Raw genomic sequence first — 114,578 nt, 5'->3', positions numbered from 1 at the left:
GAGGATCAGGCCGGCGGCAATGCCGGCATAGCTGCCGCCGACGATGAGCACATCAGGATTCATGATGACCTTCCAGGGAACGGTGATGGGCGAGATGGCGGGCGAAGTCGGCGCCAAGCTGGTCCAGCGTGGTCGCCTGCAGCCGCGCTTCGAGCAGGCGCTGCGCTTCGCGCGCCCCATCGAGCAAGGCGCTGTTGACCAGCCGCTGGATCGGGCAGCCACCGCCGGAGTCGCGGGCGCCGACCTGCACCAGCGGTGGTGCGCCCACAGCCAGATAGATGTCATGCAGGGTGATCGTTGCAGCATCACGGGCCAGGTGGCTGCCACCGCCATGGCCACGGGCGCTGCGAACCAGGCCCGCCCTGTGCAGCTGCGCCAGCAGACGGCGGATCACCACCGGATGGGTCGGCAGGCAGGACGCCAGCTGCTCGGAGGTGCGCGGGCCGTCCTGGCCGACCAGATGCGCCATCACGTGAAGGGCGTCGGAGAGCGGGTTCGCGGTCTTCATGTAACTACGATAGTTACATTTATATCCCCTGTCCAGGGTCCACATTTGTTCCATACGGACACATTTGTCCTATGAAACAGTTCCTTCACATCACTAAACGAAACGCTAATGTGATTTATGTCGCACTTCAGCGGGAGCTTGGCGGGTCGATACCGCAATGCCCCTTCCCGAGAGTGCTTCCCCATGAATGCGTCTGTCCGTGCTCCGCGCCTGCAGTCCAAGCTGCTCGGCGCGGTGTCTGTTGGCTTGGCCGTGGTCCTGCTGTGCGCGCTGGCTGGCCTGGCCTCCGCCTGGTTCAAGTTGTCCACCGAGGTTCCGCCCGAAGTCACGCACAGCCGCGACGCTGAACGCCTGCAGCGTGAGTTCCGCGGCCAGGTGCAGGAATGGAAGAACGTGCTGCTCCGCGGCCACGACGACGCGTTGCGTCAGCGCCACCTGGACGCTTTCGACAACGAAGGCCGCCTGGTCGAACGGCTGGCCAAGGGCCTGGTGACCAGCCCGGACGCGCGCACGCGTGAACTGGCGCAGGCGTTCGTTGGCCTGCACGCGCAGCTGCAGCAGGACTATCACGCGGCGCTGCAGGCATTTGCCGCGGCCGGCTACGATCCCGCCGCCGGCGACAATCTGGTGCGTGGCAAGGACCGCCCGGTGGCGACCGCACTGGATGCGCTGAGCACGCATGCCACGCAGGTGGCCGAAGCAACCGTAGCGGCGCGGTCGCAGCAGGCCCGGCAGACCCTGCTGCTGTGCGCGGCGCTGACCGTGCTGGCCGCCGTGTTGCTGCTGATGGGCCTGGCCTGGTGGCTGCGGCGCGCGGTGGTGCAGCCGGTGCTGGCAGTGGAAGCCGCTGCGCGTGCCGTGGCCGCCGGTGATCTGCAGCACGTGGTGCAGGTGCGCAGCCGCGACGAGATCGGTCGCCTCGCGCAGGCGATGCAGGCGGTGCAGTCCACGCTGCGCGGCGTACTGGACGCACAGGCGACGATGGCGCAGGCGCATGACGCCGGCAGCATCAGCCATCGCATGGAGGCCAGTGCGTTCCCGGGCGCGTTCGGCACCATGGTGGCCGACTGCAACACGCTGGTTGACGCGCACATCCAGGTGAAGATGCGCGCGATCTCGATCATGGGCCGCTATGCCGTCGGTGACCTCAGCCAGGACATGGAACGCCTGCCCGGCGAAAAGGCCGTGATCACCAACGCATTGGATACGGCCAAGGCCAATCTCGGCATGATCAACGGCGAGATCCGCCGCCTGGCCGAAGCCGCCGCCGCCGGTGACTTCAGCCAGCGCGGCGACAGCGCACGCTTCGAGCATGATTTCCGCGCAATGGTCGACGGCTTGAACCGATTGATGCAGACCACTGAACTGAACCTCGGCGAGGTCTCCAGCATGCTGCGCGCGATTGCCGATGGCCGCCTCGGCGCGCGCATGCACGGTGATTTCCAGGGCGTGTTCGCGCGTATCGCCGGCGACGCCAACACCACCGCTACGCAGCTGGCAACCATCGTCACCGACATCAAGCACGCCTCCGGCAACATCCACACGGCGGCGGCGGAGATCGCCGCCGGCAACAACGATCTGTCGCGCCGTACCGAACAGCAGGCCGCCAACCTGGAAGAGACGGCGGCATCGATGGAGGAACTGACCTCCACCGTGCGCCAGAACGCAGAGCATGCGCGCCAGGCCAACCAGCTGGCGATCGGCGCGCACACCGTTGCCTCTCACGGCGGCAGCGTGGTCGGCCAGGTGGTGGCAACGATGGATGCCATCGAAACCTCGTCGCGGCAGATCGCCGAGATCATCAGCGTGATCGACGGCATCGCCTTCCAGACCAACATCCTGGCGCTGAACGCCGCGGTGGAAGCGGCACGCGCCGGCGAGCAGGGCCGCGGCTTCGCGGTGGTTGCCAGCGAAGTGCGCACCCTGGCACAGCGTTCGGCGGCAGCCGCGAAGGAGATCAAGGCGTTGATCGAAGCGTCGGTGGAACAGGTCGGCCACGGTGCACGGCGCGTGCGCGAGGCCGGTGACACCATGGCCGAGATCGTGGCGTCGGTGCAGCGCGTCACTGACATCATGGCCGAGATCTCCGCCGCCTCGCAGGAGCAGAGCGCGGGCATCGAACAGGTCAGCCAGACCGTGATCCAGATGGACGGCACCACCCAGCAGAATGCCGCGTTGGTGGAGGAAGCCAGCGCCGCCGCGCGCAGCCTGGAACAGCAGGCGAACCGCCTGATCGACGCGGTGGATGTGTTCGACCTGTCGACCACCGCCGCAGCGAAGGACGCGCTGATGCGCGCGGCCTGATTGATCCGGTTGCCGGCCAGCGGCCGGCACTACCGTGGAGCGCAGACAGGGGGAGTGCCGGCCGCTGCCCGCCAGCTCCCAACGCTGCATGGGTGGCGGCATGAACAGCGCGGACCAACGGTCCGCACCCACCACCACCTGCCGTCGTACGCGTCGATGCAATGCACCGTTGCCGGCATGCACACGGCCGCTGGCCTACCCTTTCGTGGATATTCCCGCCTCCCTCCCCCTCTGCTGGAGCCCCCATGACTGTCCCCGCCTTCGGTCTCGGTACCTTCCGCCTGAAAGACCAGACCGTGATCGACTCGGTGCGCAACGCGCTGGATGCCGGCTACCGCGCCATCGATACCGCGCAGATCTACGGCAATGAAGCCGAGGTCGGCCAGGCCATCGCCGATTCCGGCGTGCCGCGCGAAGAGATCTACCTGACCACCAAGGTCTGGATCACCGCGTTCAAGCGGGAAGCGCTGCTGGCCAGCCTGCATACCAGTCTGGAAAAGCTGCGTACCGATCATGTGGACCTGACGCTGATCCACTGGCCGTCGCCGAACGACAAGGTCGACGTGCCGATGGAGGAGTACCTGCCGGCGCTGGCCGAGGCCAAGGCACAGGGCCTGACGAAGGCGATCGGCATCTCCAACTTCACCATCGCCCAGACCCGCAAGGCCATCGAGATCCTTGGCGCCGATGCCATCGCCACCAACCAGATCGAGATCCATCCCTACCTGCAGAACCGCCTGCTGGTGAAGTTCCTGCAGGATAACGGCATCCACGTCACCGCCTACATGAGCCTGGCCTATGGCGAGGTGGTCAAGGACCCGGTGATCCAGGCCATTGCCGGCCGCCACCAGGCCACTCCGGCGCAGATCGCGCTGGCCTGGGCGCTGCAGCAGGGCTTCTCGGTCATTCCGTCCTCGACCAAGCGCGAGAACCTGGCCAGCAACCTGGAAGCGGCAGCGATCCGCCTGACCGACGAAGACATGGCGCAGATCGCCAAGCTGGATCGTGGGCACCGCCTGGCCAATCCGGAAGGCATTGCGCCGGCCTGGGATTGAAGAGCGGCCGCCGGGCATGGCCCGGCGCTACCGGATACGCGTGGGTAGCGCCGGGCCATGCCCGGCGGATCCATCAGGTCTGCAACAACCAGCCTCGCATTGCCGCACTGACCTCATCCGGCTTTTCCATCGGTGCCAGGTGCCCGCAGTCCGGCACCACCACCAGCTGCGAGTGCGGCACCAGGGCGTGCATTTCCTCGCTCACCGCCAGCGGCGTGATGCGATCGTTGGCGCCGCACACGATCAGCAGCGGATCGCGATAACCAGCCAGCACATCATGGCCATCACGGCGTTCCAGTGCGCTCTGGCGCAAGAATACTTCCGCGCCCAGGCGAGCGGTCATGTCGCGCACGCGTTGCACCAGCACGTAATCGTCCAGCCGCGAGGCATCGATGTAGCTGCGCATCAGCGCATCACCAAAGCCATGGAACCTGCCGGGCAGGCGCACGCTGGCGCGCTGGCTGCGGCGCTGCTCGGCACGTTCCGGTGAATCGGCGTGGATCGAGGAATCGATCAACGCCAGCTGCAGCACGCGTTCCGGTGCGATGCGCAGGATCTGCTGGGCGACGAAACCGCCCAGCGAGAACCCGGCCAACGCAAAGCGCTCCGGCGCCTGTGCCAGCACGTCCTCGGCCACCGCCTGCAGGGTTTCGCCACGGGTCTGGTCGCCTACCGTGCAATCGGCGATGTCGGCAAGATCAGCCAACTGTGAGCGCCACAGCTCAGCGTCGTTGAGCAGGCCAGGCAGCAGCAGCAGGGGGATACGGTCGGTCATGGGGGTATTGTCGCGCCAGCACGGTGACGGAACCATGCCGCAACAGGGGGCGGATTGTAGCGTCGAGCCACGTTCGACGGCTGCATAGCCAGTGGCGCATGGCTCGACGCTACAGAAGACAGCGGCGGAGCCGCTCTTTGGCGACACCATCACCATCTACACCGCGCTGTGCGAACAGGCCGCGAGGAAACCTGGCGCAGCAGAGACAAGCAAGCACGGCAGCTGGCTGCCAACCCGATCATCGGCATGCGCTACGACGCCATCTATGTGATGACCGGGCTGACCGTGCGGCTGTGCTATGGCACGGCGGTGGCGGTGGAACCGCAGCGGTGATCCTGTAGAGCCGAGCCCATGCTCGGCTCAGGCGTGCCCGTGAGATGTAAGGCAGCCGAGCGCAGGCTCGGCTCTACAACGGGGTTCCGGGCACTTCGACCTGCTGCACCGGCAAGGTCACCATCATCACCGTCGGGTCATCCGGGTCCAGCTTCGTCTTGAAGCCCAGGCTCTGGCACATCGCCAGCATGGTACTGTTCTCGCGCAGCACCTGGCCTTCGACCACGTCCAGGCCCAGCCACTTGGCGTACTCGATCATGATCGCCATCAGCCGCCAGCCGATGCCATGGCCCTTCAGGTCCGAGCGGATCAGGATGCCGTACTCACCGCGGTGGTAATCCGCGTCGGCGTGCAGGCGCACCGCGCCAAGCATTTCGCCACTGCGCGGTTCGATCGCCACCAGTGCGATCGAGCGTGCGTAGTCGAGCTGGGTCAGGCGCGCGATGAACTCGTGGCTGAAGTGCTTCACCGACTGGAAAAAGCGCAGGCGCAGGTCCTCGTCGCTGACGCGGGCGAAGAACGCACGGAACAGCGCGTCGTCCTCCGGCCGCACCGGACGCACGAAGGCACGGCCGCCATCGGACAGTTCGATGGTGCGCTCCCACTCCTTCGGGTACGGGAACACCGAGAAGCGCGGATGGCCACGGCCCTTGTGCAGGATGCGCGACGGCGCCACCGCCACGCGTGCGTCGAGGGCGAGGATGCCCTTGCCGTCGACCAGCAACGGATTGATGTCCAGCGTACGCACTTCGGGGATGTCGGCGGCCAGCTGTGCCAGCTTGACCAGCGCCAATGCCAGTGCGCGCTCGTCGGCGGCAGGCACATCGCCATAGGCCTTGAGGATGCGCGAGGCGCGGGTCTGGCCGATCAGCTCGTGGGCCAGGCGCAGGTCCAGCGGCGGCAGCGCCAACGCCTTGTCATTGATGACTTCAACCGCGGTACCGCCACGGCCGACCACGATCACCGGGCCGAACGTCGCGTCATCGGCAATACCGACGATCAACTCGCGCGCCTTCGGGCGAACGATGGTCGGCTGCACAAGCAGACCATCGATGCGCGCATCCGGCCGCAGCTGGCGTGCACGCGACAGGATCGCGTTGGCCGCGCTCTGCACCGCCGGCAGGGTGGACAGGTTCAGGCGCACGCCGTCCACTTCCGACTTGTGCGGAATATCCGGCGAGAGAATCTTCAGCGCGACCGTGGCACCGCGTTCCAGCAGCGGCTGCGCCAGATCCATCGCCTCGTGCGCGTCACGCGCATGCATCACCGGCGCGGAGGGAATGCCGTAGGCCTTGAGCAGTTCATGCGTAGCCAGCGGGTCCAGCCACTGCTGGCCGTTGGCCAGCGCGGCATCGACCAGTGCGCGCGCGGCGGCCGTGTCGACGCTGAAGTCCTGCGGCAGGCTGGGCGGCGTTTCCATCAACGCGTTCTGCGCTTCGCGGTAGCGCACCAGATGCTGGAAGCCACGTACGGCTTCGGCCTCGGTCGGATAGGTCGGCACCCGCGCCGCGTTGAGCGTGGCGGTGGCCTGGTCATCGTTGCCCAGCCACACCGCGAACACCGGCTTGTCGCGATGATGGCGCGGGCGCAGGCCGAGCGTGCGGGTGAGTGCCTGCGCGGCGTCCGCCGATGAGGTGAACGCGGTCGGCACGTTGACCACCATCACCGCGTCGTTCTCGTTGTCGGCCAGCAGCGCTTCGATGGCCGCGGCATAGCGGTCACCATCGGCGTCGACCACGATGTCGACCGGATTGCTGCGCGACCAGCCCTGTGGCAATACTGCATCGAGCTTCTGCACCGTGCTGTCGGACAGGGTGGCCAGCGTGCCTTGCAGCGCGATCAGCTGGTCCACGGCAAGGCGACCGACGCCGCCACCATTGCTGAGAATGGCCAGGCGGCGGCCAGGGAAGGTGCCCAGCCGCCCCAGTGTTTCGGCGGCGGTGAACAGCTCGTCCAGCGCACCGACGCGCAGCAGGCCGGCGCGGTTGAAGGCGGCACCGTACACATCATCGGCACGGGCCAGGGCCTGCACATGGGTATCGCGGCTGCCCGGCTGCACGCGCTCGGCGCGCCCCGACTTCACCACCACCACCGGCTTGGCGCGGGCGGCGGCACGCGCGGCCGACATGAACTTGCGCGCGTCCTTGATCTGCTCGACGTAGAGCAGGATGGCGCGGGTACGGTAGTCGGTGGCGAAGTAGTCGAGCAGGTCGCCGAAGTCGACGTCCATCGTATCGCCCAGCGAGACCACGGCGGAGAAGCCGACCGAGCGCGCTACGCCCCACTCCACCAGCGCGGCGGCGATCGCCGAGGATTCGGAAATCAGCGCGAGGTCGCCTGCCTGCGGGAAATGTGCGGCGATACTGGCATTGAGTCGCGCGTGCGGTGCAATCACACCCAAGCAGTGTGGGCCGAGGATGCGCAGGCCATGCTTGCGCGCCACCGCCTCCACCTGCGCCGACAGCGAGCCCGGGCCTTCACCCAGGTGCGCGGTGAGGATGATCGCCGCCTGCACGCCACGTTCGGCGGCAGTGCGCACCACCTGCGGCACGATGGCCGCTGGTGCGGTGATCACCGCCAGGTCGGGGACCCAGTCCAGGTCCTTCAGCCGCTTGACCGTGCGGATGCCATCGATCTCGGCATGCCGCGGATTGATCCACGCCACCTTGCCGGGGAAGCCGGTGCCGCGCAGGTTGCGCATCACCGCGCGGCCGGCCGAACGCTCACGCGGACTGCCGCCGATCACCGCGACCGACTGCGGACGGAACACGGACTGCAGGTGGTAGGTACTCATGCGCCTACGGTACACGGACTGGCGCGGCAACGGCATGATCGTGCGCAAGGTCCTGACACCGCACCCACGCATGACGTGGATCTACCGCCGGGACCAGTAGATCCACGTCATGTGTGGATGACGCTCCCGTTACAACAGCGTGCCGTGCAGGATCATGGCGGCGATGCTGAAATAGATCACCAGGCCGGTCACGTCCACCAGGGTGGCCACGAACGGGGCCGAGGCGCTGGCCGGGTCGAAACCGAGCCGCTTGAGGATGAAGGGCAGCATCGAGCCGGACAGCGAACCGAAGGTGACGATGCCGACCAGCGCGGCACCGATGGTGATCGCCAGCAGGATCCAGTGCTCGCCGTAGTCATGCAGGCCACCCAGCTGCCAGATCACGATGCGCACGATGGCCAGGCAGCCGAGGATCGCGCCCAGCACCATGCCGGTGGGCACTTCGCGCAGGGCCACCTTCCACCAGTCGCGCAGGCGCAGCTCGCGCAGCGCCAGGCTGCGGATCAGCAGCGAAGTGGCCTGCGAACCGGAGTTGCCGCCCGAACTCATGATCAGCGGAATGAACAGGGTCAGCACCACCGCGCGCGCCAGTTCGTCCTCATAGTGCTGCATCGCGCTGGCGGTCAGCATCTCGCCCAGGAACAGCACGCTCAGCCAGCCGGCGCGCTTGCGCAGCATCTCCAGGAAGCCGATCTGCATGTAGGGCTTGTCCAGTGCCTCCATGCCGCCGAACTTGTGCGCGTCCTCGGTCGATTCCTCGATCAGCGCGTCGAGCACGTCGTCCACGGTGACGATGCCGAGCATCTGCTGCTGTGCATCGACCACCGGGATCGCCAGCAAGTCGTGGCGACGGATCAGCCGTGCCACTTCTTCCTGGTCCATCAGTGCGTCCACCGTCACCGGTGGATTGACCTGGGCCACGTCCAGGATCGACTCCTCCGGCAGGCCGGTGATCAGCCGGCGCATGGTCACCACCTGCTGCAGCTGCTGGCTGGACGGCTCCAGCACGTAGATCGCGTACACCGTTTCACGGGTGCGCTCGACCTGGCGGATGTGCTGCAGGGTCTGCGCCACGGTCCAGCTGGCGGGTACCGCCACGTACTCGGTGGTCATCAGCGCACCGGCGGTGTTCGGCGGGTAGCTGAGCAGCTTCTGGATGGCCTGGCGGGCGTCGGTGCCCAGCAGCGGGATCAACCGCGCGCGTTCTTCCTCATCCAGCTCATGGACGATGTCGGTGGCGCGGTCGTCGGCCATCAAGCCGAGCAGGGCGGCAGCGCGCGCCGGTGGCAGCGCTGCCACCAGCTCGCCACTGCGGTGCAGTTCCGGCGCTTCCAGCATTTTCACTGCACGCGGCAACGGAAGGGCAGCCAGCGTTTCCGCGCCGCGGGTCAGCTCCAGCGTGTTGAGGAATTCCACCGCATCGGCAGTGTTGAAGTTCGCCAGCGGCGCGGCCAGTGCGGCGGCATCGGCCACCGGGCGCAGCAATTGCTTCTGGTTCATCGGGTTTGCCTTGTGGGGGTGCGACCTCGCGCAACGCCAACGCAGGCAAACCGTCCCGATGTCAGGCGGTGGCCATCGCTGGCGTCGAACGAGGTCGACTTCTACTGTCGCTGGACATGGGTTGGGGACTCCGGGATGCGTGTGCCGGCGGACGCGCCGCCAGCGGCGGGCAGTCTGGACCCGTGGACCATGCAGGTCAACCCGGTCCCGCCGCGGCAGCACCCTGCCCGCAGGTTGTTCTCGTGCATGCACAGGCCGGCGCGCATAATGGCGCGGTGGTGTTCGCCACGCTTTTCCCAACCCGAACGGACGCACAGCGGCTCCCCCGATGACCAGGTATTCCCATGCATAGCGGTGGTCTGGAACTGGCGCTGGTGCTGCTGCTGGCGGCGGTCATCGCCGTGCCGGTGTTCAAGAAGTTCGGCTTCGGCGCGGTGCTGGGCTACCTGGCGGCCGGTGTGGTGCTGGGCCCGGACGGGCTGGGCTTCGTGCAGGACGCCGACCGCATCCTCGGCGCCGCCGAGATCGGCGTGGTGATGCTGCTGTTCGTGATCGGCCTGGAGCTGTCGCCGGCACGCCTGAAGGTGATGCGGCGCTCGGTGTTCGGCGCCGGTGCGGCACAGGTGGCGCTGTCCGGGCTGGTGCTGGGCGGCCTGCTGCTGCTCGACCACTTCCAGTGGAAGAGCGCGCTGGTGGTAGGTGTGGCGCTGGCGCTGTCATCCACGGCGGTGGGCCTGCAGCTGCTGTCCGAGCACAAGGCGATCAACAGCGACCATGGCCGGCTCGGGTTCGCCATCCTGCTGTTCCAGGACCTGATCGCGATTCCGCTGCTGGCGGCCATCCCGCTGCTGGGCGGGGTGAAGAACGAGACTCTGCGCTGGGAAGACGCCGCCGTGGCCCTCGGTGCGCTGGCAGTGGTGATCCTGTGCGGGCGACCGGTGCTGCGCAAGGTGTTCAGCATCATCGCCCGCACCCGCAGCCCGGAAGTGTTCACCGCCACCGCACTGCTGGTGGTGCTGGGCACCGCCTGGTTCATGCAGGAAGCCGGCCTCAGCCCCAGCCTCGGCGCGTTCCTGGCCGGCGTGCTGCTGTCCGATTCGGAGTTCCGGCATGAGCTGGAAGCGCAGATCGAGCCGTTCAAGGGCCTGCTGCTGGGCCTGTTCTTCATCGCGGTGGGCATGGGCATCGACCTGGACCGCATCGCGGCCGAGCCGTGGATGATCGCGGCTGGCGTCGGCATCCTGCTGGTGGTCAAGTTCAGCCTGCTGTACGCGATCGGCCGCATCGCCCGGCTCAGTCCGCGGCAGTCGCTGCTGCTGGGCAGCGTGTTGTGGCTGGGCGGCGAGTTCGCTTTCGTGGTGTTCAACGAAGCGCAGCGCGCGCACCTGCTCGGCAATGCCAACCACGACCGGCTGGTGGCGATCGTGGGCCTGTCGATGGCGATCACGCCGCTGCTGATGATCGCGCTGCTCAAGCTGCTCGGCCAGGAGAAGGCCGCACCGCGCGAGGCAGCCGAGGCCGACAAGGTGGCGCCGGACAACCGCCCCAAGGTGCTGATCGCCGGCATGGGCCGTTTCGGCCAAGTGATCGCGCGCCTGCTGACCGCGCAGAAGGTGCCGTTCGTGGCGCTGGAGGCGAACCCGGACACCGTGGCCGACCTGCGCCGTTTCGGCAACCAGCTGTATTACGGCGACCCGACCCGGCCGGAGATGCTGCGTGCGGCGGGCGGCGAGCACATCGATGTGTTCGTGATCACCGTGGACGACCCGGAGACCAACCTGCGCGCGGTGCGCATGGTGCGCCGGCTGTACCCGGACGCGACGGTGCTGGCGCGTGCGCGCAACCGCCAGCATGCCTGGCGCCTGATGGACATGTCGGCCGAGCCGTTCCGCGAAGTGTTTGGCACCAGCCTGGAGATGAGCGGCCGCGTGCTGACCGCATTGGGCGTGGCGCCGGACGTGGCCGAACGACACGTGCAGCGCTTCCGTGAGCATGATGAGCAGCTGCTGCGTGACCAGTACCTGGTGTACGACGACGAGGCGGCGGTGATCCAGACCTCGCGCGATGCACGCAACGACCTGATGCATCTTTTCGAGGCCGACGCGGAAAGGGACGGCGAGTAGGTGTGCCGACCAACGGTCGGCACCCACCCGATCAATGGCGGACCCGGTAGTGCCGGCCGCTGGCCGGCAATCCCGTGTTCCCGGAGATGTCATGAGGTAGCCGGCCAGCGGCCGGCACTACCCTTTTCCAGCGATCAGCCGTTGTCGCGCAGGAACCGCGCCATCGACGAAACGCCCGGCACGCGCGGTTCGAACTCACCGGCCACGTCGATGAAGCCGCGCATCACGGCGATCTCGCGCGGGCTGCGGTTGAGGCTGTCGCGTGCTTCCGGATCCGCCCCCGCGCGCAGCAGGCGCTGCACCAGCAGCGGCAGGCCATGCAGCGCGGCCAAATGCAACGGGCCGAAGCCGCGCGGATCACGCACGTCCAGGCTCACGTCCTCATCCAGCAGGCGCTCTACCGCCGCCATCACCACCTGCTCGTCGCAGGCGGTACCCGGCTCGGCGCGAGCGCCCAGCAGCAGCAGCAGGGGCGTGACCGAACCGGCGGCGGCCTGGTCCGGCTCGGCGCCCGCCAACAGCAGGGTGTCGAGCAGGGCCAGCAGGCGCGAGCGGTCGCGGGCACTGAAACCGTACAGCGCGGCACAGTGCAGCGGGCCCAGCTGCTGCGCGTCACCGGCATGCACGTCGGCACCGGCAGTGAGCAGGCGCGCGACGATGTCCGGCAGACCCAGCGCCGAGGCCAGCATCAGCACGGTCACCCCGCCCGGCAGGCGATGTTCCAGCTTGGCGCCGGCATCGAGCAGGGCCGAAACGATGTCCACCTGGCGCATGCTGACCGCCGCCGACAGCGGCGTCGCGCCACTGGCCGCGGCGTGCTGCGGATCGGCGCCGCGCGCCAGCAGCAGGTCGGTCACCGCCAGGTGGCCGCCACCGGCTGCACGCAGCAGTGCGGTGCAGCCCTGAGCGTCGACCGCGTCGACGGCAAATCCCAGATCGATCAGGCGGCGCACGGCGTCTACATCACCGGCCATCGCAGCGGCCGGCAGATCGGCCTCGCGCAGGGTACGGCGCGGCAACGGCCACACCCGCCAGTCCAGCCAGTCGGCCAGATCACGGCGACCGATCGACAGCGCCACGCCCAACGGCGTCTGGCCGTCGGCGGCGCGGGCTTCCGGCGAGGCACCGTGCTGCACCAGCAGCTTCAGTGCGCCTTCGCGGGCCAACGCGGTGGCCAGGTGCAATGCGGTCATGCCGTGGCTGTCGCGCGCTTCACGATCAACACCGGCCTTGAGCAGGGCCTGCTGCAGGCGCAGCCAGCCCAGGCGCACCGCGAGCGACAGCGGCGGATCGCCGGCCGGCGAGGCGGCGAACGGATCGGCGCCACGTTCCAGCAGTTCCAGTGCCAGCTGTTCCAGGCCACGGGCGGCCTGGTCGTGCTGCGCACACGCTGCGAGGAAGCGTGCCAGGCCACCGCGTCCGGCCGGCGACAGGCCACGCTGCAGCATGACCTGCAGCGCCGGCACCGCGTCGATGCCGCGCGACAACAGCGCGAACATCGGCGTGTCGGAACAGGCGTCACGCACGTAGGGATCGGCACCGTGGGCCAGCAGCCAGTCGACCGCACGCGGCTCCAGCGCCAGCTCCGGATCGAGCAGCAGGCCACCCAGCTCTTCCGGCTGGCACAGCTTGGCCAGCGCGGCCATGCCTTCGGTGTTGCCGAAGCCCAGCGCTTCGCGCAGCAGGGTCAGCGGCGGGCGGTCCGGCAGCAGGCCACTTGCGCCGGCGGCTTCGCCACGCTCGGCCAGTCCATCGCTGACCGCAGCCGGCAATGGATAGGACGGGTCCAGCAGAGCCACGATCGCCCAGCGGCCGGCTTCGGCGGCATAGTCCACCGCACGGCGGCCGACCGGATCGGTGGCATCGGCGGCGATGCCGAGTTCGACCAGGCGCTTGATCAGCAGCGGCGAGACATCCTCGGCCATCGCCGCCAGCTGCACCGCATTACGGCCTTCGCCGTCCACCGCGACCAGGTCCGGCTTGTGCGGCAGCAGATGCTCGATCACGGCGGCGCGACCTGCACGGGCCGCTTCCAGCCACGGCGTACGGCCCAGCGCATCGCGCGCTTCCAGATTGGCGCCGGCAGCCAGCAGCACGCCGATGATCTCGACGTGACCGGCCAGCGCCGCTTCATGCAACGCGCTGCGACGCTGGCGATCACGCGCGTCGGCCCGCGCCTTGTGCTTGAGCAGCAGCTGCACGCCCGCCGGATCGTCGTCCTCGGTGGCGGCGGCGGCCAGCAGCACCGGGGTGCCATCGGCCGGTTCGCAGCGTGCACCGCGTTCGAGCAGGAAACGGGCCAGGCGCCAGTTGCCGACCTGGCAGGCCACGGCCAGCGGCGACCAGCCCTCGTTGTTCAACGCATCGACTTCGGCGGCGGCATCGCGCAGCAGCGCCGCCACACCCGGGTCGGAACTGCGCGCGGCATGGTGCAGCGGCGTGTTGCCATCGCTGTCGGTGGCACGCGAGTCGGCACCGTTGGCGAGCAGGGTCATCACCGCCTCGGGGCGGCCATGCCAGCTGTCACGGGTGGCGGCCAGCAGCGGGGTCATGCCCCGGTGCGGTGCGTTCACATCGACGCCGCGGGCGATCAGCTCGCGCAGCAGGCGCAGGTCCGGCAGCACCGCTGCCAGCACCGCCAGGCTGCGCTGGTCGCGCCAGTTCGGGTCCGGCAGCGCATACGGATCGGCACCGGCCTGCAGCAGTTGCAGGCCCCGGTCGATGCGGCCATGGCGGGCGGCTTCATACAGCGCCGGGGTCAGCTCCTGCGGCGCCATCGCCTCCAGCGGCGTGGTTTCGACCGCAGCGGAGAACATCGGTTCGCGCTCGTCGCTGGCCGTGGCCAGTGGGCCTGCGCGCAGCGACACCAGCGGTGCCGGCGCCACCCGCTGCAGCAGCAGGTGCAGCACGGGAGACAGCAGCACCACCGCCAGCGCGGCGGGCCAGTGTGCGCTTTCCGGCAGCAGCCCCGGCCAGGCCGGCAGCACCACCAGCGCGGCCAGCGCGATCACCAGCGCGGCCACACCGAGGCCGCGCCAGGCGCCCAGGTCACGCCCCGCCAGCGCCTGCCAGTGCTGGGCCAGGCTGCCGTCGAGGCGTTCGACATCGTTCCACAACGGCCAGGTGCGCCAGGCGGCGAGCAGGCCGGCACTGACCAGCACGCTCAGGCCCAGCACCGCCGCAAGGCTGCCGCTGTCGCGCAGCGCCGCCAGCGGCCAGGCCAGCAACAGCGCCAGCAGCAGCGGCGCGGCCGTCCACAACGCCAGCAGCGCCGGCAGGTCCTGGCGAGCGACCACCTTCAGCGGCAGCAGCGCGCGGCTGCGACGCCACCATGAGATCGCCAGCGCGAACGCTGGCTGCGCCAGTGCGGCCAGGACGGCACCCGGGAAGCCGCCCACGGCGGCGCCCAGCGCCAGCACCGCGCCCGCGGCGAAGGCAATTGACACAAGGCGCGGACGGGAGGCGTCAGTCATAGTGGCGCGGCATCAGGCTGGCCACCGACGGCGGCACCTGCAGGTAGAACCCGCGCTCGCTCATTTCGCTGCGGACCTTTTCCGGGTCAGCCTGCGCCAGGCGGCGCTGGGCATCCAGGGCCACCTCCAGGACGAAGGCGAGCGTCCCCAGCGAGGTGAGCAGCGGCGCGGGCAGCGCGCTGAAATCATCGCGACGGGGAACGTAGACGTAGGTGTCCGGCTTGAGTTGGCTTTTATAGACGTAGGCGTGCATGTCCGCGGGACGATAACCCGGGAAGAGCCATGATTGTGTCGGAAAGCCGACACCGGGGAAAGCCGTCAGCCGACGTTGGCGGCGTGATCGACGGCGTTTCCCCGGCGAGGTTCAGCAATGTGGCGGCGTCGTTCAGCCACGGCTGCCACCACACGGGCGCTTACTTGACCTTGGCGTAGGTGCCCTTCAGCGCGACACCCGCGAGGATGGCACCGGCGTAGCACTCGTAGTTGGTGCTGCTCTTGAACTCGTTCTTCTTGTAATAGCTGACGATGTCGACCACGGCGTTGGCGCCGCGCGACTTGGCACCGTCCTGCAGCGCGCGCAGTGCCGACAACGCAACCCAGCGGCAGGCCTCGGCATCGCTCTTGTTGGCGGCGTTGGTCTTCTTGTTGGTCACGTCTTCGCCCAGGCGCTGCTGCACGCTGACCGGCTGGCCGGCCAGATAGAAGCGCACGCTGCCGTCGATGCCAGCGTCCTTGGCGGCCTGCGAATTGACCAGTTCCTGCAGGGACTGTTCGACACGCGTGTCGCGGGCAGAGGCGGTGGAGGTCAGGGCCAGCAGCGCGGTGGCAGTGGCGATCATGAGAGTGCGGCGCATCGAAACTTCTCCTTGTCAGGGGTGCGGGTGGGTAGCGGAAACAGTGCGGTGGGACGGTGGTTCACTCGCGCCAGCGGCGGAACACCAGCGAGGTGTTGATGCCGCCGAAGGCGAAGTTGTTGCTCATCACGTACTCGGCCTGCAGTTCGCGGCCCTGCCCGGTGATGAAGTCGAGCTGGCCACAGCGCGGATCGACCTCGGCCAGGTTCAGGGTCGGCGCGAACCAGCCGGTGCGCATCATCTCGATGCTCAGCCAGGCCTCGAACGCGCCACAGGCACCCAGCATGTGGCCGACGTAGCTCTTCAGCGAGCTGATCGGCACGCGGCTGCCGAACACCTGTGCGGTGGCCTGGGTCTCGGCGATGTCGCCGTGGTCGGTGGCGGTGCCATGGGCGTTGACGTAGTCGATCTGCGCCGTGTCCAGGCCGGCATCTTCCAGCGCCAGGCGCATCGCCTGGGCCATGGTGTCGGCGCTGGGCTGGGTGACGTGCTGGCCATCGCTGTTGGTGCCGTAGCCGACCACCTCGGCCAGGATGGTGGCGCCACGCGCCTGCGCGTGTTCCAGGTCCTCCAGGATCAGCGTGCAGGCGCCCTCGCCCAGTACCAGGCCATCACGGCCGGCATCGAACGGGCGCGGGGTGGTCTGCGGCGCGTCGTTGCGCACGCTGGTGGCGAACAGCGTGTCGAACACCGCCGCAGCGGTGGCATCGAGCTGCTCGGCACCGCCGGCCACCATCACCGTCTGCTTGCCGCTGCGGATGGCTTCATAGGCCGCGCCCACACCCTGGCTGCCCGAGGTGCAGGCGCTGGACGTGGTGTACACGCGCCCGGACAGGCCGAAGAACACGCCGATGTTGACCGGCGCGGTGTGGCTCATCATCTTCAGGTAGGTGGTGGCACTGATGCCATCGGTGGTGAACTCGTTGAGCATGCGCCCGAATTCACCGGTGGCCTCATGGCTGCCCGACGAGGAACCATAGGCCACGCCGGTACGGCCGCTGCGCAGCACCGGATGCTCGTGCAGGCCGGCTTCGCGCAGTGCCACCTCAGTGGCGCGCACCGACATGATCGCGACCTTGCCCATCGAGCGGGTGGTCTTGCGGTTGTAGTTGGGCGGCAGCGCGAAATCCTGCGCCGGCGCCGCCAGCTTGGTGTTCAGCCCGGCATACACATCCCATTCGGGCATCGCGCGCACCGCATTGCGGCAGCTGCGAAGATGCGCTTCGATGGTGGGCCAGTCGTGGCCGAGCGGACTGATGGCGGCGGCGCCGGTGACCACCACGCGACGATCGGCGGCCATCAGAGCATGCCTCCGTTCACCGAGATCACCTGGCGGGTGATGTAGCCGGCCGGCTCGGACAGCAGGAACGCCACCGTCGCCGCCACTTCGTCGGGACGGCCGACGCGGCCGGCGGGAATCAGCTTGAGCGCGTGTTCAACCACTTCATCGTTGAGCATTTCGGTTTCGATCAGGCCCGGAGCCACGCAGTTGACGGTGATCTGGCGGCTGGCCAGTTCCAGCGCCAGCGCCTTGGTGGCACCGATGATGCCGGCCTTGGCAGCACTGTAGTTGACCTGGCCGCGGTTGCCGGCCAACCCGGATACCGACGACAGGGTGACGATGCGGCCCGGCTTGCGCCGCCGTACCATCGGCATGATCAGCGGATGCAGCACGTTGTAGAAGCCATCCAGGTTGGTGTGGATGACCTGGTCCCAATCGTCCTCCGACAGCGCCGGGAAGGCGCCGTCACGGGCGATGCCGGCATTGCAGACCACGCCGTAATACGCGCCATGTGCCTCGACATCGGCTTCCAGCGCGGCCCTCGCGGCCTCGCGGTCGGCCACGTCGAACACCAGCACGCGGGCCTGCTGGCCCAGTGCCTGGATCTCAGCCTCCACGGCCTGTGCCTCTTCCAGGCGGCTGCGGCAATGCACCACCACGTCGAAGCCATCGCGCGCGATGCGCAGCGCAATGGCCCGGCCGATGCCCCGGCTGGCGCCGGTCACCAGCACGCTTCGATTCCCTGTCATGCCTGTCCACTCTCCAGATAGGCCATCGCGTCGGCCGGTTCGTACACCGACACGTTGGCTGTCGCCCATTCGTCCTCACCTGCCAGGATGCGGCAGGCGAACATCCCCAATCCATTGTCACCCAACAGCTCGCAGCGCGCCTGTACGCGCAGTCGCGAACCGCTGGGGAAGCTGCTGCGCGCGCTGCTGTAGCGGCGGCTGCCGAGCAGGAAGCCCAGCTGCGGCGGCTTGCCGGCCGCTCGCGCGCGGCAGCCGGCCCAGGCCGCGATGGCCTGCGCCATGTATTCGATGCCGACCCACGCCGGCACTTCGCCGTTCTCCACGAACAGGCCGGCCTCGGGCACCACCAGTTCGGCCTCGAGGGTGTCCTGGTCCCAATGCGTGATGCGCTGCAGCAGGCACATGTCCTGGCGGTGCGGCACCACCTCTTCGATTGCATACAACGTGTTCATCGACGCTCCAGTGCCAGCACGGCATTGCTGCCGCCGAAGGCGAACGAATTGCTCAGCACCCGCCGCGGTGGCTGCGCAAGGCGCGTGCCCGGTGCGACCAGCGGCAGCACCGGCAGTGCCGGGTCGGCCACGCCGTCCCACCAGTGCGGCGGCAGCAGCTGCTGCGGGTTCTCGGCCAGCACGATCCAGCACAGCGCCGCCTCGATGGCACCCGAGGCACCCAGCGTGTGGCCGGTCAGCGGCTTGGTCGAACTGGCTGGCACGCTGTTGCCCAGCACCTGCGAGACCGCCAGGCTTTCCATCGCATCGTTGTGGCCGGTGGCGGTGCCATGCAGGTTCACGTAATCCACTTCGTCTGCGCCCCAGCCTGCGCGCAGCAGCGCCTGCTGCAGCGCATCGATGGCACCCAGCCCCTGCGGGTCGGGCGCGGACATGTGGTGGGCATCGGCCGACTCACCCCACCCCGCCAGGCATACCGGGCCGGGTTCGCGGGTGAGCAGGAACAGCGCGGCACCCTCGCCGATGTTGATGCCGGCGCGGTGCTGCGAGAACGGGTTGCAGCGTGCCGCCGACACCGATTCCAGCGCGCTGAAGCCAGCCACGGTGAAGCGGCACAGCGAATCGGCGCCACCGGCGATCACCGCATCGACGATGCCGGCGCGCAGCATGCGCGCGGCTGACATCAGTGCCTTGGCACTGGACGAACACGCGGTGGACAGGGTCCACGCCGGTCCCTGTGCGCCGCTGCGCTGGCGCACGAACTGCGCGGCGGTGCCCATTTCCTGCTGGGCGTAATCGAAGCCCTGCGGCCACTGGCCCTGTTCAGCGTGGCTGCGCAGGGCCTGCTCGGATTCACCGATGCCCGAGGTGCTGGTGCCCAGCACCACCGCCACGCGCTCGGCACCATGGCGGGCAATCGCCGCGGCCACCGCCGGTGCGATCTGCGCCAGCGCCACGTCCAGCAGGGCGTTGTTGCGCCCGCGCAGGGCCACCGGCAGGTCTTCCAGCGCCGGCAGCGGCGTGCGGACCTCTCCCAGCGCCAGGGTGCGCCCCGGCAGCAGGCTGTCGTTGTCGCTGAGCCCGCCCGGCACATCGGCGAACATCGCCGACGCGACCGCAGTGCGGCCATCGCCGAGCGCGCAGACCACGCCCAGGTCGTTCAGGTAGATCGGTGCACTCATGGGTCCTGCCCGGCCATATCGATCGATTCGATGCGCAGCGCATAGCCTTCGGCGCGGTTGTCCAGCTGCACGCTGCCATCGTCCAGGCGCTGCAGCAGCAGCCACACCGTGCCGTCGCGCGACAAGCTGCGCTGGTGGCCGTCGTCGATGACCTCCCAGCCGGCCGGCAGCGCTGCGGCGATGGCCGCGGTCGGCCACAGCGCGAACTGCAGGTCATCCAGCACACGCTCGGCACGCACCTGCGGCGGCAACCACGGCGCACGCTGCTGGGTCAGCTGCTGGCCGTCCCACTGCAGGCGCACGCCGGTCTGGCCCATCGCCTGCACCGCCAGCTGCACCCGCTGTGCATCGGCTTCCAGCAGCGCATCGAGGTCGCGCTCATGGCTGCCGAAACGGAAGTGCAGCTGCTGCTGCAGCGCCAGCGGCGCCGGCAGGCTGGCCGGCGACAGGCGCAGCGGCGGCAGTTCCACCTGTGGCTTGGGCATGCGCCCGGCACAGGCGGCCAGCAGCAGGCACAGCAGCAGGGCCGCAGTACGGAAGATCAGGCGCTGCACAGTTCCTCCAGCACGCGCATGCGACGGCCGCTTTCGTCGGCCACATACGGGTTGTTGGTGTCCCAGGCGTAGCCGGCCAGGATGGAGCTGATCATGTCGCGCACTTCGGGCTGCTGCTGCGGGTGGTAGATGATCTTCTGGAAACCGCCGTCGTACCAGCTTTCGACGAAGCGGCGGAAGGTCTTCACGCCGGCGCGCAGCGGGATCGAGAATTCAGCTTCCCAGTCGACGGTTTCACCGGCATAGCGGCGCGCCAGGCATTCGCTGGCCAGCTGCGCGGACTTGAAGGCAATGGTCACACCGGACGAGAACACCGGATCGAGGAACTCGCCGGCGTTGCCCAGCAACGCGTAGCCGGGCCCCCACAGCGAACTGACGTTGGCCGAGTAGCCGGTGATGCGGCGCACCGGCAGCACCGCCCATTCGGCGTTGGCCAGCAGGCGGGTCAGGTTGGGGTCCTCGCCGACGATGGCCTGCAGCTTCTGCAGGTCGTCACCCTCGTAGCGCTCGAAGAACGACGGCTCGGCGACCACGCCCAGCGAGCAGCAGCCGTTGGAGAACGGGATCGTCCAGTACCAGACGTCGATGTGCTCGGGATGGGTGGTGATCAGGATCTTGTTGCGGTCGAAGTCCGCTTCGGCCGGAATGTTGTCGCGCACGTGGCAGAAGATCGCGCCGCGCACCGGGAAGTTGGACGGCGACTCCAGCTGCAGCAGCCGCGGCAGCAGGCGCGCGAAGCCGGAGGCATCGAGGATGAAATCGGCCTCGATGCGGTATTCACTGCCGTCCGGGCGGCGCACCGTCACCGCCGGTTGCTCGCCCGGCTCGACCGCAAGCACTTCGTCGCCGAAGCGCAGCGTGGTGCCCATGCGCTCGGCACCGCGTGCCAGCACGTTGTCGAAGTCGGCGCGCTGCACCTGGTAGGTGGTGCCCCAACCCGGCGAGAACTTCTTCCTGAAGTCGAATGCAGTGCGCGCTTCGCCGTGCACGAAGGCGGCACCGTTCTTGTACTGGAAGCCCGCCTCGACCACATCCTGCAGCAGGCCGGCCGCCTCGATGTACTCCATGCTCTGCGGCAGCAGGCTTTCGCCGATGGAGAAGCGTGGGAACTGCTGGCGTTCCAGCATCAGCACCTGGCGGCCCTGCTGGCGCAGCATCGCCGCAGCCACCGAACCGGCCGGGCCCGCGCCGATGATCAGGATTTCAGTACGTTCGACAGCATCCACAGCAGTGTTCATCGGTGCGTCCTTGTTGCTCGATCAAGTGGAAAGAAGGAAGTCGGAAAACAGGCTCAGGCCGGCGGCAGATCGTGCGGCGGCGGACGGAACAGCGGCGAGATCAGCCAGACCAGGCCGATGCCGAACAGCAGGGTCAGGCCGAACGCGCGCAACGCCGGGGTCTGCGACAGGCCCAGCAGACCGAACGACAGCCAGGTACTGGCCGCGCCCACGCACACCGCCAGCCAGGCACTGGCATCACCGCGGTGCTCGATCAGGAAGATGCCGTAGTCGATGCCCATGCCCAGCAGCAGCATCAGCGCCAGCACGTTGAACAGCTGCAGCGGCTGGCCGAACAGGCCCAGCAGGCCCAGGGTCAGTGCACCGGCAATCAGGGTCGGTGCGAACACGCGCCAGGCTTGGCGTCGGTAGCGCAGCCACAGCGCGCCGAACACCAGCACGATGCCGACCAGCAGCAGGCCGCCCATCAGCTTGCGGTAGTGGCCCAGCAGCTGCGAGAAGTCGGCGGTACGGTCCACCCAGCGCACGCCGGGCAGGCCCTCGGCCGCGCCACGCAGGGTGGTCAGCGCATCGGCACGCGACAGGTCATCGACCATCACCACGCTGATCATCTGCCCGCCCACCGCGCCCACCCACAGGTGACGGAACGGCTGCGAGGCGGGCGAGGCCAGAAAGGCTTCGGCGGTAAGCGGCGCATCCGCGAACTGCGGACGCTGCAGCGGCTCTCCCACCGCCTCGGACACGGCCGACAGCACGCCAGGTTCCACCTTCGCGGTCAGCGCGGCATCGGCCTGCTGGCGCGCCGGCGACGGCAGCCAATCGCTGATCGCGCGATAGCCACCAATGCGCTTGTCGTTGGCCAGTACACGCAGGCGCTCGGTCAGTGCTTCCTCGCGCTGCAGCAGCTGCGCAGCATCCGCGCCCTGCACCAGGTAGAACTGCGCCGGGCTGGGCATGCCCAGCAGCTGGCTCAGGCGGATCTGCTGCGCCATCAACGCTGGCGGTGATGACTGCAGGCTGCGCAGGTCGTCGTTGCTGTGCAGGCGTGCGATGCCGATTGCAGACAGTGCCAGCGTGATCACCACGAACATCGTCACCGCGCGACGGCCATGCAGGCGCGGGAAACGTTCCAGCGTATTGCCCAGCCACTGCGAGAACCGGGTCTGGCGGATCTCGCCGCCATCGAGCCACGGGAACCAGAAGATCACCGTGAGGAAAGCAGCCGCCAGACCGACCACCGAGAACAGTGCCATCTGGCGCAGGCCCGGGAACGGGGCCAGGCCCAGTGCCAGGTAGGCCAGCGCGCTGGTCAGCAGGGCCAGCCACAGGCCGGGCAGCAGGTGCCGCAGCAGCTTCCAGCGACGATCGGCCGGCTCGGCCTGGCGCGAGGCGAACCAGTGAATGCCGTAATCCTCGGCCACACCCACCAGCGATGCACCGAACACCAGGGTCAGCACGTGCACCTTGCCAAACACCAGCACGGTCACCGCCAGTGCCACGCCGCAGCCGATCAGCAATGACGCGGCGACCAGCAGGATCGGGCGCAGCGAACGGAACGCCAGCCACACCAGCAGCAGCACCGCGGCCAGCGAGCCCCAGCCGATCGTGTTGATCTCACGGTTGGCCTGCACTGCGGCTGCCTCGGCATGCAGCGGCACGCCGGCGTGCAGGATCTCCAGCTCCGGTGCTACGGCCTTGGCCGCCTTTCCGGCGCGTTCCAGCAGGCCATCGAGATGGCGTTCGCCGTCAAGCTGGAATGCCGAACCAGGTGTATCGAACTGCAGCACGGCCCAATGCCTGCCCTCGGCTTCCAGCAGGCCGTCATCGCCCAGCCGCAACCCCGAGCCCTGCGCCTGCTGCTGCCACCATTGCGGCCACAGCGACAGCGGGTCCTGGCGCCAATCGGTCAGGCGTGGGGCGCCCATCGGACCGTACAGCGCAGCCAACGCCTGCTCCGCCAACGCGCCCGGCTCGCTGCCCTGCAGCTGCTCGCGCTGGGCCGGGGTCAGCAGGCGGTCGCGGTACGGCGCGTAGAACGCGCGCGCCTCATCGAACCAGCCCTCGATGGAACCACTGGGCACCAGCAACGCGTGATCGGCATCCTTGGCCATAGCCGCAGCGAACGCGGACTGCGCGCGCTTGGCGGCGGCACCGTCCTGGCTGCCCAGCAGCACCACCACCTGCCGTGAACTGCCATCGGCGATGCGCCGGGTGACGTCGCTCAACAGGCGGTCACGCGCATCCTGCGGCAGCAACGCGAGGATGTCGGTGTCGATCCGCGATTGCTGGCTCCACAGCTGCCACTGCTGTGCGCCCAGCGCCAGCAGCAGCACCAGCCAGGCGATGCCCAGCCAGTGCCACCAGCGCCGCAGGCGGTCCGGTGCGTTCGATGCCACGGCCTCACTCAAAGCGGCGGGCCTCGTCGGCATTGAGCGTGGCCGGCGCCTCGCTCAACGCGCTGAACTGGATCTGCGTGCGGTCCTTGTTGGCCTCGACGATCTCGACCTGGCGCACGTAGCGGTCACCTTGCAGGGTCAGCGACTGGAAGGCCTTGGCCAGCATCGCCGACTTCGGCGTCAGCCGCAGCCGCCAGCCCTGCCCTTCACGACTGGCCGCCACGTTGAACTGGCTGGACAGCGCCTGCACGTCGCCACTCATCAGCGCGAACATGATCGCGTTGACCGAACGCATCGCCGGCTGCTGCCGTGCATCGAGCTCGACACGGGTGCTGCCATCGCGCTGGCGGCTGAGGATGCGGTCGGCGGTCACCACCACTTCGGAGGGGAACGGCTTGAGCGTGGTCCAGATCACGCCGTGCCGGCGGGCGACCACGAACTGGCCCTGCGAGCGCAGCGGGTTCCTGAAGCCGCTGACCTGCTTTTCCTGGCTGAACTGGCCACGCAGCACGTCCGGCCGCGCCACCGCCTGGGTGATCGCATCAATGGCGGGGTCGGCCGCCTGCACCTGCGGTGCGGCAACGAAAATCAGCGCGCACAGCAGCGCGCTGGAAAGACGGACAAGGGTGTTCACGGTGCAGGCACTCCCAGGCGTTCCCACAGTACCGGCGGGCACTGGTACTGCATTTCCTTGCTGGCCGCGTCCACCGCGACCTGGATGGTCATCGCGCGGGTCAGCACCTGGCCGTTTTCCGCATCGAGGATTTCGTACTCGATCTTCAGCCGGTTCTCCCATTCCACGATGCGCGCGACCACGCGCAGGGCCTGGTTGAACAGCAGCGGCCGCACGTACTTCACCCGCGCATCGACCACCGGCCACAGGTAGCCCGACTCGAGCATCTGCGGATAGTCGTAGTCGTAGCGCCCGAGCAGCGCGCAGCGCGCGATCTCGAAGTACTTGAAATAGTTGCCATGCCAGACCACGTTCATCGGATCGCAGTCATGGAAGGCGGGCGTCAACGCAATTTCGCCAACCCGTTCAATAACCTCATTCACCGGCGTACAGCTCCCAACGTTGCGCGCGGATCTCCACCAGCAGTTCCCGCAGTTCGCGATCCAGCGCGCGGTCTTCTTCAACCAGGGCGATGCGCTGCCCCAGGTCGGCGTACATGTCGGCCAGACTGCCATGCAGCTGCGCGTTCAGGCCAACCCGTTCGCGCAGGGCCAGGCCCTGGCGGGCAGCGATCAGCATCGCGGCCACCACCTGTTCAGTCAGTTCGATCACGCGCAGGCAGTCACGCGCGGCGATGGTGCCCATGCTGACCTTGTCCTGGTTGTGGCATTCGGTCGAACGCGAGAACACGCTGGCCGGCATGGTCTGCTTCAGCGCTTCGGCGGTCCACGCCGACACGCTGATCTGCAGTGCCTTCAGGCCATGGTTGATGGCCGCGCGCGGGCCGGTGGCCGCCGACAGGTTGGCAGGCAGCCCATGGTTGTAGCGGGCATCGACCACCAGTGCCAGCTGGCGGTCGAGCAGATCGGCAACGTTGGCCACGGTGTTCTTCAGGGTGTCCATCGCCAGCGCGATGTGGCCCCCGTAGAAGTGGCCGCCATGCAGGATGCGCTCGCCGTCGGCATCGATCAGCGGATTGTCGTTGGCGCTGTTCAGTTCGGTTTCGATCAGCTGGCGCAGGAACGGCAGGCTGTCCTCCAGCACGCCGATCACATGCGGCGCGCAGCGCAGCGAATAGCGGTCCTGCAGGCGCTGTTCATTGCGCGGCGGACGCTCGCTGTGCAGGTCGCTGCGCAGGCGCGCGGCGATGCGGCCCTGGCCCGGATGCGGCTTGGCCGCGAACAGGGTTTCGTCGAAGTGGTGCGCGTTGCCGTCGCTGGCCAGCACGTTGAACGCGGTCAGGCGCGTGGCCATGCGTGCCAGGTAGTCGGCGCGCTGCCAGGCCAGGCAGGCCAGGCCGGTCATCACGGCGGTGCCGTTCATGATCGCCAGGCCTTCCTTCGGCCGCAGCTTCAGCGGGGTCATGCCGATCTTCGCCAGCACCTCGGCTGCCGGCCGCACGCGGCCGTCGTGCAGCACCTCGCGCTCGCCGCACAGCACCGCCGCCACGTAGGACAGCGGCGTGAGGTCACCACTGGCACCGACCGAGCCTTCGGCCGGAATCATCGGCAGCACGTCGTGCTGCAGCAGCGTGGCCAGGCCTTCCAGCAGCGGCACACTGACACCGGACATGCCACGCACCAGCGAGGCCAGGCGCGCGGCCAGCACCGCACGGGTCTCGACCGGGTCCAGGTAACGGCCCAGGCCGCAGCCATGGTAGGTGTACAGGTGGTGCGGCAGTTCAGCCACCAGTGCCGGCGGGATGTTCACCGTGCACGAATCGCCATAGCCGGTGGTCACACCGTAGATCACGCCATCCTCGCGCAGCAGTCGGTCGAGGAAGTCGGCGCCGCGCTGGATGTGCGCGCGGAACGCCGGCGCGTCGCTCAGCGCGGCCTCGCACTGGCGCTGGGCCAGGGCAACCACGTCTTCGATGGTCAACGGTGCATCGCCAAAGCGGCACACGGGTACGGCGTCAGTCGTCATGCGGAGCCTGATCCCAGAAGGGGAAGAAATTGAACCAGTCCAACGGGGACTGGATGACCTGCAGTTCCAGCCAGCGCGCGAAGCGCTGTGCCTGTTCGGCCAGTGCGGCGTCGCGCGAGCCACGCGGCAGCACGATGCGGTCGGCGAACTGTTCGAATGCAACGCGATAGCCCTCGCCCTGGTGCAGGCAGGCCATGGTGTAGACCGGGCACCCCAGCGCGGCGGCGAGTACATAGGCGCCGATCGGGAACGGGGCGCGGTGGCCAAGGAAATCGGCGGTGACGCTGCGGCCACCCTGTACCGGCGTGCGGTCGCCGACGATGGCAACGAAGCCCCCCGCCGCAACGCGCTCGGCCAGCATCACCGCCGTGGCCGGCCCCATTTCGGTCACCTGCACCAGTTCCACCGCCGCCAGCGGGTCCAGCCGCTGCAGCAGACGGTTGAAGCGCTGCGCGTGTGCGGTATGCACCAGCACGGTGATGCGGAATCCCGGCACCTGCTCGGCCAGCACCTGGCACAGCTCCAGGCAGCCGATGTGCGCGGTGAGGATCAGCCCGCCCTCGCGGCGCGCGATCTTCTGCAGCACCAGGTCGCGGTGCAGGTGGATGCGTTCGGCCGGGTAGCGCCCGCCCAGGCCGAGGATCTTGTCCAGCATCGTGTCGGCGAAGGTAAAGAAGTGGCGCAGGCTGTCACGCCGTTTCGGCGCGCGGCCGAGCACGCCGCTGTGCGCCTGCAGCCGCTGCAGGTACTGCATCGAGGCCTGGCGCCCTACACGGTTGCCCAGCCAATGGCAGGCCACCACCGGCCACACGCACAGGCGGAACGGCCAGCGCCCGAACCAGCGGTGCACCCAGCACAGGAACAGCACGCCGGCCACCGAGGTGGATTCGCCGATGTCGGCCCAGTGTGGGGCGCCCTGCGCGGCCGTCATCTCAGCGCTGCCCCCGCAGGCGGCGCCACAGCAGGCGCGGCGCGCGCCAGAGCATCCCGAAGAACAGACGGGTATGCATGCGGCTGATGCGCACGTTGTCGCGCCACACATCGAAGTGCGACACGCCATCGGCAGGATAGGTCACGCGCGTGGCCAGGTGCTCGACCGGCAGCCCGCGCCAGTACAGGCGCACCATTATTTCGGTATCGAAGTCCATGCGCCGGCCGATGGTCTCTTCACCGATCACGCGCAGCACCGGCGGCAGTGGATACACGCGGAAGCCGCACATGGTGTCGCGCAGGTGCAGCGACAGCGTGTTGATCCAGACCCAGATGTGGGTGGCGTAGCGACCGTACAGGCGCGCCTTGGGAACACTGGCGTCGTAGGCCGGAATGCCACAGATCACTGCACCCGGGTGCAGGCGCGCGGCTTCGATGAAGCGTGGCAGGTCAGCCGTATCATGCTGGCCGTCGGCATCGATCTGCAGCACGTGGCTGTAGCCTCGCGCGCCGGCCTCGGCGAAACCGGCCAGCATTGCCCCGCCCTTGCCCTGGTTCACGTCCAGGCGCAGCAGGTCGACACCCTGGCGTTGTGCCAGCGCGCGCAGCACCGCCGCGCACCCATCGTGCGAACCATCGTCGACCAGCAGGCAGGGCAGTCCCGCGGCCTGCACGCCGTCGAGCACCGCCGCGATGGCGTGCTCGTGATCGTAGACGGGAATCACCACCAGTGGCGCGAATGCGGCACCGGCAACGGCCGGATCAGTCCGCATCGGCGAAGACCACTTTGCCGCTGGCATGCACACCATGGCTGGAGGTGTAACGGAAGGCCAGCGCGCTGCGTGCGGCATCCCAGTCCAGCTGCAGGGTCAGCTCATCGCCGGGGCGGGCCACGTGCTGGAATTTCACCGCATCCATGCGCAGAAACGCTGCCGGCATTGCGAACACCTGGCGGCCGAAACGCACCGCCCAATCCAGCTGCGCCACGCCGGGCAGGATCGCTGCCTGGGGGAAGTGGCCCTGGAACGGCCGCAGCGTCGGGTCCAGGGTCATGCGCAGGGTGGCGCTGGCGGCGTCGCGGCGGTCCCAGACCGGCACCGGCATCAGTGGCTGGAACAGCGCTGCCAGCGCCGCCTGGGTTACCTTGCCCTGCGCATTGATCGGCAGCGCCTGCACCAGGCGCCAACGGCGCGGCCGGGTCACTGCGTCATGCGCGTGCGCCAGGCGCGCACCAAGGCGCTGGCCCAGGGCGCGGCGCGCGGTGTCGCCACCCGCCAGCAGCGCCCGGTCAGCCGGTACCACCACGGCCGCCAGCTGCTCGCGCTGGCCGGGCAGGACCAGCACGCGCGCGTCGTCCACTTCGGCGTCTTCGCGCAGCGCGCGCTCCAGTGCATCCAGCGAGACGCGGCGTTCTTCGATCTTGACGATGCGATCGGCCCGGCCCAGCAGGCGGAACCGGCCATCGGCCAACGCTTCCACGCGGTCCTGGGTACGCCACCAGTCGAGGGTTTCCAGATGCGCCGAGGCGACGGCCAGGCAGCCATCCTCGATGCGCCACTGCACGCCCGGCAACGGTTGCCACGGTGGCAGGTCGGTGTCCCAGCGGCGCCAGGCGATGCCACCGGTTTCGCTGCTGCCGTAAACCTCGGTCGGCGCCACACCCAGCCACTGCCGCACCTGGCGTGCGGCTTCTTCCGGCAGCGGGCCGCCTGAGGAGAACACCGCGCGCAGGCGGCCATGCAGGCTGGCCCAGTCCAGCTGCTCGGGCAGGCGCTTGAGGTGGGCTGGCGTCGCCACCAGCACCGTGTCGGTACCGGCCAGCGCACCCACCAGGTCTTCATGGAAGAACCGGCGTGGATGGATCAGGCGGCCGGCGGCCAACGGCCACAGCACGCGGAACAGCAGGCCGTAGATGTGCTGGTGGGATACCGTGCCATGCACCTGCACGCCCTCCATCTGTGCGCCGAACGCAGCCTGCAGCGCATCCACCTCGCGCGCCAGCTGGTCCAGCCGCTTGCCGATCGCACTCGGCTGGCCGGTGCTGCCGGAGGTGAACACGCACAGCTCGCAGGCGCGCTCGTCCAGCGCCTGCAGCCCGTCGTCCAGCGTGGCGTCCAGCGCCGCCAGCGGGCGATAGTCGGCCGACACGTCGCCTGCGAAACCGCTCACCTGCGGTTGCAGCGCCTGCAACGTGGCCGGCAGGTTGTCGGCGGCCAGGAACACCCGCTTGCCGGCATGCCAGGCACCGAACAACGCCGCGGCAAAGGCCACCGCATCATCGAAATACAGGGCCCAGTCACGCCCTTCGGTCGTCGCAAATGCGGCGCGCCAGGCCAGCACGCGCTGGCGGAAGTGGGCGTGGTCGATCACCTCGCCATCGCAGACGCCAACGCTTCGATGCGGCAGCGCCGCCAGCAGCAGCCTGTCAAGGGCAATCCACTCAGCCATGCGCGTGCGCCGCCTTCACCCGCCGCCGCACCAGCCACTCACCTGCGAACAACACGCCCATCATGACGTACGCCAACAATCCGTTGTAGAGCATCCAGGCCCGGTCCGACGCGTACAGCGCGGTCAGCAGGGCCAGGCTGCCGTTGAGAACGAAAAACCCGCACCACACCTGGGTGACGCGTCGGGTATAGGCCACCGCGAACGGGGGCAGGTCCGGCTCCTGCAGCCGCGCCAGGCGCTCCACCAGCGGTGGCCCGAAGCGCAGGCTGGTGCCGAACACTGCCAGCATCACCGCATTGACCAGCGCCGGGTACAGCTTCAGTGGCAGGGCCTGGTTGAGCACGGTAGCCAGTACCGCCAGCAGGCCGGTGCCCGCCGCTGCGGCCCACCACAGCGGCTGGCGCGAACTCAGCGCGCGCAGCAGGGCCAGGGTGAACAGCAGCAGCGACAGCCAGCGTGGCTCGAAACGACCCATCGCCAGGTACACCAGTACCGGGTAGGCCAGCGAGATCGCAGCCACCACGACCGTGCGTGCGCGTGCCATGGTGGAGCCGTCGGCGCTGCGGTCAGGCGGCTGCCTGGTCCGGCAGCAGCCTGTGCACCACATCGACGATGTCCTGCACGGTACGCACGGCCTTGAACGCTTCCGGCTGCAGGTTGCGGCCGAGCAGCGGCTTGAGCTGCACGATCAGGTCCACCGCATCGATGCTGTCGATGTCCAGGTCGTCGTACAGGCGGGCTTCCGGGGTGATCCGGGCCGTTTCGATCTCGAAGCTGTCGGTCAGGATGCTGACGATGCGTTCGAACAGTTCATTCTTGGTCATGGCAATTCCTGGCGCCGTTACGACTGGCGGGCGGCGACGAACTCGCCGAGCGCGCGCACGCTGGAGAAATGGCGACGGGTTTCTTCCGAATCGGCCGAGAGGCTGACACCGTACTTCTTCTGCAGCGCCAGTCCCAGCTCCAGCGCGTCGATCGAATCCAGGCCAAGGCCCTCGACGAACAGCGGCGCGGTCGGATCGATGTCCTCCGGCGTGATGTCCTCCAGCGAAAGGGAGGAAATGATCAATTCCTTGATCTCGTGCTCAAGTGCTTGCACGGTTCGGATCTCCAGACAGGTCGAAATAACGAGAAAGGTGCTCGGTGACGCGACGGGCCGCCAAGGCATCCCCCCTTGGCGAGTCGTCTTCGGCCAGAAATGGCGCGATCGGGATATCTTCGCCGATCTGCAGCCGAACGTGAAAGCGACGTGAGGGGACACGATACCACTTCTGCCCCTTGGTCAGCGTTGGCGGGCTGCAGGTGATCCGCACCGGGGTGACGTCGATGCGGCCCCGTACGGCGATGTTGGCGGCCCCGCGCTGCAGCCGCGGTGGCTGCCCCGGCACGCTGCGGGTGCCTTCCGGGAAGATGACCAGGGTGCCTCCAGCGCGCACTGCGGCCACACAGTCATCGACCAGGCCGGCGCCATCGTCATTGGAGATGTAGCCGGCAGCCCGCACCGGGCCGCGCATGAACGGGTTGCAGGCCACCGCCCGCTTGACCACGCAGTCGGCGTTGGGAAGCAGCGAGATCAGGCAAACCACGTCGATCAGGGTCGGGTGGTTGGCCAGCACCAGCAGGCCGTCGCGCTGCAGGCGTTCGCCGCCCTCGATCTCGTAGGTCATCACCCCCAGCCCGCGCATCAGCCGCAGATGGCTGGCGAACGCGACCTGGACCACGCGCCGGGCACGGCGGCGCCGCGCCACCGGATCACGCATCAGCAGCAACACCGGCATCACCAGAACGCCGAGCAGCAGCCCGCCCAAGCCGAATGCGGCAAAGCTCAGGCCGGTGCCGAGCACCCGCCAAGCATGATCGAGACGGCGCAGCGCCTCAGCCACGGCGCCCCCAGCGCCAACGCTGGCCCTGAGCCACGTGCTCCAGCGCCGGCGCGCCGGACAGCAGAAAGCGGTGCAGGTCCAGCGCGTGCGGCAGCGTGCCCGGGGCGGTGGCAGTGGCCTCCGGCGCCGCCTCCCACTGCAGGGAGAGGATCGGCTGGCCCGGCATCGGCGCCGTCAAGCGCCAGCACCAGGCAAAGAACGGGTCAGGTTCGTCGGCAAACGTCGCGTAAATTTCAGGAAGCGGCGACTCATAGACCACCACCCGCACTTCGCGGGCGCCATCGGCGAGCAGACCGGCCGCTTCCAGGCAGGCGGTCTCGACCGTGGCCTGGCCGGCGGCCAGCGCCAGGTAGTTGCCGCGGTGACCGCGCGCGATCGAATACAGCGCGGCGATCGCGTTGTGCACCGACAGGCCGAACCCCGTCGGTGACAGGGGCTGATCGCTGGCGAGCGCCCCCAGCAGCTCCATCGAACGGGCCACGTCGCCGTGGCGGCTGGCGAACACCAGCGGCACCTGGCTGTCAGCGCCCTGCCCGTCCTCGCACCAGCAGGCAGCCTGGATCGCCATCCGGCCCAGCCGCTCGATTCGACGGCGCTGCATTGCCGGGATTTCGGCGAGCGGCGGCGTGTCTTCGCCAACCGGAGGATACGGCGCATCGGCCCAGCCCAGCCACTGGCTACGCTCGCTCAGGCCGGGCGCCCAGGCAGCCCAGTCGACGATGGAGAATTCGATCATTAGCGAAGGTGCTTCAACGGGAGAACGATAGGCACGAGCCATTACGGCGACGCGCGGCGGCCCCCCGTTCCTGCAGCCGTGCGTCCGTCCAGGACGTCGCCGGCTGCCCCCCTGGCTGCCGGAAAGGAGCGCACGCTAGCACGTCCCGCCCGGGGTGTGCAGATTTCACATTCCACAACAGGGGGCCCGGCACCAGCGGGCCCCGCTTCAATCGATCAGTGGTAACCGCTATCGGCGCGCACTTTGCCGCGGAACACCCGGTACGACCACGCCGTATAGCCGAGGATGACCGGCAGCAGAATGACCAGGCCGACCAGGCTGAAGCCCAGCGAGGAGGCCGGCGCGGCGGCCTGCCACAAGGTCATCGACGGCGGCAGCAGGTAGGGCCACATGCCCAGCACCAGGCCGAGGAAGCCGAGCACGAACAGGGCCAGGCTGAGCAGGAACGGCGGCAGGTCGCGGCGCGGATGGGTCGCGCTGCGCCACAGCGCGGCGGCCACCGCCAGCGTCAACAGCGGCACCGGCGACAGCCACCAGAAGTTGCCGTCGCTGAACCAGCGCGCCATCAACCGCGAATCGAGGAACGGCAGCCAGCTGCTGACCAGGCCCATCGCCGCGATCACCGCCACCACCAGCGGCCGGGTCATCTGCCGGGCCAGCGCCTGCACGCGCCCTTCGGTCTTCAGGATCAGCCAGGTGCTGCCCAGCAGCGCGTAGCCGGCGACCAGCGCAGCGCCGGTCAGCATCGCGAACGGGCTGAACCAGGTGAATGCGCCGCCCTGGTAGGTACCGTCCACCAGCGGGATGCCCTGCACCAGGGTGCCGAGGATCACGCCCTGGGCAAAGGTCGCCAGCAGCGAACCGAGGCCGAACGCCACGCTCCACAGCCGGCGCGATCGATGCGCCTTGAAGCGGAACTCGAAGGCTACGCCGCGGAACACCAGCGCCACCACCAGCAACAGCACCGGCAGGTACAGCGCCGACAACAGCACCGCATAGGCCTTCGGGAACGCCGCCAGCAGCCCGGCGCCGCCCAGTACCAGCCAGGTCTCGTTGCCGTCCCAGATCGGCGCGGCGGTGTTCATCATCAGGTCCAACTGCTCCTCGTCCTCGGCGAACGGGGCCAGGATGCCGATGCCGAGCACGAAGCCATCCAGCACCACGTACATCAGCACGCCGAAGCCGATCACCGCAAACCACGCCACCGGCAGCCAGGTCATCAGGTCCATGTCAGCGCTCCTCCAGCGGTTCGTCGGCCGCCGACAGCGGGCGTGCCGGGGTGTGGCTGCCGTGGTCCAGCGATGGCCCATCATCGTGCGGACGCGGTCCGTGGCGCAGGATCTTCACCAGGTACCAGATGCCCCAGCCGAACACGAAGGCGTAGCCAACGACGTAGACCGCCAGCGACAGCGCGGTCATCCACGCGCTCTGCGGGCCGACCGCATCAGCGGTGCGCAGCACGCCATACACCACCCACGGTTGGCGGCCCATCTCGGTGACGAACCACCCGGACAGCAGCGCGATGAAGCCGCTGGGCAGCATCCAGTTCCAGCCGCGCAGCAGCCACGGCGAATCCAGCAGCTTCCTGCGCCACAACTGGAACGCCGACACCCAGGCCAGCAGCAGCATCAGCGTGCCCAGCCCGACCATGATGCGGAAGGCGAAGAACACCGGCGTCACCGGCGGCCGCTCGCTGGCGGGTACCGAGGTGAGAGGATCGAAGGTGCCGTCCAGGCTGTGGGTGAGGATCACGCTGCCCAGCTTCGGGATGGCCACTTCGAAATCGTTGCGCTCCTCCTTCTCGTTGGGCAGCGCGAACACCACCAGCGGCACGCCCTCGCCTTCCCGGGTCTCATGCCAATGCGCTTCCACCGCCGCGATCTTCATCGGCTGGTGCTTGAGCGTGTTCAGGCCATGCATGTCGCCGACGAAAATCTGCACCGGCACGGTCAGTGCCGCGAACGCCACCGCTGCCACCAGCATGCGCCGGCCCGCTTCCACGTGCGTGCCCTTGCGCAGGTACCACGCACCCACGCCACCGATCACGAAACAGGTGGTGATGAACGAACCCAGCGCCATGTGCGCCAGGCGATAGGGGAACGAGGGATTGAACACCACCTGCCACCAGTCCACCGGATGCACGATGCCGTTGACCATCTCGTAGCCGGCCGGCGTGTGCAGCCAGCTGTTGGACGACAGGATCCAGAACGTGGAGAACAGCGTGCCCAGCGCGACCATGCAGGTGGACAGGAAATGCAGGCGCGGCGAGACCCGGCCCCAGCCGAACATCATCACGCCGAGGAAGCTGGCTTCCAGGAAGAACGCGGTCAGCACTTCGTAGGTCAGCAGCGGGCCGATCACCGTGCCGGCCACCTCGCTCAGCCGCGGCCAGTTGGTACCGAACTGGAAGGCCATGACGATGCCGCTGACCACGCCCATGCCGAACGACACCGCGAAGATCTTCTGCCAGAAGAAATACAGCTCGCGCCACACGGGCAACTTCGTGCGCAGCCAGCGCCATTCGATGAAGGCCAGCCAGCTGGCCGTGCCAATGGTGAAGGCGGGGAACAGCACGTGGAAACTGATGACGAATCCGAACTGGATCCGGGACAACAACAACGCGTCCAAGGGACGCCTCCTGCCTGTGACCGGTGGGATACCGGACCACTTTAGGAGGATTTCGTTAAGGTGAGATGCGACCGGGTGACGCGCTGCTTCACTTTGTCGCAGGGGAAGCTGGGTGACAGGATGAATGGGCTACAGGGGCTTCAGCAAGGCCAAGGGCGGCTCCTTGGCGATTCGCAGGGCGCGGGGTACAAGTGCAGTCAAGCAGGCCGCCATCACCAGCACGACAGCGCTCGATATCGAGAACCACGGTGAACCTGTGATGCCGTCCTGCGGCGCCCCTACCCACTGCAACGACACCGCGCCGAGCAGGGCGCCCAGCGTGGTGAACAGTGAAACCTCGAACATGATTTCGGCGAAGATCACGGACCTGCGAGCACCCAATGTCCGTCGAACCCCGATGGAGTACCGGCGCCGGTCAAGCCACGCGCCTACAACTCCGGAAACGCCGGCCATCAGCACACCGAGAACAACGGCCGTCATGACCGCGAGCACGGTCGTAGCAAAGCGATCAGCTTTGACGTAGGCATCGCGATATCCCGCCAGGGTCTCGACACCGGCCGGAGTCACGATCCGGTAAGGCCGCTGCAGCGCATCGACAGTACGATCAAGCGATGAACGATCAACCTCCGACCTCCACTTCGCCAGATAGTAGCGACTGGCGCCCATGGGGAGGCCCGGAAGCAGCGCCCACTGCGAGTCCCGCTCATTACCTCCTGGTGCCGGTCCAGCAACAGAGGCAAACACGCCCATGATGACCCGGCTGCTGCCGGGGCCGAAATACAGGTGGCGGCCAACAGCACTCTCCGTTCCGAACAGTCGGGCAGCCAGCGATTCACTGATCAGCACCACCGGAGTGCCTTCAACCATGTCGTCCTCCGTGGCGTCCCGCCCCAGGACGATTCCCGCGCCCAGCATCGCCAGCAGACCAGAGCTTGCAGTTACCACGGGAATGCGATCACATCCGGCAACGTCTGTCGTACCCGCATTCATCGAATACACCATGGCCGACTCACTGGTGCATACGCCGTATCGATGGGCTCTTCCTCCGAACGGAACAGCGTCGCTCACAACCGTGTCCTGAACACCGGGCAGCCGGATCGCGGACAGGTCTGCCCGCTGCACTGCTGCATCCGCGCCTTCTTCGACATCGGATACCCTGACCACACCAATCGATGCTGCCTCCCGGATGCTCCCGGTGTTCAATCTGGCGAAGCTGTCCAGCGCAGATTGCAGTGCGAACGCACATGCCAGGCTTGCAAGCGCTGCCTGCACTGCAAGCAGTGCGGCGCATCCCAAATGCCGTCGAGTCTCCCTCATCGATTCGATCATTTCAGGCAACCCCCTTCGCAAAGGCATTCGAAAGGGAGCTGACCCTGCAGATTTCAAACGACGGGACCAATGAACAGAGCAACGTCGTGACGACTCCCAGGCCGGCGGCCATCAGCATTGCCCCAGCATGCATCGCGGTTATCGCGCTGGGCAGAACGTCTCCCGCAGCAACCACGCGGATTCCCAGCGTATAGGTGACGACAGCGAGCGCACTGCTTGCGGCTCCCGCCGCGATGGATTCCCACATGAGCTGGATGAACACGTCCCGGCGTCGCGCGCCAAGTGCACGTCGTATCGCGAGCTCCCGCCGACGGCGCCCCAGACTGAAGCTCAGCAGCGCCGCCGCGTTGACGATGCACACACCGAGAAGGATCAGTGACAACCGAAGCTGCATCCTGGCCCGCTCTGGAACCAATCCCAGCCTGTCCAGCCACTCCATCAACGGCCAGAGTGCCACCTGCTGGGTGCCTGGTTCGATCCGAAGGCCCTTTGCCTGTGCATAGGCATTCAGATTCGCCCGGTAGGCGGCGACATCATCCGCGGTGGGCAGCCACGCCCACAATTGAAGCCATGACACGTTGGCTCCTGCAGGGTCCGTGTCCTGGTCACCTCCCCAAATCGCCGTCCCGTCCACAACAGTCAGCCTGTCCGCGATTGCGGTCTCAACCGGCAGGTAGATCTCGTCAGGTTCCACAAACGGCCAGCGTGTGAGATCTCCCTGAAACATCGGCACCGGATGCCAGTCCTCCGCGACACCCACAACAGTGTAGGTGCGCCTGCCCAGTTCCAACCGGTGACCAACACAGTCCTGTGCACACTCGCGCTCGGCGAGCGCACGCGACAGGACCACTATACGACTCGCAGCATGCCCCTCCTCGGCGGTCCATGCGCGCCCTTGAACAACAGCAATGCCAAGCACACTGAAGACTTCGGACGTAGCGAACCTCGCACGCAGCCTTTCGCTGGAGGCTCCCGGCCGGGAGAGCGTCACCGCCCCCCCTGCCATTGCTGCCTGTTTCCACGTCCCACCTTGGCCCAGAAGCGCCTTCGCATCTGGCCAGGTCAGTGCCTGTCCCGGATCCGGGGAACCACTGCGCAGGGCATCTGGACGCGCGTCAAGGTACGGGCGGAACAATGCGGAGCTCCGGCCTGGTGCGGGATCCGACGATGCCTGGAGAACAATGGAGAGCATCACGGTGGTGATCCCTACCCCCGCACCCAGCATGAGAGCGATTGCCAGATGAGTGCCGATCCGTTGCTTGAAACGGGCAAGCGAAAGCTGGATGTAGTAGAGCATCATCCAACTGCAGCCGGCGTTGGATTACTGGCGCACCTGTCCATGTGATTCTCACTCCATACCCGTGGAAGCTGATGGTTGAGAGTCTCTGATTGTGAAACTCCGACTCAAGCGGAGGGATGGAGTTTGCAACTTTCCTCAGGAAACACACGTAGCTCGCGGACCCTGGATAGAGCGACTGCCACTGATGACGAGGCCGACGTGACGGAGTCTGACGGGAAAGGCCAACTGCCGACGTGGAGACAACGCCCGACGCTTGGATATCTGATCGGAAGTTGGAGGAAGAAACGTCCCAAAGCAGTTGCGGGCGTCAATGTTCTTCTAGACCCAGAAGTACCAAGCGCCGGCCGCCAGCAGCGCACCCACCAGCATTACCTGCACCACCACATAGCCCACGCCACTGTCGCGCGACTCGGCGGCAATGCGCTTCTGCAGCGCCTCGCTCACATTCGGTGTCTGTTCCTGCTGAGCCTGCTCACGCAACGCCTGCGCCAGCGCGCGCTCTTCCGCATCGCGAGGGTCGGTGGGTGGGTTCACAGCAGCTCTCCGGCAGTGGCATGCCGCGTCAGTTCCTGCTTCAGGACCTGGCGCGCGCGGTGCAGGTGGCTCTTGATGGTACCGCGTGCCAGCCCAGTCACCTGCTCGATCTCGGCCAGATCGAAATCCTCCAGGTAATGCAGGCCGACGATCAGCCGCTGCGGTGCACTCAGCCGTTCCAGCGCCTCGCCAAGATGGCGACCAGCCTGCAGCGCCTCGCTCAGTTCAGCCGGCCCCGGCCCTTCATCGCCAATACCCAGTTCCTCGGGTACTTCCACCGCCACCATCCATTGCGCCTCCAGCCGTCGCCGGCGCAGGTGCTGCAACGCCGTGGTGTAAGCCACCCGTGAAACCCAGGTGCGCAAAGAGGATTCAAAGCGGAACCGGTGCAGCTGGCGGAACACGGCCAGGAAGGTTTCCTGCAGCAGGTCGGCCACCTGATCACGGTCGCCCACCATGCGCCCGATCACATGCGCGCAGGCGCGTTGATGGGTCTCGACCAGCTGCGAAAACGCCGCCTGCGAGCCATCGATGATGGCCCGCACCAAGGCTTGGTCCGAATCCAGCGGTGCAGCGGGTGCCGCCGTCGCCGCTGCATCGTTGCGGCGACGGCCCCGAAGTGCCGACAGCGCTTCGCCGAGCAGGCTCATGCGCGGGGCGCCCCCTGTGCCCGTGGCATGTCCTGGCTCAGCCCTTGCGCGCGGCAGGGCGGGTGAAGTGCCAGGCCAGCAGCTGGCCAAGGCCGGCGCTGCCGACCATCGCAGCGGCGGCGCCGAAGGTCAGCTCGCGTGCACCGATCGCCTCCAGCAGGCCCATCGCCACGGCCAAGCTGACCAAGCTGATGCCCCAGCGCAGCGCGCCCTGGCGGCGGCGCTCTTCTTCCAGCACGGCCAGCGAGCGGATCACTTCCTCCGGCACGTGCGGGGCCACCAGCTTGCTGCGCGCGCGGGCATCGGCAATGGCATGGATCGCGTAGGCGATGCAGATGAAGAGGGTGATCGGGATCAATTCCTGCATGGTCGGGCTCCTGTTCGGTGGATGATGCGGGTTCAGGAGAATGGATGCGCGACCACGGCAACCGGTTGCGCCACTTTGCCAATGCCGCTGCCATGACCTGTGGCCCCTGCCCCCGGCCCGGACGGCTGCTACCCTTGGCCGGTTTCCTCTTCTGGTGCCGTCCGCCCATGTCCCGAGTGCTGCCCCTGTCCCTCCTGCTGTCGGCCGTGCTGGCCGCACCGGCCGCGCACGCCGCGCCGACGCCGATCACCATTGAACAGGCGATGGCCGACCCGGACTGGATCGGTCCGCCGGTCGAGAAGGCCTGGTGGTCGTGGAACAGCCAGCAGGTGGAGTACCAGCTCAAGCGCAGCGGCAGCCCGGTACGGGACACCTTCCGCCAGCCGCTGACCGGCGGCGTGGCCGCGCAGGTGGCCGATGACCAGCGCGGCACCCTGGACGTGGCCGAGCCTGTCTACGATCGCAACCGCAGCCGCAGCGCCTTCGTGCGCAATGGCGATGTGTTCGTGCGCGACCTGCGCAGTGGCGCGCTGACCCAGCTCACCCGCAGCAACGAACGCGCGGGCAACGTGAACTTCGCCGCCGACAATGGCGTGATCTGGCGCGTCGGCCAGAACTGGTTCCACTGGACCGCCGCCAGCGGCGTGCAGCAGGTGGCCAGCCTGAAGGCCGAAAAGGATCCGCGTACGCCGCCGAAGGCCGATGTGCTGCGCGACCAGCAGCTGCGCACGCTGGAAACCCTGCGCCGCGACCGCGAGCAGCGCGAGGCATTGAAGGACCAGGACCAGCGCTGGCGCCAGGCCGACCCGACGCGTGCGCCGGGCCCGGTGTACCTGGGCGCCGACGTGGAGATCGCCGACAGCGTGCTGTCGCCGGACCTCACCCACCTGATCGTGGTGACCAAGCCGAAGGACTTCGACGACGGCCGCACCAGCAAGATGCCGCTGTACGTGACCGAATCGGGCTACGAGGAAACCGAGGACACCCGCACCCGCGTCGGCCGCAACGGCTTCGAGCCGCACACGCTGTGGTACGTGGACGTGCGCACCGGCAAGGCCGAAAAGCTCTCGCTGGCCAGCCTGCCGGGCATCAGCACCGACCCGCTGGCCGAACTGCGCCGCAAGGCCGGCAAGGACGCGCTGAAGGGTGAGCGCAGCGTGCAGGTGATGAGCGACTTCATGGGCGGCGGCATCCGCTGGAGCGCCGATGGCCAGCAGGCCGCGGTGATGCTGCGTGCCAACGACAACAAGGACCGCTGGATCATCAGCGTCAACGCTGCCGACGGCCGTGTGCAGAACCGCCACCGCCTGACCGACAACGCCTGGATCAACTGGGGCTTCAACGATTTCGGCTGGATGGCCGATGGCCGCACGCTGTGGCTGCTGTCGGAGGAATCGGGCTTCTCGCACCTGTATACCCAGGCCGGCACGGCCAAGCCGCAGGCGCTGACCAGCGGCAAGTGGGAAACCTCGGCGCCGGTGCCGTCGGCCGATGGCAAGGGCTTCTACTTCCTGTGCAACCAGCAGGCGCCGCATGACTACGAAGTCTGCGCGGTCGACACCGGCAGCCGCCAGGTGCGCGAGCTGACCAGCCTCAACGGCGTGGAGGACTTCTCGCTGTCCCCAGACGGCCAGCAGCTGCTGGTGCGCTACTCCGGCGCCTACCTGCCGCCGCAGCTGGCGGTACTGCCCAGTGCCGGTGGCCAGGCGCGCGTGCTGACCGACACCCGCACCGCCGACTACAAGGCACGCCAGTGGATCCAGCCGAAGCTGGTGGCAGTGCCGTCCAAGCACGGTGCCGGCGTGGTCTGGGCCAAGTACTACGAGCCCGAAAACAAGGAGCCGGGGAAGAAGTACCCGATCGTGATGTTCGTGCACGGCGCCGGCTACCTGCAGAACGTGCACCAGCGCTACCCGGCCTACTTCCGCGAGCAGATGTTCCACAACCTGCTGGTGCAGAAGGGCTACATCGTGTTGGACATGGATTACCGCGGCAGCGAGGGCTACGGCCGCGACTGGCGCACGGCCATCTACCGCAACATGGGGCACCCGGAACTGGAAGACTACAAGGACGGCCTGGACTGGCTGGTGGACACCCAGCAGGGCGACCGTGACCACGCCGGCATCTACGGTGGTTCCTATGGCGGTTTCATGACCTTCATGGCGCTGTTCCGTGCACCGGGCACGTTCAAGGCCGGCGCCGCGCTGCGCCCGGTGGTGGACTGGCACAACTACAACCACGGCTACACCAGCAACATCCTCAACACCCCGGACATCGACCCGGAGGCGTACCGCGTTTCCTCGCCGATCGAGTATGCGCAGAACCTGCAGGACAACCTGCTGATCGCCCACGGCATGATGGATGACAACGTGTTCTTCCAGGATTCGGTGAACCTGACCCAGCGCCTGATCGAACTGCACAAGGACAACTGGTCGATCGCACCATATCCGCTGGAGCGCCACGGCTACGTCCGCGCCGATTCCTGGCTGGACCAGTACAAGCGCATCCTCAAGCTGTTCGAGCAGAACCTGAAGTGAGCAACGCCGCAGCCACGATCCGGATCGTGGCTGCGGTCATCCTGGATGACCGCGGCCAGGCGCTGGTGGTGCGCAAGCACGGTGCACGCCGCTTCATCCAGCCAGGTGGCAAGCCCGAACCCGGCGAAGCGCCCCTGCAGGCGCTGGCCCGGGAGCTGGACGAGGAACTGGGGGTACAGCTGTGCGCCGATGCCGCCATCGCGCTGGGCACGTTCGAGGACTGGGCGGTAAACGAGCCCGGCCACCGCGTGCAGGCACAGGCCTGGTGGGTGCAGGTGGACGGTGCGCCGCAGGCGCGCGCCGAGATCGCCGAGCTGGCCTGGGTGCCGCTGCAACCGCCGCATGGCCTGCCCTTGGCACCCTTGAGCGAACACCATATCCTGCCGGCGGTCGCCACCCGGGTGACGGTCCGCTGAGCAGGCGGGCGCCGACTGCAAGGACATCGGATGTCAATGTCGATCCCGTCGATCCCCTCGCCGCCGTCCCCGGCCTATCACGCCTGGGTGCGCCCGGTGGCACAGGCCTCGTTCTGGCTGTCACTGCTGCTGACGATCTACTTCGTGCTGCAGGGACTGGTGCTGTGGCCGCTGAACCACCTTGCGCTGTGGCACCTGGTGGAAAGCGAAGTGCAGCACCAGCAGCTGCACAGCCTGGTCTGGCTGCTGGCGCACCCGGTGGCCGCGTCAATGATCGTCGCGCTGTTGTGCCTGGCCTCGACCGTGTCCAGCTGGGGCCTGCTGCGTGAACGTCGCTGGGCCCTGTGGAGCTTCGTGGTGCTGCTGCTGTTGAGCGGCTTGAGCAACTTCGCAGTCGCCTGGTGGCTGGACGTGTTCATGCGCGACCTCATCCCATTGCTGGCCGATGACCCGGCCCTGCTGCAGGAGCTGCAGCTGAAACGCTGGCTGATCACGCTGACCGTGGTCGGCATGTCGTTCGTGCTTCTCGGCCTGCAGGGCTGGCTGGCCTGGCGCTTGCTGCGCCCCGACGTGCGCGCGCGCTTCCGCTGAGTTCTGCCGGGTGTGGGCCAGGGCCTCCGGCAGCACCCGGCGTTTTGCTTTTGATCGTCAACGAGTCGACATGCTCTCACTCGCACCGTACCGCCACTGGCTGGCCTGGGCGTTGCTGCTGGCCACGCCGGTGGCCGCGGCACAGGCACCGCAATGCGGCCTGTTCAAGGCCGACGAAGGCAGCAGCACGCTGCGCGTCAGCTCATCCAACCGTGGCGAGCAGAAGCACTTCGGCAGCGCTCCGACCCCGGTCGCGTTCCAGCAGATCGAAGGCAAGCTGCAGCTGGTGAGTCTGGAATATGGCCTGCCCAGCGCGCTGCAGGTGCGCGACCGTGGCCGCACCCTCGAGGTGGACGGCACGGTCTACACCCTGCAGGCCCCTGCACAGTGCGCCGCAGCCGCTGCGCCGGCTGCGGGCAGCTGCCTGGCCGATGCGGCGGCCTGCCTGGACAACCGCCACGAGGCGACCCCGACCGTGCTGGCAGCGGCGTGCCGGGAAGGCGTGCCCGGCATGTGCCTGCAGCTGGCCGATCGCTGGCATGACGAGGCCAGGGCGCCGGCCACGCCGGATGAGGCGCAGCAACAGGCCCTCCTCGATACCGCACTGGCCGGCATCGAACTGCCTGTGCCGTGCCGGAATGGCGGCTTCAGCAACGAGACACCGGCCTGCGCAGCGGCGCTGGAAGCGGATCCGGCGCTGCGGGAGCAGATCGTCAAGGCCGCGATGGGTGCGGCGATGGTCGAAGCCGTGAGCTCCGTGCTGTCACCCTCCACGCCGGTAGTGGTGCCGGCCGCGCAGCGCCAGCAGCTGTTGCAGTTGTGCCAGCAGGTCGGCCATGGCGGCTTCTGCAGCCGCGTGGCCGAGCTCTCGTGGGAATCCGGCGACCCCTTGCAGGCGGTGCAGGCACTGACCACAGCGTGCGCGCCCGGCAAGGACAGCGCCGCCTGCGAGCGCCTGCCTGCATTGCAGGCGCTGGGCGCCTCGTTGCGACCGCAGCCGGCTACGGCGCTGCCCTGCGGCACCTTCCGCGCCGCAGGTGGCCTGATGGATACGCTGGACTTCGGCGATGCAGGACGGGTCGGCATCGGCTGGGACAGCCAGCTGCGTGCTCGTGTCGAAGACGGCGACATCCGCATCCGCCACGACAAGGGCGGCGACTTCGTGCTGCGGCCGTTGCCCGGGGGCCAGCTGCTGGGCCTGGACACGTGGACACGCTTCCAGGTGTTCGTGCCGACCGGCGAGGGCGCGAGCACCTGCAGCCCGCCGAAACACTACACGGTGCTGCCGCTGCCGCAGGACTGCCCGCAGGCGCTGGCCAGCGGCGGTGCCGAAGCCTGCTGCGCGCAGGGCAAGCTGCAGGGCTGCAACATTCTTGGCAACCGTCTTGCGCTGTCCGGCCAGTGGCGACAGGCGGCAGAGCACTACACCACCGTGTGCCGTGCCGGCGTGCGCGAGGGCTGCGAAAACCTGGTCGCAGCGCAGGGCCGCAGCAGCGACGTCGACGCCCATGCGACGCTGGAGCGGCTGTGTGCCGCCGACCGCAGCGGGCGCCACGTCGCCTGCGACGTGCTGGACACCGGAAACTGGAGCGCCCTGGAGCTGGGCCGCGTCCTGCAGGAGGCGGTGGACGAAGCGACGGCCGAGGACACTCCGGCGCCGCGCGCTTCCAACCGCAAGCGCTGAGCCTGCCAGGGCCTGTCCGCAGCGTTGGCCTGGCCCTGCGGTAAAGTACGCGCCATGAACGAATTCGAGCGCGTGCGCACCTACCTCACCGACCTGCAGGACCGCATCTGTGCGGCGATCGAGGCCGTCGATGGCCGGGCCCGCTTCCAAGAAGACCTGTGGCAGCGTGCAGAGGGCGGTGGCGGGCGTACCCGCGTGCTGCGCGACGGTGCGGTGTTCGAGCAGGCCGGCATCGGCTTCTCCGACGTTGCTGGCAGCCGCCTGCCGCCGTCGGCCTCGGCCAACCGCCCGGAACTGGCGGGCGCCTCCTGGCGCGCCACCGGCGTGTCGCTGGTGTTCCACCCGCTCAACCCATACGTGCCGACCACCCATGCCAACGTGCGCTTCTTCCAGGCGCAGCGCGACGGTGAAGTGGTGGCCAGCTGGTTCGGCGGCGGCTTCGACCTGACCCCGTTCTACCCGTTCGACGAGGACGTGCAGCACTGGCACCGGGTCGCACGCGATCTGTGTGCACCGTTCGGCGACGAACGCTACGCCGCGCACAAGCGCTGGTGTGATGAGTACTTCTTCCTGCGCCACCGCAACGAAACGCGCGGCGTCGGCGGTCTGTTCTTCGACGACCTGCACGGCGACTTCGAGCGCGATTTCGATTATCTGCGCGCGGTCGGCGATGGCTTCCTCGACGCCTACCTGCCGATCGTGCAGCAGCGCAAGGACGCCATCTATGGCGAGCGCGAACGCGAGTTCCAGCTGTACCGCCGCGGCCGCTACGTGGAATTCAACCTGGTCTACGACCGCGGCACCCTGTTCGGGCTGCAGAGCGGTGGCCGCAGCGAAAGCATCCTGATGAGCCTGCCGCCGCGGGTGCGCTGGGAGTACGGCTTCTCGCCCGAACCCGGCAGCCCCGAATCGCGCCTGGCCGACTACCTGGTGCCGCGCGACTGGCTCTAAGGGGTGTCGTCGCGCGGGGCGTGGGCTCGGCGCTGGTCAGCTGCCCTTCCGCGCGATGATGGTGATGTGCCCTGTCGTCTCCAGCAGGGCAATCTGCACATCTTCAATCTGCAGCCCGCCCTGCTGGCGCAGCGCGGCATCGAAGTCGGCGCGGCTGATCAGCTCGCGGCGAAGTACCGCCTCGAACAGGCGACCATCGCGCGCGATTACGGTGGGTTCTCCTTCGATCAACCGCTCCATGCGCCGATTCCGGGTGGTGAGCCAGCCCACCCCGTAGTTCAGCAGGATCAGGGTCGCCGCCAGCAGCAGGCCGCCGCCCAGCGAGGTATCCGTGCCCAGCAGCGCGTTCTGCACCGCGTTGCCCAGCAGCACGATCAGCAGCACGTCGAACGGCGTGATCTGCCCCAGAGCCCGCTTGCCGCCCAGCCGGACCATGCCCAGCACCACGACGTAGACCACCACCGCGCGCAGGATGAATTCCCACCACGGCATGGCCAGGGCGAACAGGTCGGGCATGGTCTTCCCCTGCGGAACGGTGGCCCAGCGTGGCGCAGGCGATGGCGTCTGGCAACGGCACAAATAAAAAGCCCCGCTGACCAGGGGGAGGTCAACGGGGCCGGGGAACGGGCACTTGGGGAGGAGTCCCCGTTCCGAGATCTGCTCCAGGGGATGGGAGAGATCTACAACAGGCATTGCGCCTGTCGGGAGTTATAGAAGCACTCCGAACACTAACGGTTCGTGAAGGGGCCCCATTTAATGAAATTCAATCGGGGCAACATTCATGGTCGAGTCAGAAACCCCCGACTCATGAACAAATTCACGTCGTTTTCGGCCCGGAATGCGGTCAGTGCGCTTCATCCCAGTTGCTGCCGACGCCCGTATCGACCACCAGCGGCACCCGCAGTTTGGCCGCTTGCGACATGCGTTCCACCACCTGCAAGCGCAAGTCTTCGACGAAACTGCTTTCGGTTTCGAACACCAGTTCATCGTGCACCTGCAGGATCATCCGTGCCGGTGCCCCGCTGTCGCGCAGCCACTGGTCCACATCCACCATCGCGCGCTTGATGATGTCGGCGGCTGTGCCCTGCATCGGCGCGTTGATCGCGGCGCGCTCGGCCCCGGCACGCAGGCCCTGGTTGCGGGCGTGGATGTCGTTCAGGTACAGGCGGCGGCCGAACAGGGTTTCCACATAGCCCTGGTCGCGGGCCTGCTGGCGCATCCGCTCCATGAAGTCGCGCACGCCCGGGTAGCGGTTGAAGTACAGCGCCACGTAGTCCTGCGCCTGGCCGCGGTCGATGCCCAGGTTGCGGGCCAGGCCGAAGGCGCTCATGCCGTACATCAGGCCGAAGTTGATCGCCTTGGCGGCGCGGCGCTCGTTCGGGGTCACCTCCTCCAGCGTGCGCCCGAACACCTCGGCGGCGGTGGCCCGGTGCACGTCGGCACCCTGCTCGAAGGCGCGCACCAGGCCCGGGTCCTCGGACAGGTGCGCCATGATCCGCAGCTCGATCTGCGAATAGTCGGCGGCCAGCAGCTGGCAGCCTTCCGGGGCGATGAACGCGCGGCGGATGCGACGACCGTCCTCGGTGCGGATCGGGATGTTCTGCAGGTTCGGGTCCGACGAGGACAGGCGGCCGGTAGCGGCGCCGGACTGGTGGTAGCTGGTGTGCACCCGGCCGGTGTCCGGATTGACCATCTCCGGCAGCTTGTCGGTGTAGGTGCTGCGCAGCTTGGCCAATCCGCGGTAGTCGAGGATCACCCGCGGCAGTTCATGCTGGTCGGCAATCGCCTCCAGCGCCTCTTCATTGGTGCTGGGCTGGCCCTTCGGGGTCTTCACCACCGCCGGCAGCTTCAACTCGTCGAACAGCACCGCCTGCAACTGCTTGGGCGAATCCAGGTTGAAGCTGCGGCCGGCCAGCTCGGTGGCCTTCTGCTGCGCGGACAGCATGCGCGAGGACAGGTCCTGGCTCTGCCGGCGCAGCTCGTCGGTGTCGATCCGCACGCCGTTGGCTTCGATGCTGGCCAGCACCGGCACCAGCGGCATCTCGATGTCGCGGTACACGCTGTCCAGCGCCGGCTCGGCCAGCAGCTGCGGCTGCAGCGCGCGATGCAGGCGCAGGGTGATGTCGGCGTCTTCGGCCGCATAGCGGCTGGCTTCGTCGATGCCCACCTGCGAGAACGGAATCTGCTTGGCGCCCTTGCCGGCCACGTCCTCGAACTTGACGGTGCTGTAGCCCAGGTAACGCAGGGCCAGCGAATCCATGTCGTGACGGGTGGCGGTGGAGTTGAGCACGAAGCTCTCGAGCATGGTGTCGTCGTGGTAGCCCTGCACGCCCACGCCGTGGCGGCGCAGCACATGCAGGTCGTACTTGCCATGCTGGCCCAGCTTCTTCTTCGCCGGGTCCTGCAGCGCCGGGCGCAGTGCGTCCAGCACCTGCTGCGCTGGCAGCTGGACCGGAGCCCCCGGGTAATCATGGCCGACCGGAATGTAGGCCGCCCTGCCCGGCTCGACCGCCAGGCTGATGCCCACCAGCCGCGCGCGCATCGCGTCCAGCGCATCGGTTTCGGTGTCGAAGCTGATCAGCTCGGCCTGCTGCAGGCGCTCGACCCAAGCCTGCAGCTGCTCGGCGGTCAGAACGGTCTCGTACTCACCTGGTGCGGCCAGCGCCGGATCCAGCGTGTCCGCTGCCGGTGCCTCGGCGCTGCCCCGCGCGAAGCCGGCCGCGGTACCGCGCAGGCTCGGGGTGGCCTCGCTGGCCGCTGCCGGCGCCGGCACAGGCGCACCCAGTTCCTTCAGGGCCTGGGTGAAGCCGTAGCGCGTATACAGTTCGGTCAGCTCCGGCACGTCCTGCTCGCGCAGCGCCAGGCTGGTCGGGCTGGCCTCGAGCGCCAGGTCGGTGCGGATGGTCACCAGCTCGCGGTTCAGCGGCAGGCGCTCCAGCGCGGCGCGGAGGTTCTCGCCGATCTTGCCCTTCATGGTCGGCGCGGCCGCCATCACCCCGTCCAGGTGCTGGTACTCGGCCAGCCACTTGGCAGCGGTCTTCGGCCCGCACTTCTCCACGCCCGGCACGTTGTCGACCGCGTCGCCCATCAGCGCCAGCAGGTCGATGATCTGGTCGGCGCGCACGCCGAACTTGTCCATCACCGCCGCGTCGGAATCCATGCGGCTGCCGGTCATGGTATTGACCAGCTCGATACCCGGGCGCACCAGCTGGGCGAAGTCCTTGTCGCCGGTGGAGATGGTCACCTTCAGGTCCTGCGCCAGGCCCTGCAGCGCAAGCGTGCCGATCACATCGTCGGCTTCCACGCCGGGGATGCGCAGGATGCTGATGCCCAGCGCTTCGACGATGCGGCACATCGGCTCGACCTGGCTCCGCAGCTCATTGGGCATCGGCGGGCGGTTGGCCTTGTACTGGTCGTACAGGTCATCACGGAAGGTCTTGCCGGGCGCATCGACCACGAACGCGACGTAGGCCGGGCGCTCCTTCAGCGTCGAACGCAGCATGTTGACCACGCCGAACAGCGCGCCGGTGGGCTCACCCTGTGCATTGGACAGGGGCGGCAGCGCGTGGAACGCGCGGTACAGGTAACTGGACCCGTCGATCAGGACTAATCTGCTCATGCGCCGATTCTACGCGCCCGTGCCTGCACCGCGGCGACACGGCGCGCACACCGCGATGGGGCATAATCAGGGCTCTTTCCAGGCAAAGGCCCCCGCCGATGAAGACCCTGATGCTGGCTTCCCTGCTCCTGCTCGCTGGCTGCGCCAGCATGGGTGGCGCGGGTGCTCCCCCGGTGGACGTCAAGGGCGCCGATGTCTCCAAGCGCACTATGGACAACGGCGATGTCATCGAGGAATACCGTGTGTCCGGCCAGCTGCGCATGGTCAAGGTGACGCCGTCGCGCGGTGCCCCGTTCTACATGTACGACAAGAACGGCGATGGCCGATTCGACAACGACAAGGATGGCGTGTCGCCGGTGTACTGGAAGCTGTACAGCTGGTGATGTGACCGGGGTCGGATCCCTGCAACTCAGTAGATCTGCAACTCAGTAGATCCACGCCATGCGTGGATCCACCCCGGCCCCCACAAAAAACAACGCCGGCGCGCATCCTGCGGCCGGCGTCGGGTCCCTCCCCGGGAACGCTTGAATCTGCGGGTATGGATCAGCGGATGACCAGTACCGGCAGCGTGCTGCGTGCCAGCACCTCGGCAGTCTGGCTGCCCAGCAGCACGCGGGTCACGCCACGGCGGCCGTGCGAGGTCATCACGATCAGGTCGCTGTTGCGCTCGGCCGCCGTCTCGATGATGCCGTCGGCCGCGTAGCGGTCCAGCACGTGCACCGGGTTGGCGGTGATACCCTGCTCGGCAGCCTTGGCCAGCGCCGGCTGCAGCACCTTCTGCGCCCCTTCCTCGCGGTCGGCCTTGTACTCGGGGCTGTTCATGTAACCCACGCTCCAGCCCATGGCGTCGTACATGCCGACGGCCCACGGCTCGGAAACGGTGACGATATCGACCTCGGCATTGAGGTCCTTGGCCAGCTCCAGGCCCTTCGCCAGGCCCTTGTCGGCCAGCTCGGACCCGTCGGTGGCAATCAGGATGCGCTTGTACATGGTGGGGCTCCGTGGCGGTCTGCCAGATGGGAACGACACCATTGCACACCGGATGTGGAGGCGGCGCCTTGAGCAGGATCAATCCGGCGCCGCGCAGCGGCGTGTGCGCACCGCCGGCTTGCGTACCCGATCACTGCGGCGCAAGCTGGGTAGGCGGCGCCGCGCCGCCTTGGGAGAACCCGCATGCAGGACGGCAAGCCGACACCACGCTCCCCGCTAAGGATCATCCTGTGGAGCCTCATCGCCGCCTTCGTGCTGTTCTGCGGCGGTTATTACCTGGGCAAGGATCTTGCCCAGCGCGACAACGCCCGGCAGTCAGCCGGCCGATAACCTGCTCCTGTAGAGCCGAGCCCATGCTCGGCTGCGGACGAAGCAGCCAAGCATGGGCTCGGCTCTACATCAGGCCCGCCTTCAGGCGATCTGCACGATCCGCGCGTTCTGGCACAGCGGGTAGCTGGCCACGAACCCGTCAATCGCATCGCGCATCGCCTCGAACGATTGGCCGTACATGTACAGCGCGGTCTCGCTCGGGCCCTGCCACCAGCTGCAGATCTCGCCCAGGCCGTCGATGTTCTCCGACAGCTGCTCGAACACGTGGTTGGAATCGCACTGTTCGTAGACCTCGTCCGGCAGGTTCAGGCCATCCAGGTAGATGCCCAGGCCCTCGGTCACGCCGAAGCTGCGATCGGCTTCACCCGCGCCCTGGATCTTCGAGCCCTTCGGTGCACCCAGCTGCTCCAGCAGGTCGATCAGCTTGGGCACGCCATCGGCATCGACCAGCGCCACTTCGATATCGCCGTATTCGACCTCACCCAGGTCGGACATCGCCGTGCCGCCGCCGGTGATCTCGCCGACATTGGCCGCCTGCAGCAGCGCATCGAGTGGGTCCTCGAACAGTTCGTGGCGATGTTCGGGCTGCAGCCGGGCATTCAACGTCACGGTGACGTGCAGCGCGGGTTCGGTCATGGGAGCGTTCCTGAAAGAAGTGCCGCCTATTGTAGAGCCGAGCCCATGCTCGGCTGCTTTTGGCGGTACAAGCAGCCGAGCATAGGCTCGGCTCTACAGGTATCCCGCCGCTCGACGGTGATCAGATCACCGTCAGGTTGGCGTAGGCCATCACCAGCCACTTGCTGCCGGCGTCGGCGAATTCGACCTGCACGCGGGCGTGTGCGCCGCTGCCTTCGTAGTCGGTCACCATGCCTTCGCCAAACTTGGGATGGGTAACCAGCGCGCCGAGCTTGACCGGCGGTGCCTCGATCGAGGCATGGCCCATCACCCGGCTGGCGCCCATCGAGGCCGGTCGCGAGACCTGCACCTTCGGGCGGACTTCGTGCAGCAGCTCGCGCGGAATCTCGCGCAGGAAGCGCGACGGCAGGCTGTAGTTGTCCTGGCCATGGATGCGGCGCGATTCGGCATAGCTCAGCACCAGCTTCTGGCGCGCGCGGGTGATGCCGACGTAGGCCAGGCGGCGCTCTTCTTCCAGACGCCCGCTTTCCTCCAGCGAACGTGCGCTGGGGAACAGGCCTTCTTCCAGGCCGGCCAGGAATACCAGCGGGAATTCCAGGCCCTTGGCCGAGTGCAGGGTCATCAGCTGCACGCCGTCCTCGCCCGCCTGCGCCTGGCCCTCACCGGCCTCCAGCGCGGCATAGGCCAGGAACGCGACCAGCTCGTCCATGTCCTCGCCCACTTCCTCGATGTCGTCGGCGCGGCGCACGAAGCGCGAGGCCACCGAGACCAGTTCGTCGAGGTTGTCGGTACGCGATTCCGAATCCAGCGCGTTGCGGCTTTCCTTGCTCCAGTGCTCGCGCAGCTGCGAGCGGGCCAGCACGTGGTCCACCCGCTCGGCCAGGGTCATGTGCAGGGTCTGCGCCTGCAGCTCGTTGACCAGCACCAGGAAGCCGGCCAGCGCATTGCGCGCACGTGCGGCCAGCGCGCTGCCCTGGGTGACCAGCATGGTCGCTTCCCACAGCGAGATGCCCTGCGCACGCGCTTCGCGGCGCACTTCGTCCAGTGTGCGGTCGCCGATGCCACGGGTGGGCGTGTTGACCGCGCGCTCGAAGGCCGCGTCGTCGTTGCGGTTGGACAGCAGGCGCAGGTAGGCCAGCGCATCCTTGATTTCGGCACGCTCGAAGAAGCGCATGCCGCCATACACGCGGTACGGCACCTGTTCGCTCAGCAGCGCTTCTTCCAGCGCGCGCGACTGCGCGTTGCTGCGGTAGAGCACGGCCACTTCGGTGTAGCTGCCACCGTCGCGCACCCACTGACGGGCGCGCTCGACGATGTAGCGTGCCTCGTCCATCTCGTTGTACGCGGCATACAGATCGATCGGCTCGCCGTCGCCGCTGTCGGTCCACAGCTGCTTGCCGATGCGATCCGGGTTGTGCGCGATCACCGCGTTGGCAGCGCCGAGGATGTTGGCGGTGGAGCGGTAGTTCTGCTCCAGGCGGATGGTCTGCGCGCCCGGGAAATCGCGCAGGAAGCCCTGCACGTTCTCGACCTTGGCGCCGCGCCAGCCGTAGATGGCCTGGTCATCGTCACCGACCACGAACACGTGGCCGGAATCGCCGGCCAGCACGCGCACGAAGGCGTACTGGATGGCGTTGGTGTCCTGGAACTCGTCCACCAGGATCTCGCGGAAGCGGGCGCGGTAATGCGACAGCAGCGCCGGGTTGTCGCGCAGCAGTTCATGCGCGCGCAGCAGCAGCTCGGCGAAGTCGACCAGGCCGGCGCGGTCGCAGCGTGCCTGGTACTCGATGTAGGCCTGGCGCATGGTTTCCAGCCACGCGTCGTGCGGTTCGGGCTGGATGTGCTGCGGGCGGCGACCTTCGTCCTTCTGCGCGTTGATCCACCACGCGATCTGCTTGGCCGGGTATTTGCCGTCGTCCAGTTCCAGTGCCTGTACCACGCGCTTGACCAGCCGCAGCTGGTCGTCCGAGTCCATCACCTGGAAGCCTTCAGGCAGCTTCGCGTCCTGCCAGTGCAGGCGCAGCAGGCGGTTGGCCAGGCCGTGGAAGGTGCCGATCCACATGCCGCGGCTGCCATGGGGCAGCTGGGCGTCAATGCGGTGGCGCATCTCGCCGGCCGCCTTGTTGGTGAAAGTCACCGCGAAAATGCCGTGGGTCGGCACGCCATCGACTTCATGCAGCCAGGCGATGCGGTGGGTGAGTACGCGGGTCTTGCCGGAACCGGCACCGGCCAGCACCAGGTGGTGGCCGGGGGGAGCGGAGACGGCTTCGCGCTGGGCCGGGTTCAGGCCATCAAGCAGGTGGGAGACATCCATGCCTCCATTTTACGGCATCGCCGTCGCGGCTCCTGCGACCACTTCGGTGGCCAGCGCCTGCGCCTGCTGACGCAGTTCAGGCACCGCCAGGCTTTCCCACAGGCTGCCGATGCGCAGGCTGCCGAGCACGCCCAGCCGTGCCTGCGGCTGGCCACTGGCGCTGCGCAGGCGGTCGCCCGGCACCGTGCTGTCCAGGCCCAGCCCATGCGGGCCGGGGCGAGCGAGGCCATCGGCCTGCAGCTGCTGCAGCAACGGATTGCGCAACGCGTTGGCGCGGGTTTCCACGCCGGTGGCGTTGACCACACCGCTGATCGTCCAGTGCTGTTCATTGCCGTTGGCATCGCGACCCGACAGCCGCAGGGCATCGCCTTCGCGGCCGACGGATTGCAGGCGGGACCGGTGAATGCGCAGTTGGCCGCTTTCGGTCAGCGCCTGCAGCTGTGCGTCGACCTCTTCGGCGATGCGGTGGCGATGCACGTCCCAGTAGCGCACCACATGGCGCAGGAAACGACGCTGGTCGGCCTCGTCGAGGCTGCACCACAGCGCCTGCCCGTGCGGACGGATGCGGTCCATCACGCCCTGCCACGGCAGGCCATCGGCCTGCGCTTGACGGGCGAAGCTACGCAGCGCACGCAGGCGCTGGCGCAGGTTCATCGGCAGCAGCACCGCCGGATCGAAGCTGGGCAGGCCGCCGTGCGCGTGCGGCAACGGCAGCAGGCCATGGCGCGAGATCACATGCAGCGGGCCGGTATGACCGGCGGCGACCAGCGCCAGCACGGTGTCGGCCATGCTCAGGCCGGAGCCGACAATGGCCACGGCCTGGTCGCCGGCCAGGGTACGCACACCGTCGTAGTCCCAGGCCTCGATCACGTCATCGGCGGGCAGTGCGTCGGCACCGGCCACCGGCAGCGGCCGCATGCTGTTGCCGGTGGCGAGCACCGCCTGCGCGGCATGCAGCGTGCTGCCATCGCCGAGTGTCAGCTGGTAGCCGTGGTCATCCGGCTGCAGGCCCAGTACCGGCTGCGCGATCACCTGCAGCTGCGCCGGGCTGGCCGCAGCGGCCTCCTGCAGGCGCTGCTGCAGGTACGCTGCAAAGTAGTGGCGGCACACGTAACGCTCGCCCAGCACCTCGCGCGCCTCGCCCGGGTAGGCGTTGGCGGCCATCAGGTAGTCGAGGAAATCGCCAGGCTGGTCGGCAAACGCACTCATCTTCGCCGCCGGCACGTTCAGCAGGTGCTCCGGCCACGGCGTGGCATAGGCGATGCCCTGCGCCAGCTGCGAAGCCGGTTCGAAGATGGCCAGCGCCAGCGGCGCCTGGGCCTGGCGCAACACCTGGATCGCCACCAGCACCCCGGCCGCACCACCACCGATGATTGCCAGGTCCAGTTCGCCATTACGCGGTGAATCAGTCATGCGCCGATTGTAGGCCATCGGCGATGACGGGCCGGGTTGCCGAAGCGGGCGGTTGCCGCCGTTTCACATCAACGCATCGGCCAGCCGTGCGATGCCTTCGCGGCTGCGCCGCCACGTGGGGCGGCTGCGCCACTGCTGCAGGTCCAGCTGCCGCGACTCACGCAGGTAGCCGTCCTCGATCGCGCACAACTGCTTCACCAGCGCGTGGTCGTAGCAGATCAGGCCGATCTCGGCATTCAGCGCGAACGAACGGATATCCATGTTGATCGAGCCGAGTACGGCGATGTCCTCGTCCACGCTCATGTGCTTGGCGTGCAGGAACTGCGGTTCGTACAGCGCGATGCGCACGCCACAGCGCAGCAGCTCGTCGTAGTAGGCCTCCTGCGCCCATGACGTCAGCCGCTGGTTGTTGCTGGCCGAAAGGATCAGTTGCACCTGCACGCCGGACAAGGCCGCAATGCGCAAGGCGCTCAGCGTGGCTTCGTCGGGCACGAAATACGGGGTGACCATCACCAGCCGGCGCCGCGCCAGGTGGATCAGCGCCGCCACTGCATCGCGTGCGTTGCTGTAGGGGTAGGCCGGGCCGCTGGGCAGCAGCTGGGTGGCGATGTCGTCGCTGCACTCGGGCACATCGGCGATCACGTCCAGGCGCTGGCCGGTTTCCATGTACCAGTCGCTGGCGAACACCGCTTCCAGGTGCGCCACTGCCGGGCCGCGCACGCGCGCCACCAGCTCGCGGTTCGGGTGGCCGGGCACGAACTGCGGGCCGGCCAGATTCTGCGAACCGACATAGGCCACTTCGTTGTCGATCACCGCGATCTTGCGGTGGTTGCGCAGGTCCATGCGGCCGCTGCGGCGCCAGCGCAGGCCACCGGGCAGCATCGCGCGCACTTCGATGTCGCGCGCTTCCAGGCGCTTGCGATAGGCGCGCAGGCCGCGCTTGGCGCCTACTGCGTCGAGCAGCACGCGGCATTGCACGCCACGTGCAGCCGCACGCTGCAGCGCCTCGACGATCGCCTCGCCCACCGCGTCGTCGAACATCAGGTAGTACAGCAGGTGCACGCGGTCTTCGGCCTGGTCGATGTCGGCGATCAGCGTGTGCAGCGATTCGTCGTAGTCGGTCAGCAGATCGACGGCGTTGCCGTGCACCGGCATGAAGTCGCCCTGGCGCTGCACCAGCGGCACGATCTCGGCGCTGGCGGTGTCCGGCTGCGGGGTCCAGCGCAGGCGATGCTGCAGCGCCTGTTCCTCGCGGATGACCTGCGAGGCCTCGGCCTGGCGGCGGATGCGCTCGCGCGACAGCCATGGGTGGCCGAACAGCAGGTACAGCGGCAGGCCCAGCAGCGGCACGAAGCCCACCAGCAGCAGCCAGCTGCGCGCCGCCCCCGGCGTGGTGCGGGTGGGAATCCAGCACAGCGCGACCAGCCGGATCAGCCAGTCGATCAGCAGCAGATACGAACCCAGCAACCACTCGAACAGCATCGCGTCGCCCGTCGGGAGGTGATGGGCCATTCTGCCCAGCAGGATTTGTAGAGTCGAGCCATGCTCGACTGCCTTTCGAACCGACGGCAGAGAGCCAGCGTGTCGACCAGGGTCGACAGCTACCGGGTGCGGGGAGAGCGTGCCGACCAACGGTCGGCACCCACCACCTGGATGCCAGGCATGAAAAAACCCGCCACAAGGGCGGGTTTCTTCGCGGGGATCAGCAATCCGTGCGGATTACTTGATCTTGCCTTCCTTGTACAGGACGTGCTTGCGCACGACCGGATCGTACTTCAGGAATTCCATCTTCCCCGGGGTGTTCTTCTTGTTCTTGTCGGTCGTGTAGAAGTGGCCGGTACCGGCCGAGGAAATCATACGGACCTTATCGCGCTTGCCTGCCATGATGCTTTACTCCTCAGACCTTTTCGCCGCGCGCACGCAGCTCAGCCAGAACGGAATCAATGCCGTTCTTGTCGATGGTGCGCAGTGCATGCGCGGAAACACGAAGCTTGACCCAGCGGTTCTCGCTGGCCACCCAGAAACGGCGCTCGTGCAGATTCGGCAGGAAACGACGACGGGTCTTGTTGTTGGCGTGCGAGACGTTGTTACCCGTCTGCACTCGCTTGCCGGAAACCTGGCATACGCGGGACATTGCGCACCTCGATAGTAGTAGTTGTCAGCCCGTAGCCCGGGCGACGGCGGCCTCGATGGTTGCCCACCACACGTCAAGAGAATCAAAGGGTTACGCTGGCGTTGGGCGGCCGGGGACGTGCTCCCGGGGGCGCCGCCCGGTAGAAAACCGGACACAGCGAGCCGCGCATTATGCACGGGTTCAAGCACTTGCGCAAGTTACCCACAGGCGGGGACTGAACCGGCAGGGCCGGGGGCACTCCGCCAACCGGCATACTGGCCCGGATCACTGCGGAGCTTTCCATGCGGCTGCTGGCCCTGACCTACGGAACCGAAGGCGATACGCGCCCGCTGGCCATGCTCTGCCATGGGCTGATCGGCGCAGGCCACGCGGTGACACTGCTGGCCGATGGCGGCACCCTGGGCAGCGCGCAGGCCTTGGATGTGCCCCACGCGGCCCTTGAGGGTGACATCCATGACGAAGTGGTCGCCCTGGTGTCGCGTGGCAACGGTGTTGCCGCCGCCAGGTCCGGTCTGGCACGGATGGCGCTGCAGCATGTCAGCGGCTGGATGCGCCAGGCCGATGCGGCTGCCGAAGGCTGCGATGCGATTCTGACCGGCGGACTGGCGGCCTTCGTCGGCATGAGCGTGGGCGAACGCCGCGGAATGCCGGTCATCGGCACCGGCATGATCCCGCTGACCCCGACGCGGGCCTTCCGCTCTCCGTTCCTGCCACCGGGACGCTCGCCGGGCTGGTTGAACCGCGCCAGCTATGGGCTGGTCAACGGCCTGATCTGGCGCCAGTTCCGCCGGCCGATCAACGCGGCACGCCAGCAACTGGGGCAATCGCCGCGCCGCGCGTTGTGGTCCGGCCTGCCGATGCTCTATGGCATCTCGCCGCAGCTGCTGCCGCCACCGGCGGACTGGCCAGCCGACCACATCGTCTGTGGCCAGTGGCGGCTTCCTGATGCGCCGTGGAAGCCCCCGGTCGATCTGCAGGCCTTCCTCGATGCCGGGCCGCCGCCGGTGTACCTGGGCTTTGGCAGCATGACCGGGTTTGATCGCGAGCGCGTGCTGCCGGCCCTGCTGCAGGCGCTGGCGCCACGCCGGGTGCTGCTGTTTCCGGGGTGGGCCGGGCTGCCGACGGGCGCGCTGCCAGCAGATGTGTTCGTGCTCGGCCCGACGCCACACGAAGCACTGTTCCCGCATTGCGCACTCGCCATCCACCATGGTGGCAGCGGCACCACGCATTCGGCCTGCCGCGCCGGCATTCCCTCGCTGGTGATGCCGTTCGCCGCGGATCAGTTCTTCTGGGCCGATCGCCTGCATCGGTTGGGCGTGGCACCGGCACCGTTGTCATCGAAGCGACTGGATGCAGCAACGCTGGCGGCAGCCATCACCTTCGCTGAAACCGACGCAACACGCGCACGCGCGGCAGCCCTGGGCGCGGCGATGAGCCATGAGGACGGGGTGGCACGTGGGGTGGCAATGATCGAGCGCTGGTTGCGGCCGGTGTAACAGCGGCCAGGCCTCAGCGCAGGTGCGGAATCACCTGCGCCAGCAGATGGGCATCCTTGAGCGCGCCGTGCAGGCCGCGCTTGCTTGGGATACGCAGGCGCTGCAGCACGTCGTCCAGCTTGTTGCCCTGACCGGGCCAGCGCCCGCGCGCCAGCTTCAGGCTGCAGGTGACGCGACAGTGCTGGGCCAGCGTGGCAGGAATGCCAGCCAGGCGCAGCTCATTGTCGAGGAAACCCACATCGAAGGTGGCGTTGTGCGCGACCATCTCGCTGCCGCGCAGGAAGTCCAGCAGTTCGGCGGCCTTGCTGGAAAACAGCGGTTTGCCCACCAGCATCGCATCGCTGATGCCATGCACGCGCTGTGCGCCCCAGTCCACCTTGCGCTGCGGCTGCAGGTAGGTGTGGAACTGGCGGCCGCTGAGCTGGCCGTCGATCAGTTCGACGGCACCGATTTCGATCACGCGGTGTCCCAGGCGGTGGGAGATGCCGGTGGTTTCGGTGTCCAGTGCGACGATGCGATTCATGCGTGGCGATGGTTGCTGTTGCGTGCCGCGATGATTTTCGCATGCCTGCGGCAGGAAGCCCTCCCTGTAGCCGAACCCGTGCTCTGCTCACGCGCGAAGCGCGGGCCTTGAGCGCTGGAGCGAGAAGCAGCCGAGCGTGGGCTCGGCTCTACAGGTGCGTGTGCATCACCCCAACGCTTCCACCACCCAATCGATGAACACCCGCAGCCGCTGGCTCATGTGCCGGTTCGGCGGGAACATCACATGCATCGGCATTGGCGGCAGCTGCCAGTCCAGCAACACCGGCAGCAATTCGCCGCGCGCCACGTGCGGCGCGGCCATGTAGCTGGGCAGCGCCACCACCCCCAGGCCGGCCAACGCGGCCGCCAGATACGCGTTGCCGTCGTCGAAGCCGACCGTGTAGCGGCCCTGCACCTCGATGCGCTCATCGCCACGTTGTGCAGTGAACACCCGCGCCCGGCCACTGCGCGGGCTGAGGAAGCCGACCATGTAGTGGTCCGGCCCTTCCAGCGCGCGCGGATCGGTCGGCACGCCGAAACGCTGCACATAGCCGGGGCTGGCGTGGAAACCGATCGGCAGCGCCGCCAGCGGCCGCGCCACCAGCGCCGGGTCGGCCGGGGTGCCGCCGCGGATCACGCAGTCAACGTTGTCGGCGATGACGTCGACCTCGCGGTCACTGACGCCGATGTCCAGCTGGATCTCCGGGTAACGCGCCTGGAAATCCGGCAGTGCGGGTACCAGCCGCAACCGCGCGTAGGGTCCGGGTACATCAACCCGCAGGCGGCCGCGCGGCTGGCTGGCCGCGTCACCCAGCCCGCCCTCCACCTCTTCCAGCTCGGCCAGCAGGCGGGCGATGCGCGGGTAGTAAGCCGCGCCATCGGCGGTGACGCTGACCCGTCGGGTGGTGCGGTTGAGCAGGCGCAGCCGCAGGTGTGCCTCCAGCTGCTGCACCAGCTGGGTGACCGTGGTGCGGCTGACCTGCAGAGTCTGCGCGGCGCGGGTGAAGCTGCCGGTTTCCACAACCCGGGCAAAGGCCCGCATCGCCTCGAAACGGTCCATGGCGGGCCATGATTGTTTGGGATTGGCAATCAATCTAGGCTGATAATCGCGGTTTATCCAGACAGCACTGGCGCGGAGGATGGCGTTCTCTCCCACGGATTCCTTCCCATGTCACAGCGTGTTGTCGTTTTCCCCACCGGCCGCCAGGCCCTGTACGAGCGCAACCGCTACTCGCCGGCGATCCGATCCAATGGCTTCCTGTTCGTCTCCGGCCAGGTCGGCAGCCGTGAGGACGGCTCGCCCGAGCCAGACTTCGAAACGCAGGTGCGCCGCGCTTTCAAGAATCTCAATGCGGTGTTGGCTGCTGCCGGCTGCACGTTCGATGACGTGATCGACGTGACCGTGTTCCTGGTCGATCCGGAGAAGAACTTCGAGAAGGCTTGGGCGATCGTGCCCGAGTACTGGGGCGAGGCGCCGCACCCGACCCTGACCGGTATCGGTGTGACCTGGCTGTATGGGTTCCAGTTCGAGATCAAGGTGATCGCAAAGCTGCCATGACCCGGGTAGTGCCGGCCGCTGGCCGGCAACAACGGGCGTTGACCTGCACTCGCCTGCTTCCGCGCCGTCGGGTGACTCAGATCGGCTTGATTCGCGGCCACTCCACATCCGCGGTATCAACAAATTCGACGCCGCTGAGACTATCCCCGACATAAGCACGAAAGTCCTCCGAGCAGATCAAGGTATTGCTGGAGCCTTCCATGTTCTCAATCCGGAACAAGTGTTCTTTGAAAGAGCTTTTCACGCGCAGCTTCTTGATCCTGCGAGACTCTCCATACTTGCTGTACGCCATCTGATTTTCCTCAGAGGCGACGGAGGAGAGGCTGGTCTCATGGAAGATGATGGCACTGTACTCACTCGTCGAAGTCGTCCATCCCTTCTCTGAAACATGAGGAATGCGCCTGAAGTCGATCATCTTGGCATCAAATTTCAGGCAGGCTTCCAGGAACTTCTGGCTTGCAATGTAAATGTGCGAGGTAATGCGAACGATGTCGTTGGAATGACTCGCCTCAGGGCCAACCAGCACCATGGTGTCTGTAAATACCCGTGCCATGTCAGTTCTGGCCCTAGCGTACCAAGGGAATCGGCCATGGGAAACAGCAGGATGGAAAGGATAGAACCTGTCGTGAAGCTGAGCGTCCAGATAGTACGAGGGGCATCCTGGCGGATTTGCCTGGGATAGCGCGTAGTAGTTCATCGAGTCGATTCCCTAGGCTTCCGTAGCGTGTTTCGGAATTGTCCCGGCCCCGGCCTTTCCCACCAAGAGCCAATCCCGACAAGCAGGCTTTGGTACGCATGGCTTGGAGCCGGTGCGATCTGCCAGGCAATGTCCGCCTCCCGACCCTGACCGGCATCGGTGTGACTTGGCTGTACGGGTTCCAGTTCGAGATCAAGGTGATCGCGAAGCTGCCGTGACCTTCGTTGTAGAGCCGAGCCCATGCTCGGCTGATCGTGCGACAGCAGCCGAGCGTGGGCTCGGCTCTACAGAAGCGCAGCCCGGTGGGCCGAAAGGCCCGCCCCACCTGAACGGGAGATTCCGACGTATTCCCGAAGCGGCCATTGATATTGTATCCGGCGAAAACCGCTTGCTAGCCTCCCCTTCATGCGCTGGATCACCCGCCACCTCCGTTCGACCCTGCTGATGCTGCTGATGGCGGCATTCGTGGTCGTGCCGGTGGCCGATGCCCTGGCGTGCACGGTGGAACCGCACGCCAGCACGGTGCATGTGGAGTCCACACCGGATTCCGATGGCGACAGCGACGGCAAGCATGTCGGTGCCTGTGGCCACAACCACTGCCACCACTCCAACCTGAGCCTGCCGGCGCACACGATCGCCGCCTTCGGGGCGCCACTGCCGGCGCGCTGGATGAGTGCAGGCGATGCGGCGACCTATGCGGTCGCCCAGGATGAATTGACGCGTCCACCCCGGGCGTGAGTTGAGCGCGTCCCGCGATTGCGGGCTCCCGTTTCACTCACAACCGGAATCCCCCTATGTCGATCCTGACACCTCGGTCGCCGCGTGCGGCCGGGCTGGTCGTCGCCGTGTTGCTGGGCCTGGCCCCGGCGGCATCGGTGATGGCGCAAGCCGCCCCCTCCTACGACACCCTGCTTGAACGCCTGGACCAGCTGCCCGGCACTCGTGTGGGCACGGCACTGGCCGAGGCCGCCGATGCGCGCGCCGACCAGGCCCGTGCGCTACCCAACCCCTCCCTTTCCTGGTCGGCCGAAAACGCCTGGGGCTCCGGCACCTACCGCGGCATGGGCAAGGCCGACACCGTACTCACCCTGTCCCAGCCGCTGGAGGTCTGGGGCCAGCGTGGCGCGCGCGTTCGTGCCGCCCGTGCCGAGGCCCAGGCGGCCAACCTGCGTGGCGCGCAGAGTCGCAGCGACGTGGCCAGCCAGCTGGCGGTGGTCTATGCACAGGCGGAAAGTGCACTGCGCCGCTACACCCTGGCCGAGGAAGCACTGTCACTGACCCGCGATGACGCCAACGCCGTCAACGCCATGGTCAAGCAGGGCCGCGAACCACAGCTGCGCGCGGTGCAAGCGCAGAGCGAAGTAGCCAATGCCATGGCGTCGCTGGATGAAGCACAGGCGTTCCGCGATGCCGCGCTGGCCCGCCTGGCCGGCACCGCGCTGCTGGATGCGCCGGTGCAGTCGATCGACAACAGCCTGCTCGACCGCGCACCGCCGCTGCCGCGCGGTGCCACCGATACCGCACTGGCAGTGCGCATTGCCGAAGCCGAAGCCGATGCGGCGGGCAAGCTGGTCGACGTGGAGCGCAAGCGCGCCCTGCCCGACCTCAGCGTCACCGCCGCACAGACCCGCTTCCGCGAAGGCGGCGAGCGTGCCTACAACCTCGGGCTCAGCCTCAGCATCCCGCTGTTCGACCGTAACCGCGGTGGCATCCGCGCCGCCAATGCCGAGCAGCGCGCGGCCGAGGCACGCCTGGACCAGCAGCGCCGCGACAGCGAGGCCGCACGCCTATCCGCCGTGGCCGGGCTGAAGGCGGCCGGCAGCCGCACCCGTGCCGCCGATGAAAGCGTGGTCGCCGCCGAAGAGGCCTACCGCCTTGCACGCATCGGCTTCGACGCCGGACGCATCTCGCAGCTGGAACTGCGCAGCACGCGCAGCGCCCTTATCGCCGCCCGCGCCGCCGCCGTGGATGCGCGCCTGTCGCGCGTCGGCGCGGAAATCGATCTTGCCCGCCTCGAAGGGCGCGCACCTTTTGTGGAGGCCCCATGACTCTCTCCCGTACCTTCCCGCTGATCGGCGGCGTGCTGCTGACCGTGCTGCTGGCCGGCTGCGCCGGCAATGCGCAGACACCTGCAAATGAAGACCCCGCCGCGGCCAAGGCCGGCACCGACGATGGCCATGGCCACGCGACCGACAGCAAGGAAGCCAAGGCGCCGGCTGGCGCCGATGAAGGCGTGGTGCCGCTGACCCCGGAGCAGATCAAGGCGTCCGGTATCGAGGTGGTCGCCATCGGCCGCGGTGGCGGTGGCTCGACGCGCCTGTCCGGCCGCGTCGAGCCGTCGGTGGGCGCACGTGCCTCGGTGGCGTCGACCGTTACCGGCCGCGTCGAACGCGTGCTGGTCGCACCGGGCACCGCAGTGAAGCAGAACCAGGCCCTGGCCATCGTGGTCAGTGGCGAAGCGGCGGTGTTCCGTGCCAATGCGCTGGCCGCCTCGGCCGAAGCCGAGGCCGCGCGCCTGGCCTATGGCCGCGACAAGGCGCTGGTCGACCAGGGCGTGGTCGCGCGCCAGGAGATGGAAGCCTCGCGCGCACGTTCGCTGGCGGCACAGGCCCAGGCCGCTGCCGCGCAGGCCCAGGCCGCCGCCAACGGCGCGCCCGATGCCAGTGGCCGCGTGCGCATCACCAGCCCGGTGGCCGGCATCGTCGGTAACGTGCAGGTCACTCCGGGCGGTGTGGTCGCCGCCGGCAGTGCAGTCGCCGATGTCGCCGACCCGTCGATGAACGAGCTGGTGTTCACCGCACCGCCGGCGCTGGCTGCACAGGTCACGCCGGGCATGAAGCTGGAAGTGAGTGTGCCGGGGGGCAGCTTCACCGCCACCGTCACCGGCTCGGCCGCCGATGTCCGCCAGCAGGGGGGCGTCGCGGTGATCCGCGCCACGCCGGTCGATGCGCCACTGCCGCCGGCCGGTTCGCCGGTGTCAGCCGTGGTGGTCACCGAAGGCCAGGACGGTTCGCTCAGCGTGCCCGCCGATGCGGTGCAGAACGTCGATGGCAGCAGCGCGGTGTTCGTCGCCGTCGACGGTGGCTTCAAGGCGCAGCCGGTCCTGGCCGGGCGCCGTGCCGGTGACCGCATCGAGATCCTCGGTGGGTTGAGCGGCAGCGAACGCATCGTCGGTGCCAACGCCTTCCTGCTCAAGGCCGAACTGGCCAAGGGCGAAGCCGAGCACGGCCACTGAGGAGGCGACCATGTTCAAGCTGATCATTGAAACAGCGGTGCGCCACCGCTGGCTGGTGGTGTTCATGGCCGCGCTGATCGCCGCCGTGGGCCTGTTCCAGCTGGGCAAGCTGCCGATCGACGCCGTGCCGGACATCACCAACCGCCAGGTGCAGATCAACACGGTGGCCCCGGCGCTGACCCCGGAGCAGATCGAACGGCAGGTGACCTATCCGCTGGAAACCGCGCTGGCCGGCATTCCCGGCCTGACCACCACGCGTTCGCTGTCGCGCAATGGCTTCTCGCAGGTCACCGCGATCTTCACCGATGCCACCGACATCTACTTCGCCCGCCAGCAGGTGGCCGAACGCATGCGCGAGGCATCGGAAGACCTGCCCGATGGTGCGTCGCCGATGCTGTCGCCGGTCACCACCGGCCTCGGCGAGGTGCTGATGTGGACGGTGGACTTCACCGCGTTCGATCCGACCAGGCTGGCCAAGCCCGGTGAAGCAGGCTGGCAGGCCGGTGAGGTCTACCGCACACCGGAAGGCAACCTGCTGCGCACGCCGGAGGAACGCGCGACCTACCTGCGCACCGTGCAGGACTGGATCATCGCGCCGCAGATGCGTTCCAGCCCGGGGCTGGCCGGCGTCGATACGGTCGGTGGCTACGTCAAGGAATACGGCGTGCATCCGGACAGTGCCAAGCTGGCCGCGCATGGCCTCGGCCTGGCCGACCTGGTTACCGCCCTGCAGCGCTCCAACGTGCAGGCCGGTGCCGGCTTCGTACAGCGTGCCGGCGAGGGCCTGGTGGTACGTGCCGACGGCCTGGCGCTGACCACCGACGACCTGGCACAGGCGCCGGTGGCGACCCGCAATGGCGTGGTGGTGCGCGTGGCCGATGTGGCTGACGTCGACCTGAGCCGCGCGCCGCGCCTGGGTGCGGCCAGCCGCAACGGCCACGAGGCCGTGCTCGGCACTGCGCTGATGATCGCCGGTGGCAACAGCCGCACCGTGGCGCAGGCCGCTGCGGCGCGCCTGGAACAGGTGAACAAATCGCTGCCGGCCGACATCGTGGCCGCGCCGGTGCTGGACCGTAGCGTGCTGGTCAATTCCACCATCAAGACCGTGGCCAGGAACCTCACCGAGGGCGCGCTGCTGGTAGTGGTGGTGCTGTTCCTGCTGCTGGGCAATCTGCGTGCGGCGACGATCACCGCGCTGGTGATTCCGCTGTCGTTCCTGTTCGCAGTGATCGGCATGAACCGCTTCGGCATCAGCGGCAACCTGATGAGCCTGGGTGCGTTGGACTTCGGCATCCTGGTGGATGGCGCGGTGATCGTGGTCGAGTCGACCCTGCTGATGCTGGGCCAGCGCCGCGCCGAACTGGGCCGTGCGTTGACCGCGATGGAGCGGCTGCGCGTGGCCGCCGATTCGGCAATGAAGATGGCGCGACCGGCGGCGTTCGGCCAGCTGATCATCCTGCTGGTGTTCGCGCCGATCCTCACCCTGGAAGGCGTGGAGGGCAAGACGTTCCACCCGATGGCGGCCACCTTCATGCTGGCCCTGGTCGGTGCCTTCCTCTTCTCTTTCACCTTCGTGCCGGCGATGGCCGCGCTGCTGGTGCGCGAGCCGAAGCTGAAGGATGGCGAGGCACACAGCGATGATGGCGAGCACGAAACCAAGCTGATCCGTGTACTGCGTGCGCGCATCGAGCCGGTGATCCGCAAGGCCGTGGCGCATCCGCGCACGGTGGTGGCCGGTGCGGTGATGATGGTGGTGGTGGGCATCGGCTCGTTCTCGCTGCTGGGCCGTGAGTTCATGCCGACGCTGGACGAAGGCAACGTGGCGATGCAGGCCCTGCGCGTGCCATCGACGTCGCTGGAGCAGTCACTGGCCATGCAACTGGCGTTGGAGAAGGTGATTGCCAAGCAGCCGGAAGTGGAGACGGTGTTCTCGCGTACCGGTACCGCCGAGGCGGCGATCGATCCGATGCCGACCAACATCTCAGACAGCGTGATCGTGCTGAAGCCGCGCAAGGACTGGCCCGATCCGAAGCTGGACAAGGAAGCACTGGTGGCGCGCTTCGAGAAACTGGCCGGGCAGCAGCTGGGCAACAGCTTCGAGTTCAGCCAGCCAATCGAGCTGCGCTTCAACGAGCTGATTTCCGGCGTGCGTACCGACCTGGCCGTAATGATCTTCGGCGATGACTTCAGCCAGCTGCAGAAGGTGGCCGACCAGGTGGCGTTGAAGCTGCGTGCGGTAAACGGCGCGGCCGACGTGCGGGTGGAACAGATCTCCGGCCTGCCTACGCTCAACGTAGCGATCGACCACGTGGCGGCGGCGCAGTACGGGCTGACCGCCGCGGACGTGAGTGATGCGCTGTCCACCGGCATTGGCGGCACTGCGGCCGGCAAGATCTTCGAAGGTGATCGCCGCTTCAACGTGGTGGTGCGCCTGGACGATGCCTCGCGCAACGATCCGGACCAGCTCGCGTCACTGCCGATCGCCACGCCGTCAGGGCTGGTGATTCCGCTGTCGTCGGTGGCGCGCATCACGGTGAGCGAAGGGCCGAACCAGATCAGCCGCAACAATGGCAGCCGCCGCGTGGTGGTGCAGGCCAATGTGCGTGGCCGCGACCTGGGCGGCTTCGTCGGCGAGGCACAGGCAGCGGTGGCCGGCGTGGCACTGCCGCCGGGTGCCTACCTGACCTGGGGCGGTCAGTTCGAGAACCTGCAGCGCGCGGAGAAGCGGCTGGCGACGGTGGTACCGGTGGTGTTCCTGCTGATCGGCAGTCTGCTGTTCATGGCGCTGCGCAGCGGCAAGGAAGCCATTCTGGTGTTCAGCTGCGTGCCTTTGGCGCTGGTCGGCGGCATCCTCGCGCTGCTGCTGCGTGGCATGCCGTTCTCGGTATCGGCGGCGGTTGGCTTCATCGCCGTCTCCGGCGTGGCGACCTTGAACGGCTTGGTGTTGATGCAGGCGATCCGCGAGCGCCTCGACGCCGGCGACCTGCCGCTGCAGGCGGCGATCAACGGTGCCTCCAGCCGCATCCGCGCAGTGCTGACCACGGCGCTGGTAGCGATCGTCGGCTTCATTCCGATGGCGATTGCCAGCGGTTCCGGTGCGGAGGTGCAGAAGCCGCTGGCGACGGTGGTGATCGGTGGCCTGATCACCGCCACCGTGCTGACCCTGCTGGTGCTGCCGACGTTTGCCGCACGCGTGGCCAAGCCGCGGGCGGTGGGGTGAGGTGAGAGGGGGTCGGAGCCCCGCCCTTCGGGCGGGGCTCTGACCCGATCGCATCACGCTCGCCGGGCATGGCCCGGCGACGCGTCGGGTCAGGCCTTCTTGCGTTCGGCGATGTAGGCCTGGATCTGCTGTTCCAGCACCGGCAGCGGCACCGAGCCCTGCTTGAGCAGGGTGTCGTGGAAACCCTTGATGTCGAACTTGTCGCCCAGCTCCTTCTCGGCCTGCGCACGCAGGCGCACGATGGCGATCTCGCCCAGCTTGTAGCTCAGCGCCTGGCCCGGCCAGGAAATGTAGCGATCCACTTCGGTGGTCACTTCATGCTCGCTCAGCGCGGTGTGGTCACGCAGGTAGGCCAACGCCTGCTCGCGGGTCCAGCCCTTGCTGTGCACGCCGGTGTCGATCACCAGGCGCGCAGCACGCCACATCTCGTAGGTCAGACGGCCGAAATCCTCGTACGGGGTTTCATAGATGCCCATTTCCACGCCCAGCTTCTCGCAGTACAGCGCCCAGCCTTCGCCATAGGCGGAGATGTAGGCGTTGCGGCGGAACTCGGGCAGGTTCTTCTGCTCGGCGGCGATGGCGCCCTGCAACGCGTGGCCCGGATCGGACTCATGCAGGGTCAGTGCCGGCAGGTTGTACAGCGGGCGCGACGGCAGGTTGTAGGTGTTGAGCCAGTAGGTGCCCATGCCACCGCGGCCGGCGGTCCAGAACGGCGCAATGTCCGGCGGCACCGGCACGATGGTGAAGCGGGCGCGTGGCAGCGTCATGTACTTGCCAAGCTGGCCATCGGCGCGCTTGGAGATCCACGCGGCACGCGACAGCAGCTCCTCCGGCGTCTTGGCGTAGAACTGCGGGTCGGTACGCAGGAAGGTCAGGAATTCGGCGAAGCTGCCCTTGAACTTCACCTGCTTGATGATGTCGTTCATTTCCTTCTGGATGCGTGCGACTTCATCCAGGCCGATGCGGTGGATCTCGTCCGGCGACAGGTCCAGCGTGGTGTATTCGTGGATCTGCTGCTTGTAGTACGCCTTGCCGTCGGGCATCGCTTCGGCGGCCAGGGTGGTGCGCGCCTGCGGCACGTACTCGTTGACGAAGAAGGTGCGCAGCTGCTGGAACGCCGGCACCACCTTGCCGCTGATCGCTTCACGCGCCTGCGCCTGCAGCCTGGCCTGTTCGGCCGCCGGAACGGTGTTGGGCAGCTTCTTGAACGGCGCGTACAGTGGCGACTCGGTCGGGTCCTTCAACTCGGCGACGGTGGCGATGGACACCTCGCGGCCATCGAGCACCGCGCGCGGCACGCTGAAGCCACGCTTCAGGCCGGCGCGCATGTTCTCTGTCTGCTGCCCGAAATAGCGCGGCACATCGTTCAGCCGTGCGATGTAGTTCTGGTAATCCTGCACGGTCTTCATCTCGCGCCGGGCCATGAAGGACAGGTTGGACCAGAACGAGGAGTCGGCGTTGAACGGCATCTCGTAGCCGCGCAGGCGCACCTCTTCGGCGAGGTTGAACACCTGGTCGCGGTAGATCGCGTAGTTGACCTGGTTGTCGGGCGACAGGGTCTTCGGGTCGATCTTCTTCAGCGCGGCCAGGGTCTCGTCCCACACCTTCAGGCGCGCCTGCTGCGCGGCCGGGCCGACGTCGGGCATGCGGGTGGCATTGGCCGGGGCGTCCTCGTCCTCGCTGGCCTCGCCGCCGCCATCCTGGCGCCACTTCCATTCCTTCTCGTACACCGCACGGAAGGCGGCGTCGGCGGGCGATTCGGTGGCCACGCTGGCCGGCGCGGCGGTGGCGGGCGGTGCAGCCAGCGCCACAGCGGGGGCGGACAGGGCGAGCAGCAGGGCAACGGCAAGACGGGTTTTCACGAGCACAGGTTCCCGGGAAGGCAGACCCCGATCATGGCACCGCCCACGGTCCAAGGCATGGGACGAAGGTCCTGCCTGCGCAGCAGGCAGGACCGGGAACCGCCCGCAGGCCGGGGACCCAGCGGCGCAGGCGCGTGGTAGAGCCGACTGTCAGTCGGCTGCTCTTCCGCCACATGCAGCAAAGCCCGCGCTCCGCGCGAAAGTCGACTGACAGTCGACTCTACCCACGGCGGGCAGGACCGGGCCCCGGCCGAAGGCACGTAGTAGAGCCGACTGGGTAGAGCCGACTGTTAGTCGGCTGCTCTTCGGCCAAACGTGGCAAAGCCCGCGCTCCGCGCGAAAGTCGACTGACAGTCGACTCTACCCATGGCAGGCACCCCGCAGGCCTCAGTGGCTGGCCTTGTCGCGCTTCCAGCCGCGGTGCTTGATGTCCAGGTGCAGGCTGTACAGCGCGGTGAACGCCGGGAACAGGTTCTGCAGCACACCCACCGAGTCCTGCTTGGCCGAGAACAGGAAGTAGCTCAGCGTCATCAGGCTGCCGATCACGCTCATGTACCAAAACAGGCGCGGGATGACGGGCTTGCCGGCACGCTTGGAGGCGATGAACTGGACCAGCCAGCGGCCGCCGAACATCAGTGCGCCGGTGTAACCGATCAGCTTCCAGCCGGTTACATGCAGGCCGGTCCAGTACAGCCAGGTCAAGGGCTGATCCAGCCAGTGAAGCTCCAGATCCATCAGCGCTCCTCCACCGCGGTGCGCTTGCTTCGGGTGATCAGCCAGGCCACGCCACGCAGATCGCGGATGCCGACCAGCGCACGGCCGAGGTTGTTGTACTTGGACACGCCAGCGGTACGGTGGCGGTGGTTGACCGGCACACTGGTGGTCTTCCAGCCGGCGCGCTGCATCAGCGCCGGCAGATAGCGGTGCATGTGGTCGAAATACGGCAGGTCGAGGAACGCGCTGCGTTCGAACAGCTTGATGCCGCAACCGGTGTCGGGGGTGTCGTCGCGCAGCATGCGCGCACGGATGGCATTGGCCCAGCGACTGGCCCAGCGCTTGCTGCTGCTGTCCTGCCGGTTGACGCGCCAACCGGCGAACAGCTTCACCTGCGTGTCGGCGGCGTCGCGTGCGGCGAGCAGCTTGGGAATATCGGCCGGATCGTTCTGGCCATCGCCATCCAGGGTCGCGATCCACGGCGCCCGCGCATGCTTGACGCCGGTGCGCACCGCCGTGCTCTGCCCGCTCTGGTTCACATGGTGCAGCACGCGCAGTTCCGGGGTGGTTGCCTTCAGCCCCTGCAGCACCGCCAGGGTGTCATCACGCGAGTGGTCGTCGATGTAGACGATCTCGAACGGCAGTCGGCCACGCAGCGCAGCGGTGATTTCGGCGACCAGCGGGGCAACATTGTCGCGCTCGTTGAACACCGGGACGACAACGGAAAGCTCGGGTTGGCTCATAAGGCACTCGGCCAAAGGGGGGACAAAGACCGCGCATTCTCCGAAACCGAGGTTATCCGAAGATGAACCCGGCGGCGTGAGGATCCGTCCTCAGGCGCGATCGCCAAAATACTCGCGGCACCACTGCACCACAGGCGGCAGGCCTTGTTCGATCGGGGTCACCGCATCGAAGCCGAAAGCGTCATGTGCGCGCCGGGTATCGGCCATCGTGCGCACCATGTCGCCGGGCTGCATGGGCTTGTAGACCTTCTGCGCAGGGCGGCCGGCGGCCTGCTCGATCACGCTGATGAAGCGCTCCAGCTCGACCGGCGTATGGTTGCCGAGGTTGAACACCCGGTGCGGCACCGGGCCGTCGGCCGGATGCGCGAGGGCGCCGAGGATACCGGACACGATGTCGGAGACATGTGTGAAATCGCGCTGCATACGGCCTTCGTTGAACACGTCGATCGGCCGACCGGCCAGCACCGCGCGCGAGAACAGCAGCGGTGCCATGTCCGGCCGGCCCCACGGGCCATACACGGTGAAGAATCGCAGCCCGGTGGCATGCAGGCCGTACAGCTGTGCGTAGGTGTAGGCCATCAGCTCGTTGGCCGCCTTGGTCGCCGCGTACAGCGAGCGCGGCTGGTCCACGCGCTGGTCCTCGGAGAACGGCGGCGTGGCCGAGTCGCCATACACCGAACTGCTGGAGGCATACACCAGGTGCTGCACGCCACGGTGGCGGCACAGCTCGAGCATGTTGACGAAGCCGACCAGGTTGCTATCGACGTAGGCCTGCGGGTTTTCCAGCGAATAGCGCACGCCGGCCTGTGCAGCCAGATGGATCACGGCGGTCGGCTTCACTTCGTCGAACAGCGCGGCCAGGCCTTCGTTATCGGTCAGGTCCAGCGTGCGCAGGTCCAGCGCCGGGCACAGCGCGGCCACGCGGTCACGCTTGATCTGCGGGTCGTAGTAATCGTTGAAGTTGTCCAGACCGACCACGGCCTGGCCGGCCTCCAGCAGCGCGCGGGCGGTGTAGGCACCGATGAAGCCGGCAGCGCCGGTAAGCAGGATGGTCATCGCGGGTCTCGATCAAAGCACCCCGCTGCCATCGGCGTGGCCGACGTCGCGGGGATGCGTCGGCCGGCGTGATGTGGCGCCGGGTTCAGCCCTGGCGCGTACGCAGCTTTTCCAGCACGCCGTCCAGGGTGTCCAGATCGGTGTAGTGGATGATCAGCTTGCCCTTGCCGCCACGGCCGTGGTTGATCGCCACCTTGGCACCCAGCGCTTCGGACAGTTCGGTTTCCAGCGAGGCGATGTCGGCCTGCTGCACCTTCGGCGTCGCCACCGGGCGGTTGCTCGGCACCTTGCCGGCGGCGAAGGCCTGCGCACGGCGCTCGACCTCGCGCACCGACCAGCCTTCATCGGCCGCTTCCTGCGCCAGCTTGCCGGCCAGCTCGGGAGCCAGGGTCAGCAGCGCGCGGGCGTGGCCCATTTCCAGGCGGCGGGTTTCCAGCAGCAGCCGGATCGCCACCGGCAGCTCCAGCAGGCGCAGCAGGTTGGACACCGCCGCGCGCGAGCGGCCGACGGCCTCGGCGGCCTCGGCATGGGTCAGGGTGAACTCGCTGATCAGGCGCTGCAGCGCCTCGGCTTCTTCCAGCGGGTTGAGGTCTTCGCGCTGGATGTTCTCGATCAGCGCCATCGCGATGACGGTGCGGTCTTCCAGCTCGCGCACCACCACCGGCACTTCGTCCAGCCCGGCCAGCTGCGATGCGCGCCAACGGCGTTCACCAGCGACGATTTCGTAGTTGCCCGCCGGCAGCTGGCGCACCAGGATCGGCTGGATCACGCCCTGCGACTTGATCGAGTCGGCCAGCTCGGACAGCTTGCCCTCGTCCATCTCGCGGCGCGGCTGGTACTTGCCCGGCTGCAGCTGGCCGACCGGCAACTTGCGCAGCACTTCACCCGGCAGCGGCTCGATCACCGCGGTGGTGGCCTGCACCTGGCTGACCGCGCCCTTCGGGCCCAGCAGCGCGTCCAGGCCACGGCCGAGGCCTCGCTTCTTGGCTGCCGGCTTGCTGCTGGTCATCAGACGGTCTCCACGGCCTTGCCGGCCTTGTTGCGTTCGTTGTTGCGGCGGATGATCTCGCCGGCCAGGCCCAGGTAGGCCACGCCACCGCGCGAGGCGCGGTCGTAGCCGACGATGCTCTGGCCATGGCTGGGTGCCTCGGCCAGGCGCACGTTGCGCGGCACGATGGTGCGGAACACGCGGTCGCCGAAGTGCTCGGTGAGCTCGGCCGAGACCGCATTGGCCAGGTTGTTGCGCACGTCGAACATGGTGCGCAGCACGCCTTCGATCTCCAGCGCGGGGTTCAGGCTGGTGCGCAGCGCTTCGATGGTTTCCACCAGCGCGCTCAGGCCTTCCAGTGCGTAGTACTCGCACTGCATCGGCACGATCACCGAATCGGCGGCGGCCAGCGCGTTGAGCGTCAGCAGCGACAGCGCCGGCGGGCAATCGATCAGGATGTAGTCGTACTCGTCGCGGATCGGCGCCAGCGCGCGCTTCAGCCGCTGCTCGCGCTCGCTCTGGCCCATCAGCTGGATCTCGGCGGCGGTCAGGTCGATGTTGCCCGGCAGCAGGTCGTAGCCTTCGGCGGTCTGCACGCGCACATCGGCGGCGCTGTTCTCGCCCAGCAGCAGATCGCAGGTGGAGGCCGCCAGCTCACGCTTGTCCACGCCGCTGCCCATGGTCGCGTTGCCCTGCGAGTCCAGGTCGACCAACAGCACGCGCTTGGGTGCGTTGGCCAGGGAAGCGGCCAGGTTGACGGCGGTCGTGGTCTTGCCGACGCCACCCTTCTGGTTGGCGATGGCGATGATGCGGGCCATGCGGGTGTGCCTCGTCGACGGATGGTTGGGACCGGTCATTATGCGTACAACCGGCCCCTTGCGGAAATCGTGGATCGCCAACCCGTTGTTCCACAAAGGGCTGGCGGCGCGAATCAGGGACCTGCAACGGTGACCAGGTGGCGTTCGCCGGCCAGGCCGGGCACGCTCAGCGGGGTCACCTCACGCACCTGCCAGCCAGCCGGCAGTTCCGCGATCTCCTCATGCGGGTAGACGCCCTTCATGGCCAGCAGCACGCCGCCGGGCCGCAGCAGGTGGCCACCGACGCGGACGATGCCGGCCAGGGTGTCCATCGCGCGGGCGGTCAGCTGGTCATAACGGCCGGCCTCGTCCAGCGCCTCGGCGCGCGATTCGGCGACGCGGGCATTGCCCAGGCCGAGCTGGCGCACGGCCTCGCGCATGAAGCGCGCCTTCTTGCCGTTGCTCTCGACCAGGGTGACCTGCAGGCCCGGGCAGGCGATCGCCAGCGGGATGCCCGGCAACCCGGGACCGGTACCGAGGTCGGCCAGGCTGCCATCAGCCACGAACGGCTGCATCGCCAGCGAATCGAGCAGGTGGCGGGTAACCATCTCCTGCGGGTCGCGGATGGCGGTGAGGTTGTAGGTGCCGTTCCAGCGGTGCAGCAGGGCCAGGTAGCGCAGCAGCGGCGGCGCCAGCGCGGCGTCCAGGCCCATGCTGGCCAGGCCCTGTTCCAGCGTGGCAGCCACGCTGGCGGGAAGTGGGTGTTCGCTCATGCCGCCATTATCGCCGGTTTTGCGCGCTGATTCCCCGCTTCAGTGCGGATACCAGGCCAACGCCGCACGGAACTGGCCGCTGGCCTGCCATTCGTGCAGGTGCCAGCGCGCGGCCTCGCCCAGTTCCAGGTCGCACCAGCGCAGGTGCAGGGCGCCATCGGCCCCCGGCGCCAGCTGCAGGCGATGCAGGCCGAACGAGATGCCCTGGCCGTGCGCCTTCAGGATCGCCTCCTTGACGCACCACACGCGGAAGAACCAGTGCTCGCGGTCGGCCTCGTCCAGGCGTTCCAGCCAGGCCACCTCCTGCGGGTGGAAGAAGCGCCGCACGATTTCCAGAAGACGCGGCCGCGGCCGCAGCAGTTCCAGGTCCACGCCCAGCCGCACGCCTTCGCCCAGCGCCACCAGCAGCACCTCACCGCTGTGGCTCCAGCCGGTCCCGTAGTGGGCCAACGGGCCGCTCAGCTCCGGCCGGCCCTTGTCGTCACGGACCAGTGGCAGCGTCTGCGGATCGGTGCCCAGCGCCTGCGCCAGTACCTGCCGGGCCTGCGGTTCACCGCGCTGGCCCGGCACGTGCGGGCAGCGCCAGACCGTCACCGGGCCGAAGCGCCAGGGGCCGTCGAGGGTGGCTGGCAGGCTCATCCGCACGCGCCCATCACGCAATTGCACGACGGGTTCACAGCCGTGCGCGTCAACTGGTCACAGTTCCCCACCGGAGGTTCGATCATGGGCATCATCATCTGGCTGATCGTCGGCGGCATCGTAGGCTGGCTGGCCAGCATCATCATGAAGCGCGATGCCCAGCAGGGCATCATCCTCAACATCGTGGTCGGCATCGTCGGCGCGCTGATTTCCGGCTGGCTGTTCGGCGGTGGCATCAACGAGGCGATCACCATCCGCACCTTCCTGTTCTCGCTGATCGGTGCGGTGATCCTGCTGGCGATCGTCAACCTGTTCACCCGCAAGAGCATACGGTGATCTGAGGGGTAGCGCCGGGCCATGCCCGGCGTCACCCTGCCGCCGCTGCGCTCGCCGGGTATGCCCCGGCGCTACCTCAACTCAACCCAGCTGCACCCACGCCGGCGCATGGTCGCTCGGGCGTTCCCAGGTGCGCGGCTCGCGGTCGATGCCCGAAGCCACCGCACCGCTCTTCAGCGCATCGGAAACCAGGGTCAGGTCGATGCGCAGGCCCAGGTTGCGACGGAAGCCGGCGGCGCGGTAATCCCACCAGCTGAAGGTACCCGCCTCGTCGTTGTGCAGGCGGAAGCCATCGTGCAGGCCCAGCTGCAGCAGCTTGTTGAGCGCGCCACGCTCAGCGGTGGAGGTCAGGATGTGGTTGTCGTTCCACACCTCCGGGTCGTGCACGTCGCGTGCGTCCGGGGCAATGTTGAAGTCCCCCATCACGATCAGCTTCGGGTGCCGCTGCAGCTCCTGCGCGATCCAGGCGTGCACCGCCTCCAGCCAGCGCAGCTTGTAGTCGTACTTGTCGGTACCGATGTCCTGGCCGTTGACCACGTACAGGTTGATCACGCGCAGGTCGCCGAAGGTACCGGCGATGACGCGCTTCTGCTCGTCCTCGAAGCCGGGAATGCCGATCTGCACGTCCTGCGCAGGCTCACGCGACAGCAGCGCCACGCCGTTGTAGGTCTTCTGGCCGGCGAACACGCTGCGGTAGCCCGCGGCGATCAGCGCCGAATCGGGGAACTTGTGGTCCTCCAGCTTGGTTTCCTGGATGCCGACGATGTCCGGGCCGAAGTCCTTGAGCCACTGCTCCAGGTGCGGCAGGCGGACATTGAGCGAATTGACGTTCCACGAGGCGATCTTCATGCGGGCATTCTACCCGGGTGGCCGGGATGGGGCTCGGGCCGGATTCCCGTGTAGAGCCGAGCCCACGCTCGGCTGCATTGATCGGCACCCAGCCAGGAGCAGCCGAGCGTGGGCTCGGCTCTACAGAAGAATCGGGCCGGGCCCTGATTCAGCAGAGCCACGCCCTGCCTGGGTTCACCGCAGCAGCAGCTTCAACAACCCCGCAATCTTCGAATACGGCGGCCGCAGCCGGTCGCTGGCCGCCCAGCGCGACTGCCACAGCACCGGCAGCCGCTTGCTCATCGCATCGAACCCGGCCCGGCCGTGGTACGCGCCCATGCCACTGGCCCCTACCCCGCCAAACGGCAGGCCATCGGCGGCGAAGTGCAGCAGCGTGTCATTCACCGTCACCCCACCGGCCACCACCTGGCCGAGGATGCGTTCCACCGTCGCGCGGTCCTGGCTGAAGGGGTACAGCGCCAGCGGGCGGTCACGCGACAGCACGTCGGCCAGCGCGGCATCCAGGTCCGGATAGGCCCGCACCGGCAGAATCGGGCCAAAGATCTCCTCGCGCATCAGGTCCAGGTCATCCGGCGGGTCCAGCACCACGGTCGGCACCAGCAGGCGCTCGCGGTCGGCGCGCGCCTCATCCACCTGCGCCAGCGGAATCACCGGCACGCCGCGTTGCCGCGCCTGTGCCAGATAGCCCTGCAGGCGACGGTACTGGCCGTCGTTGATGATCCGCGTGTAGTCGTCGGCATCGCTGAAGTCGCCGTAGCGTTCGCGCACCTGCTGCTGCAGCGCCTGCACGAACTCGCGCTGGCGCGCGGTATCGATCAGCACGTAATCCGGCGCGATGCAGGTCTGGCCGGCGTTGAACCACTTGCCGGTGGCCAGCCGCGCAGCGGCTTTTTCAAGTGGAAAGTCGCTGCAAACGATCGCCGGCGACTTGCCGCCCAGTTCCAGCGTGACCGGTACCAGATGTTCGGCGGCGGCGGCCATCACCTTGCGGCCGACGGCCGTCGAGCCGGTGAACAGCAGATGGTCCAACGGCAGCGACGACACCGCTGCGGCCACCTCCGCCCCGCCCTGCACCACCGCCACCCGATCGGGCGGGAACACGCTGGCCAGCAGATCGGCCAGGAACGCACTGGTGCGCGGCGTGTGTTCCGAAGGCTTCAGCAGCACATGGTTACCCGCAGCGATGGCGGTGGCCAAAGGCACCAATGCCAGCGTGACCGGGTAGTTCCAGGGCGAGATCACCCCGACCACGCCCAGTGGCGTCGGCCGCAGCTGCGCGCGCGCTGGCCACAACTTCCATCCCGCCGATGCCCGCTGCGGCTTCGACCAGCGCCGCAGGTGGCGGCGCAGGTGGTCGATGGCCGACAGCACGCTCATGCCATCGGCCAGCTTCGATTCAACGTGGGCGCGATGCCCGAAGTCCTCGGCGATGGCCTGCGCCATTTCGTCCAGGCGTGGCTTCAGCCCCTCGCGCAGGCGGCGCAGGTCGGCCTCACGCTGGTCGAGCGTGGGGCGCTGCGACTGCCAGGCGCTGCGCAGGGTGTGCAGGATGGCGGGGAGCTCGGCCGGGGTGATGGTGGTCATGGGCCGATTGTAGGGTCGACCCGTGCCCGGCTCGCATGCCAACCTTCACGCCGTGGCACGGGGTCTCATTCGGCCCCCTCCCGACCGCCTTGCATGCGTTCACCCCCTCATGCAAACCCGTCCATCACTACGTCTTCTGCTGGTCGGTAGGTTGTGCCGGGCAAGACTGCGGTTCTGGCAACTCAAGCGGAATCTTGATCGGGTATTCGGGGCTGCCGTAGGCGTAACAGGAAGTGGTGACCTGAATCTCATCGCAGGGCAGGAAATGTACAGTGATGCCGCAGACATTCTGGTTGGTGTAATCCGGGACGGTGACGATTTTGCTGTGGTAACGCTTTTGTGCCTCGATTTGTTGCAGCCAGGCGTCGTATTTCGACTCATCTGCAAATCCAGGAAATCCTTTTGAGCCTCCTACCCCGGTTTCCCAATCGACTCGTACCATCACCCCTGGCCGCCACTGATCTGGAACCGTGTAACAGCAGCCTCCACCGCCGCCTTGATTCGGGCCAATGCTGTCAACGGCCGAACGGCCATCGACACTGAATCGGTTGATCGCCCAATGGGTGTGGTTGACGCCATAGATCGCGCTGGCATTCACCGCGTAGGCCGACAAGAGCAGAGGTGGGCCAGCAAGAAATGCCAGTGCCACGCGCTTCAAAACAAACATCACTGAAACTCCAGAATGTATAGCCCTCATACTTTGTCCGAGGGAACGAATGCGCTACTCGGGCGCAAACTCCAGCCGCCAATCACGCAAGAACTCGACCTCCCGCGCGATCAGTGCTGATCCTGCTGCGGACGCGTCGGAGAACTGTTCGCCCGACATTGGAATCCTCTTCAGGGGGACATTCCGATCACCTACGAAGAAGTGGGGCGTAAAGCAGTAAGGCTCATCGCCCGATTCCGTGGGCTGCTTCACCAACGTCGCAAACACGGCATTCGTCGGCATGCTCGGTTTGGCGCCTGAGCACCACGGATGCGACGAGACGATGTCCTGAATCCGCGCACCAGCCCGACGGAACTCCGTGGGACTGAAAACCTTGCCGAGAGAGACTCGATGTACCCGATAGGTGTCGTCTTCCGGTTGTGCCTCGACAAGCCATCCTGAGTTGTCATGCGATGTGCAGCTGCAATCGCAGGTCACCAGTGTTGCGTTTGGTACGGCGTTGTTCCAGGACAGCCAGACTGTCTCTGTCTTGCATAGCTGTTTGATCACGGGCGATCTTTCCTCGACTCGCAGGCTTCCCTGCCGTGTCGCATCGTCGGCAGCTACATGCGTTTCTGCGCCAGCCGCTGACGCTGAGACAGTGATGATCGCTGCCAGAAGTACCCTGCGCATTCCCCGATCCGATTCGATGAATCACACATGCTATGGGGCGTACGGATGAACAAAGGGAGTTCGGGCCATTTGCGTCAGACGTTGGCAGTTCTTGCTAGAAGTCCCCGTCTTCCGTGTGGCTGGATACGTCATCCCGCACCGGTACGATCAAATACTGGGCTGATATGTAGATTCGTACTTGTTTCATTGCCGCACGACGTCAGCGCGCTGAAGGTAGTATCCCACCTCCAATAACATGCGTAGATGCGACGCGTATTTGCATTTCTGACCGGATGTCTTCTCCTGGCCGGAGCTTCCGATGCCAGCGAGCAGTCCATGGATGTCGCGGCAATCGGCCTGAACGCCGAGCACGAACACATCCCATTGGTGGGCGACAGCCTGGCTGCCGTCGTCGGCGAGCTCGAGGGCGATGCCACACCTGGTGCCAGTATTGGCAGGGTGCTCGAGATACTTGCAGAGAGACTCGAACGTACGACCTGCTATCTACAGCCCCCCGTCAAAGACAGCTCACGTTCGTCCGGCATGACCTGCAACGGACCCGATGTAGACAGCCTCTTCCCGTACTACACCACCTTGCGGCAGGCGAGCACACCGGCGGAGCATGATCGGTACGGCCGTCGCTTCCTGGACGCCTATGCGGCGTTGCTCAGGGATGCACCGGATGTTGCCCTCACGCGACCAAGCAAGGATGAGGCGGCAGATGGGTTGTTACATGTGCTCTTTCCGTTCGAAGCTTGGGACGAGAAGCTGAACTTTCCACGCCATGACGTGCGCTTCCCGTTTGTTCCTGTGTGCAACCTCGTTGTCGCTCGCGCTGCGCGCTGCCCGGGAGCCGACCAGCTGCGCAGAGAAATCGGCAGGCAGGCGATGAGAGTGAACAGCGCTTGTTGTGCATCAAGGAGTTTTCGAGGCGGCAGCTGGCGGAGGAAGGTGAATGCCCGGAAGTCACCACCACCAGCCCCTGATGCCCATCGCATGCTCCCGTCAAGATGACGGTCTCCTGGAGAATGAATTTGTTGAGCTTGATCTTCACTGTGCTTGCAACGCTGGCTTCAACAGAGGATGCGAAGTCTGGCAGCGGGAGATGGGTGCACGCTCGCAGCAACATCACACTGCGATACGACGGCGAGGACAAGGGTCGCTACCGGAACCTGTCGGTGATGAAGCAGGGCGAGCTGGTGCGCCGCATGGCACTGGGAAAGCGGTCGTACTCTCTGTTCGAGTACGACCCCGATCCGGCGACGTCCCCTGACGGTCGGTATGTGCTTGTCACTGACGTGGAATCTGGGGAGGTTGGCTTGACGGATGGACGCCGTTCTCTGCATGAAAGGCCGTATTGCGGTTTCATCGACACACGAAGCGGCTGCCTGTTCGCGCGTCAGACCGGGCAATTCTGTGGAGGGCAGTTCAATGACGTTGGAGCCTGGGTATCTCCCGCCCTTCCTGACCTGCACCCTTCTGAGGTGCACCCCACCGCGGAGGACTATGCCTCAGGTCGCCTGAGTCCCCCGGATGCACCCGATGGTTCCCTCGACAATCTGCTTCGCTGCGACCCACCAGGCCCAGGCAACAGGGACCACTACGGGAAGCTGATAGATGCAGGGACGTTTGAAGTCACGCCTTTGCAGAGAGAGGCGCTGTATGGCCGGTAGAGTCGAATGTCAGTCGACTGCCGTTGGTGCGAAGCCCAAGAACCCCGCGCTGTGCGCGATAGTCGACCAACGGTCGACTCTACCCTCCCGTCAGGCGGTCCGGCCCCCACAAACAGAAAGGCCGCGGTCTGCACCGCGGCCTTTCCTTTACTGCATGGACCCCACCGGTTACTTGGTGATATCCACGTTCTTGGTTTCGCGCAGGAACAGGCCGCCGATCACCACCGACATCAGTGCGATCGCGATCGGGTACCACAGGCCGTAGTACAGGTTGCCGGTACCGGCCACCAGCGCGAACGAGATCGCCGGCAGGAAGCCACCGAACCAGCCGTTGCCGATGTGGTACGGCAGCGACATCGAGGTGTAGCGGATGCGGGTCGGGAACAGTTCGACCAGGTAGGCGGCAATCGGGCCGTAGACCATGGTCACGTACAGCACCAGCAGCCACAGCATGAAGATGGTGCCGGCAATGTTGATGCGCGCACCATCGGCCTTGGCCGGGTAGCCGGCAGAGGTCAGGGCGGTCTTCAGTTCCGCGCCGAACGCATCGGCCTTGGCCTTGCCTTCTTCCTTGGTCAGGCCGGCGGCCTCATACGAGGTGACGCTGGCGCTGCCCACATTCACCATCGCCAGCGAGCCGGCGGCGGCGGGCTGCACGTCGTACGGCACACCGGCCTTGGTCAGCGCAGCGGTGGCCACGTCGCAGGAGCTGGTGAACTTGCGCAGGCCCACCGGATCGAACTGGAACGAGCAGGTGGCCGGGTCGGCGACGACCAGTGCCGGCGAGCTGCTGCGGGCTTCTTCGATGGCCGGGTTGGCGAAGTGGGTCAGGCCCTTGAAGATCGGGATGTAGGTGATGGCCGCCAGCAGGCAGCCGGCCAGGATGATCTTCTTGCGGCCGATGCGGTCGGACAGCCAGCCGAAGAAGATGAAGAACGGCGTGCCCAGTGCCAGCGCTGCGGCGATCAGCAGGTAGGAGGTGGTGGCATCGACCTTCAGCATGCTGCTGAGGAAGAACAGCGCGTAGAACTGTCCGCCGTACCAGACCACGGCCTGGCCAGCCGCTGCACCGAGCAGGACCAGCAACATCAGCTTCAGGTTGCCGCCCTTCAGGCTGTCGCGGAACGGGGTCTTGGAGCCCTTGCCTTCAGCCTTCATCTGCTGGAACAGCGGCGATTCGCTCAGCTGCAGGCGGATCCATACCGAAATGCCCAGCAGCAGGATCGACACCAGGAACGGGATGCGCCAGCCCCAGGCCTCGAAGGCCTCGTTGCCCAGCGTCATGCGGCAGGCCAGGATGATCAGCAGCGACAGGAACAGGCCCAGCGTGGCGGTGCACTGGATGAAGCTTGTGTACAGGCCGCGCTTGTCGTCCGGCGCGTGCTCGGCCACGTAGGTGGCGGCACCGCCGTACTCGCCGCCCATCGCCAGACCCTGGGCCAGGCGCAGGATGATCAGGATCACCGGTGCGGCAAAACCGATCGATGCGTAGTTGGGCAGCACGCCGACCAGGAAGGTCGAGATGCCCATGATCAGGATGGTGACCAGGAAGGTGTACTTGCGGCCGATGCGGTCGCCGAGGCTGCCGAAGAAGGCCGCGCCGAACGGACGCACGAAGAAGCCGGCGGCGAACGCCAGCAGGGCGAAGATCATGCCCGTGGTTTCATTGACGCCGCTGAAGAACTGCTTGGCGATGATGGCCGCGAGCGAGCCGTACAGGAAGAAGTCATACCACTCGAAGACCGTGCCGAGGCTCGAGGCGAAGATGACCTTCTTGTGGCCCTTGGTCAGGGTGCCCGCTTTATGTGCGGTGCTGGGTGTACTGGACATGGGACGCTTCCCCTCCGAAGCAATCGTTGTTGGTGGGTGCCGACCGTTGGTCGGCACTCAATTCGGTAGATGCCGACCTTGGCCGGCACCCCATCTCGGTAGGTGCCGGCCGCTGGCCGGCACGCTCTCAGAAGCTGTACTTCGTGGTGAACTGCAACCGGGTGATGTCACCCTTGTTGCCGTTCTCCACTTCGCGACGGCCATACATCAGCTCGGCGCCGATATCGACCTTGGGCAGCGGTGAATAGAAGATGTTGCCGCGGACGCTCTGCACGCTCTTGGTCACCAGCGGGCCGAGGATGCTGTCGTTGTCGTAGTCGCTGCGCGCGTAGATCAGGTTGGTGCGCAGCTTCGGCGAGAACGCATGCCGCCAGCCGACGTAGCCGGCCAGCACGCCGGTCGGGTTGAGCTCATCGCGGGCCACGTCATAGGCACTGTCGGCGGTGATGCCCAGGCCGATGTAGCGGGCGATGCCTTCGCCGCCGGTCAGCTGGTAGTGCAGCGAATCGCTGTCACCCATCACCCATTTGCCGCCCAGGGTCAGGCCGCCCGCCACCTTGTCGGCCTTGGCGCCGGTGGCCTGGTTGTCGACCTTCAGCTGACGGACGATGCCGCCGACACCGAAGGTGCCCCAGTCGCCCTTCCAGCCATAGCGCAGGGTCAGGTCGGGCAGGCTGCCACGGTCGGAGTTGGCGCTGGCATTGGTCCAGGCACCGGTGACCGGGTTGCGGGTGCCGGTGAGGGTGGTGGTTTCCGGGTTTTCCAGTGCGACACTGAAGCCGCCCTGGGTGTAGCGCACCTGCGCCTGGCGCACGAAGATCACGCCGTCGGTGGGGCCGACGAAGTCGACCGCTTCGGGCAGTGCGGCCGCGTCCATGAAGTTGGACCAGGTCTGGCCGGCCAGCCAGTTGTTCCAGTACATGTAGGCGTGGCGCAGGGTCACACCGTAGGTATTGGTGGCGGTCTGGTTGCCCAGCGAGTTGCCGAAGAAGTCCATCTCGAAGAACGCACCGGCCTTGTTGCCCGATTCGCTGACGTTGTCGATGCCCAGGTTGAAGCGCGAGAACTTGGCATGGGCGTTGAAATCGGTGCCCGAGCGCTTGCCGCTGCCGCCAGCGCCTTCGACCGGGGTCTGGCCCGGCAGGTACAGCGAACGGCCGGTGGCGTCGTCGGCCAGCTGGCCATCGCTGGTCTGGGTGGCCAGGAAGTCGGCCTTGATGAAGCCGCCGATCTTGACCGTGGTGCCCGGCGCGGCGCCCGGGGTGAGGGTGGTGACCTGGATCGGCTGCTTGCCGGCCGGCACCTGTGCGACCGGCTTCTGCTCGGCCTGCACCGTGCGCACTTCGGTCACGGCCTGCTGGGTCTGGCTGATCTGGGTCTGTTGTTGTTGCTGCGAAGACAGCAGCAGCTGGACCTGGCGTTCCAGTTCGGCAACGCGTGCTTCCAGTGCCTTCTCTTTGGCGGTCTCTGCGAACGCCATGCCCGGTGCGACCAGGGCGACCAGCAGGCAGGCCGCCAAAGGTGTGCGCACGGCTTTCAACGTACGGTGGCTCATGTTGCCCTCTCTCCCAAGTGGCAAGGTGATGCCGCGCGTGGGGCACGGTCGAGCCGAGACTGCGGGGCGATTATGTATAGCGGCTATTCGCCATTGGTCGAACCCGGGCCTGCAAGGCGCTCACTTTCGACCATGGTCTAACCAGGGTGGTGACGCGGCCGGGGGTGGATGGGGCAAACTGAGGGGGATCGGTCGTTGCAATGCTGCGACCGCACATACAAAGTCAACGTGCAAGTGAGGGTGCCATGGCTGATATCTACCCAGTCGATCCGCAGTTCGCCGCGAAGGCACGCATCGACAAGAAGACCTATGAACAGCAGTACCAGGCGTCGGTGGCCGATCCGGATGGATTCTGGGGCAAGGCCGCCGAGCGCCTGCAATGGATGCGCAAGCCGACGAAGATCAAGAACGTCAGCTATGACCTGTCCGACTTCCGCATCAAGTGGTTCGAGGATGGCGAGCTCAATGCCAGCGTGAACTGCCTGGATCGCCAGCTGGAAACGCGCGGCGACAAGACCGCCCTGCTGTTCGAGCCGGACGGCCCGGATGCACCGGCCCAGCATGTGACCTATCGCGAGCTGTACGAGCGCACCTGCCGCCTCGGCAACGCGCTGCGCAACCTCGGCGTCAAGAAGGGCGACCGGGTCACCATCTACCTGCCGATGATCGTCGACGCCGCGGTGGCCATGCTGGCCTGCGCGCGCATCGGTGCGATCCACTCGGTGGTGTTCGGTGGCTTCGCGCCGAACTCGATCGCCGACCGTGTCAGCGACTGCCAGAGCAAGCTGATCATCACCGCCGACGAAGGCCTGCGCGGTGGCCGCAGGATTCCGCTGAAGGCCAACGTCGATGCCGCGCTGAAGCTGCCGGGCACCAATACCGTGGAAACCGTGCTGGTGGTGCGCCACACCGGCGGTGCCGTGGACATGCAGGCCCCGCGCGACCGCTGGTTCCACGATGTGGTGGACAGCCAGCCGTCCACCTGCGAACCGGAACGCATGAACGCGGAAGACCCGTTGTTCATCCTCTACACCTCCGGTTCCACCGGCAAGCCGAAGGGTGTGCTGCACACCACCGGCGGCTACCTGCTGTATGCGGCCTACACCCATGAAGCGGTGTTCGACCTGCGCGAGGACGACATCTACTGGTGCACCGCCGACGTCGGCTGGGTTACCGGCCACAGCTACATCGTGTACGGTCCGCTGGCCAACGGTGCGACCTCGCTGATGTTCGAAGGCGTGCCGAACTATCCGGACACCTCGCGCTTCTGGAACGTCATCGACAAGCACAAGGTGAGCATCTTCTACACCGCCCCGACCGCCATCCGTGCACTGATGCGCGAGGGCGAGGAGCCGGTGAAGAAGACCTCGCGCGCGTCGCTGCGCCTGCTCGGCAGCGTCGGCGAGCCGATCAATCCGGAAGCCTGGCGCTGGTACTACGAAGTGGTCGGCGACAGCCGCTGCCCGATCGTCGATACCTGGTGGCAGACCGAAACCGGCGGCATCCTGATCTCGCCGCTGGCCGGCGCGATGGACCTCAAGCCGGGGTCGGCCACCCTGCCCTTCTTCGGCGTGCAGCCGGCGCTGGTCAATGCCGATGGCGAGATCCAGGACGGCCCGACCGAGGGCAACCTGATCATCCGTGATTCCTGGCCGGGCCAGATGCGCACGGTGTACGGCGACCACCAGCGTTTCATCGATACGTATTTCCGCACCTACCCGGGCAGCTACTTCACCGGCGACGGTTGCCGCCGCGACGAGGACGGCTACTACTGGATCACCGGCCGCGTAGACGATGTGATCAACGTGTCCGGCCACCGCATCGGCACCGCCGAAGTGGAAAGCGCGCTGGTCTCGCACCCGAAGGTGGCCGAGGCGGCCGTGGTCGGCTTCCCGCACGACGTCAAGGGCCAGGGCATCTACGCCTACGTCACCCTGGTGGCCGAAGAGGCACCGAGCGATGAACTGCACAAGGAACTGATCGCCTGGGTGCGCAAGGAGATCGGCCCGATCGCCACGCCGGACCACCTGCAGTGGGCGCCGGGCCTGCCGAAGACCCGCTCGGGCAAGATCATGCGCCGCATCCTGCGCAAGATCGCCGAGAACGCGCCGGACCAGCTCGGCGACACCTCGACCCTGGCCGACCCGTCGGTGGTGGCCTCGCTGGTGGACGAGCGCAAGGTGCGCTGATGGCGTGACTGCGGGCGCAGAACGCGCAAGGGACGTGGCCGGGAGGAGGGACCCGGCCGTGTCCGACCCGTCCTGCACCTGCCATCACGTCGCTCTTTTTCCTGATCGATAAGCTCGACCCATGACCACCCTCCTGATTGCCGATGACCACCCGCTGTTCCGCGAGGCCCTGCGTGGGGCCGTGCAGCGGGTCATCCCCGGCGTGCAGCTGTTCGAGGCCGACAGCGTGGAAGCGCTGTACGCGCTGGCCGACCAGCACAACGACGCCGACCTGGTCCTGATGGACCTCAATATGCCCGGTGCGCAGGGTTTCAACGCGCTGGTGCACATGCGCTCGCTGCACCCGCACCTGCCGGTGGTGGTGGTGTCCGCACGCGAAGAAGCCACGGTGATGCGCCGCGCGCTCGACCACGGTGCGCTGGGCTTCATTCCGAAGTCTGCGGATTCGGACACCATCGGCCATGCGCTGGGCGCCATCCTCGATGGCGAGACCTGGGCACCGCCGGAAGCGCACAACGTGCCGCCTACCGGCAGCGAAGAACGCGAAGTCGGCCAGCGCCTGCGCGAGCTGACCCCGCAGCAGTTCCGCGTCCTGCAGATGCTCGGCGCCGGCCGCTTGAACAAGCAGATCGCCTACGACCTCAACGTCTCCGAAGCAACGATCAAGGCCCACGTCACCGCCATCCTGCGCAAGCTGGGCGTAACCAACCGCACCCAGGCCGTGCTGATGGCCGGCAAGCTGGCCATCGACGACGACGCCATCGTACTGCCGCCGGAAGAAGACTGAAGGTGACGGACTGCGGAGCCGAGCATGGGCTCGGCTCTACAGACGTCATGATGCCCCTGTAGAGCCGAGCCCACGCTCGGCTGCTCTTTGCCTCAATACCAATCACTCCTCAAGCAACCATCGACTCCACACATAGGGGTATTCCCCGATGCGCGTGGCCAGTCCAGCACGCACGGGATTGGCCGCGATGTACATCGCCTGCGTGCGCAGGCACTCATCGCCGCGCAGCGCATGATCGTAGTATCCCGGCTGCCAGATCGGCGCGCTCGCATCAACGCGCCTGGCGATGGATCTTCCACTCCGGGACTTCAGGATCTGCATGCAGCCGGCCAGCGTGCCCGTACGCAGCTCGATCAACCAATGCAGGTGGTCCGGCATGATCACCCAGGCCAGGGAGAAGGTACGACCGGTTTGCTCGACTGTGCGCAGCGCTTCGATCAGCAGATCGACGTTGCCCTTGTCACTGAACCAGGGACGACGCGCATGCGTCACCGTCGTAAGGGCATAGACATTGCCGGTATGCGACCAACGACCATAACGGAGTGCGGGACTGGCCATGCGAAGACGCTATGGCACGCGTGACAGCATCTCCATCAGTGCAACACCGCAATGCTTGTCAGCCAAAAACCTGATGTAGAGCCGAGCCCATGCTCGGCTGCCATGCAAAGCAGCCGAGCGTGGGCTCGGCTCTACAGATTTCCCTGCTTACCCCACACCGTGCAGGTGTTCGTACAGGATCGTCGCGCCGATGATCATCAGGATCACGCCGCCGATGATCTCGGCACGCTTGCCGACCATGCTGCCCAGCACGCGGCCGAGCATGATGCCGACGGTGACCATGGTCAGCGTGCACAGACCGATGACCGCCGCCATCACGCCGATATGCACGTCCATGAAGGCCAGGCCGATGCCCACGGCCATCGCGTCGATGCTGGTGGCGAAACCGGTCAGCGCCAGCTTCCAGAAGCCGTGGTGCTGCGCAGGGTCTTCATCATCTTCGCCACTGTCCGGGCGCAGGCCGTTGTAGATCATGTGGATGCCCAGCGCGCCGAGCAGGCCGAAGGCGATCCAGTGGTCGAAGGCTTCCACGTACTGCAGGGCAGCACGGCCGAGCAGCCAGCCGATGATGGGCGTGATCGCCTCGATGACACCGAAGATGATGCCGGCGCGCAGCGCATCGCGGAACACCGGCTTGCGCATGGCCGCACCCTTGCCGATCGCCGCAGCGAAGGCATCGGTGGACATGGCAAAGCCGATCAGGAGGATCGAAATGGGGGACATGGACAGCGGCTGAGGTCGGGCTAGGACGGACGCACGGCCTGCGCTCGCGCCCAACCTGACGTTGCGCGCGCGGGCCGCTGGTCTCGCCAACCATCATGGTTGTCCACGCCACGGCGCACTGGCCGAGTATGTTGACGTGGACGATTCCTGCGAAGGAATCCGGCTACTCCCCAAGGGGACGCGAAGCTTAGCATCGCGATTCGCGCGTGGCGCATTTCCAGCGAAACGCGCAGGCAGGGCTGGTTTGTATAGCGATGGCTATATCGGCGCCGTGCAGCGCGCGGAAGCCGAGCATAGGCTCGGCTCTACAGTTGCCAATCAGGCGTCGCTATTGCCGGCATCGCGCAGCGCGCCCAGGAAGGCGCGCAGCGAGGCCGGCTTGATCGGCTTGGTCAGCACGCGGTAGCCGCGTTCGCGCGCCATCCGCTTCAACTCGTCGCGACCATCGGCGGTCAGCAGCGCGCCGGGCAACGGGTAGCCCGCAGCCTCGCGAAGTGCCACCAGCGCATCCAGGCCATCCATGCGGTCGTGCAGGTGGTAGTCCACCAGCATCACCTGCGGGCGCTCGGCGATCTTCTCCAGCGCCTGGTCGACGGTGGCGGCAGTGATCACCTGCACCTGCCAGCGGCCGAGCAGCGCGCGCATGCCGTCGAGGATTTCCTCGTCGTTGTCCACGCACAGCACCCGTAGGCCCGCCAGCGAATCGCTGCGCACCGGTGTGGCCACGGCCTGGGTCGCCTTGGCAGGCTCGGTGTAGCCGGGCAAGGGCGCAACCCGTGGCAGGATGATCGAGAACATCGAACCCTTGCCGACCCGGCTGCGTGCGTTCAACCGATGATCGAGCAGGCGCGAGATACGCTGGCATATCGACAGGCCCAGGCCCAGACCCTGCTCTCCCCAGTCGAACGGCTGCTGGTAGCGGTGGAACTCGTCGAAGATCTGCCGCATATGGTGTTCGGGAATGCCCGGGCCGGTATCCCATACCTGCAGCTCCACTTCGTCGCCACGCTGGCGCACCGCCAGCACGATGCGCCCCTGGCGGGTGTAGCGCAACGCGTTGGCCAGGAAATTCTGCAGCACGCGGCGCAGCAGGCGGCGATCACTGCGCACCCACGCCGGGCGCGCGAACAGGTCCAGGCGCAGGCCACGACCGGCGGCGACCGGCGTGTACTGCGCCGCCAGTTCGCGCATCAACGCACTCACGTCGAACTCGCCGATCACCGGGTGCAGGCCACCGGCATCCAGCCGCGACACGTCCAGCAGGCCATCCAGCAGTTCTTCGGCCGCGCGCAGGGACGCATCCACGCGTTCGGCCAGGTGCTTCTGCTCATCGCTCACGTGGTCGCTGTCACGCAACGCCGAAGCGAACAGGCGCGCGGCGTTCAGCGGCTGCAGCACGTCGTGGCTGATCGCCGCCAGGAAGCGCGTCTTCGACTGCTGTGCGACCTCGGCCTCATGCGAGCGCTCGGCCACGCGCTGTTCCAGCGTCTCGTTGGCTTCAAGCAGCGCCTTTTCGGCGTGCTTGTAGTCGGTGATGTCGTTGTAGCTGGTCACGTAGCCGCCGCCGGGCAGCGCCTGGCCGCGCATCTCGATCACCTTGCCGTCGCTGCGGGTGCGCTCGAACACGTGCGGCGAACCGGCGCGCATGTAGCCGATGCGGCGGTTGATCTGTACTTCGATATCGCCCTCGCCCAGCTCGCCGCGCTCGGCGTTGTATCGGATCAGGTCGGCCACCGGGCGGCCCACGTAGAGCATGCCGTCGGGGTAACCGAACATGTCCTGGTAGCGGCGGTTCCACGCGGTCAGGCGCATGTCCGGATCGACCACGCTGACCCCGGCGCTGATGTTCTCCAGCGTGGTCGACAGGATCTCGCGGTTGAAGCGCAGTTCCTGCCCGGCTTCGTCCAGTACCGCCACCACTTCACCCAGGTCCATGCCCGAGCCACGCAGCAGGCTGGTGAGCAGCAGGCGCGCCGATGCCGCACCAATCGAGGCGGCCAGCAGCCGTTCGGTGAACTGTACCCAGGGGCGGTCCGCAGGCGCCGAGGACTGAAGCTCGCGCCCCAGCGACTGTGCCTGCTCGAAAAACGAACGCCGCGCGTGGCGCTCTCCGACCACGCGCGAGGCCAGTGCCAGCAGGTCGCCCACATGCACGTGGCCGGGCCAGCCGCCGGCCACCGACGGGCGCTCGGCGTAGGGGTCGAGGAACGGCGCGGCGCGCAGCCGCTCGTCCACACCGGGGCGCCAGCGCGCGGACACCAGCATCATCGTCGCCGCGTTGACCAGCAGCGACCAGAACGTGCCGTGGGTCAGCGGATCCCAGCCGGTCATGCCGAACAGCTGCTGCGGACGCAGCCACTCGATGCCGAACGGACCGTGCTGCACCCAGGCGGCATCAACCCAGCCGGCCATGGTCATCGCCGGCAGCAGCAGCGTGTACAGCCAGGTCGCGAAGCCGAGCAGCATGCCCATCTCGACGCCGCGACGGCTGGCGCCACGCCAGTACAGGCCGCCGATCAGGCCGGGCGCGAACTGCGCTACCGCCGCGAACGCCATCAGGCCGTACGAGGCCAGCGTGCTGTCGTTGCTGCTGGTGCGGTAGTAGCTGTAGGCCATCAGCGCCAGCAGCAGGATCGCCAGGCGGCGGATCCACAGCACGCGCGAGGCAACGTCGGCCGCCTCCTGGTGGTCGCCGCTGCGACGCAGCAGCACCGGCATCACCAGGTCATTGCTGACCATGGTGGCCAGCGCGATGGACGACACGATGACCATGCCGGTGGCCGCCGAAAAGCCGCCCACGTACGCGATCAGCGCCAGTGCGTTGCGGCCCTCGGCCAGCGGCAGGGCCAGCACCATCGAGTCGTCGGCGACGCTGCCGCCGGTGCCGAACAGGGTCACGCCGGCGGTGGCGATCGGCAGCACCATGCCCGAGATCAGCACCAGGTAGCCGCCGAACATCCAGCGCGCGCGGCGCACGTCGCGCACATCGCCGCACTCGACCACGGCCACGTGGAACTGGCGCGGCAGGCAGATGATGGCGAGGAAACTGAGCAGGGTCTGCGAGATGAAGCCCACCGGCGGCAGGCCGGTGAACAGCGTATGCACTGACTCGACCACCGCGTCGGTGCGGTTGCTCAGCCAGAGGTAGGCGAACACGCCCACGGCCAGCATCGCCAGCAGCTTGATCACCGATTCGAAGGCGATCGCCAGCATCATGCCGTGGTGGTGCTCGGTGGCATCGACCTGGCGGGTACCGAACAGGGTGGCGAACAACGCCATCAGCAGCGCCACGTACAGCGCGGGATCGGTGAAGAAGCCGGTCGGGCCGGTGTTGCCGGTCAGGACCTGCAGGCTCATCGCCACCGCTTTGTACTGCAGGGCCAGGTACGGAATGATGCCGATCAGCGCGATGATCGCCACCAGCGCCGCCAGCCGCCGCGAGCGGCCGAAGCGCGAGGAGATGAAATCAGCAATGGAGACCACGTTCTGGCTGCGCGCGATCAGCGCCAGGCGCTCGATGATGCGCCAGCCGAACAGCAGCAGCAGCAACGGGCCGATGTAGATCGGCAGATAGCCCACGCCATTGCGCACAGCGGTGCCGACCGCGCCGTAGAAGGTCCACGACGAGCAGTACACGGCCAGTGCCAGGCTGTAGACCACCGGCCGCAGCCACGGCCGGTCGGGATACATCGGCCGACGGTCGCCCCACCACGCCACGCCGAACAGCAGCGCAGCATAGGCAACCGAGACCAGCAGCAGGATCCAGCTGGAGACCACGCGCGCGTTTCCGTCAGGACAGGGGTCAGTAGATCACGACCGCTGGTCGTGCGGGTAGGTCATGGCGGTGGGTCACGACCGTTGGTCCGTCTGGTGGGTCACGACCGTTGGTCGTGACGGGGACATCCGTGCCCACTGACAGTGGGCACCTACCGGGAATCAATGGGCACCCACCAGGAAGCGGTGGGCGCCTGCCAGGTACCGGTTTACTGGGCCGGCACGCCCATTTCCTTCAGCAGCTCGGGTGCCGGGTAGACCTTGGCCAGCAGCCAGCGCAGGTAGCGCATGTCCACGTGCACGGCGCGCTTGTAGCGCGGGTCGAACCACCAGCTGGCGCTGACCGATTCCCAGTTGCTGTCGAAGTTCAGGCCGATCAGTTCGCCCTTGGCGTTGAGCACCGGCGAGCCGGAGTTGCCGCCGGTGGTGTCCAGGTTGGTCAGGAAGTTGACCGTCTGGGTCTTCAGCGCCGGGTCGGCGGTGCTGCCGAAGTCACCCTTGGCGATCGCGGCCAGCAGCGGCTTGGGTGCGTCGAACGGATAGGCGTTGGTGTTCTTCTCGACGATGCCGGCCACGGTGGTCACCGGCGAGTAGGTCACGCCATCGCGCGGGTGCAGTGCCTCGACCCTGCCGTAACTGATGCGCAGGGTGCGGTTGGCATCCGGGTACACGGCGCGGCCCTGCTTGGCACGCCAGGCGAACAGCGCCTGCATGTACGCCGGGCGCAGGCGCAGCTGCTCGCCTTCGCGGGTCTTGCTCTCGTTTTCGATGCGCAGCTGCGCGGCCACCAGCGGGCCGGCCACGGCGATCAGCGGATCGGCGGCCAGGGCCTTGCCTTCGCGTGCGGCGGCAAAGCGCGACAGGCGCTGCGCCTCATCGCCCAGCTGGGTTCCGGCGTACAGGGTGTCCAGCGCCGTGGCCAGCTGCTGCGGGGTGCGGCCGAAGGCCGCGTCGAACTCGGCCACGCGCTGCGCGTCCGGCAGCTGCTGGTAGCGGGTCAGCAGGGTGGTCAGCAGGGCCTTCTCGACCTCCGGCGCGTAGCGGCGCTGGACCTGCTTGAGCACGCCTTCGATCATCGCCTGGTCGCGCTGCTGGTAACCGCTCTCGCGCTGCGCGTCAGGCTTGGCCGATTCGATGCGCAGGCGCTCCAGCAGCAGCGCAGAGCGCAGCAGCTGGCTCTGCGCGGCGATCTGGTCCAGCAGCAGGTCACGCTCGCCCACCGCCGCGCCCTGCGACAGGTTGGCCAGCAACGCCTTGATGTCGCCCTGGTACTTGCGGTCGGTCGCGGCCAGCATCGCGGTCTCGTCGGCGGCACGCTGGGCCTTGGCGTCGCTGCGCAGCAGGCCTTCCAGTTCGCCAGCGGCGCGCTTGCGGTTGTTCTTCAGCGACTGCAGCTGCGAGGCATAGCGGGTACGCGCCTGCGCGTCCTTGGCGGTGGCGGCCTCGATGGTGTCGATCATCTGCTGGAACACCGACACGCGGCGCGGCAGCACGGCATCGATCTGGCCGGCGAATTCGGCCGCGGTGCGGTGGCGATAGGTGATGCCCGGGTAGCCGGCCAGCATCGCGTAATCGCCTTCCTTCGGGCCTTCCACCGACATCTGCAGGTGCGCCGGTGCCTGGTAGGGCACGTTGTCCTTGCTGTAGGCGGCCGGCTTGCCGTCCTTGCCGACATAGGCGCGCAGCAGGGTGAAGTCGCCGGTGTGGCGCGGCCACATGAAGTTGTCGATCTCGTCGCCGTAGTTGCCGATCGCGCGCGGCGGCGCGTACACCAGGCGCACGTCGCTCAGTTCCAGCTGGGCGATGCGATAGAAATCGGTGCCGTAGTACATGTTGGCAACCGAGCAGCGCACGCTGCCGTCCTTCTCGCACTCGGCCACGATCTGCTTGCTGGCCGCATCCACCGCATCGAAATAGGCGCGACCGGTCTTGCCACGCGCCTGCGCCAGCACCTGGTCGGTCACCTTGTCGAAGCCGACGGTGACCAGCACGCGGAAGTCCGGGTTGGCCGGACGCTCGTCGGCACGGTCCTTGGCGATGAAGCCACCGTTGATCAGGTCGTGCTCGGGCGAGCTGTTGTACTGGATCACGCCCATCGCCACGTGGTGGTTGGTCAGCAGCAGGCCGTCGGCGGACACGAACGAACCGGTGCCGCCACCGGCACGCACCACCGCGCTCAGCGGCGGCGCAGTGACGTTGGCCAGGTCGGCCGGATTGCCCTTGAAGCCTGCGGCCTGCAGCGACTTGGCCAGTTCCGGCAGCTGGGTCGGCATCCACATGCCTTCGTCGGCGTGAGCACCGGCGGCGAGGGTCAGGCCCAGGGCCAGGGCGGTGGGAAGGGCTTTGCGTGGTGACATGAGGCAATCCGGTACGACAGAACAGCCCGGGACCATAGCCGCTGGGGCCGGATGGGGCAACGGCCGATGGTTGGGGGCACGTACCTGTAGAGCCGAGCCCACGCTCGGCTGCTCTTCTGCCCGCCCCACCTTCCCGCGCTGCGCGCGGAAGCCGAGCATGGCTCGGCTCTACAGGGATGCCACGGCGGGTTATTTCTCCCGCCGCCAGTTGATCGACCCACGGTTTTCCACCGTGCTCGACTCCACTTCCACATCAAACCCGCGGCGCAGCAGGTACTTCAGCGTGATCACCGAACCTGCGCCCACCAGCGACACGCCGTAACCCACGTACAGCTTGGGCGAGATGTACTTGCCGACGCCGATCACCGAGCCGCCCAGCGCGCGCGACTGGCTCACGCCGGCATCGTCCAGGCCCAGCTTGGCACCCAGCTGCGACGCCAGCAGGCCACTGCCGGCCGAGAGCGCCGCCGAGGCCGCGTTGACCTGCTGCGCCTGGTCGCTGCTGGCGCCGGTCAGGCTGCGTCCCAGAACCAGATAGGCCAGTGCCTCGGACTGCGACATCGCAGGATCGGACCACACGTCGGCACGCGGTTGCTGGGCACGCCCGGTCACGTCGATGCCGGCGGTGACATCACCGATCCGTCGCTCGGCACGGATGTTGATGCGCGGGTCGGACACCGCGTTGTAGTTCCAGTTGAGGTTGCCGCGGGTGATGGTCAGGTCCTGCCCGTACGCCTTGTAGCGGCCGCTCACTTCCAGGCCGCCATTGGCGGTCATTTCGCGGCCGGGCTTGGCCCAGACCTGCATCTTGCCGGTCAGCGCGCCCTTCAGGCCGAACCCGGTCATCTTCACCTTTTCGCCGAGGCTGACGGTCAGGTCCATGTCCAGCGGCGAGGTGCGCGACTCTTCCGGATCAGCCGGATCCAGCACGACCACGTCTTCGGACACCGAGGTGCCACGGTCCAGGCGCTCCAGGTCGATGTCGGCCTCGGGCACGTGGACGGTACCGCGCAGCTCCATCGCTGCCTTGGCCAGGGTGAAGTCGAGGTTGGGGTTGGCGACGATGCGCAGTTCGCTGGTGTTGGACAGCAGCACGTTCTCGCCGTGGATCTTCAGCTGCAAGGGCTGCGCATCACCGAACCACGACAGGCCACCGTCCACGTACAGCGTGCCCTGGCCGGAGTTGGCCTGCGCGGTGATCTTGGCTGAACCGTCGGGCTGGGCCACGAAGCTGCCCTTGCCCTGGTCGAAGGTCAGGCCCAGCGCGGGGAATTCGCCCTTGAAGTTGCTCAGCTGCGCGTCGCCACCCAGCGACGGCTGCCCGCGCGTACCGCGCAGGCTCACGTGGCCCTCGATCAGGCCGGTCGGGCGCACGATGTCCGGCGAGAACAGCTCCAGCCAGTACAGCCGCGACATGTTCAGATAGAGCTCACCGTTCAGTGGTGCACTGGCTTCCCAGCCGGTCTGCATCTTCGCGTCGACGAAGCCGTTGCCCTGGAAGCCCATGCCCAAGTAGCCCTTGATGCTGGACGGGGTCATGTCGAGCTTCAGCGAGAACTGGTCATAGCGCACCAGTTCGCCGCGGGTGGTATCGCCCACGGTGTTGCGGTTCTCGCCCAGGCGCACGCCGCCTTCCTTCGAGCGCACTTCCACATGGCCTTCCCAGGCCGCGCCACGCGGGCGGATCTGCGCGTCCAGGCTGACGTCGCCGCGCAGATAGATGCGGCGGCCGGACTGCGGCGGCAGCCACGGCTGCACCAGCGCCAGCGGCAGCGCGTCACTGCGCACCACCAGGCCTTCGCGCGGCCAGTTGGCCTGTGCGCACAGCGCGCCGCTGCTGGCGGCGGCCAGGCAGGCTTCGGACAGGGTGTAGGTGCTGCCGTTGATCGCGAACGCCGCCGGTGCACGCAGCGACCACGCATCACCCTTCACCGGTGCGATGCGCAGCGAGGCCAGCTCGCCGCGCCACTGCGTGCCCTGCTGGCGCACGCTGCCCTGCAGCTCGATCGCCCCCATCTCGTTGCGGGTCTGCGCAGCCAGGCGCAGGTTGGAGACACTGCCCTGCGCATCCACGTTCAAGCGCTCCAGCAGCATGCCCGCGTTGACCTGCTGGCCCTGGATCGCCAGCGTGCCGCTGTCGCCGCGCCACGGCAGGCGGCCCTTGATGCTCACGCTTTCGGCGCCGTAGCCGTCCCAGTTGAGGTTGTTGCCGACCAGGTCGGCGGTGATGTCCGGCGCGTCGCGCGGGCCCTTCACCTGTACCTGGCCACGCAGGCCACCATCGGCACCCGGCAGCAGATCGCTCAGCTGCAGCGGTTCGAAACGCGCATCGATATCGAGGCGGTCGCCGACCTTGCCCGACGCGGTCACCCGGCTGCTGCCCAGCGACAGCTTCAGGTCGCCCTGGCCCTGCGCGCCCTGCAGCGCGAACTTTCCCTGCGCATCGAGATTGCGCTGGCGCAGCACGCCCTTCAGCGACGGCAGATCGACCGTGGCTTCCAGTGTGCCGGTGGTACCCGGCGGTGCGTTTGCCGGCGGCGGCAGTTGCCGTCCCTTCGAAGCCAGGTTGCCGGACAGCCGGCCGTTCCAGCCCGGCACGAAGTAGCCAGGGTCGAAGTCCTTCAGCGTGGCCTTGGCATCCCAGTCCAGCTGCGGTGCCCACGCCACCTGGCCTTCCACCTGCAGCTGTCCACCCGGCGTCTGCGCCTGCAACTGGTGGATCGACGCGGCCTGGTCGTTGCCGCGTACGTCGAAGCGCAGCTGGGCCTTCTGCTTTTCGCGTTCGACATCGGCGCGGCCGATCGCCGCCCAGGCCTTCAGGGTACCGGCCAGGCCGAAGCGTGCTTCCTTCAGGGTGACCGGCACCGGTGCGCTGCCGGCGGTGTTCGGGTCCGGTGCCGGCACCCAGGTCAGGTCACGCGCGACCACCGAGAAGTTGAGCTTCTGCTGGTCTTCCTGACTGAAATCGGCGGTACCTTCCAGCCGCGCCTCACCGCCAAGGCCCTTCACCAGCAGCGGTGAGACCTTCAGCACCTGGTCCTGCAATGACACCACCGACGGTGCCAGTTCCAGTTCCTGATCGCCCTGCTTTACCTTGCCACGCAGGTTGGCATTGCCGCCCTTGCCGGCGGCGGTGAAGTCCAGCGACAACGGCGCGATCGCCGAGCTCGCCAATGCTGGCGACAGCAGCGCCAGATCCAGCTCGTCGCTGCGCACGCTGGCGTTCCAGTTCGGGTCGGTGCGGCCATCGAACACCAGCATCGCGTGCAGTGGCTTCGGCGCGCGCCCGGCTACGGCCACTTCCATGTGCGACAGGTCTCCGCGGGCGACCAGGCCCACCGTGGCGGCCGTGCGCCCACGCGGTGCCGGCAGCACGGCAGTGACGGTCACGTCGGTGTCGTAGTCCTTGGCCGGGATGTAGCGACCCTGGGCGGTGAAGTTGCCCATGTCGCTGTCCACCACCAGCCTGCGTGCCTGGAACTCGCCATTGGCGATCTCGATGCCACCACGCACGCGACTGATGTCGATCACCGGCTCGTTGGCCTGGCTGATGCGGAAGCCGTCGATGGCAATGGCGTCGGCCTGGATCGCCAGCGGCATCTCGATCTGCGGCAGCGAATCGGGCCACGACGGCAGCTTGAACGGCTCATCGCTCTTGGCCAGGTTCAACGTCGCGTTGCTCAGCTCCAGCTTGTCCAGCAGCAGCTTGCGGCCCAGCAGCGGGCGCAGGTCCGGCTCCAGGTAGGCGCGCTCGGCGTGGAAATGGATGTCGTCGTAACGGAAGTCGACGTTGTACAGGGTCAGCGGCCCTGCCACCGGGCCGTCCACCTTGTCCCAGGTGAAGCTGGCACCCACCGGGAGGCGCGCCACCACCTGGGCCAGCAGTACGTCACGGCCGGCCACGGTCTGCAGCAGCCAGTACACCGCCAGCAGGGCCAGCAGCACCAGGCCCAGCACGCCCACGCCGGACCAGGCCCAGAAGCGGCGGCGGCGGTAGAAACGCACGCGCGGCGGCCTGTTCGGAGTCGGTGCGGGGGCACTCACAGGTCCGCTCCGATGTTGAGGTACAGCTGGAACTGCGAATCCGGGTTGTTCAGGCCGTGCGCGATATCCACCCGCACCGGGCCCACCGGCGATTTCCAGCGCACGCCGAAGCCGACGCCGGTATGCAGGTCGATGGTGTTGTCAAAGGCACTGCCGGTATCGACGAACACCGCCGCACCCCAGGGGCCACCGTTGAAGTAGTGCTCGTACTCGGCCGAGCCGATCACCAGGTTCTTGGCACCCAGCGCATACTTGTCCGGCTTCGGCGTACGCGGGCCAACCTCACGGTAGGCGTAGCCGCGGATGCTGCGGTCACCACCGGCGAAGTAGCGCAGGCTCGGCGGCATCGCCACCAGGTCGCTGGTCCAGGTGGTGCCACCCTCGCCGCGCAGGATCAGGCGATTGCTATCGCCCACCGGGATGTACCAGCGCAGCACGGCATTGGCCTGCACGAAGCTGGTGTCCGAACCCGCACCTTCCACACCGGCGCGCATCGTTGCCGTACCGCTGACGCCCTTGCGCGGGAACAGCTCGTCATCGACGTCGACGTAGTCGGCGACCAGCTGCGGGTAGACCAGCGTCGAGGTGTTGTAGACCGCGTCGGTGAATTCGGTGCCCGAGGCATAGCGCCAGCGCTCGCGCAGCGCGTTGATCGAGGCGATCGCGGTCCAGTGTTCGTTGATCTCGCCGCTGCGGCTGGCGATCAGCTTGAAGTTGCGCAGGTCGATGTAGTCGGTCTGCTCGTCGTAGGCGCTGGCAGCGAAGGTGTACCAGCCATCAAGCCAGTTGAAGGCTGGAATGCGGTAGCTGGTGATCAGGCTCTTGCGCTTCTGCGCATAGTCCAGCTGCGTGTTCATCTTGTGGCCGCGGTTGTTCAGGAACCGCCGCTCGATGCCACCACGCACACCCGGGCCACTCTCGCTGCCGTAGCTCAGGCCCGCGGTGTAGATGGTGCGCTTGGCGCGCGTCAGCTTCACGTCCACCGGCACTTCGCCGTTTTCGTCGGCCTGGTCCGGGCGCGGCTGGATGTCGATCACGCTGAAGTAGTCCAGCTTGGTCAGCGACTCGCGCAGCCGGTCCAGCTTGCCCTCGTGGTAGTAGCTGCCCTGCTCCCAGTACACCAGCGGGTCGAACAGCTTGTCGACGAAGTAGTCCTGCTGGAAGCGCACCGGGCCCATGTTGTAGCGGCGGCCGCTGTCCCAGGTCAGGTCGATGTCGGCCGCGTTGTCGGCGCGGGTGATCTGCACCTGGCGCTGGGTGTAGTCGGCATCGAAGTAGCCACGCTCGGCCAGGCGCCGGGTGATGGTGATCTTGCTGGCTTCGTACTGGGTGTGCTCGAAGCGCTGGCCCTTGCGGGGCTTGAATGCGGCCAGGTCGTCCTGCAGGTACTGGTCGTACATCGCCGGGCCGGTGATGTCGATGTGCTCGCGGCGCACGGTCACCGGGGCCCCTTTGTCGACATGGATGAGCACGCGAACGTGCTCATCCTGGCGCGGCGCCTCGACCTTGATCACCGGGTTGTAGTACCCGAACGGTTCCAGCGCCTGGCGGGTCTGCCGCTCGGCCTGCGACAGCAGGTACTCCAGGCGCGATTCACCCTGCTCCTTGCCGATCGTGTCGAACAGCGACAGCGATTCCTGGATGTTCTCGATGATTGCGGCGTCGTCGCCCTTGTCCAATCCCTTGATGTCCACCTTGTCGATGGTGCCGCGCGCGTGGGCCACGGAGGTGGCGGCCAGCGACAGGACCATCAGCGGCAGGGCGTATTTCTTTGGCTGCATGCGGCACAGCATACCGACCGGAGGTGACGATGCGAAATGCATCACGTCGTTGGAGATCGGTTGTTAAGTGGCGGTCAAAATACGCGCCTTTGTGGCGATCATCGGGATCGCACGCGAGGATGCCGACGTCGCGTGCGGCGACGGCGATGATCCCGATGGACATCCGCCGGCGATGTTCCGGTAGTGCCGGCCAGCGGCCGGCACTACCGATACGGGCGTCAGCTCGACAGATGCTCGATCGCCGCCACCTTGCCCAGGCGCTCGCCCAGCATCGTCAGCAGCGCCAGGCGGTTGCCACGCAGCGCCGGATCCTCCGCGTTGACCATCACGCCATCGAAGAACGCGTCGACCTGCGGGCGCAGGCGCGCCAGGCGCGCCAGCACGGCCACGTAATCCTTCTGGTGCAGGCTGGCGCCGGTGTCATCGATGGCCGCGGTGACCGCCTCAGCCAGCGCGCGCTCGGCATCTTCCTGCAGCAGTGCCGGGTCGATCTGGGCCGGGATCTCGCCCTCGGCCTTGCGCAGGATGTTGCGGATACGCTTGTTGGCCGCGGCCAGCGCTTCGGCTTCCGGCAGCGCGGCGAAGGTGCCGATCGCATCCAGGCGGCGGTCAAAGTCATACAGCGAGGCGGGCTTCAGCTCCGCCACGGCGTTGAAGTGCGTGGCCGGCACGCCCTTGTCAGCGTAGTAGCCCTTCAGGCGGTCAAGGATGAAGTCGTACAGTTCGCCGATGTCGGCCTGCACGTTGCGCGCGGCCAGGCCGGCGTTGGCACTGGCCAGCAGCGCGCGCAGGTCCAGCTCGAAGCCGCTTTCGATGATCGTGCGGGCCAGGCCCAGCGCGTTGCGGCGCAGGGCGAACGGGTCCTTGTTGCCGGTCGGCTTCAGGCCTGCAGCAAAACCACCGGCCAGCGTATCCACGCGTTCGGCGATGGCCAGCACCTTGCCCAGCGGCGACAGCGCGATGTCATCACCACCGAAGCGCGGCTGGTAGGCCTCGTCGATGGCCAGCGCAACCTCGGCCGATTCACCACCTGCCACGGCGTAGTGGCGGCCGGCGATGCCCTGCAGTTCCGGGAATTCGTTGACCATGCGCGACTGCAGGTCGTTCTTGGCCAGCTCGGCAGCCCGCTTGGCCTGCGCCGGATCGGCACCGACCTGGGCTGCGATCACTTCGGCCAGTGCGGCCACGCGCGCCACCTTGTCGGCCACGCTGCCCAGCTTGGCCTGGTAGGTCACCGTCTTCAGGCCCTCACCCATCGACACCAGGCCCTGCTTCAGATCCTCGTCGAAGAAGAACTTGGCATCGGCGAAGCGCGGGCGGATCACCCGCTCGTAGCCCTTGGCCACTTCGGCCACGTTCTTCGACTCGATGTTGGCAATGCCGATGAACTTCTCGGTCAGCGTGCCGGCCGCATCCAGCACGGGGAAGAACTTCTGGTTGATTTCCATCGTCTCGATCAGCGCTTCCTGCGGCACCGCCAGGAACGCGGGCTCGAAGCTGCACAGCACTGCCGACGGCCATTCGACCAGGTTCACCACCTGCTCCAGGTTGTCCTCGGTGATGCGGGCACTGCCACCGGCCTTGGCTGCGGCAGCTTCGACCTCGGCGACGATGCGTGCGCGGCGCTCGCTCGGATCGACCAGCACGAACGCGGCGCGCAGCGCTTCAACGTAGTCCTGCGGCTGTGCCAGCGACACGGCCTGGTCGTGGTGGAAGCGGTGGCCACGGCTGACACGGCCGGCCTGCAGGCCGAACAGTTCGGCCTCGACCACAGTGGCACCGTGCAGCAGCACCAGCCAGTGCGCCGGGCGCGCGAAACCCCAGGCGTGATCGCCCCAGCGCATCGGCTTGGGAATCGGCATCGCCGCGATCGCCTCGCGCAGGATCTCCGGCAGCAGGCTGGCGGTGCTCGCGCCCGGGGTCACTGCGCGGTGCACGAAGCGCTCACCCTTGTTGTCGGTGGTCTTCTCCAGCGCGGTCCAGTCGATCCCGGCCTTGGCGGCGAAGCCCTGCAGGGCCTTGGTCGGCTGGCCTTCGGCGTCCAGCGCGATGTTCAGGTACGGGCCCAGCACTTCGCTGTGCTGTTCCGGCTGTTCCAGGCCGACGCCCGGCAGCAGCACGGCCAGGCGGCGCGGGGTGGACAGCGGGCGCGCATCGCCCAGTTCCAGCGCGATGCCACGCTTGCGCAGGCCTTCGACAACACCGTCAAAGAAGGCTTGGGCCAGGCCCGGCAGCGCCTTGACCGGCAACTCTTCGGTGCCCAGTTCAATCAGCAGGGGGGACAGTTGGCTCATCGTTTCAATCCTGTGGTGGGGGCGCAGCGCGCGACGCGTCCGGCGCCCCGGAGTAAGGGGGAGAGCGCGGCCTTCAGGCCTTCTTCGCGCCCGGGAAGCCCAGCTTCTCGCGCTGTTCGTAATACGCCTTGGCCACCGCCTGGGCCAGTGCGCGCACCCGCAGGATGTAGCGCTGGCGCTCGGTCACGCTGATCGCCCGGCGCGCATCGAGCAGGTTGAAGGTGTGGCTGGCCTTCATCACCTGCTCGTAGGCCGGCAGCGGCAGGCCTACTTCCACCAGCTTCTGCGCTTCGCGCTCGCAGGCGTCGAAACGGTGGAACATTTCTTCCACGTCGGCGTATTCGAAGTTGTAGGTGCTCTGCTCCACCTCGTTCTGGTGGTAGACGTCGCCGTAGGTCACCGGCTGGCCGTCCGGGCCGTAGGTCCAGACCAGGTCGTAGACGTTGTCGCAGTTCTGCAGGTACATGCACAGGCGCTCGAGACCATAGGTGATCTCGCCCAGCACCGGGCGGCATTCCAGGCCACCGGCCTGCTGGAAGTAGGTGAACTGGGTCACTTCCATGCCGTTGAGCCAGACTTCCCAGCCGAGGCCCCACGCGCCCAGCGTCGGCGATTCCCAGTTGTCCTCGACGAAGCGCAGGTCGTGCACCAGCGGATCGATGCCCAGTGCCTTCAGCGAATCCAGGTACAACTGCTGGATGTTGTCCGGCGCCGGCTTCATCGCCACCTGGTACTGGTAGTAGCGCTGCAGGCGGTTCGGGTTCTCACCGTAACGGCCATCGGTCGGGCGCCGCGACGGCTGCACGTAGGCCGCATTCCAGCTTTCCGGCCCGATCGCACGCAGGAAGGTGGCCGGGTGGAAGGTACCGGCACCCACCTCCAGGTCGAGCGGCTGGATGAGCACGCAGCCCTGCTGGGCCCAGAACTGGTTCAGGGTCTGGATCAGGCCCTGGAAGGTGATCGGAACGGTCGGGGTCGCGGACATGCGTACGAGTCTTGGCCGGCAAGGGGGTGCGCTAGTATAACGGCCGACCTGCGGGGCATTCCGTACCCGGGAGGAGCAGGCAGATGGAACATCGGCTGCCGGTGGGCACGCCCGGCGAGCCAGGCGGCGTCCCGCTGCCGTGGGGCCGCCTGCATTTCGAGCAGGTGGGTGCGGCGCTGCTGGCCGACGGCCTGGTCGCCGAGCACGAGGGCGAGCGCATGCGGTTTTCTGCACAGGGCGCGCGCAATGCCAGTGAAGTGCACCCGCTGGTGCTGCTGTCCAACCTCAAGCTGGCCACCCGCGACGGCGGCGAACTGACCCTGGAACGCCTGACCGAATGGCTGGCCCAACGCACCGGCAACCGCTACCTGCGCATCGATCCGACCCGGGTCGACGTCGCTGCGGTCACCGCGCTGGTCTCCCACGCCTATGCCCGTCGCCACCGCTTCCTGCCGCTGGCAGTGGATGCCGAACGGGTGCTGGTGGCCACCAGCGAGCCGCTGGTGCAGGAATGGCGTCGTGACCTGCAGCACCTGACCCGCCGCCGCATCGAGCTGGCGGTGGTCAATCCGCTGGACCTGCACCGCTACACCATGGAGTTCTACGGGGTGACCCGTTCGGTGCGTGGCGCGCGCGGCGACGTCCGCGGCGAGGCCAACACCACCCTGCCCAGCTTCGAGCAGCTGGTCGAGCTGGGCCGCACCGGCGACGTCAATGCCGACGACCAGCACATCGTGCACATCGTCGACTGGCTGCTGCAGTACGCCTACGAACAGCGCGCCTCGGACATCCATCTGGAGCCGCGTCGCGAGATGGGCCGCATGCGCTTCCGCATCGACGGCGTGCTGCACAAGGTGTTCGAGGTGCCGCCAGCGGTGATGACCGCGGTGGTCAGCCGTATCAAGGTGCTCGGCCGCATGGACCTGGCCGAGCGGCGGCGCCCGCAGGATGGCCGCATCAAGACCCGCTCGCCGGGTGGCCGCGAGGTCGAGATGCGCCTGTCGACCATGCCCACCGCCTTCGGCGAGAAGTGCGTGATGCGCATCTTCGACCCGGATGCCGCGTTCAAGAGCATCGACCAGCTCGGTTTCAGCCCGCAGGAGGTCGCCGGCTGGAATGCGCTGGTCGAGCGGCCGCACGGCATCGTGCTGGTCACCGGTCCAACCGGCTCGGGCAAGACCACCACCCTGTATTCCACGCTGAAGCGGCTGGCCACGCCGGACGTGAACGTGTGCACGGTGGAGGACCCGATCGAGATGATCGCGCCGGAGTTCAACCAGATGCAGGTGCAGGCCAACATCGACCTGGACTTCGCCAGCGGCGTGCGCACCCTGCTGCGGCAGGACCCGGACATCATCATGATCGGCGAGATCCGCGACCTGGAGACCGCGCAGATGGCGGTCCAGGCCTCGCTGACCGGCCACCTGGTGCTGTCCACCCTGCATACCAACGACGCGCCCTCGGCGGTCACCCGCCTGCTCGACCTGGGCGTGCCGCACTACCTGCTCGCCAGCACCCTCAACGGCATCCTCGCCCAGCGCCTGGTGCGCACGCTGTGCCCGCACTGCAAGCAGCCGCACACCCTTGGTGCTGCCGACTGGGCGGTGCTGGCTGATAGCGATGGCGCATATCCAGATGCCGCCACGCCCTGTCGGCCGGTTGGCTGCCTGGAGTGCCGGCGCACCGGATTCCTTGGCCGCATCGGCCTGTATGAGTTGCTGCCATTGGGCTCGCGGCTTCGCGGGCAGATCCGCGCCGACATGGATCTGGCCGGTTTCAGCCGTGCCGCACGTGCTGAAGGGCTGCGGACCCTGCGCCAGGCCGGGCTTGAAAAGGTGGCGCAGGGGCTGACTACAATCGAGGAAGTCCTGTCAGTACTGCCGCCCCCGGATGAATCCAGCCCCGTTCCTGATCGTTGAAACCGGCCGACCGGTGCCGCCGCTGCGCCGCTATGGGCGCTTTCCACACTGGATTCGCGTCGCCGCCGGACTGGAAGAACACGAGACGGTGGTGGTCGATGTCGAACACGGTGATGCCCTGCCCGATCCGCATGCCTTTGCTGGCGTGCTGGTGACCGGCTCGGCCGCCTTCGTCACCGACCACGCCGACTGGAGCGAGCGTAGCGCCGCATGGCTGCGCCAGACTGCCCACGCCGGTCTGCCAGTGTTCGGCATCTGCTATGGCCATCAGTTGCTGGCCCATGCGCTGGGGGGCGAGGTGGCCTACAACCCGGCTGGCCGCGAGTCCGGCACGATCGAACTGGAACTGCAGCCGCAGGCGGCACAGGACCCGTTGTTCCAGGGCCTGCCGCAGCATTTCGCCGCCCACGCCACCCACCTGCAGACCGTGCTGCGTGCGCCCGAGGGTGCCCAGGTGCTGGCACGCTCGCCGCTGGATGGCTGCCATGCATTCCGCTGGGGCCGCCACGCCTGGGGGGTGCAGTTCCATCCGGAATTCGCCACCCACCACATGCGCGGCTACGTGCGTGCCCGCGCCGACTGCATCGGTCGCCACGGCGGCTGCGCCCGCACCATCGAGCGCGCAGTCAGCGCCGCGCCGCTGGCCCGCCAGCTGTTGCGCCGTTTCGTGCGCCAGGCGCGGCTGTCTTCAGCCCAGCCGATGGCAAAACAGGGATAATCGGCGGCACGGGCAGCCGCCCGGCCCCTCCTGTCCCTCCCGGATGTCCATGAAAGAGATTCGCAAGCTGCCGGCTTCGGCGGGCGCCCAGTGGTTGCTGGATACGTTCTCCCTGTACCGGCGTGCGCCGCTGCAGCTGGCCCGGATCGGCCTGGCCTGGCTGCTGGTGAGCTGGCTGGTCACCCTGTTGTCCACGCTGATTCCCGGCGCGGCAGGCATGGCCGTGCAGCTGATGACCCTGGCCATCTCGCCGATCATGTTCGGCGGCATGCTCTACGCCGTGGGCGAGATCGACGAAGGCCGCCCGGGCCTGGCCTCGCACTTGCTGCAGCCGATCCGCGACCACCGCGTCAGCCACCTGCTGGTGCCGCTGGCGATCCAAGTGCTGGCGGTACTGCTGCTGGGCGCGCTGCTGTTCATGATGATCGGTCGCGAGGGCTTCACCGCCTTCAGCGAGGTCATGACCAAGATGGAAGAGATCAGCCGCAGTGGCCAGCAGATCAAGCCGGACGATGCCGCCGCGCTGGTCGCCAACCTGCCGGCAAAGCGCATTGCGCTGTGGATGCTGCTGGTGTTCCTGAGCGCGGTGGCGCTGTCGCTGGCGATGTTCACCCAGCCGGCGCTGGTGGTGTTCGACAAGCAGAGCGGCATGCATGCGCTGCGCCTGAGCCTGCAGGGCTGCATCGAAAACATCGGCGCGATGATCGTGTTCGCCGCACTCGGCCTGATCGCCGCGTTCTGCATGTACATCCTGTTCGTGATCGTGATCCAGATCGCAATGCTGATCGGTGGTCCGCTGGCTGCGGCCTTCATCGCCCAGCTGGTACTGACCACGGTGCTGATGCCGCTGTACGTCGGTGCGGTCTACGCCGCGTGGAAGCAGATGTTCGTGCATCGCGGCAGCCGTGCAGCGCCGCCGATCCCGACCACGCCGACCTCGAGCGACGTGTTCCACGCCTGACCGGTCCCACCGGGAGCGCCGGGCCATGCCCGGCGGTGGCATCACATCGCACCCCGCACGCCGGGCATGGCCCGGCGCTACCGCATCACGCGGCGGGTTTCTTCACTACCGACGACGGCACCAGCCAGCGCGCGGCGTGGATGCCCAGCTCGTACAGCAGGCACATCGGGATCGCCAGCATCAGCTGCGAGACCACGTCCGGCGGAGTCAGCACTGCGGCTACCACGAAGATGCCGACGATTGCGTAGCCACGGCCTTCCTTGAACTGCTGCGGCGTCACCCAGCCCAGCAGCACCAGGATCACCATCGCCACCGGCAGTTCGAAGCTGCCGCCGAAGGCGAAGAAGATCGCCAGCACGAAATCCAGGTAGGCGTTCGCATCCGGGGTGATCGCGATCACGTCCGGGCTGAAGGTGGTGAGGAAGTGGAACACCGCCGGCAGCACCAGGAAGTAGGCGAAGGCGCAGCCGATGTAGAACAGCAGCACCGACGACACCAGCAGCGGTACGGCCAGGCGTTTCTCACGCGCGTACAGGCCCGGGGCAACAAACGCCCACAACTGGTACAGCAGCCACGGCACCGCCACGAACAGGGCGACGAAGAAGGTCAGCTTCAGCGGGGCGAAGAAGGCGCCGGCCGGGTTGGTGGCGATCATCGTCTGCCCGTTCGGCAGCTGCGACACCAGCGGTTCGGCCAGTGCGTTGTACAGCTTCTGGGTAAACGGCAGCAGCGCCAGCAGCACCACGCCCAGGCCCAGCAATGCGCGCACCAGGCGGCCGCGCAGTTCCACCAGATGCTCGACCAGCGAGCTTTCGCCGAAATCCTGTTCACTCATGGCTGGCGCTCCGTGCTCTGCGGCGGCGGTGTCGCGGCTGCTTCAGCGGGCGCGTCTGCAGCCGCCCCGGCAACGGCGCCAGCCTGGGCCGGTGGGTCCACGCCGGGCTGGGCAATCATGTGCGGCGGCAGATCGGCCTGCGCCGGTGCTCGCACTTCCTGCGCCAGATCGTCGCCCTGCTGCCGCGCCTGCTGGGCCTGGCGACGGAGCGCTTCGCCACTGGCGCGCAGCTGGTTCTCGGTGTCCTGCATGCCTTGGCGCACGTCCTGCATCTGCCGCTTGATCTCTTCGGCGTGCAGTTCGCGCTCCAGTTCCTGTTTCACCGAATCCCACTGGTTGCGGGCACGACGCACCCACAGGCCGGCGAAGCGGGCCGCCTTGGGCAGGCGCTCGGGACCGAGCACCACCAGAGCGACCACGGCAATCACCAGCAGTTCGCTGAAGCCGATATCGAACACCGCGACCGCTCCGGATCAGCGTGGGTTGCGGTCGTGCTCGTCCTGCACGGTGCGCGAGGCATCCTGGCTGCGCGACTCGTCGCCCAGCTGCGCGTTCGGCTTGTCGTCGTCGCGCATGCCCTTCTTGAATTCCTTGACCGCCGAGCCGAGGTCCTTGGCGCCACTGGTCAGGCGCTTGGTGCCGAACACCAGCAGGACGATGGCCAGCACGACCAACCAATGCCAGATGCTGAAACTGCCCATAAAGACGCTCGTTACGTTAGTGATCAGGCTGTCGAGCATAGCGCACCGGCTGTAAGCCGGCGCGCGTGACGAAAGTCAGTTCCCGCCCAGCGTTTCCGTGCGGATTTCGCCGTCATTGACCGGCTGGAAGCCCTGCTGCTGCGGTGGCGGGGTCTGCGGCACGTTCTGCAGCGGCGCCGTGGTGGCTTCCGCCGGGGCGGCCGGTGCTGCCTGAACAGGCGCCGGCGCAACCGCCGGGGCCGCTGCCGGACGCGGTGCGCTGCCGTTGCCGCTGCGGTTGCTGCGTGCAGCGTAGGTGGCCTCTTCCAGGCGGTCACGGAAGGCCACCACATCCATCGACGGCGAACCGGCAGCGCGGCCTTCGAAGATCATGCGCGGCGTGGTGTTGCTGCCGTAGGCATCCAGATTGGCGGCATCATCGATCTGCAGCACCGCACCATCCAGCGCGACGCCGGCAAACAGGCCGCGCGCGCGCGACCAGGACCAGATCTCGGCCTTCAGCTGGCCGTCGGTGGCAGCGGCGGCATTGCGGCCGACCGGGCCGGCGGCGACACCGGCATCGGCGCCCAGCGTGAACTTGCCATTGACCAGGTTGTCCAGGCTGCGGTCGTTGCGGAACACCAGCACCACGTCCGAGGACTGCACGCCGGCCTGGAAGCCGATGCTGCCGCCGGTCAGCTTCACGAACACCGGATTGGACCAGGCGCCGTTGGGCATGCGCACCGACATCAGGCCGTGGCCACGACGACCACCAATGACCAGACCGGCCTTGATCGTGTCGGGAATGACGATGACCGCGCGGCCTTCGTCGAGCAGTTTGTCCGGAATGCCCTGTTCGGGGATTTCCTGGATTTCAGCAAGCACGCGCACGGCATTGCGCGCACGCTGGTCTTCCTGCGGTCCGGCCATGGCCTGGCTGGACAGCAGGCTGGCGGCGATCAGCAGGGCTTGGATCGGGCGACGCATGGCAGGCTCCAGAAGTCAGTCCATAGGAAGATATAGCAAGTGACTGAAATTAGTAGCGTTGTCATGAATCCCCAATGAGCGTTCCCTGCTCACATTGATGCGCGCTATGCCTGCAATCCGAACCCTGCATCCCGGCACGGCGCCGGATCGGCGACAATACCGCCCATGCTCGACGCACCCGATACCGCCGTGCTGGCGGTCAACCTAGGCACGCCCGAGACGCCGACGGCCCCCGCCGTACGCCGTTACCTGGCCGAATTCCTGTCCGACCGCCGCGTGGTCGCGATCCCGCCACTGCTGTGGCAGCCGCTGCTGCGCGGACTGATCCTGCCCCTGCGCAGCAGTCGTTCGGCGGCCAAGTACGCCCAGGTCTGGCTGCCCGACGGCTCACCGCTGATGGTGCATACACGCCAGCTGGCGCAGGCCATGCAGGCCCTGTTGCCGACCCTGACAGTGCGCCATGCGATGCGTTACGGCGAACCGGCGCTGGCCAGCGAGCTCGACCGCCTGGCAGCCGACGGCGCGCGCCGCATCGTGGTGCTGCCGCTGTACCCGCAGTACTCCACCACCACCACCGCCTCGGTCGAAGACCGCGTCGATGCGTGGCAGCGCCGCAACCCAGGCGTAACCGTCAGCCTGGTGCGCGATTACTCGGTCGATCCAGGCTGGGTCGAGGCCGTGGCCGGATCGATCCGCCGCTACTGGGAGCAGCACGGTCGCGGCCGGAAACTGATGTTCTCCTTCCATGGCATCCCACAGCGCCTGGCCGACGCGGGCGACCCGTATCCGCAGCGCTGCGAGGCAAGCGCGCAGGCCATCGCCCACGCACTGGGTCTGGGCAGGGACGACTGGCAGATGGGTTACCAGTCGCGCTTCGGCCGCGAGCGCTGGCTGCAGCCGTATGCCGAGCCCAGCCTGTGGGCGCTGGCCGAATCCGGCGTGAAGCAGATCGACGTGGTCTGCCCGGGCTTTGCCACCGATTGCCTGGAAACGCTGGAGGAAGTGGCGCTGGGCTTCACCGAGACGCTGGCCGAGCGCGGCGCGACGATGCGCTACATCCCCTGCCTCAACGCCGATCCGGAACACGCTCGCGCCCTGGCGCGGCTGGCCGTGGCCTCGCTGGCATGAGTCTGCAGCCGTTTGAACTGGAGGTCGGTGGCGCGCGCGTCGCCGGCCTGCGCAATCACGGCGACGGCCCGCGCGTGCTGGCCCTGCATGGCTGGCTCGACAATGCGGCCAGCTTCGTGCCGCTGGCGCCGCACCTGTCGCCGTTGCAGCTGGTGGCCATCGACCTGCCCGGGCATGGCCACAGCGCGCACCTGCCGGCCGGTGCCAGCTACACCACGGCCGCCGCGATCTGCCACGTACTCGATGTCGCCGACGCGCTGGGCTGGGACCGCTTCAGTCTGCTCGGTCATTCAATGGGCGCCGGCATCGCCAGTCTCACCGCCTCGGTCAGCGACCGCGTCGAGCGGCTGGTGGCGATCGAAGCACTGGGCGGCCTGCGTGGCCCCGAGGAAGAAACGGCCAACCGTCTGCGTGAACATGTAAACGCCACGCGGGGACTGGCACGCAAGCAGTTGCGCGTGTTCCCTGACCTGGCCGCGCCGATCCGTGCGCGGATGATGACCAACCAGCTCAGCGAAGGATGCGCACGGCTGCTGGTCGAGCGGGGCGTGGAACCGGTCGAGGGCGGCTACCGCTGGTGCAGCGATCCGCGGCTGATGCTGCCCACCGCGATCCGCCTCAGCGAAGGCCAGATCGACAACCTGCTGCAGGCCATCGCCTGCCCGACGCAGGTAATCTATGCCACGCCTGCGCAGTCCTACTACCCCGAGCCGATGCGCAGCGAGCGCCTGCAGCACCTGCGCAACGGGCGGCTGGCGGTGTTTCCCGGCAACCATCACCTGCACATGGAAAACCCGGAACAGATCGCAGACGTGATACTGCACTTCTTCAGCAACGACAACGCCGGCTGAGTCGCGGCGTCCGCGCACTTCACTCCGCGCAGTTGCGGCCGATACATCAGTTGCGGGCCCCTGCGCCCGCCGCACGCGGACCCGGTCGGGCCTGCGGCGTGTGTCTGGTCCTGCAAGGAAGTCCGCATGCCCGCTCTGCTGCACCGTCATCCACAGGATGTGGCCACGGTGCCACGTCTGCCCGTCGCTGATCGCGTCGCATTCCCCGAATTCCCGGCACCCGCCCTCGTCACGCCCTGCTGCGTGCGTTGCGGCGTGGCCGTTGTCTTTAGCTGACCCAGGAGTCGCCGATGTCCGTTGCATCCTCCCGTCCCCCCGATACCGCCCGCCTGCCGCATCTGCAGCAGCTCGCGCGCCGCGCTGACCGCCGCCTGCTGATCGGCAGCGGGATATTGGCTATGGCTGCCCTGGTGCTGGCGCTGCGTGGGCCGCAGGCACAAGCCGCCGCGTTGGCGGCCGTCGCCGTATTGCCAGCCGCGTGGTTGGGCGGCCCCCAGGCGGGCCGGGCCGTCGCCCGCAACGGTCTGGCGTTGCTGTTGTCGCTGCAGCTGGCCGTGTTGTGCGCGATCATCAGCCTGTCACCGGCATTGCCGATTGCCCTGCTGCTGGGCGTGCTGCTGGGCCACCGTGATCGCCTTCCGGTGTGGCTGGCCGGTGGCGTCGGTACGCTCTCCCTGCTGGCACCGCTGCTGGACGGTACTGCGCTGTGGCCGGCGCTGCTGCAGGCCGCGATGCTGGCCGGCCTGACCCTGTTCCTTGGCCAGGTCGCACTGCGGCTCCGCCAGCAGACCGAAGCACTCGGCCACGGTCCCCGCCGGCTGGCCGCGCTGGCGCGCGACATCGCCACCGGCGCCGATCTTGGTGCACATGCTGACACCACCGCCTACGCACCAGGTTCGCTGGCCCATGCGCTGGCCGACACCGCACGCCATGTGCAGGCCCAGCGTGGACGCGAAGCGGAGGCACACGCCGAGAACGCGCAGATCCGCCAGGCCCTCGATGCCTCGCGCACCGCGATGATGATTGCCGACAACGATCACGTGATCCGCTACGTGAACCGCTCGGTGGTGGCCCTGCTGCGTAACCAGCAGGCAACGTTGCGCCAGGCCTTCCCCGATTTCGATGCCGAGCGCCTGGTCGGTAGCAGCATCCATCGCTTCCACGCCAACCCGGACCGGATCCGCGCCATCCTCAATGGCCTGCAGGTCAGCCACAACGGCAAGGTACAGATCGGCCCGGTGCACTTCGCACAGGTGGTTACTCCGGTCTTCGACGCACAGGGCGTGCGCCTGGGCTTCGCCGTGGAGTGGCATGACCGTACCCATGAGCTCGCGTTGGAGAACGCCGTCGCCGGCATCGTCGCGGCCGCCGCCGCCGGCGACCTCGACCAGCGCCTGCAGGCAACCGAAGGTGCCAGCTTCCTCGATGGCCTCACCGGTGGCATCAACCAGTTGCTGGATACGTTGGGCAGTACGGTTGACGAGGTGCGGCAGATGCTCTCGGCGCTGGCCAGCGGCGACCTCGATCGACGCATGCATGGTGAGTATCACGGCGCCTTTGCCGCGATCCAGCGCGATGCCAACGCCACCGCCGGCCAGCTGGCGCGCATGGTGGGCCGTATCCAGCAGTGCGCGTCCTCGATCAGCACCGCTGCGAGCGAAATCGCTGCGGGCAATGGCGCGCTGTCCGAGCGCAGCGAGCGCCAGGCAGCGCACCTGCAGGAAACCGCCGCTTCGATGGAAGAGCTGACCGCCACCGTGCGCCAGAACGCTGCCCATGCGCGCGAGGCGAGCCAGCTGGCAATCACCACCCAGAGCGCCGCCAGCGACGGCAACGTCGCCATGCAGCGGGTCGTCGACACCATGCAGGCGATCGAGGGAGCCTCGAAGCGGATCGGCGACATCACTGGCGTGATCGATGGCATCGCCTTCCAGACCAATATCCTCGCGCTCAACGCGGCAGTGGAGGCCGCCCGTGCCGGCGAGCAGGGCCGCGGCTTCGCGGTGGTGGCCAGCGAGGTGCGCGTGCTGGCGCAGCGCTCCGCCGCCGCCGCACAGGAAATCAAGAAGCTGATCGATGAGGCGGGTCGCCAGGTGGGCGAAGGTGCCCAGCTGGTGGCCGATGCGGGCCAGCGGATGCAGGGCATTGTCGGGGGCGTTGAGAATGTCAGCCACCTGATGCACGAGATCTCGGCGGCATCTCAGGAGCAGTCGGTTGGCATCGAGCAGATCAACCAGACCGTGGTGCAGATGGATCAGGCCACGCAGCAGAATGCGGCGCTGGTGGAGGAGGCCACCGCTGCCGCACGTGAGCTGCAGTCGCAGGCTGGGACGCTGACTGAAGCGGTGTCGGTCTTCCGCCAGCAGGAAGCACACGAGGTCCCGCGGGCCGCCTGATCAGGGTCTGCCAAGCGAGTGGATGAGGACGGCGCCCGCAGGGCGCCGTCTTTTTATGCGTGACCTGCCCCTGGTAGTGCCGGCCGCTGGCCGGCAACCGATTGCTGTGTGGGCCTGCTGTTGGTAGCGGCCAACCTTGGTTGGCACCGCTGCTCCTCGCAGGGGGTATCCACGCATGGCGTGGATCTACCGGGCGATGTAATGCCATCGGGTTGCCGGCCAGCGGCCGGCACTACCCGGTGTTTACCGCGCACAAAGTTGCCGGCCGCTGGCCGGCAACCGATTGCTGTGTGGGCCTGCTGTTGGTGGCGGCCAACCTTGGTTGGCACCGCTGCTCCTCGCAGGGGGTATCCACGCATGGCGTGGATCTACCGGGCGATGTAACGCCATCGGGTTGCCGGCCAGCGGCCGGCACTACCGGCGTTTGCTACGCACAAAGAAAAACCCCGCTGCGTGAGCAGCGGGGTTTTGGGTGTAAACCCTGGCGATGACCTACTCTCGCATGGCTTGAGCCACACTACCATCGGCGCAGCTGCGTTTCACTTCCGAGTTCGGGATGGGATCGGGTGGTTCCAC

Annotated in this window: 97 protein-coding genes, 1 rRNA gene, 2 pseudogenes and 1 riboswitch (1 of these 101 running past the window's edge); of the genes and pseudogenes, 28 read left to right on the top strand and 72 right to left on the bottom strand. The window is 67.4% G+C overall.

From position 1 onward, the window contains the following. Together AC5P7R_RS13295 and AC5P7R_RS13290 are read right to left on the bottom strand one after the other, a co-directional pair. Window positions 1-63, bottom strand: the beginning of a protein-coding gene (locus AC5P7R_RS13295; RefSeq protein ID WP_021203479.1) for an NAD(P)/FAD-dependent oxidoreductase. The gene continues 843 nt to the left of window position 1, outside the view; only the first 63 of its 906 coding nucleotides appear in the window; its start codon is at window positions 61-63; its stop codon lies off the left edge, out of view. Then, complete coding sequence (locus AC5P7R_RS13290; protein ID WP_021203480.1) at window positions 53-508, bottom strand: Rrf2 family transcriptional regulator; 456 nt, start codon at window positions 506-508, stop codon at window positions 53-55. The genes AC5P7R_RS13295 and AC5P7R_RS13290 overlap by 11 nt, the downstream gene beginning before the upstream one ends. A gap of 183 nt (window positions 509-691) precedes the next feature. Here AC5P7R_RS13290 and AC5P7R_RS13285 point away from each other — a divergent pair, with 183 nt between their 5' ends. Together AC5P7R_RS13285 and dkgB are read left to right on the top strand one after the other, a co-directional pair. Continuing rightward, on the top strand, window positions 692-2,812 hold the full coding sequence (locus AC5P7R_RS13285) for a methyl-accepting chemotaxis protein (protein WP_134730890.1): 2,121 nt from the start codon (window positions 692-694) through the stop codon (window positions 2,810-2,812). 245 nt (window positions 2,813-3,057) lie between these two features. After that, a complete protein-coding gene (dkgB, locus tag AC5P7R_RS13280; protein ID WP_478434309.1) occupies window positions 3,058-3,867 on the top strand; it encodes a 2,5-didehydrogluconate reductase DkgB in 810 nt (269 codons plus the stop codon). Between the two features lie 73 nt (window positions 3,868-3,940). Here the strand turns inward: dkgB and AC5P7R_RS13275 are convergent, their stop codons facing one another. Further along, complete coding sequence (locus AC5P7R_RS13275; protein WP_227853727.1) at window positions 3,941-4,642, bottom strand: alpha/beta fold hydrolase; 702 nt, start codon at window positions 4,640-4,642, stop codon at window positions 3,941-3,943. 136 nt (window positions 4,643-4,778) lie between these two features. On the opposite strand from AC5P7R_RS13275, the pseudogene AC5P7R_RS13270 reads away from it, so the two are divergent. Continuing rightward, window positions 4,779-4,975: pseudogene (locus AC5P7R_RS13270) on the top strand (heavy metal-binding domain-containing protein); the annotation flags it as partial. A gap of 73 nt (window positions 4,976-5,048) precedes the next feature. On the opposite strand, the gene AC5P7R_RS13265 reads toward AC5P7R_RS13270, so the two are convergent. Both AC5P7R_RS13265 and mgtE read right to left on the bottom strand, forming a co-directional pair. Then, a complete protein-coding gene (locus AC5P7R_RS13265; protein WP_459389853.1) occupies window positions 5,049-7,769 on the bottom strand; it encodes a bifunctional acetate--CoA ligase family protein/GNAT family N-acetyltransferase in 2,721 nt (906 codons plus the stop codon). A gap of 129 nt (window positions 7,770-7,898) precedes the next feature. Beyond that, window positions 7,899-9,269: a magnesium transporter gene (gene mgtE, locus AC5P7R_RS13260; protein ID WP_021203486.1), complete on the bottom strand. Its 1,371-nt coding sequence runs from the start codon at window positions 9,267-9,269 to the stop codon at window positions 7,899-7,901. Between the two features lie 344 nt (window positions 9,270-9,613). Here mgtE and AC5P7R_RS13255 point away from each other — a divergent pair, with 344 nt between their 5' ends. Then, entirely contained in the window at window positions 9,614-11,392 is a 1,779-nt protein-coding gene (locus tag AC5P7R_RS13255; protein WP_021203487.1) for a monovalent cation:proton antiporter-2 (CPA2) family protein, read from the top strand. A gap of 134 nt (window positions 11,393-11,526) precedes the next feature. On the opposite strand, the gene AC5P7R_RS13250 is transcribed toward AC5P7R_RS13255, so the two are convergent. The 28 genes from AC5P7R_RS13250 to AC5P7R_RS13115 form a co-directional block, all read right to left on the bottom strand. Further along, on the bottom strand, window positions 11,527-14,865 hold the full coding sequence (locus AC5P7R_RS13250; protein ID WP_019661701.1) for an ankyrin repeat domain-containing protein: 3,339 nt from the start codon (window positions 14,863-14,865) through the stop codon (window positions 11,527-11,529). Beyond that, the gene (locus tag AC5P7R_RS13245) at window positions 14,858-15,118 is read right to left on the bottom strand and encodes a YcgL domain-containing protein (RefSeq protein WP_014648833.1); all 261 of its coding nucleotides are present in this window, start codon (window positions 15,116-15,118) and stop codon (window positions 14,858-14,860) included. Before AC5P7R_RS13245 ends, AC5P7R_RS13250 begins: the two co-directional genes overlap by 8 nt. Before the next feature lie 160 nt (window positions 15,119-15,278). Continuing rightward, entirely contained in the window at window positions 15,279-15,719 is a 441-nt protein-coding gene (locus AC5P7R_RS13240) for a hypothetical protein (protein WP_005420284.1), read from the bottom strand. 61 nt (window positions 15,720-15,780) lie between these two features. Then, window positions 15,781-17,019: a beta-ketoacyl-ACP synthase gene (locus tag AC5P7R_RS13235; protein WP_021203489.1), complete on the bottom strand. Its 1,239-nt coding sequence runs from the start codon at window positions 17,017-17,019 to the stop codon at window positions 15,781-15,783. Further along, window positions 17,019-17,750 carry a 3-ketoacyl-ACP reductase FabG2 gene (locus tag AC5P7R_RS13230; protein WP_021203490.1) on the bottom strand — a complete coding sequence of 244 codons (732 nt, stop codon included), beginning with the start codon at window positions 17,748-17,750 and terminating at the stop codon, window positions 17,019-17,021. The genes AC5P7R_RS13235 and AC5P7R_RS13230 overlap by 1 nt, the downstream gene beginning before the upstream one ends. Next, the gene (locus AC5P7R_RS13225) at window positions 17,747-18,202 is read right to left on the bottom strand and encodes a hotdog family protein (protein ID WP_019661704.1); all 456 of its coding nucleotides are present in this window, start codon (window positions 18,200-18,202) and stop codon (window positions 17,747-17,749) included. The genes AC5P7R_RS13230 and AC5P7R_RS13225 overlap by 4 nt, the downstream gene beginning before the upstream one ends. Then, window positions 18,199-19,383: a beta-ketoacyl-ACP synthase gene (locus AC5P7R_RS13220; RefSeq protein ID WP_021203492.1), complete on the bottom strand. Its 1,185-nt coding sequence runs from the start codon at window positions 19,381-19,383 to the stop codon at window positions 18,199-18,201. Before AC5P7R_RS13220 ends, AC5P7R_RS13225 begins: the two co-directional genes overlap by 4 nt. Beyond that, window positions 19,380-19,937: a DUF3261 domain-containing protein gene (locus tag AC5P7R_RS13215; protein WP_021203493.1), complete on the bottom strand. Its 558-nt coding sequence runs from the start codon at window positions 19,935-19,937 to the stop codon at window positions 19,380-19,382. Before AC5P7R_RS13215 ends, AC5P7R_RS13220 begins: the two co-directional genes overlap by 4 nt. Then, window positions 19,925-21,175 carry an NAD(P)/FAD-dependent oxidoreductase gene (locus AC5P7R_RS13210; RefSeq protein ID WP_021203494.1) on the bottom strand — a complete coding sequence of 417 codons (1,251 nt, stop codon included), beginning with the start codon at window positions 21,173-21,175 and terminating at the stop codon, window positions 19,925-19,927. Before AC5P7R_RS13210 ends, AC5P7R_RS13215 begins: the two co-directional genes overlap by 13 nt. 53 nt (window positions 21,176-21,228) lie before the next feature. Further along, window positions 21,229-23,604, bottom strand: coding sequence for an MMPL family transporter (locus AC5P7R_RS13205; RefSeq protein WP_032953699.1), 2,376 nt, complete (start codon window positions 23,602-23,604; stop codon window positions 21,229-21,231). Beyond that, window positions 23,576-24,205, bottom strand: a complete 630-nt coding sequence (locus tag AC5P7R_RS13200; protein WP_021203496.1) for a LolA family protein — start codon at window positions 24,203-24,205, stop codon at window positions 23,576-23,578. Before AC5P7R_RS13200 ends, AC5P7R_RS13205 begins: the two co-directional genes overlap by 29 nt. Continuing rightward, window positions 24,202-24,627 carry an acyl-CoA thioesterase gene (locus tag AC5P7R_RS13195; protein WP_031270261.1) on the bottom strand — a complete coding sequence of 142 codons (426 nt, stop codon included), beginning with the start codon at window positions 24,625-24,627 and terminating at the stop codon, window positions 24,202-24,204. The genes AC5P7R_RS13200 and AC5P7R_RS13195 overlap by 4 nt, the downstream gene beginning before the upstream one ends. Further along, window positions 24,620-26,170, bottom strand: coding sequence for an HAL/PAL/TAL family ammonia-lyase (locus tag AC5P7R_RS13190; RefSeq protein ID WP_014038932.1), 1,551 nt, complete (start codon window positions 26,168-26,170; stop codon window positions 24,620-24,622). The genes AC5P7R_RS13195 and AC5P7R_RS13190 overlap by 8 nt, the downstream gene beginning before the upstream one ends. Further along, window positions 26,160-27,101, bottom strand: coding sequence for a lysophospholipid acyltransferase family protein (locus AC5P7R_RS13185; RefSeq protein WP_021203498.1), 942 nt, complete (start codon window positions 27,099-27,101; stop codon window positions 26,160-26,162). The genes AC5P7R_RS13190 and AC5P7R_RS13185 overlap by 11 nt, the downstream gene beginning before the upstream one ends. A 1-nt stretch (window position 27,102) precedes the next feature. Continuing rightward, a complete protein-coding gene (locus AC5P7R_RS13180) occupies window positions 27,103-27,873 on the bottom strand; it encodes a glycosyltransferase family 2 protein (RefSeq protein ID WP_021203499.1) in 771 nt (256 codons plus the stop codon). Further along, complete coding sequence (locus AC5P7R_RS13175) at window positions 27,863-29,548, bottom strand: ApeI family dehydratase (protein WP_111098820.1); 1,686 nt, start codon at window positions 29,546-29,548, stop codon at window positions 27,863-27,865. The genes AC5P7R_RS13180 and AC5P7R_RS13175 overlap by 11 nt, the downstream gene beginning before the upstream one ends. Beyond that, on the bottom strand, window positions 29,541-30,092 hold the full coding sequence (locus AC5P7R_RS13170) for a COG4648 family protein (protein WP_026347223.1): 552 nt from the start codon (window positions 30,090-30,092) through the stop codon (window positions 29,541-29,543). Before AC5P7R_RS13170 ends, AC5P7R_RS13175 begins: the two co-directional genes overlap by 8 nt. Before the next feature lie 22 nt (window positions 30,093-30,114). Next, window positions 30,115-30,372, bottom strand: a complete 258-nt coding sequence (locus AC5P7R_RS13165) for an acyl carrier protein (RefSeq protein WP_006402206.1) — start codon at window positions 30,370-30,372, stop codon at window positions 30,115-30,117. A 17-nt stretch (window positions 30,373-30,389) separates the two neighbouring features. After that, window positions 30,390-30,647, bottom strand: a complete 258-nt coding sequence (locus tag AC5P7R_RS13160; RefSeq protein WP_005411610.1) for a phosphopantetheine-binding protein — start codon at window positions 30,645-30,647, stop codon at window positions 30,390-30,392. Then, the gene (locus tag AC5P7R_RS13155) at window positions 30,634-31,431 is read right to left on the bottom strand and encodes a lysophospholipid acyltransferase family protein (RefSeq protein ID WP_021203501.1); all 798 of its coding nucleotides are present in this window, start codon (window positions 31,429-31,431) and stop codon (window positions 30,634-30,636) included. Before AC5P7R_RS13155 ends, AC5P7R_RS13160 begins: the two co-directional genes overlap by 14 nt. Beyond that, a complete protein-coding gene (locus AC5P7R_RS13150) occupies window positions 31,424-32,167 on the bottom strand; it encodes a beta-ketoacyl synthase chain length factor (RefSeq protein WP_019661717.1) in 744 nt (247 codons plus the stop codon). The genes AC5P7R_RS13155 and AC5P7R_RS13150 overlap by 8 nt, the downstream gene beginning before the upstream one ends. A gap of 215 nt (window positions 32,168-32,382) precedes the next feature. Further along, window positions 32,383-33,396, bottom strand: coding sequence for a cytochrome d ubiquinol oxidase subunit II (cydB, locus tag AC5P7R_RS13145; protein ID WP_197575346.1), 1,014 nt, complete (start codon window positions 33,394-33,396; stop codon window positions 32,383-32,385). A 1-nt stretch (window position 33,397) separates the two neighbouring features. After that, window positions 33,398-34,795, bottom strand: a complete 1,398-nt coding sequence (locus AC5P7R_RS13140; protein ID WP_478436103.1) for a cytochrome ubiquinol oxidase subunit I — start codon at window positions 34,793-34,795, stop codon at window positions 33,398-33,400. Window positions 34,796-34,924: 129 nt separating this feature from the next. Continuing rightward, entirely contained in the window at window positions 34,925-36,124 is a 1,200-nt protein-coding gene (locus AC5P7R_RS13135) for an ABC transporter permease (RefSeq protein ID WP_227853723.1), read from the bottom strand. A gap of 1 nt (window position 36,125) precedes the next feature. Further along, complete coding sequence (locus AC5P7R_RS13130) at window positions 36,126-37,421, bottom strand: ABC transporter permease (RefSeq protein WP_227853722.1); 1,296 nt, start codon at window positions 37,419-37,421, stop codon at window positions 36,126-36,128. 321 nt (window positions 37,422-37,742) lie between these two features. Next, the gene (locus tag AC5P7R_RS13125) at window positions 37,743-37,958 is read right to left on the bottom strand and encodes a hypothetical protein (protein WP_021203506.1); all 216 of its coding nucleotides are present in this window, start codon (window positions 37,956-37,958) and stop codon (window positions 37,743-37,745) included. Continuing rightward, window positions 37,955-38,608, bottom strand: a complete 654-nt coding sequence (locus tag AC5P7R_RS13120; protein WP_227853721.1) for an RNA polymerase sigma factor — start codon at window positions 38,606-38,608, stop codon at window positions 37,955-37,957. Before AC5P7R_RS13120 ends, AC5P7R_RS13125 begins: the two co-directional genes overlap by 4 nt. A gap of 37 nt (window positions 38,609-38,645) precedes the next feature. Then, on the bottom strand, window positions 38,646-38,975 hold the full coding sequence (locus AC5P7R_RS13115; RefSeq protein WP_010482336.1) for a hypothetical protein: 330 nt from the start codon (window positions 38,973-38,975) through the stop codon (window positions 38,646-38,648). Between the two features lie 167 nt (window positions 38,976-39,142). Here AC5P7R_RS13115 and AC5P7R_RS13110 point away from each other — a divergent pair, with 167 nt between their 5' ends. The 5 genes from AC5P7R_RS13110 to hemF all read left to right on the top strand — a co-directional run bounded on the left by AC5P7R_RS13110 (window position 39,143) and on the right by hemF (window position 45,154). Then, window positions 39,143-41,512, top strand: coding sequence for a S9 family peptidase (locus AC5P7R_RS13110; RefSeq protein ID WP_227853720.1), 2,370 nt, complete (start codon window positions 39,143-39,145; stop codon window positions 41,510-41,512). Then, complete coding sequence (locus AC5P7R_RS13105) at window positions 41,509-41,928, top strand: NUDIX hydrolase (protein WP_134732117.1); 420 nt, start codon at window positions 41,509-41,511, stop codon at window positions 41,926-41,928. Before AC5P7R_RS13110 ends, AC5P7R_RS13105 begins: the two co-directional genes overlap by 4 nt. A gap of 30 nt (window positions 41,929-41,958) precedes the next feature. Then, window positions 41,959-42,519, top strand: coding sequence for a hypothetical protein (locus AC5P7R_RS13100; RefSeq protein WP_021203511.1), 561 nt, complete (start codon window positions 41,959-41,961; stop codon window positions 42,517-42,519). A gap of 70 nt (window positions 42,520-42,589) precedes the next feature. Further along, window positions 42,590-44,203, top strand: a complete 1,614-nt coding sequence (locus AC5P7R_RS13095) for a hypothetical protein (protein WP_111102305.1) — start codon at window positions 42,590-42,592, stop codon at window positions 44,201-44,203. 54 nt (window positions 44,204-44,257) lie between these two features. Further along, a complete protein-coding gene (hemF, locus tag AC5P7R_RS13090) occupies window positions 44,258-45,154 on the top strand; it encodes an oxygen-dependent coproporphyrinogen oxidase (RefSeq protein WP_021203513.1) in 897 nt (298 codons plus the stop codon). A gap of 36 nt (window positions 45,155-45,190) precedes the next feature. On the opposite strand, the gene AC5P7R_RS13085 is transcribed toward hemF, so the two are convergent. Together AC5P7R_RS13085 and polA are read right to left on the bottom strand one after the other, a co-directional pair. Next, complete coding sequence (locus AC5P7R_RS13085) at window positions 45,191-45,670, bottom strand: DUF421 domain-containing protein (protein WP_021203514.1); 480 nt, start codon at window positions 45,668-45,670, stop codon at window positions 45,191-45,193. A gap of 328 nt (window positions 45,671-45,998) precedes the next feature. Continuing rightward, window positions 45,999-48,773, bottom strand: coding sequence for a DNA polymerase I (gene polA, locus AC5P7R_RS13080; RefSeq protein ID WP_227853719.1), 2,775 nt, complete (start codon window positions 48,771-48,773; stop codon window positions 45,999-46,001). A gap of 98 nt (window positions 48,774-48,871) precedes the next feature. Here polA and AC5P7R_RS13075 point away from each other — a divergent pair, with 98 nt between their 5' ends. Then, window positions 48,872-49,156: a DUF2782 domain-containing protein gene (locus AC5P7R_RS13075; protein WP_005411628.1), complete on the top strand. Its 285-nt coding sequence runs from the start codon at window positions 48,872-48,874 to the stop codon at window positions 49,154-49,156. A 160-nt stretch (window positions 49,157-49,316) separates the two neighbouring features. Here the strand turns inward: AC5P7R_RS13075 and AC5P7R_RS13070 are convergent, their stop codons facing one another. Then, on the bottom strand, window positions 49,317-49,763 hold the full coding sequence (locus tag AC5P7R_RS13070; RefSeq protein ID WP_005420335.1) for a universal stress protein: 447 nt from the start codon (window positions 49,761-49,763) through the stop codon (window positions 49,317-49,319). A gap of 183 nt (window positions 49,764-49,946) precedes the next feature. On the opposite strand from AC5P7R_RS13070, the gene AC5P7R_RS13065 reads away from it, so the two are divergent. Continuing rightward, a complete protein-coding gene (locus tag AC5P7R_RS13065) occupies window positions 49,947-50,093 on the top strand; it encodes a hypothetical protein (protein ID WP_195763046.1) in 147 nt (48 codons plus the stop codon). 81 nt (window positions 50,094-50,174) lie between these two features. On the opposite strand, the gene AC5P7R_RS13060 is transcribed toward AC5P7R_RS13065, so the two are convergent. The 6 genes from AC5P7R_RS13060 to rpmB all read right to left on the bottom strand — a co-directional run bounded on the left by AC5P7R_RS13060 (window position 50,175) and on the right by rpmB (window position 56,590). Beyond that, on the bottom strand, window positions 50,175-50,729 hold the full coding sequence (locus tag AC5P7R_RS13060; RefSeq protein WP_155030348.1) for a hypothetical protein: 555 nt from the start codon (window positions 50,727-50,729) through the stop codon (window positions 50,175-50,177). Window positions 50,730-50,850: 121 nt separating this feature from the next. Continuing rightward, a complete protein-coding gene (uvrD, locus tag AC5P7R_RS13055) occupies window positions 50,851-53,043 on the bottom strand; it encodes a DNA helicase II (RefSeq protein ID WP_206621673.1) in 2,193 nt (730 codons plus the stop codon). Between the two features lie 9 nt (window positions 53,044-53,052). After that, complete coding sequence (locus tag AC5P7R_RS13050; RefSeq protein ID WP_478436105.1) at window positions 53,053-54,474, bottom strand: FAD/NAD(P)-binding protein; 1,422 nt, start codon at window positions 54,472-54,474, stop codon at window positions 53,053-53,055. A 45-nt stretch (window positions 54,475-54,519) separates the two neighbouring features. Further along, on the bottom strand, window positions 54,520-55,938 hold the full coding sequence (gene cls / locus AC5P7R_RS13045; protein WP_021203520.1) for a cardiolipin synthase: 1,419 nt from the start codon (window positions 55,936-55,938) through the stop codon (window positions 54,520-54,522). 237 nt (window positions 55,939-56,175) lie between these two features. Continuing rightward, complete coding sequence (rpmG, locus tag AC5P7R_RS13040) at window positions 56,176-56,343, bottom strand: 50S ribosomal protein L33 (protein ID WP_169411268.1); 168 nt, start codon at window positions 56,341-56,343, stop codon at window positions 56,176-56,178. A gap of 10 nt (window positions 56,344-56,353) precedes the next feature. Continuing rightward, entirely contained in the window at window positions 56,354-56,590 is a 237-nt protein-coding gene (gene rpmB, locus AC5P7R_RS13035) for a 50S ribosomal protein L28 (protein ID WP_005411638.1), read from the bottom strand. 281 nt (window positions 56,591-56,871) lie between these two features. Between rpmB and AC5P7R_RS13030 the strand changes: the two genes are divergently transcribed. After that, window positions 56,872-58,086: a nucleotide disphospho-sugar-binding domain-containing protein gene (locus tag AC5P7R_RS13030; RefSeq protein WP_206621671.1), complete on the top strand. Its 1,215-nt coding sequence runs from the start codon at window positions 56,872-56,874 to the stop codon at window positions 58,084-58,086. Between the two features lie 13 nt (window positions 58,087-58,099). On the opposite strand, the gene dnaQ is transcribed toward AC5P7R_RS13030, so the two are convergent. Together dnaQ and AC5P7R_RS13020 are read right to left on the bottom strand one after the other, a co-directional pair. Then, a complete protein-coding gene (dnaQ, locus tag AC5P7R_RS13025) occupies window positions 58,100-58,609 on the bottom strand; it encodes a DNA polymerase III subunit epsilon (protein WP_021203522.1) in 510 nt (169 codons plus the stop codon). A gap of 165 nt (window positions 58,610-58,774) precedes the next feature. Next, a complete protein-coding gene (locus AC5P7R_RS13020; protein WP_478436106.1) occupies window positions 58,775-59,668 on the bottom strand; it encodes a LysR family transcriptional regulator in 894 nt (297 codons plus the stop codon). A 108-nt stretch (window positions 59,669-59,776) separates the two neighbouring features. Between AC5P7R_RS13020 and AC5P7R_RS13015 the strand changes: the two genes are divergently transcribed. Then, window positions 59,777-60,166, top strand: a complete 390-nt coding sequence (locus AC5P7R_RS13015; RefSeq protein ID WP_478436107.1) for a RidA family protein — start codon at window positions 59,777-59,779, stop codon at window positions 60,164-60,166. Window positions 60,167-60,242: 76 nt separating this feature from the next. Here AC5P7R_RS13015 and AC5P7R_RS13010 read toward each other — a convergent pair whose 3' ends face one another. Beyond that, the gene (locus AC5P7R_RS13010) at window positions 60,243-60,863 is read right to left on the bottom strand and encodes a hypothetical protein (RefSeq protein WP_188250631.1); all 621 of its coding nucleotides are present in this window, start codon (window positions 60,861-60,863) and stop codon (window positions 60,243-60,245) included. Window positions 60,864-61,003: 140 nt separating this feature from the next. Here AC5P7R_RS13010 and AC5P7R_RS13005 point away from each other — a divergent pair. From AC5P7R_RS13005 to AC5P7R_RS12985, 5 genes and pseudogenes are all read left to right on the top strand, one after another. Continuing rightward, a pseudogene (locus AC5P7R_RS13005) lies at window positions 61,004-61,081 on the top strand (RidA family protein); the annotation flags it as partial. Between the two features lie 187 nt (window positions 61,082-61,268). Then, on the top strand, window positions 61,269-61,601 hold the full coding sequence (locus AC5P7R_RS13000) for a hypothetical protein (protein ID WP_021203525.1): 333 nt from the start codon (window positions 61,269-61,271) through the stop codon (window positions 61,599-61,601). A 56-nt stretch (window positions 61,602-61,657) separates the two neighbouring features. After that, entirely contained in the window at window positions 61,658-62,911 is a 1,254-nt protein-coding gene (locus tag AC5P7R_RS12995) for a TolC family protein (protein ID WP_478436108.1), read from the top strand. After that, window positions 62,908-64,098, top strand: a complete 1,191-nt coding sequence (locus AC5P7R_RS12990) for an efflux RND transporter periplasmic adaptor subunit (protein ID WP_021203527.1) — start codon at window positions 62,908-62,910, stop codon at window positions 64,096-64,098. The genes AC5P7R_RS12995 and AC5P7R_RS12990 overlap by 4 nt, the downstream gene beginning before the upstream one ends. Window positions 64,099-64,108: 10 nt before the next feature. Continuing rightward, a complete protein-coding gene (locus tag AC5P7R_RS12985; RefSeq protein WP_478436109.1) occupies window positions 64,109-67,318 on the top strand; it encodes an efflux RND transporter permease subunit in 3,210 nt (1,069 codons plus the stop codon). A gap of 89 nt (window positions 67,319-67,407) precedes the next feature. Here the strand turns inward: AC5P7R_RS12985 and AC5P7R_RS12980 are convergent, their stop codons facing one another. The 8 genes from AC5P7R_RS12980 to AC5P7R_RS12945 form a co-directional block, all read right to left on the bottom strand. Then, a complete protein-coding gene (locus tag AC5P7R_RS12980) occupies window positions 67,408-69,180 on the bottom strand; it encodes a DUF885 domain-containing protein (protein ID WP_111102316.1) in 1,773 nt (590 codons plus the stop codon). Window positions 69,181-69,567: 387 nt separating this feature from the next. Then, window positions 69,568-69,915: a lipid-A-disaccharide synthase N-terminal domain-containing protein gene (locus tag AC5P7R_RS12975; RefSeq protein ID WP_058979230.1), complete on the bottom strand. Its 348-nt coding sequence runs from the start codon at window positions 69,913-69,915 to the stop codon at window positions 69,568-69,570. Beyond that, entirely contained in the window at window positions 69,915-70,637 is a 723-nt protein-coding gene (locus tag AC5P7R_RS12970; RefSeq protein ID WP_227853713.1) for a glycosyltransferase family 2 protein, read from the bottom strand. Before AC5P7R_RS12970 ends, AC5P7R_RS12975 begins: the two co-directional genes overlap by 1 nt. 90 nt (window positions 70,638-70,727) lie before the next feature. Next, window positions 70,728-71,693, bottom strand: a complete 966-nt coding sequence (locus tag AC5P7R_RS12965; RefSeq protein ID WP_111102317.1) for an NAD-dependent epimerase/dehydratase family protein — start codon at window positions 71,691-71,693, stop codon at window positions 70,728-70,730. An 85-nt stretch (window positions 71,694-71,778) separates the two neighbouring features. After that, the gene (locus AC5P7R_RS12960) at window positions 71,779-72,702 is read right to left on the bottom strand and encodes a ParB/RepB/Spo0J family partition protein (protein WP_005411652.1); all 924 of its coding nucleotides are present in this window, start codon (window positions 72,700-72,702) and stop codon (window positions 71,779-71,781) included. Next, the gene (locus AC5P7R_RS12955) at window positions 72,702-73,499 is read right to left on the bottom strand and encodes a ParA family protein (protein ID WP_019661751.1); all 798 of its coding nucleotides are present in this window, start codon (window positions 73,497-73,499) and stop codon (window positions 72,702-72,704) included. The genes AC5P7R_RS12960 and AC5P7R_RS12955 overlap by 1 nt, the downstream gene beginning before the upstream one ends. Window positions 73,500-73,612: 113 nt before the next feature. Beyond that, window positions 73,613-74,251: a 16S rRNA (guanine(527)-N(7))-methyltransferase RsmG gene (rsmG, locus tag AC5P7R_RS12950; RefSeq protein ID WP_111098844.1), complete on the bottom strand. Its 639-nt coding sequence runs from the start codon at window positions 74,249-74,251 to the stop codon at window positions 73,613-73,615. Between the two features lie 39 nt (window positions 74,252-74,290). Continuing rightward, the gene (locus AC5P7R_RS12945; protein ID WP_019661752.1) at window positions 74,291-74,890 is read right to left on the bottom strand and encodes a 4'-phosphopantetheinyl transferase family protein; all 600 of its coding nucleotides are present in this window, start codon (window positions 74,888-74,890) and stop codon (window positions 74,291-74,293) included. A gap of 84 nt (window positions 74,891-74,974) precedes the next feature. Between AC5P7R_RS12945 and AC5P7R_RS12940 the strand changes: the two genes are divergently transcribed. Beyond that, window positions 74,975-75,226, top strand: a complete 252-nt coding sequence (locus AC5P7R_RS12940; protein WP_005411656.1) for a GlsB/YeaQ/YmgE family stress response membrane protein — start codon at window positions 74,975-74,977, stop codon at window positions 75,224-75,226. 81 nt (window positions 75,227-75,307) lie between these two features. Here AC5P7R_RS12940 and xth read toward each other — a convergent pair whose 3' ends face one another. The 4 genes from xth to AC5P7R_RS12920 all read right to left on the bottom strand — a co-directional run bounded on the left by xth (window position 75,308) and on the right by AC5P7R_RS12920 (window position 78,875). Then, a complete protein-coding gene (gene xth, locus AC5P7R_RS12935; protein WP_111098845.1) occupies window positions 75,308-76,075 on the bottom strand; it encodes an exodeoxyribonuclease III in 768 nt (255 codons plus the stop codon). A gap of 174 nt (window positions 76,076-76,249) precedes the next feature. Continuing rightward, window positions 76,250-77,659, bottom strand: a complete 1,410-nt coding sequence (locus AC5P7R_RS12930) for a coniferyl aldehyde dehydrogenase (protein ID WP_188250627.1) — start codon at window positions 77,657-77,659, stop codon at window positions 76,250-76,252. Between the two features lie 127 nt (window positions 77,660-77,786). Continuing rightward, a complete protein-coding gene (gene tli1a, locus AC5P7R_RS12925) occupies window positions 77,787-78,326 on the bottom strand; it encodes a Tli1a family immunity protein (RefSeq protein ID WP_276577078.1) in 540 nt (179 codons plus the stop codon). Between the two features lie 54 nt (window positions 78,327-78,380). Next, a complete protein-coding gene (locus tag AC5P7R_RS12920; protein WP_478419053.1) occupies window positions 78,381-78,875 on the bottom strand; it encodes a hypothetical protein in 495 nt (164 codons plus the stop codon). Window positions 78,876-79,313: 438 nt separating this feature from the next. Between AC5P7R_RS12920 and AC5P7R_RS12915 the strand changes: the two genes are divergently transcribed. After that, complete coding sequence (locus tag AC5P7R_RS12915) at window positions 79,314-79,991, top strand: hypothetical protein (protein WP_478436111.1); 678 nt, start codon at window positions 79,314-79,316, stop codon at window positions 79,989-79,991. An 827-nt stretch (window positions 79,992-80,818) separates the two neighbouring features. On the opposite strand, the gene AC5P7R_RS12910 is transcribed toward AC5P7R_RS12915, so the two are convergent. Together AC5P7R_RS12910 and AC5P7R_RS12905 are read right to left on the bottom strand one after the other, a co-directional pair. Further along, the gene (locus AC5P7R_RS12910; protein WP_005420402.1) at window positions 80,819-82,480 is read right to left on the bottom strand and encodes an MFS transporter; all 1,662 of its coding nucleotides are present in this window, start codon (window positions 82,478-82,480) and stop codon (window positions 80,819-80,821) included. A 127-nt stretch (window positions 82,481-82,607) separates the two neighbouring features. Beyond that, a complete protein-coding gene (locus tag AC5P7R_RS12905) occupies window positions 82,608-84,035 on the bottom strand; it encodes a DcaP family trimeric outer membrane transporter (RefSeq protein ID WP_058979243.1) in 1,428 nt (475 codons plus the stop codon). 245 nt (window positions 84,036-84,280) lie between these two features. On the opposite strand from AC5P7R_RS12905, the gene acs reads away from it, so the two are divergent. Both acs and AC5P7R_RS12895 read left to right on the top strand, forming a co-directional pair. Then, the gene (gene acs / locus AC5P7R_RS12900; protein WP_180876313.1) at window positions 84,281-86,224 is read left to right on the top strand and encodes an acetate--CoA ligase; all 1,944 of its coding nucleotides are present in this window, start codon (window positions 84,281-84,283) and stop codon (window positions 86,222-86,224) included. Window positions 86,225-86,345: 121 nt separating this feature from the next. Next, window positions 86,346-87,011, top strand: a complete 666-nt coding sequence (locus AC5P7R_RS12895) for a response regulator transcription factor (protein WP_111098071.1) — start codon at window positions 86,346-86,348, stop codon at window positions 87,009-87,011. 102 nt (window positions 87,012-87,113) lie between these two features. Here the strand turns inward: AC5P7R_RS12895 and AC5P7R_RS12890 are convergent, their stop codons facing one another. From AC5P7R_RS12890 to glyQ, 8 genes are all read right to left on the bottom strand, one after another. Further along, window positions 87,114-87,569: an REP-associated tyrosine transposase gene (locus tag AC5P7R_RS12890; protein ID WP_021203537.1), complete on the bottom strand. Its 456-nt coding sequence runs from the start codon at window positions 87,567-87,569 to the stop codon at window positions 87,114-87,116. Window positions 87,570-87,716: 147 nt separating this feature from the next. After that, window positions 87,717-88,292, bottom strand: coding sequence for a manganese efflux pump MntP (locus AC5P7R_RS12885; RefSeq protein WP_478436112.1), 576 nt, complete (start codon window positions 88,290-88,292; stop codon window positions 87,717-87,719). An 88-nt stretch (window positions 88,293-88,380) separates the two neighbouring features. After that, a riboswitch (yybP-ykoY riboswitch) is annotated at window positions 88,381-88,470 on the bottom strand. Between the two features lie 140 nt (window positions 88,471-88,610). Then, the gene (locus AC5P7R_RS12880) at window positions 88,611-92,069 is read right to left on the bottom strand and encodes a hybrid sensor histidine kinase/response regulator (RefSeq protein WP_021203539.1); all 3,459 of its coding nucleotides are present in this window, start codon (window positions 92,067-92,069) and stop codon (window positions 88,611-88,613) included. A gap of 206 nt (window positions 92,070-92,275) precedes the next feature. Continuing rightward, window positions 92,276-94,423, bottom strand: a complete 2,148-nt coding sequence (locus AC5P7R_RS12875; RefSeq protein WP_188250636.1) for a S46 family peptidase — start codon at window positions 94,421-94,423, stop codon at window positions 92,276-92,278. A 189-nt stretch (window positions 94,424-94,612) separates the two neighbouring features. Next, on the bottom strand, window positions 94,613-98,467 hold the full coding sequence (locus AC5P7R_RS12870; RefSeq protein ID WP_021204692.1) for a translocation/assembly module TamB domain-containing protein: 3,855 nt from the start codon (window positions 98,465-98,467) through the stop codon (window positions 94,613-94,615). Continuing rightward, the gene (locus tag AC5P7R_RS12865) at window positions 98,464-100,260 is read right to left on the bottom strand and encodes an autotransporter assembly complex protein TamA (protein WP_019661765.1); all 1,797 of its coding nucleotides are present in this window, start codon (window positions 100,258-100,260) and stop codon (window positions 98,464-98,466) included. Before AC5P7R_RS12865 ends, AC5P7R_RS12870 begins: the two co-directional genes overlap by 4 nt. Window positions 100,261-100,466: 206 nt before the next feature. After that, window positions 100,467-102,542, bottom strand: coding sequence for a glycine--tRNA ligase subunit beta (glyS, locus tag AC5P7R_RS12860; protein WP_227853707.1), 2,076 nt, complete (start codon window positions 102,540-102,542; stop codon window positions 100,467-100,469). 73 nt (window positions 102,543-102,615) lie between these two features. Next, on the bottom strand, window positions 102,616-103,527 hold the full coding sequence (gene glyQ, locus AC5P7R_RS12855; RefSeq protein WP_019661767.1) for a glycine--tRNA ligase subunit alpha: 912 nt from the start codon (window positions 103,525-103,527) through the stop codon (window positions 102,616-102,618). A gap of 83 nt (window positions 103,528-103,610) precedes the next feature. Between glyQ and AC5P7R_RS12850 the strand changes: the two genes are divergently transcribed. Genes AC5P7R_RS12850 through AC5P7R_RS12840 form a run of 3 tightly spaced genes read left to right on the top strand, consistent with a single transcriptional unit; the run spans window position 103,611 to window position 107,125 of the window. Beyond that, a complete protein-coding gene (locus AC5P7R_RS12850; RefSeq protein ID WP_227853706.1) occupies window positions 103,611-105,446 on the top strand; it encodes a GspE/PulE family protein in 1,836 nt (611 codons plus the stop codon). After that, window positions 105,418-106,164, top strand: a complete 747-nt coding sequence (locus AC5P7R_RS12845; protein ID WP_134732171.1) for a glutamine amidotransferase — start codon at window positions 105,418-105,420, stop codon at window positions 106,162-106,164. Before AC5P7R_RS12850 ends, AC5P7R_RS12845 begins: the two co-directional genes overlap by 29 nt. Before the next feature lie 49 nt (window positions 106,165-106,213). Beyond that, window positions 106,214-107,125, top strand: a complete 912-nt coding sequence (locus AC5P7R_RS12840; protein ID WP_019661770.1) for a BPSS1780 family membrane protein — start codon at window positions 106,214-106,216, stop codon at window positions 107,123-107,125. A gap of 85 nt (window positions 107,126-107,210) precedes the next feature. Here the strand turns inward: AC5P7R_RS12840 and tatC are convergent, their stop codons facing one another. The 4 genes from tatC to AC5P7R_RS12820 form a co-directional block, all read right to left on the bottom strand. Continuing rightward, on the bottom strand, window positions 107,211-107,960 hold the full coding sequence (gene tatC, locus AC5P7R_RS12835) for a twin-arginine translocase subunit TatC (protein ID WP_058979271.1): 750 nt from the start codon (window positions 107,958-107,960) through the stop codon (window positions 107,211-107,213). Then, window positions 107,957-108,418 carry a Sec-independent protein translocase protein TatB gene (tatB, locus tag AC5P7R_RS12830; protein WP_019661771.1) on the bottom strand — a complete coding sequence of 154 codons (462 nt, stop codon included), beginning with the start codon at window positions 108,416-108,418 and terminating at the stop codon, window positions 107,957-107,959. Before tatB ends, tatC begins: the two co-directional genes overlap by 4 nt. A gap of 15 nt (window positions 108,419-108,433) precedes the next feature. After that, window positions 108,434-108,661: a Sec-independent protein translocase subunit TatA gene (tatA, locus tag AC5P7R_RS12825; RefSeq protein WP_026347229.1), complete on the bottom strand. Its 228-nt coding sequence runs from the start codon at window positions 108,659-108,661 to the stop codon at window positions 108,434-108,436. A gap of 75 nt (window positions 108,662-108,736) precedes the next feature. After that, window positions 108,737-109,627 carry a lipid-binding SYLF domain-containing protein gene (locus AC5P7R_RS12820; RefSeq protein WP_019661773.1) on the bottom strand — a complete coding sequence of 297 codons (891 nt, stop codon included), beginning with the start codon at window positions 109,625-109,627 and terminating at the stop codon, window positions 108,737-108,739. 165 nt (window positions 109,628-109,792) lie between these two features. Here AC5P7R_RS12820 and hemH point away from each other — a divergent pair, with 165 nt between their 5' ends. From hemH to AC5P7R_RS12805, 3 genes are all read left to right on the top strand, one after another. Beyond that, complete coding sequence (gene hemH, locus AC5P7R_RS12815) at window positions 109,793-110,755, top strand: ferrochelatase (RefSeq protein ID WP_019661774.1); 963 nt, start codon at window positions 109,793-109,795, stop codon at window positions 110,753-110,755. Beyond that, window positions 110,752-111,606: an alpha/beta fold hydrolase gene (locus tag AC5P7R_RS12810; RefSeq protein WP_019661775.1), complete on the top strand. Its 855-nt coding sequence runs from the start codon at window positions 110,752-110,754 to the stop codon at window positions 111,604-111,606. Before hemH ends, AC5P7R_RS12810 begins: the two co-directional genes overlap by 4 nt. Before the next feature lie 290 nt (window positions 111,607-111,896). After that, on the top strand, window positions 111,897-114,002 hold the full coding sequence (locus tag AC5P7R_RS12805; RefSeq protein WP_021204699.1) for a methyl-accepting chemotaxis protein: 2,106 nt from the start codon (window positions 111,897-111,899) through the stop codon (window positions 114,000-114,002). Between the two features lie 479 nt (window positions 114,003-114,481). Here AC5P7R_RS12805 and rrf read toward each other — a convergent pair. After that, window positions 114,482-114,578, bottom strand: a 5S ribosomal RNA gene (gene rrf, locus AC5P7R_RS12800); the annotation flags it as partial.

This window comes from Stenotrophomonas sp. YJH_SMC_27, from assembly GCF_059369815.1.
Note: the sequence above shows the minus strand (reverse complement) of the source record. Positions and strands in the feature narration are given on the sequence as shown.

Bases quoted from the DNA above. Each gene is read 5' to 3' on its own strand.
- AC5P7R_RS13290 (WP_021203480.1), bottom strand. From the start codon at position 508: ATGAAGACCGCGAACCCGCTCTCCGACGCCCTTCACGTGATGGCGCAT.
- AC5P7R_RS13285 (WP_134730890.1), top strand. From the start codon at position 692: ATGAATGCGTCTGTCCGTGCTCCGCGCCTGCAGTCCAAGCTGCTCGGC.
- dkgB (WP_478434309.1), top strand. From the start codon at position 3,058: ATGACTGTCCCCGCCTTCGGTCTCGGTACCTTCCGCCTGAAAGACCAG.
- AC5P7R_RS13275 (WP_227853727.1), bottom strand. From the start codon at position 4,642: ATGACCGACCGTATCCCCCTGCTGCTGCTGCCTGGCCTGCTCAACGAC.
- AC5P7R_RS13265 (WP_459389853.1), bottom strand. From the start codon at position 7,769: ATGAGTACCTACCACCTGCAGTCCGTGTTCCGTCCGCAGTCGGTCGCG.
- mgtE (WP_021203486.1), bottom strand. From the start codon at position 9,269: ATGAACCAGAAGCAATTGCTGCGCCCGGTGGCCGATGCCGCCGCACTG.
- AC5P7R_RS13255 (WP_021203487.1), top strand. From the start codon at position 9,614: ATGCATAGCGGTGGTCTGGAACTGGCGCTGGTGCTGCTGCTGGCGGCG.
- AC5P7R_RS13250 (WP_019661701.1), bottom strand. From the start codon at position 14,865: ATGACTGACGCCTCCCGTCCGCGCCTTGTGTCAATTGCCTTCGCCGCG.
- AC5P7R_RS13245 (WP_014648833.1), bottom strand. From the start codon at position 15,118: ATGCACGCCTACGTCTATAAAAGCCAACTCAAGCCGGACACCTACGTC.
- AC5P7R_RS13240 (WP_005420284.1), bottom strand. From the start codon at position 15,719: ATGCGCCGCACTCTCATGATCGCCACTGCCACCGCGCTGCTGGCCCTG.
- AC5P7R_RS13235 (WP_021203489.1), bottom strand. From the start codon at position 17,019: ATGGCCGCCGATCGTCGCGTGGTGGTCACCGGCGCCGCCGCCATCAGT.
- AC5P7R_RS13230 (WP_021203490.1), bottom strand. From the start codon at position 17,750: ATGACAGGGAATCGAAGCGTGCTGGTGACCGGCGCCAGCCGGGGCATC.
- AC5P7R_RS13225 (WP_019661704.1), bottom strand. From the start codon at position 18,202: ATGAACACGTTGTATGCAATCGAAGAGGTGGTGCCGCACCGCCAGGAC.
- AC5P7R_RS13220 (WP_021203492.1), bottom strand. From the start codon at position 19,383: ATGAGTGCACCGATCTACCTGAACGACCTGGGCGTGGTCTGCGCGCTC.
- AC5P7R_RS13210 (WP_021203494.1), bottom strand. From the start codon at position 21,175: ATGAACACTGCTGTGGATGCTGTCGAACGTACTGAAATCCTGATCATC.
- AC5P7R_RS13205 (WP_032953699.1), bottom strand. From the start codon at position 23,604: ATGCCGACGAGGCCCGCCGCTTTGAGTGAGGCCGTGGCATCGAACGCA.
- AC5P7R_RS13190 (WP_014038932.1), bottom strand. From the start codon at position 26,170: ATGACGACTGACGCCGTACCCGTGTGCCGCTTTGGCGATGCACCGTTG.
- AC5P7R_RS13185 (WP_021203498.1), bottom strand. From the start codon at position 27,101: ATGACGGCCGCGCAGGGCGCCCCACACTGGGCCGACATCGGCGAATCC.
- AC5P7R_RS13180 (WP_021203499.1), bottom strand. From the start codon at position 27,873: ATGCGGACTGATCCGGCCGTTGCCGGTGCCGCATTCGCGCCACTGGTG.
- AC5P7R_RS13175 (WP_111098820.1), bottom strand. From the start codon at position 29,548: ATGGCTGAGTGGATTGCCCTTGACAGGCTGCTGCTGGCGGCGCTGCCG.
- AC5P7R_RS13170 (WP_026347223.1), bottom strand. From the start codon at position 30,092: ATGGCACGCGCACGCACGGTCGTGGTGGCTGCGATCTCGCTGGCCTAC.
- AC5P7R_RS13165 (WP_006402206.1), bottom strand. From the start codon at position 30,372: ATGACCAAGAATGAACTGTTCGAACGCATCGTCAGCATCCTGACCGAC.
- AC5P7R_RS13150 (WP_019661717.1), bottom strand. From the start codon at position 32,167: ATGATCGAATTCTCCATCGTCGACTGGGCTGCCTGGGCGCCCGGCCTG.
- cydB (WP_197575346.1), bottom strand. From the start codon at position 33,396: ATGGACCTGATGACCTGGCTGCCGGTGGCGTGGTTTGCGGTGATCGGC.
- AC5P7R_RS13135 (WP_227853723.1), bottom strand. From the start codon at position 36,124: ATGATCGAATCGATGAGGGAGACTCGACGGCATTTGGGATGCGCCGCA.
- AC5P7R_RS13130 (WP_227853722.1), bottom strand. From the start codon at position 37,421: ATGCTCTACTACATCCAGCTTTCGCTTGCCCGTTTCAAGCAACGGATC.
- AC5P7R_RS13120 (WP_227853721.1), bottom strand. From the start codon at position 38,608: ATGAGCCTGCTCGGCGAAGCGCTGTCGGCACTTCGGGGCCGTCGCCGC.
- AC5P7R_RS13115 (WP_010482336.1), bottom strand. From the start codon at position 38,975: ATGCAGGAATTGATCCCGATCACCCTCTTCATCTGCATCGCCTACGCG.
- AC5P7R_RS13110 (WP_227853720.1), top strand. From the start codon at position 39,143: ATGTCCCGAGTGCTGCCCCTGTCCCTCCTGCTGTCGGCCGTGCTGGCC.
- AC5P7R_RS13100 (WP_021203511.1), top strand. From the start codon at position 41,959: ATGTCAATGTCGATCCCGTCGATCCCCTCGCCGCCGTCCCCGGCCTAT.
- AC5P7R_RS13095 (WP_111102305.1), top strand. From the start codon at position 42,590: ATGCTCTCACTCGCACCGTACCGCCACTGGCTGGCCTGGGCGTTGCTG.
- hemF (WP_021203513.1), top strand. From the start codon at position 44,258: ATGAACGAATTCGAGCGCGTGCGCACCTACCTCACCGACCTGCAGGAC.
- AC5P7R_RS13085 (WP_021203514.1), bottom strand. From the start codon at position 45,670: ATGCCCGACCTGTTCGCCCTGGCCATGCCGTGGTGGGAATTCATCCTG.
- polA (WP_227853719.1), bottom strand. From the start codon at position 48,773: ATGAGCAGATTAGTCCTGATCGACGGGTCCAGTTACCTGTACCGCGCG.
- AC5P7R_RS13075 (WP_005411628.1), top strand. From the start codon at position 48,872: ATGAAGACCCTGATGCTGGCTTCCCTGCTCCTGCTCGCTGGCTGCGCC.
- AC5P7R_RS13070 (WP_005420335.1), bottom strand. From the start codon at position 49,763: ATGTACAAGCGCATCCTGATTGCCACCGACGGGTCCGAGCTGGCCGAC.
- AC5P7R_RS13065 (WP_195763046.1), top strand. From the start codon at position 49,947: ATGCAGGACGGCAAGCCGACACCACGCTCCCCGCTAAGGATCATCCTG.
- AC5P7R_RS13060 (WP_155030348.1), bottom strand. From the start codon at position 50,729: ATGACCGAACCCGCGCTGCACGTCACCGTGACGTTGAATGCCCGGCTG.
- uvrD (WP_206621673.1), bottom strand. From the start codon at position 53,043: ATGGATGTCTCCCACCTGCTTGATGGCCTGAACCCGGCCCAGCGCGAA.
- AC5P7R_RS13050 (WP_478436105.1), bottom strand. From the start codon at position 54,474: ATGGCCTACAATCGGCGCATGACTGATTCACCGCGTAATGGCGAACTG.
- cls (WP_021203520.1), bottom strand. From the start codon at position 55,938: ATGCTGTTCGAGTGGTTGCTGGGTTCGTATCTGCTGCTGATCGACTGG.
- rpmB (WP_005411638.1), bottom strand. From the start codon at position 56,590: ATGTCCCGCGTATGCCAGGTTTCCGGCAAGCGAGTGCAGACGGGTAAC.
- AC5P7R_RS13030 (WP_206621671.1), top strand. From the start codon at position 56,872: ATGCGGCTGCTGGCCCTGACCTACGGAACCGAAGGCGATACGCGCCCG.
- dnaQ (WP_021203522.1), bottom strand. From the start codon at position 58,609: ATGAATCGCATCGTCGCACTGGACACCGAAACCACCGGCATCTCCCAC.
- AC5P7R_RS13020 (WP_478436106.1), bottom strand. From the start codon at position 59,668: ATGGACCGTTTCGAGGCGATGCGGGCCTTTGCCCGGGTTGTGGAAACC.
- AC5P7R_RS13015 (WP_478436107.1), top strand. From the start codon at position 59,777: ATGTCACAGCGTGTTGTCGTTTTCCCCACCGGCCGCCAGGCCCTGTAC.
- AC5P7R_RS13010 (WP_188250631.1), bottom strand. From the start codon at position 60,863: ATGAACTACTACGCGCTATCCCAGGCAAATCCGCCAGGATGCCCCTCG.
- AC5P7R_RS13000 (WP_021203525.1), top strand. From the start codon at position 61,269: ATGCGCTGGATCACCCGCCACCTCCGTTCGACCCTGCTGATGCTGCTG.
- AC5P7R_RS12995 (WP_478436108.1), top strand. From the start codon at position 61,658: ATGTCGATCCTGACACCTCGGTCGCCGCGTGCGGCCGGGCTGGTCGTC.
- AC5P7R_RS12990 (WP_021203527.1), top strand. From the start codon at position 62,908: ATGACTCTCTCCCGTACCTTCCCGCTGATCGGCGGCGTGCTGCTGACC.
- AC5P7R_RS12985 (WP_478436109.1), top strand. From the start codon at position 64,109: ATGTTCAAGCTGATCATTGAAACAGCGGTGCGCCACCGCTGGCTGGTG.
- AC5P7R_RS12975 (WP_058979230.1), bottom strand. From the start codon at position 69,915: ATGGATCTGGAGCTTCACTGGCTGGATCAGCCCTTGACCTGGCTGTAC.
- AC5P7R_RS12970 (WP_227853713.1), bottom strand. From the start codon at position 70,637: ATGAGCCAACCCGAGCTTTCCGTTGTCGTCCCGGTGTTCAACGAGCGC.
- AC5P7R_RS12965 (WP_111102317.1), bottom strand. From the start codon at position 71,693: ATGACCATCCTGCTTACCGGCGCTGCCGGCTTCATCGGTGCCTACACC.
- AC5P7R_RS12960 (WP_005411652.1), bottom strand. From the start codon at position 72,702: ATGACCAGCAGCAAGCCGGCAGCCAAGAAGCGAGGCCTCGGCCGTGGC.
- AC5P7R_RS12955 (WP_019661751.1), bottom strand. From the start codon at position 73,499: ATGGCCCGCATCATCGCCATCGCCAACCAGAAGGGTGGCGTCGGCAAG.
- rsmG (WP_111098844.1), bottom strand. From the start codon at position 74,251: ATGAGCGAACACCCACTTCCCGCCAGCGTGGCTGCCACGCTGGAACAG.
- AC5P7R_RS12945 (WP_019661752.1), bottom strand. From the start codon at position 74,890: ATGAGCCTGCCAGCCACCCTCGACGGCCCCTGGCGCTTCGGCCCGGTG.
- AC5P7R_RS12940 (WP_005411656.1), top strand. From the start codon at position 74,975: ATGGGCATCATCATCTGGCTGATCGTCGGCGGCATCGTAGGCTGGCTG.
- xth (WP_111098845.1), bottom strand. From the start codon at position 76,075: ATGAAGATCGCCTCGTGGAACGTCAATTCGCTCAATGTCCGCCTGCCG.
- AC5P7R_RS12930 (WP_188250627.1), bottom strand. From the start codon at position 77,659: ATGACCACCATCACCCCGGCCGAGCTCCCCGCCATCCTGCACACCCTG.
- tli1a (WP_276577078.1), bottom strand. From the start codon at position 78,326: ATGTTTGTTTTGAAGCGCGTGGCACTGGCATTTCTTGCTGGCCCACCT.
- AC5P7R_RS12915 (WP_478436111.1), top strand. From the start codon at position 79,314: ATGGATGTCGCGGCAATCGGCCTGAACGCCGAGCACGAACACATCCCA.
- AC5P7R_RS12910 (WP_005420402.1), bottom strand. From the start codon at position 82,480: ATGTCCAGTACACCCAGCACCGCACATAAAGCGGGCACCCTGACCAAG.
- AC5P7R_RS12905 (WP_058979243.1), bottom strand. From the start codon at position 84,035: ATGAGCCACCGTACGTTGAAAGCCGTGCGCACACCTTTGGCGGCCTGC.
- acs (WP_180876313.1), top strand. From the start codon at position 84,281: ATGGCTGATATCTACCCAGTCGATCCGCAGTTCGCCGCGAAGGCACGC.
- AC5P7R_RS12895 (WP_111098071.1), top strand. From the start codon at position 86,346: ATGACCACCCTCCTGATTGCCGATGACCACCCGCTGTTCCGCGAGGCC.
- AC5P7R_RS12890 (WP_021203537.1), bottom strand. From the start codon at position 87,569: ATGGCCAGTCCCGCACTCCGTTATGGTCGTTGGTCGCATACCGGCAAT.
- AC5P7R_RS12885 (WP_478436112.1), bottom strand. From the start codon at position 88,292: ATGTCCCCCATTTCGATCCTCCTGATCGGCTTTGCCATGTCCACCGAT.
- AC5P7R_RS12875 (WP_188250636.1), bottom strand. From the start codon at position 94,423: ATGTCACCACGCAAAGCCCTTCCCACCGCCCTGGCCCTGGGCCTGACC.
- AC5P7R_RS12865 (WP_019661765.1), bottom strand. From the start codon at position 100,260: ATGCTGTGCCGCATGCAGCCAAAGAAATACGCCCTGCCGCTGATGGTC.
- glyS (WP_227853707.1), bottom strand. From the start codon at position 102,542: ATGAGCCAACTGTCCCCCCTGCTGATTGAACTGGGCACCGAAGAGTTG.
- glyQ (WP_019661767.1), bottom strand. From the start codon at position 103,527: ATGTCCGCGACCCCGACCGTTCCGATCACCTTCCAGGGCCTGATCCAG.
- AC5P7R_RS12850 (WP_227853706.1), top strand. From the start codon at position 103,611: ATGGAACATCGGCTGCCGGTGGGCACGCCCGGCGAGCCAGGCGGCGTC.
- AC5P7R_RS12845 (WP_134732171.1), top strand. From the start codon at position 105,418: ATGAATCCAGCCCCGTTCCTGATCGTTGAAACCGGCCGACCGGTGCCG.
- AC5P7R_RS12840 (WP_019661770.1), top strand. From the start codon at position 106,214: ATGAAAGAGATTCGCAAGCTGCCGGCTTCGGCGGGCGCCCAGTGGTTG.
- tatC (WP_058979271.1), bottom strand. From the start codon at position 107,960: ATGAGTGAACAGGATTTCGGCGAAAGCTCGCTGGTCGAGCATCTGGTG.
- tatA (WP_026347229.1), bottom strand. From the start codon at position 108,661: ATGGGCAGTTTCAGCATCTGGCATTGGTTGGTCGTGCTGGCCATCGTC.
- AC5P7R_RS12820 (WP_019661773.1), bottom strand. From the start codon at position 109,627: ATGCGTCGCCCGATCCAAGCCCTGCTGATCGCCGCCAGCCTGCTGTCC.
- hemH (WP_019661774.1), top strand. From the start codon at position 109,793: ATGCTCGACGCACCCGATACCGCCGTGCTGGCGGTCAACCTAGGCACG.
- AC5P7R_RS12810 (WP_019661775.1), top strand. From the start codon at position 110,752: ATGAGTCTGCAGCCGTTTGAACTGGAGGTCGGTGGCGCGCGCGTCGCC.
- AC5P7R_RS12805 (WP_021204699.1), top strand. From the start codon at position 111,897: ATGTCCGTTGCATCCTCCCGTCCCCCCGATACCGCCCGCCTGCCGCAT.